This window comes from Collinsella sp. TM04-29 (genome assembly GCF_003466565.1).
Classification (GTDB): Bacteria; Actinomycetota; Coriobacteriia; order Coriobacteriales; family Coriobacteriaceae; genus Collinsella.
On the sequence record NZ_QSPW01000005.1, the window covers coordinates 1 to 115,343 of the forward strand.

Consider the following 115,343-nt stretch of genomic DNA (forward strand, 5'->3'; position numbering starts at 1 on the left):
TGCAGACCTTTCGTCATGGCCTCCTACCTTTCTTTCGGGCCTCTCGGCCGAATCTATCAGCGCCCTTCCGTAACGGGCGCTGCTTGCTGACAGCTCTAGTTATATCCAAATTCCACCCGCAATTCCACCTCACCCCCGAACGGTCAACAAAGTGCGATGAACGGTATATCGCATGTGATTCCCCCATGATGCACTTCGGCGCTCTAAAGTACCTTTTCAAAGGTAAACGCTCTTTTTCCTATAAATTATCCCCCATCGCATCTATAAATCCATGATTCAGAATTGCATAGGTAAAACGGTTTTATGTATATAAATGAAGCTAGCCCACGTTTTGGACCGAATTCAATGATATTCAGCTTGCCATCATTCTTATTCACGCATCCTTATCAGTTGAGTGAGAATATAGACCGTTTTTCACAACGCGAAGGGCGTCAGCTCTATGGCTTGTCAGCGTAAGAAGTAGGTAAAGATACCGTTCACGCGATACGTCCGTGCCATAGGTCGACTAAATTGAGACAATAGTGAATAGTGTTAGGCAACCGTCCCCCACGGGGACTGAACGGACAGATGCATATGCCGAGCAAAATCGAAAAAAAGCAAGCCGCTGCAAAGCTGCGTAAGCCGCCGCGCGACTTCTCGTACACGCAGAACCGAGAGCTCAGCTGGCTGCGCTTTGACAACCGTGTGCTTGACGAAGCCTTCGACGAGACCGTTCCGCTGTTCGAGCGGCTAAAGTTCGTGTCGATTTTCGAGTCTAACCTCGATGAGTTTCTCATGGTGCGCGTGGGCGGCCTGTCCGATCTGGCAGAGCTCAAAAAACAGCCTGTCGACAACAAGAGCAATATGACCGCCTCCGAACAGGTCGATGCTGTCATGGCCGAAATGCCCGGGCTCCTTACCCGATGGGAGTCCATCTTTAAGAGCATCGAGGGCAAGCTCGACACCCTGGGCGTTCACCGCGCCCGCATCGATTCGCTTACGCCCGAGGAGCGCACCTTTGTAACCCGTTACTTCCAGGCCTACGTGTCGCCGGTCATCTCACCGCTGGTGATTGACCCGCGCCACCCCTTCCCCAACCTGCGCAACGGCGCACTCTACCTGGCCTGCGGCCTGGACGGCGTCACCGACGAGGAGAGTCTGCTGGGCCTTATCGAGATTCCCACCTCGATGAACCGCGTGGTCGAGATCCCCTCGCCCACCGGCACCTACTCCTACATCTTGCTCGAGGACGTCATCCTCGCCTGCCTGGACAGCTGCTTTGGCTCCTATAAGCCGCTCGACCGCGCGCTCATCCGCGTCACCCGCAACGCCGACATCGACCCGGACGGCGAGGGCGTCGAGGAGGAAGAGGATTACCGTCAGCACATGAAGCGCATCCTCAAGAAACGCTTGCGCCTGCAGCCGGTGGTGCTCGCGGTCTCGGGGTCGCTCGAGAAGGCGACGCTCAAGACCATCCGCAAGGCGCTCGAGCTTTCTCGCCGCTCGGTCTTTACCTGCGATATCCCGCTCGACCTGGGCTACGTCTTCGGCATTGAGGGCAAGATTCCCGAGCATCTACGCAACGAGCTCCTCTTTACGCCGTTTAAGCCGCAGCCCAACCCCACCATCGACATGTCCCGTTCCATCCGCGAGCAGGTGCTGCAGCACGACAAGCTGCTCTTTTACCCTTACGAGGCCATGAATCCGTTCTTGGACCTGGTGCACGAAGCAGCCTACGACCCCGAGTGCATCTCGCTGCGCATCACGCTCTACCGCGTGGCCAAGCAGAGCCGCCTGTGCGAGTCGCTGATCGATGCCGCCGAGAACGGCAAAGAGGTCACGGTGCTCATGGAGCTCCGCGCGCGCTTTGACGAGCAGAACAACATCGAGTGGGCCGAGCGCCTGGAAGAGGCCGGCTGCACCGTCATCTACGGCTCCGAGGGCTTTAAGTGCCACTCCAAGATCTGCCAGCTCACCTATCGCGAGGGCATGGCGCTAACGCGCCTAACGCTGCTGGGCACCGGCAACTTTAACGAGAAGACGGCCAAACTCTACAGCGACTTTATGCTCATGACCGCCCACCCCGGTATCGGCGAGGACGCCAACCTGTTCTTCCGCAACCTGTCGCTGGGCAATCTGCGCGGCGATTACCGCTTCCTGGGCGTGGCGCCGGTCGGTCTCAAGCCGCTCATCATGCGCGGCCTGGACCGCGAGATCCAGCGCGCCCTCGCTGGCGAGCCCGCCCGCGTGTTCTTTAAGCTCAACTCGCTCACCGACCGCGAGGTCATCGACAAGATCGCCGAGGCATCGTGCGCAGGAGTCCGCGTGGACATGATCATCCGCGGCATCTCGTGCCTCAAGCCGGGAGTTCCTGGCAAGACCGAGAACGTGCATGTCCGTTCTATCGTCGGACGCTTTTTGGAGCATGCCCGTGTTTACGCTTTCGGCGTGGACTCGGACATGATTTACCTGAGCTCGGCCGACATGATGACGCGCAACACCGAGCACCGCGTGGAGATCGCCTTCCCCGTGCTCGACCCCACCTGCCGCGCCCTGGTGCACGAGTACATGGGTATGCAGCTGCGCGACAACGTGAAAGCCCGCAGCCTGACAAGTGACGGCACCTGGGTTCCCGTGGAGCGTACAGGGGGTGAGAAACCCTTCAACTCGCAGGAAGCCCTGCTGGAGCGTGCCTACCGCAACGCCGAGGCCGCGCCCGAGCCCGTCATTGAGGCAAAGCCCGCCCCTTCTCCTGAGCCGCAGCCGGCCACGCCCGAGGTTCAGAAGGTCCAGGCGACCGTCATTGAGCCCGAGCCCGCACCTGTACCTCAGCCCGAGCCGCAGGTCACCAAGCCCGCACCCGAGACGAGCGCCCGTCGCGATAAGCCCGCCGGCAAGACCAAGGCCATCGAGCGCCATCGCCCCGGTCGTGTGCGCATGGGCCTGGGCCTGATCGGCCTGGGTCTTAAGACGCTCATTACCGGCAAGACGAAATAGTCGTTTGTAGAAGCAGTTTGTAGAAGCGCCCCGCATTTGAGGAAAGCCTCGGATGCGGGGCGCTTTTCCCTGCTACCATGGTGCGAACAACAACACGAATGACAGGCAGGGATATGAAGCTCACTATAGAATCGATGACCTACGGCGCCGATGGGCTGGCGCACGCCGACAACGGCAAGGCCGTCTTTGTGCAGGGCGCCGTGGCAGGCGACACCGTCGAGGCCGAGGTCGTACAGGACGGCAAGTCGTTCATGCGCGCCCGCACGACCGAGATTCTGGAGCCGAGCCCCGATCGCATTCAGCCCCCCTGCCCCTTCGTTGGCATCTGCGGCGGTTGTTCGTGGGGCAATCTCTCACGCACGGCACAGCTTGCCGCCAAGGAGCAAAACCTGCGCTCCACGCTCGAGCGCATCGGCAAGTTCGCTCCTGAGCAGGTCGATAAGTTGGTACAGCCCATCTGCCACACCAAGGACGACTGGGGCTACCGCAATAAAATCGAGCTCGAACCGACCGTCGTCAACGGTCGCGTGCGCCTTGGCATGCACGGTGTCGACCCCAGCAAAATCGTGACCGTCGATGCGTGCCCGCTGTTCGATAAGCGCTTCCCGAAGGCGCTCAAATCGGTCGTCGGCGCACTCAACTATCTAAGCGGCAGCCATGACTTGGGGCTCGAACGCGTGGGCATTCGCGCATCGCGCCGCACCAAGGCGCTCGAGGTTGCACTCTGGACGCCCACAGGCTCTTTTCCGCGCTCGCAAGTCTCCCGCGTGCTGGCGGACGCCGCTCATCCCACGAGCATCGTGCGTGTGATGAGCAAGGGCGAAAAGAAGGCCCGTCGCGTCTCCAAGGTTGAGATGCTCGCCGGCGAGGGCTCCTGGACCGAGAACATCGCCGATGGCCAGATGCGCTTGTCTGCCCCGTCGTTTTTCCAGGTCAACACCAAGGGTGCCGAAATTTTGATTGAGCTCGTTATGGCGGCGCTCGACCCGCAAGAGCACGAGCTTGCCGTGGACCTGTACTGCGGCGCCGGAACCTTTACCCTGCCGCTCGCCCGCCGCTGCGACTTCGTCGCCGCCGTCGAGGCCTACGGCCCGGCCGTGCGCGACCTGCGCCGTAACCTGGAGATCAACAAGCTTGATAACGTCGACGTCATTGGCGGAGACGCGGTGCGCGAGTTCCCCGACCAGGATGCCGACGTCTTGGTGGTCGACCCGCCGCGCGCAGGCCTCGCCCCCGAGGCGATCGACCTTATCGCCAGCACGAGTGCTCGCGATGTCGCCTACGTGAGCTGCGACCCGGCCACCCTGGCGCGCGATCTCAAACGCTTTGTCGAAGAAGGCACCTTCTCCCCCGTCAAGATCACGCCAGTCGACCTGTTCCCGCAAACCTTCCACTGCGAGACCGTCGTCCACCTTAGGCGCAACTAGTCACTCAATCATTGCTCAGATAAATCATTGAGAAATCGAGCGTGGCAAGCGGAGGTCTTCGGGGTATAAGACGGCTAATTGTATGCCGCCTATGAAAGGAACCCTCATGCCCAGCGTTGCCGTTCTCGCCGCCGATGGCTTTGAAACTATTGAATGCTTGACCATGGTCGATGTCATGCGTCGCGGCGGTGTGCGTGCCACGCTCGTCTCGATTATGCCCACACGTGAGGTCGTAAGCTCGCTGCAGATCCCCGTGACCTGCGATGCGCTCTTTGATGAGATCAACTTTGACGAGTACGACTGCGTCGTGCTGCCCGGCGGCTTGCCCGGTGCCACCAACCTGCGTGCCGATCAGCGCGTCTGCGACGTGGTCTGCGAGTTCGCCGCGACCAAGCACGTTGCCGCCATCTGCGCCGCCCCGTTTATCCTGGGCGAGCTCGACCTACTCGAGGGGCGCCACGCCACGTGCTTCCCTGGCTTTGAGAAAAGCTTCCCCGAAGGCGCCTATACCGGCGAGAAGGTTACGCAAGACGGCAACATCATCACCGCCAGCGGCATGGCCCAGTCGCTCCCCTTTGCGCTTGAGCTGCTGCGCACGCTCGCCGGCGACAAGGCCGTCGAGAAGGTCGCCGAGGGCATTCAGCTATGATTTTGGCTTCGCAATCACCGCGCCGCATCGAGTTGATGCGCGAGGCGGGCTATGACATTCGCGTGATTCCCGCAGATATCGACGAAACGCCTTTTGATGGCGAAGCTCCGCTTACACTCGTCGAGCGCTTGGCGCGTGCCAAAGCCGCCGCCGTTGCCGCCGAGCATGCCGAGCCCAACGAACTGACCGTCGCGGCCGATACTATTGTCACCTTTGACGGCCAAATTTTGGGCAAGCCGGCAGACGGGGACGAGGCGCGCACCATGCTCCGCGAGCTTTCGGGCCGCACGCACCAGGTCGCAACCGGCGTCTGCATCGTTAAAGCCGGCGACGCTACAGCTCCGCATGCCGCCGAGAGCCTGTCGTTTGTCGATGTGACCGACGTGACGTTCTATGAGCTTACCGAAGAGCAGATCGAGCGCTATGTTGCCTCCGGCGAACCCATGGACAAGGCCGGGGCCTACGGCATCCAAGGCACAGGCGGCCGCATGCTTGTGCACGATATTTCGGGTGACTTCTACAACGTGGTGGGCTTGCCCATCGCTCGCGTCGCACGCGCGATTCAAAAACTCTCGTAATTGCATCTGGCGCTGGGTATCCCCCAGCGCCTACAATTTTGCCGTACCGTACGGATCCCGACCGGGCATAAGGCCCGGCGGAAAACCGATAGGAGAACACATGGACACACTGCTCGAAGCCATCGATGTTTGCAATGTCGATGGCTTTTGCTTTGGCAACTATACGGACGAGGAGGCTGGCACCGGCTGCACCGTAATCGTGGCGCCCGAGGGTGCCACCGGTGGCGTTGACGTACGTGGTGGCGCCCCCGCTTCGCGTGAGACCGACCTGCTGCGTCCCGAAAACACCGTCGATAAGGTCCACGCCGTCTGCCTTTCGGGCGGATCGGCCTTTGGCCTCGAGGCTGCAAGCGGCGTGGCCCGCGAACTCGAGAGCCGCGGCATTGGTCTGCCCGTCGGCCCCACGCAGGTGCCCATCGTGTGCTCCAGCTGTATCTTCGACCTTGCCTTTGGCGACCCCACCGTTCGCCCCGACATTGAGGCCGGCATCGCCGCCGTGCGCGAGGCGCTCGACCACACCCCCACCAAGCTCGAACAGGGCAACGTAGGCGCCGGCACGGGCGCTACCGTGGGTAAGCTCATGGGCCCCGCCACCTGCATGAAGGCCGGCCTTGGCGCTGCCGCCGTGGCGCTCGACCCCATCAAGGTGGGCGCCGTGGTCTCGGTCAACGCCTGCGGCAACGTTGTCGACCCCTTCACCGGCGAGTGGGTCGCCGGTATGCGTGCCGCAGCCGATAGCGACCAGATCGTCGACATGGAACTCGCAGCCTTTGCCGCCGCCGGATCCATGCAGATGCCGCTCGACCGCACCAACACCACCATCAGCTGCATCGTCACCAACGTGGAACTCACTAAGGCACAAGCCACCAAGGTCTCTCAGATGGCCGCAGACGCCTACGCACACGCCATCCGTCCCACGCACACCACCAACGATGGCGACACCATCTACACCCTCGCCAGCGGCAAACTGGGCGCCCAGGCAAGCGCCGCCGTTCCCCTAGACCTGCTGGGCATGCTCGCCGTAAGGGCTTTGCAAACCGCCATCGTAAACGGAGCCAAAACCGCCAAAACCTCCCACGGCATCCCCGGCGCCGCGAAGTAAACTAGCTCGTCCGGTTGCCCGGTGGGTCTTGGTTATATTTGCTGCTCTACAGTCCTGGCTCGCACGAAGAGCACATTAAATGCTCTTCGGCTCGTGCGGAACTCGCGACAAACATAACCAAGACCCACCGGGCAACCTACCAACCAAAATCTTTTCAGCTCAGACCCCTGTGTACCGCGCGTCTAAGATCTTCAAATTCAAATAACCTGACAATCGATTCTTATAGCAGAGGCCCCTTGGCCTTTAGTTTGCTACAAGTTCCGCACGAGCCGGAAAGCACTTAATGTGCTTTCCGTGCGAGCAGGACTGTTCGCAGTAGCAAACTAAAGGCCAAGGGGCCCAGTCAACCTATCAGCAGCGATTACTCAGCAGCTAGTTGAATTTGAAGATCTTTGAGGCAAGACGGTATAGGCCGAGTGTGGTTTTGTCTCCGGCGCGACCGCGGAGGTTGGTGAAGAAGCCGACCACGCCGTAGCGAGCACGACGATACATGCGCTCATCGTAGGCCTTCAGGTCCGCCCACAGCGTCTTCAGGCGCTCGTCGGCGCAATCCTCGTCGGAAAGCTTGGTGAGCACCGAGCAGATCGCCATCATCATAGTGAAATAACCCATCATGTACGAGCGCAGACGCGACGACTCAACATCGCTGTACAGGTGGAACGACTCCATCATGATGCGCGTCACACGGAACTGCTGGTCCAGGCGCTTGACCATCGTGGCCTCGTTGACGCTCTGGCCCTCGCGACCGATAAAGTAGCGATAGAGGTCGATGTCGGCGTAGTACATGGTCTTGCAACGCGGCAGCGGCACGTAGGCGTAGATGTTGTCCACATAGAACGTGTGCGGCGGCATGGGCAGGTTGGACTCGCGCAGCACATCCGTGCGATAGCACAGGCTGTGCATGAGCAGATTCTGGTCCAAACGGAAATGGCCGATCTGGTCCCAGGTAAAGATCTTTTTTCGAGGCAGGGCAAACTTGTAACCAATGGCCGTATGCGTACCCTCGTAAACCTTCTCGTACACGTAGTTCGAGATAAACAGGTCAACGCGCTGGTCGCGCTCTTCAAAGCCGCGCAGAATCGACAGCATGGTCGAAAGGGCAGCGCCGTCAAGCCAGTCGTCCGAGTCGACGACCTTGTAGTAGGTGCCCTGCGCCTCGCGCAGACCCGAAAGGACGGCAATACCGTGGCCGCCATTCTCCTGGTGCACCGCGCGGATGATTCCAGGATAACGGGCCTCCCACTCGTCGGCCTTGGCGGCCGTCTCGTCCTTGGAGCCGTCGTCCACCACGATAATCTCGATATCGGTGGCGTAATTGCTCCCCTCCAAGATGGAGGTGATGCAATGGTCCATGTCCTTGGCGGCGTTATACGAGGGAATACCGAATGTTATGACTTTATGCATGGCAGGCGATAATCTCATCCGAAAGATCGAGGGCGGAATTGGTCACGGCATCCATATCGTAGTAACGATACTCGGCCAGACGACCCACCGGGTGGAAGTTTGTCAGGTTCTGGACGCGCTCAAGATAGCGCTCATAGAGCTCACGGTTCTCGGGCTCAAGAATGGCGTAATACGGCGTCTCGCCCGAGCCGGGCGTATAGGCCTTGGAGTACTCCTTCATGATGGTGGTCTTGCCGGGCAGGACCTGACCAGTCATGTTCTTGAACTCGGTAATGCGGGTGTAGTCCTCGCTCGTGGTGTAGTTGACGGTGCCCACGGGCTGGAACTGATCCATATCGAGCGTCTCGAACTTCATGTCGAGCGTGCGGTACGGCAGCGCGCCCAGGTCGAGGTTGAACAGCTCATCGAGCGGACCGGTATAGACGATCTCGCCGCCGTAGACCTTGCCGTCGACCTTGACGGTGGTCTCGTCGATCTCGAAGAGATCGCGAGCATCCACGTCGCAGAACACATCAATCAGGTCGTGGTCGAGCATGTGCTCAAACAGCGCCGTGTAGCCATCCTGCGGCATACCCTGGAAGGGGGCCTGCGGGAAGTAGCGGTCATCGTCGCCCACAAAGACGGGAACGCGGCCGGTGATCGAGGGATCGATCTGGTCGGGCGTCTGGCCCCACTGCTTCATGGTGTAATGCAAAAAGACGTTCTCGTAGACGTAATCGGCGACCTCGGCCAAGTCGGGGTCGTTCTTCTTACGCAGCTCCATGATGGGCACTTTGACATCCTTGCCAAAGGTCTCCACGAGCTTCTGATACAGCTCCTCGCCGCGCTCATCACCAAAGGCGAGCTTGAGACTCGCATGGTTGAAGGGCACGGGCATAAGGGTACCGTTGATGTTGGCGAGCACCTTGTGCTGATAATCCGTCCACTTGGTAAAGCGCGACAGGAAATTATGCACGCGCTCGTTAAAGGTGTGATAGATATGCGGACCGTACTCGTGGATCAGGATTCCGGCCTCGTCAGTGCAGTCATAGGCATTGCCCGCAATGTGGCTACGGCGCTCCAAAACGGCAACACGATAGCCGATGGTCTCGGCAAGACGGCGGGCGCAAACGGCACCGGCATATCCAGCACCGACGACAATCATGTCGTACGCGCCGGCGTTAAAGCCTTCAGGCAGGCCTGAGGTAATCTGCATCGATACTCCTTGTCAAAAGCCACGGGCTCGTTAGCTGGGCTTTTCTCGAACATTCTTCGAGACATATTTATCAGATCGATTATAGCGCTAATGCGTCCTATAATGAGCTTGCCACACAAGGAAAGCTCAAGCACCGCGGCGTACAAATTTGAAAGGTAAACCCGCTAGCAGCGGGTTTATTCGTGAACAGCCGGGCGCCTGGAGCTTAGTGAAACGCTTGTAAGGAGTAACATGAGCGATTTCCTGAACCGTATGAAGTCTGCCGCCAAGGCCGACCTTAAGACGATCGTCCTGCCCGAGGGCGAGGATCCGCGCACCATCGTCGCGGCCACCAAGATCATCGAGGAGGGCCTGGCAAAACTCGTCATCCTGGGCAACCCCGATGAGATCAACGTTCCCGGCGCCACCGTCATCGATCCGCGCAATGCCGAGAAGCACGAGGAGTACGCGCAGAAGTTTGCCGAGCTCCGCGCCAAGAAGGGCGTCACCATCGAGCAGGCTCGCGCCCAGGTGATGGACGCCACCTACTTTGGCACCATGATGGTCAAGATGGGTGACGCCGACGGCCTGGTCTCCGGCGCCTGCCACTCCACCGCCGACACCCTGCGCCCCGCGCTGCAGATCCTTAAGACCGCCCCGGGTACCAAGCTGGTCTCGGCCTTCTTCGTGATGTGCACCGACACCCCGCAGTTCGGCACCGACGGTACGCTGATCTTCGCCGACTGCGGCCTCAACATCAACCCGTCCTCCGACGAGCTATCCGAGATCGCCATCGCCTCCGCTCACTCCTGGTCCACCTTTATGGGCAGCGTCGAGCCGCACGTGGCCATGCTCTCCTACTCCACCATGGGCTCCGCTGGCGGCGAGGTCGCCAAGAAGGTCCAAGAGGCCGTGAAGTTCTGCAAGGAGAAGGCACCCGAGCTCGCCATCGACGGCGACCTGCAGCTCGATGCCGCTATCGTCCCCACCGTCGCCCAGCTCAAGGCTCCCGGCTCCTCTGTCGCCGGCAAGGCCAACGTGCTCGTGTTCCCCGACCTCGAGGCCGGCAACATCGGCTACAAGCTGGTCCAGCGCTTCGCCGGCGCCGACGCCTACGGCCCCATCCTGCAGGGCATCGCCAAGCCGGTCAACGACCTGTCGCGCGGCTGCTCTGCCGACGACATCGTGGGTGTCGTGGCCATCACCGCCGTCCAGGCTCAGATGGCTGAGTAGCGGACGTATCCCCTCGGGACCCTACAGGGTAAAGCTCTGAAAACGTCCTCGGACATGTCGGAAGCCCCCGCTGTGCACTACGTGCGGCGGGGGCTTCCTCCGTCCTGCGGAATGTTTCAGAGCTTTACCCTGTAGGGTCCCTGCCGCTACGTGGCAGCTAAGGAATCTGGAGTGGACGGCGGCTTGGCTACGAGCTGGGGCTGAGGATCTGAATGAATGGGTCCCGTTGTTGAGAGCACATGCGTTTGGGATCGATCACTTTGGATCCGAAAGGCGGAGTGCGGCCGCCGTCCCCCTGACAACAAAAAGGCCTCCGAAGCCGTTTGCTCTGGAGGCCTTTCGTTTAATTGCAAATGAGCGCTAGTTGTTCTTGGTCAGACGCTCAACGTCGTGGGCGATCATGTATTCCTCGTCGGTGGGGATGACCATGACCGTGACGGCGGAACCGGCGGCGCTGATGACCTGCGGGCCGTTACCCACGGCCTCGCGGTTCTTGTTGTTGTCGATGCGCACGCCCAGCCACTCGAAGCAGTCGCAGAAAGCCTTGCGGATCGACCAGTCGTTCTCGCCAATGCCGGCGGTAAAGGTAATGGTGTCCACGCCCGCCATTGAAGCGATCATGGAGCCGGCCTGCTGCATGGCCTTGTAGGCGAACATATCGAAGGCAAGCAGGCAGCGCTCGTCGCCCTCGGAGGCGCGCGTACGGATGTCGCGGGCGTCGTTGGAGATGCCCGAAATGGCAAGCAGACCAGACTGCTTGTTCATCATGTCATCGACTTCCTGGTAGCTGTAGCCGCCCTCGCGCTGCAGGTAGCACACGGTAGCCGGGTCTATGGAACCACAACGGGTGCCCATCATCAGGCCGTCGAGCGGAGTTAAGCCCATCGTGGTGTCGCGGCAGACGCCGTCCTCAATGGCGGCGAGCGAAGCGCCGTTGCCCAGATGACACGAAAGCAGACGGTGGCAGCGCGAACCCAGGATCTCCTTGGCCATCATCCACTCATAGCGGTGGCTTGTGCCGTGGGCGCCGTACTTGCGCACGTGATACTTGTCACGCACGTCCTTGGGCAGGGCGTAGGTGTAGGCGACCTCGGGCATAGTCATGTGGAACGAGGTGTCGAAGACGGCCACGTTGGGCAGCTCCGGATACTTCTCGCGACAATACTCGATTGCCGCTGCCTCGCCGTAGTTGTGTAGCGGGGCAAGCGGTGCCACCTCGAGGATCTTAGCCATGACCTCATCGTCGACGACCGCGGAATCATCGAAGTACCAGCCACCCTGAACGATACGGTGGCCGATGCCATCGATCGTAAAGTCGGTCTTCTCGAGCTCTTCGAGCACGCGTGCGATAGCCGAACGGTGATCCGGGAAGGGGGCCTCCTCGGTTTGCTTGGCGCCACCGTTCTCGGAGTGGCCAAAGATGCCCACGTCCGAACCGATACGTTCGCAGTTGCCCTTGGCGAAAACCTCGCGGGTATCGGTATCCAAAAGCTGATATTTAAGGCTTGAGCTACCGGCGTTGACAACAAGTACGTTCATGAGACTCCTTTGCAGTGCGATACGGTCGGCGCAGACCCCTTAAGGCGGCCGCATGTTAATAAGAAGTTATCACAACTTAATAAATAACTATCAGGCATATCGCCCAACGAGCACAAAAGAGGGGCCGAACGGCGCTCGGTCGTCCAGCCCCTCCCCTTTTGCAATTACTTGCCGTTGACGATGCGCTCGACGTCGGAAGCGATCATGAACTCCTCGTCCGTGGGGATAACAAAAATCTTAACCTTGGAATCCTTGGCAGACAGGCACCATGCGCCGTCACCACGCAGGGCGTTGCGGGCATGATCCATCTTGACGCCCATAAAGGCCAGGCGGTCGGCCACGCCGGCGCGGACGGCAGGAGCGTGCTCACCGATGCCGGCAGTGAAGACCAGGGTGTCCATACCGCACATGGAGGTGGCCATCTCGGCAGCCTTGGCGGCAATCTTGTAGACGAACATATCGAAGGCAAGCTGGGCCTCGGGGTCACCGGCGGCGGCGAGCTCCTCGACGTTGCGGCAGTCGTTGGTCTTGCCGCCGGTCACAGCCAAAAGGCCGGACTTCTTGTTCATCATCTCGTCGACCTCGTCGAAGGTGTAGCCGCCCTCGCGCTGCAGGTAGCACACGGTAGCCGGGTCGATGGAGCCGCAGCGGGTGCCCATCATGACGCCGTCGAGCGGCGTCAAGCCCATGGTGGTGTCCATGCACTTGCCGTCCTCGATAGCACACAGGGAAGCGCCGGAGCCGATATGGCACACGACGACCTTGCGGGCCCCGCCGTTGGTCATCTCGGCGACCTTCTTGGAGATGTAGCGGTAGCTGGTGCCGTGGGCGCCGTACTTACGGATGTGCAGCTTGTCGCAAACATCCTTGGGCAGAGCGTAAGTCTTGGCAACCTCGGGCATGTTGAAGTGGAAAGCGGTGTCATAGACCGTGACGTTGGGCAGGTCGGGATACTGCTCGAGGCAGTACTCGATAACGTTGGCCTCGGGGTTATTGTGCAGCGGGGCGAGCGGAGCGACCTCGCGGATCTTGGCGAGGACGTCCTCGTCGACGAGGGAGGAATCACCGAAGTACCAACCGCCCTGAACGATACGGTGGCCGATACCCTCGATCTTGACGCCGTTGGCCTCGAGGTCCTTCAGGACGACCTCGATGGCGACCTTGTGGTCGGGGAACTCGATGTTCTCGGTCACCTTCTTGGAGCCGTTGGCAGCGTGGGTGAAGGTACCGCCGGTAAAGCAGACGCGCTCGCAGGAGCCCTTTGCGGACACCTTGTGGGACTTGGTATCGATGACCTGATACTTAAGGGTCGAAGATCCTGCGTTGACGACCAGAACGTTCATGTGTCTCCCTACTAACAGGCGGTGTGGCGCCGCCAGGTTACATACGCTTCAATAATAAACCCAAACGCCCTCGCGCTCGGGTTTATTGCGTTGATATATAAGTTATCGGTGCCCAAATACTCATGACCTTTGGCGTGTAAGACGAAATAGCGCGGGGATATACACAAGGGAAGAAATCCCGAGCGCGACAAGCAATACGACTCGAATGCCCGCAACGCTACTCAACACAGCGTTGAGCAGATAGAAAAGAACGGCACCCACCGCCACCATCTGGCTTTGAACCGAAATCAGTGAACAGCGCATCGAAGAATCGGCTGCCTTTTGAAAAATTGAGTATTTAATTGGAGCAAATAACGAGTACGCAACCGTCTGCAGCACATAGAACACGGGCAGCAAATTAGCCGGAGTAAGGGGAATCAAAAACAAAGCTGTCAGGAAAAGGCGCACGATGCCGCAAATACGCGCAAAGCGGCCCTTGTCGACATGAGCAATCGCACAGGGCACAATAAGTCCCATGGAGGCCGAGGCAAGGAGCTGGACCGCAATGGTCACACCCGAAGCGACGGCATTCATTCCGCGACCCGCAAGCAGCAGTGAGAAAAAGTCTTCCAGGGCGACAAAAGCAAATGCCTGAGAACAGTCCATGATGAACGCTGAACGAAGAATGCCATTACCCGCAATAGCGGTACCGATCATCTTCGGGCTCATTCCACGCTCAGGTGTCGCCGCAGTGCCCCCTCTTCGCATTTCAGGAATGCAGACAACGACAACCAACGTCAACACCATTGCGATGATATCTGCCGAAAGACCAATGAGATATGCACCGACGGACGAAATGAAACCGCCCACGCAAGCGGAGATGGCATAAGAGGCATAGAAAACAAATCGCTCAACGACATTAAGTCTTACGAGCTGGTCCTGAGAGACGCTGTCAATGTAAATCGCTTCGATGGATCCGCTCACACACGCAACGGCAAAACCCTTGAGAGCGAACGCACCGATTAAAAGCAGGGGAGAACGGACGAGAAGCAGGGCGGCGTAGTATCCAAGCATTCCCACGACGCCAACGAGACCGCTTGTCTTTCGTCCAAACCTATCAGCAATATAGCCAGTGGGAACTTCAAGGATGAACTTGCTCACTTGATATGCAATCATCATGCTAGAAATCGATACCATCGAAAGTCCGACGAACTCAAGGTAGACAGTTAGAAAATACAAGATGGTGCTGAAGTTCGACAGAAAAACGAACGTCATATAAAGCAAGACCGTACGGTTTTTCATGCTCCACCCTCCAAGAGTCAGCAATCTAAATCGGAATCTTGGAAAAGCATGAGGGCAAAGCTGTCAGCTATGTGTTACAAGGCGTCAATAATCACTTGATGCCTCGAAGCCAATTAATCTCACGAAGCAAGATGACGCAATAGGTGCAGAAAAACCGTCTGGTGTCGATCAGTCCAGGCATTTTGTCGATAGCAAAAGTAGATGGGCAAGGCTACGTCACGCGAACCTTCAATGGAGCACTCGCTCACTTCCAATACATCTGATGCGAGAGAAGAGCCAGAAAAACTCAATATCAATCCCCCGGCTTGAAGAAACTCAGTCTGCGCCCTGTTTCCGTATTCAACATCACGGAAGCGAAAATTGACGAGCTGGGCTTCGGGACATTGATTGATTGCATTGAGACAGGGTGACAAATTAATGGGAACAGCGAGCCTGCCGCCCAGTAACTCGCGAATGGTCATGGCTCCCACAGATTGATGACCCGCTGGGCATGAAAGAACCTTGAGCTCCTTTTCACCCAAATATTTTGAAGAAAGGACGCTGTCCCGTGGTTCCTCGAATGAGATAGCCGCATCCGAAATGCCAAGCACAAGTGATTCAAAGCATGTGGCCGTTGGCTGATGCCACACATCAAGGTGAATCTGAGGGTGCGAGCGTTCAAACGAGTCATACCAGCTTTCGGCAAAAAGGCGCCCCCGCCCATGAAGGCAGGGGGCGTAAAGACGAAAGTGGCCATCGGGCGAAACGCCGTCGCCCCTCGATTGAGCGTACTTTTTGAGATCGTCGACTTGCGCCAGGATCACGCGCGCACGACGCGCAAATTCTCTGCCCGCCGGAGACAAAACAGCCTCCCCCGCCGATCGGTCGAGCAAAACAATCTGATACTCAGATTCCAGCTTTTTGATTGCCGACGAAACGGCCTGCGGACTCACATGAACGGCGCGAGCTGCTTTGCGCACGCCGCCATAGTTCGCTACCGCTTGAAGGTATTCGAGTTGAGAAAGCTGCATAGATTACTCCAAAGGCAGCCAAGTCGACGGGCCAAGCGCCCTCAGATGAGGTTCTCGCCCAGGTTTTTGCCGCCGAGGACGTGCATGTGGAAGTGCATGACGGTCTGGCCGGCGTTGACGCCCTTGTTGGAGATGACGCGGAAACCGTCCTCCAGACCCTTGGCCTTGGCGACCTCCTGGATGGCGTGAGCTATGGCGCCCATGGTCTCGGCGGGTACGTTGTCGGCGATGTCGCTGTAGTGCTTCTTAGGGATCACGAGCGTGTGGACCGGCGCCTGCGGGTTGAGGTCGTCGAAGGCGATGACCTGGTCGTCCTCATAGACAACGGTCGAGGGGATCTCGTGGTTGGCAATTTTACAGAAGATGCAATCGCACATAGCTGGTTCCTTTCTTACAGACCAAGGTAATTATATTTGGTCAAGATGCTTAGAACGAAAGGTTATCATCGGTGTTGGCGGCCTCGCCGTCGGCGAGCACGTCGTTGCCGTCGACGTCCTTAAGGAGCACCGAGACCTTCTGCTCGGCATCGGACAGGCGGGTGCGCAGGCTTTTGAGGAGCTCGACGCCGCGGGTGTAGCTCTCGAGCGACTCCTCAAGCTCCATATCGCCCGACTCCAGGCTGCGGATGATGAGCTCCAGCTCCTGCGAGGCCTGCTTGTACGTAAGCTGCTCGACCGGGGTCTTCTCTGCCATATCTGTTTCCTTTCCTAAGGGTCTATCACTGCGAAACGCGGTCTACTCGACCGTATCGACCGTTGCTGCCACGTTGCCGTCTGCCATGCGCACGCGAATGGCGTCGCCAGGCTTAAAGGTCTTGGCACTCGTAGCCACACCATCATCGCTGTACGCGATGGAATAGCCGCGAGCAAGCACTTTGAGCGGCGACAGGGCATCGAGCGACGCTGCCGCACGGCTGAGGTCGGACGCTGGCTTGCTGAGCATCGTGCGCCCTTGATGCTCTAGGCGGGAACTCGCAAGCGTGAGCGCATGGCGCTTACCACCGAGCCCCGAGGTGCTTGTAATCAGACGCTCGGGCAAGCGCTCAAAGTTGGAGCGGAATGTCCCGACCGAGCGTACTATGGCGCCCGACAGGCGATCGGCAGTCAGCGCAAGCTCCGATTCGCGACGCTCGACCATAAATGTGGGGTCGTTGAGGCACGGGCGACACGCAGCGGCATCGAGCGCATCACCCAAGCGAGCCGTATAGGTGTCCCAGGCACGACGGCCGCGTTGGTCGAGCATTTCCAGATCGACCTGATCAGACCCGATCATCGAAGCCATCGCGGCGCCCAGACGCTGATGGCGCGTCTCGAGCACGTCGGCCAACTCCGTCATAGCCGGCGCCACCGATTCTGCCGCTGCCGTTGGCGTGGAGGCGCGACGGTCGCTCACCATGTCGCAGATCGAGGTATCGGGCTCATGCCCAATGCCCGTCACCACAGGCACGGGACAGGCTGCCACCGCACGGGCAAGCTCCTCGTCGTTAAAGGTCATGAGGTCCTCAAAGGAGCCGCCGCCGCGCACCAGCAAAATACAGTCGGGCGCCGGCGCAATGGAAGCGGCGCGGCGCAGGCCCTCAATGAGCTCGGCCGGCGCACCCTCGCCTTGAACCTTGGCGCCCACGCAGACGAGCTCGACGAGCGGGTTGCGACGACGCAATGTGCGCTTGACGTCGTCGATTACGGCACCCGAAAGCGAGGTGACAACCGCCACGCGGGAGCAGAACACCGGAATGCGGCGCTTGCGCGCTTCGTCCATCAGGCCCTCGCGGCGTAGCTTTTCGGCCAGTTGCGCCACTTGTTGACGCAGCAGACCCTCCCCCGCCAGCGAGAACGAGCGGGCAACGAAGCTCATGCGACCCGTAGGCTTGTAGAGATTGAAGCTGCCCTTAAAGCTCACCTGCATGCCGTCACGCAGATCGAAGGTACGCTTGAGATAGGCACCCTTCCAGATGATGCAGTCGACGGCGGCCGAGTCGTCTTTAATCTGGAAGTAGCAGTGGCCGCTTCGGGCATTGGGGCCACGGAAGCCCGTGACCTCGCCCAGAACGCTCAGCTGCGGAATGGCATCGAGCGCACCGGCGGCGATCTCTACCGCCTGGCTCACGCTGAGCTCCTTACGCTCTTGCTCGTCCGAACCGTCGAACTCGGCGGAAACGGCATTGCCGGTCAGATTCCAGCCTGCCACGCAGCCTCCTTTCGTTATCGTGCACAAGGGCTCCGGCCCTGCGCAAATTCAAGTCCAACACATAGTACAGCGCCGCGGGGACACAAATCTCCGCGGCGCCTGTCAAGCCAATTTGTTATCGGTTGGAGTTTCTGTTGTAGCGAGCCATAAGATAGAGCAGCTGAATGATCGAAGTGAGCGCTGCAGCCACATAGGTAAGCGCGGCTGCCGTCAGGACCTTCTTGGCACCGTTGACCTGCTTGGAACTCATACCCGACTGCTCGATGTACGCCACGGCGCGGCGGCTGGCATCGATCTCGACCGGCAGTGTAACCAACTGGAACAACACACTAAACGAGAAGAAGACCAACGCGAGGGTTGTGAGCCCGGCAATGTTCATAAACAGGCCCAAGAGCAACACGATCGTCCAGGTGTTCTGGGTAAAGTTGACGACCGGGACCAGAGCAGCGCGTACCTTCATCATGGCATAACCACTTTGACGCTGGGCGGCATGGCCCGCCTCGTGGCAGGCCACGGCAACGCTTGCGACCGATCCGCCCGAGCGGTTGGCTTCCGAGAGATACAGGTTGTTATCCTGCGGGTTGTAATGGTCGGTGAGCTCACCGGCGACACCCTTGATACCCACGGCGCTACAACCGTTGGCATCGAGCATGCGGCGAGCGACCGTGGCACCCGTATCGCCGTCCGAGTGAACCTTGGACCAGGTTTTGTACGTCGAGTTGATATAGCTCTGCGCGGCAAGACCGAGCACTGTACAAACAAGGACAACCAGCAGGTACAGCGGGTCGATGCCAAAGCCGTATCCATAGTAATAGGGCATGCAAATTCCTCCGAATCGAGTTACACATTGGAGGCATTCTACCCACTCGCCCAGACAATGAGACACCATCGATGTTTTGTCGCTACCGGTTTGTATCGTTTGGCAAAACCGCGTAATTACAAAAGCTCGATTTTACCGTCCTTCACGGTGAGTCCCATATTGCCGGAAAGCAAATCGTCCAAGCGCGAGCCCACAAGCTCAAAGCGCCAACCTTCGCGCAGGCGGCTCTGCTCGGGATGCTCAATGTAGTCGGCCAGGTCATCGCGCGAGGCAATGACTGAGGTCGCCACACCCGAGCGCTCGGCAACCAGGCGAATAAGCGCATACATAAGGTCGGTCACGCTCTCCAGCTCCGGCGAAATCTGGCGATGTCCGCGCACCATAAGCGGCAGGCGATCGTGCGGACAGCTCGCACCGCGTTTGATGGCCATGAGTGCGCCGTCCACGTCGCGCTCCCCCAGCTGATCGGTACCGCGAATGCTGCGGAACTCCTCAACACGCGCGGGGTTGCGCTTAACCAGGGCCAGCAGCGTATCGTCGGACATGACCCACTTGCGCGGGATGTTGCGCCGCTCGGCGCGGTCCTCACGCCAGGCGGCAAGCTCGCGCGCAATGCCCAGCTGATGGCGGCTGCACGAGTTGATGCGCTTGACCTTGCGGAATGCCTCATGGCGGTCGGCGCGGTAGTGCGACTCGTCGGCTAGCGGGCGCAACTCGTCGAGTACCCAGTCCACACGGCCCAACTCGCGCAGGCGGCTCATCATCTCGGTATAGGCAACAATCAGGTACTTGACGTCATCGATCGCGTACTCAATCTGCTTATCGGTCAGCGGGCGGCGCGACCAGTCGGTCAGCGACTCGGTCTTAGGCAATGAGACACCGCAGAACGTCTGCACGAGCGCACCGTAGGAAATCTGCTGGCGCTCGCCCAAAAAGGCGGCGGCGACCTGCGTATCAAAAATCGGACGCGGCAGCGCGCCCACGGTGTGGAGCATGACCTCCATATCCTGCGAGCAGGCGTGGAAGACCTTGGTCACGCTCTCGTCGGCCATAAGCTCGGCCAGCGGCGATAGGTCGTCGATCACTAGAGGATCGACCGCGACGCTCTCGGCAGGAGTGGCAATCTGAACCAGGCACAGGCGCGGATGGAATGTGCGCTCGCGCAAAAACTCGGTATCGACGGCAATCGCGTCAAACTCACGGGCGCGCTGGCAAAAGTCGAGTAGAGCCTGATGTGTGGAAATGTACATATCAACCCATCGAATAAGGTTAGGCCCGAAAAACACGGGTAGGATATCGGCATTGCCTTACAACTATACTCGGTTAGTCACAGAACGGGAACGTAAGTATGCGCTGCCTTATCATCCACAACCCGGCATCGGGCCCCAGCTCAGATGAAATCTTCGCATTCACGCACGCCCTTGCACAGGGCGGCGACGAGGTCGTGATGCGCTTTATCGGCGATGGCATGGAGCCCGAGGACGCCGTGGCGGATGTGCGCGAGTTCGATCGCGTGGTAATTTCGGGCGGCGACGGCACCGTCTCCAACGTGCTCGACCAGATGCGCGGATGCGGCGTCCCCACGCTCGTCTTCCCCTCCGGCACGGCCTGCCTGTTCTTCAACAACATCGGCAATGCCCCCGAGGCCGCGGCGCTCGCCAAGGCCTGCCGCGTCGGCCGCACCGTCAAGGCGGATATGGGTGAGCTCTTTTGGCTCGACGAGAACGGCAACGAAAAGCGCCACGGCTTCATCATCATCGCCGGCTCGGGCTACGATGCCGAGATCATGATGAAGGCAGCCCCCACCAAAAACGATATCGGCGAGATCGCCTACTTCCTATCCGCGCTCGCCACGCCCAACCCCACGGTGGCGCACTTTACGATTGAGCATGACGGCATTGTCGAGGAACTCGATGGCATCTGCTGTATGGCCGGCAACACCTCGGTCATCCAAAACGACATCAACCTGTTCCCCGACTGTCGCATGAACGACGGCATGGTCGACATCGCGGTCATCGAGCCCGTCAAAACCGTACAGCTCCTCCCGACCGTGATCACCGCCGCACTCGACCCCGCCGGCAAGGTGCTCGGCCGTCCGCAGTTCAAGATCATCCAGACCAAAGAAGCCAAGATCACCTGCACCCCGTCGCTGGGCATGCAGTTCGATGGCGAGATCATCTCCAGCAACTCGGGCGTCTTTGGAGCCCGCGCACTTCCGAAATGCCTCGACCTCATCGTCGACGAATTCTCACCACTTGGTAAATAGGAGGACCCCGTGAACGACAATCCCCTGATCGGCTTTATTGTCATCGTCTTGGCCATGCTCGTCGGTTACGCCATCAACGTGATTCACCGCCGAAAGAAGTAAATCCACATTGGTATGATATTCATCCAGTTATCGACTCTCCCGCTGTTTATGCAAATCCTAAACAGCGGGAGAGTTTTCTTTTTGACCGCCGTCTAATGCTTTATTCAGCTACAGTAAATGCAGGGTGCCTTTATTTAACTAAAGCCATAAAATGAGTATTATTATCCGTTCATCGTATATTTCTTCACGCTCATCGAGCAAAGGCTGTTGTCGAGTGAATACTCTTTACACTTCCTTTAGGCTAGTAGATGTATTTATTAGCTGAAACTCCGTACGGTTTCGCGGGGTTTCAACAGTTGGGAGGGATTATGAGGTTTACTCATCCTGTCAACACGCTCAAGAAGCTCGGCTGCGGCCTTGCGTTTGGAGCAGCGGCTATCATGGCCATGCCGACTTCGGCACTCGCCTGCACCCAGATCTACATGGGCAGCAAGCTCACGGCAGACGGCAACACGTACTACGGCCGTTCCGAGGACTTCGGTCCGCGCTACATCAAGCACTTTGGCATTGAGCCCGCACACAAGGACGGCAACGAGTACACCTCGGTCGAGTCCGGTTTTGAGTACAAGTCCAAGGGCGCAACCTACCGCTACACCTTCGTTCGCGACAACCCCTCGCAGTGGGAAGATCGCTACGACGCATATTCCGAGGCAGGCATCAACGAGAAGGGCGTCTCCTGCTCTGCCACGTTGAGCACCTCCTATAACGAGAAGGCCGAAGAGGCCGACCCCATCACCGAGGAGACTGGCATTGGCGAATACAACTACGCCAGCGTCATTCTGGGCGAGAGTGCCACGGCCCGCGAGGGTGTCGAGCTCCTCGGCAGCCTGATTGACGAGCAGGGCGTCTGCTCCAACGACCAGATCATCATTGCCGACAACAACGAGACCTGGTTGTTTGCAGCGCTTTCCGGCCATCAGTGGATCGCCATGAGGCTCACTGACGATATCGCCTCGCTCAACCCCAACATCGGCAACCTCACCTATGACGTCGACCTCGACGACACCGAGAACTGCCTCCACTCCGAGGGCATCGAGTCTATGCCTAAGGAGAAGGGCTTTGCCGAGTACACCGACGGCAAGTTCGACGTCGCCAAGACCTACGGCGAGGAGATTGGCGAGGCCGGCATGCACCAGTGGTCGCGCTATATCCAGGGCCGCGATTACTTCATGGCTCCGCTTGCCGAGGGCACCGACTACGAGATCGTCAAGGACGAGCGCGAAGACGCTCGCGCGACGACCGGCGCCCTGGTCCACGAAATGCAGCCGCTGTTCTTTACGCCCGGCAAGTCCGACTGGAACACCTTTGAGATGATTCGTTCCTTCGCCGCTCGCGGCGAGAATGTCGCCGGCCTCAACGCCAACACCGACGGCGCCTATGCCATCGGCTCCAACCGCAACACCGAAATCCACACCTTCCAGATCCGTCACGGCATGGACCCCGAGATCGCGACCATCCAGTGGGAGATGCTATCCAACGCCGAGTTCTCCGTCGCCATCCCCCTCTATTCCGCACTGCTCACCGAGGTCAGCCCCTACTTCAGCGATCAGGATGTCTCCTTCGATCACTGCGAAGAGGAAGACGTCGTGAACAACGAGGAGCCCAAGAACTCCATCAACTACGTCCTCATGGACATCAACACGCTCGCCTATGAGAACCGCGACCACTGCGCCGCCGGCGTCCGCGCCTATCTCGACGCCCTGCAGAAGGAACTCATCGAGCAGAACCTGACCGTCGACGAGGCCATGCAGGCCGAAGAAGGCACCGAAGCCCGCACCGCCCTGGCCAACAAGGCCGGCAAGGCTGCAACCAAGAACACCTATGTTAAGTGCAAGGCCATGCTCGAGGAGATGCGCGACTACCTCCAGGAGGGCGATTTCTCCGAGGAGTTCGTCCCGAGTGACTACGATGCTGACAACGACTGCCTGGTCGAGTCCATCACCTACGCCGACGAGGCCCTTTCCGATGAGGACGTGGCCGAGCCCGAGGCCGAAAAGAAAGAGGTCACCGAGGAGAAGTCCGAGGGCAACAACATGGCCGCCATGGCCGTTGGCGCCGTCGTCATCATCGGTGTCTGCGTCTACGTGATCTATCGTCGCAAGAAGGCCTAAGGCCCTCATGTCTTAGCTGAGCGGACAAGGCAGCCATGGCAGCCTCGCCCGCTTAGCCCGCTCTTTTGACCGACGGGAAACCCGGGAAACCCGCTTGAAATCTTTTTAAAAAAGATTTCCCCGCACACACTTCGCTGTGCTATAGTGCAGCGCAACAGCAACTAGGTGCGACCGCGCCACGGCATCACGAAAGGAGCCACCAACATGAAGAACACGATGAAATCTCTCAACAACTGGTGGTGGCGTGATGCGAATACGATCGGTCGACAGTGAGTCCCTCACGCCTGTTTTTGCGCTCTAGGTGATTGGAAGGCCTCCGGTTTCGACCGGGGGCCTTTTTCTATCTCGAGCCCAATCGCATTCGCATCACGCGCCTCCGCTTTTCTCTTGCAATCCCCTTCCGAAAGGATTTTCACCATGTCTCAGAACACCACCGCCACCCAGCCCCGCACCGTCCAGACCGCCGACCGCGGCAAACTCGATGTCCGCGCCCTCGTCCTGCTCGCCATCCTGCTCGCCGCCGGCTTCATCCTCAACTTCACCGTCGGCAAGGCAATCTCGGGCATCTCGGGCGGCATGATCAGCCCCGAGTTCATCATCTCGGCCTTCTGCCTCACCATCCTGGTCGTTCGCCCCAACATCGGCCAGGCGCTCGTCATTGGCCTCATCTCGGCTGCCGTAATCCAGATCACCACCACTTCGCCGTTCATCGATTTTGCCGCCGAGGGCATCGCCGCCATGCTCATGGCCGGCATCGTCAACGGCGCCGGCAAGAACGGTCAGGTCAAGCCCGCCATCGCCATTGTCGCAACCTTCCTGACCACCTTTGTCTCCGGCGTTATCTTCATGGTCATCAAGATGGCCATGCTCGGCGTGGTTGGCGAGCTCGCCGCCGCCATGCTGCCCGTCGTCGCCATGACCGCCGTCTTTAACGCCATTCTGGTCGGTGCCCTCTACTTGCCCATCCAGAAGGCCCTTAGGCTCAATTAACCCGCTCGGCTTTACGAGCCACCCCATCTTGGCGTTCATTCGTCGCTCGCGTACCCAAGTACGCTTCGCTCCTCTTTCGCGCCAACCTGGGGCCCCTCGTAAAGCCGTCTCCGCACTCCACCAACAAAGACTGTCCCAAACAACTAGCTCTTGGGGACGTTCTTAAACGACTAGTCATGTAAGAACGTCCCCAATGACTATGAAAGGTATCCATGGAAACGATCATCAACGTCGACGATGTCTCGTTCTCCTATGGCACGCAGACCGAGCAGGCGCTCAGCCACATCTCACTCGGCGTGAACAAGGGAGATTTCATCGGCATCATCGGGTCCTCGGGCGCCGGCAAGTCCACGCTTGCCGCCTGCCTGTCGGGCGCCGTGCCCCACCACTACACCGGCACGTTCTTTGGGTCCGTCATGGTTGACGGCCACGACACCTGCGAAGCCTCGCTCACCGACGTATCGCAAATCGTCGGCAGTGTGCTGCAGGATATCGACACGCAGATGGTCGCTTCGGTCGTCGAGGACGAGATGCTCTTTGGCCTCGAGAACTTTGGCGTCCCCCATGACCAGATCGAGCAGCGCGTGAGCGAAACGCTCGAGACCGTCGGCATCAGCGACCTGCGCGACCGCGAGATCGCCACCCTCTCGGGCGGACAGAAGCAAAAGGTAGCCATCGCCGCCATCCTCGCCATGCGTCCGCGCGTCTTGGTTCTCGACGAGCCCACCGCGGCACTCGACCCTGCCAGCTCCACGCTGGTCTTCGAGACGCTGCGTGAGGCAAACCGCGCACTTGGAATCACCATCGTCGTCGTTGAGCAAAAGGTCGCCCTGCTCTCGGAGTACTGCAACCGCGTGCTCGTGCTCAACCATGGCGAAATCGCGCTGCAGGGCGAACCACACGAGGTCTTCGCGCATACCGACGAGCTCCGTGCCATCGGCGTCGACTGCCCTCGCGTCACGCGTATCTTCAATAGCCTCGAGGCCGATGGCCTGGTAAGCGGTACCCCTTGCTTGGATGTCGATGAGGCCGAGCGCCTGATTTCGGGCATCGTCGACCCCGCACGCGCGGCCAGCGAAGCCCAGGCGCCCGCCGGCTCCCCGCATGCACCGTCGTTGCGCCCTCATGCCAAGGACGCCGAACCCGTACTCACCTTCGACCATGTTGAGTTTGCCTATCCCAATGGCGGCGCCGCCGTACACGACCTCAACCTGACGCTCTATCCCGGCGAGCTCGTGGGCATCGTCGGCCAAAACGGTGCCGGCAAGACCACGCTCACCAAGCTGCTCACAGGCCTGCTTAAGCCCGCCTCGGGCAGCGTGCGCGTCACGGGACTGGATACCGCAGCCGTTCCCACGAGCCGCATCGCCCGCGAAGTCGCAACCCTCTTCCAAAACCCCGACCGCCAGATCTGCAAGGATACCGTACTCGACGAGGTCGCTTTTGGCCTGGAGCTTGCCGGCATCGACCGTGCCGAGGCCCTGCGTCGCGCTCGACTCGTTATCGACCGCTTTGGCCTGCCTGCCGATGAGGCACCTTTCTCGCTTTCGCGCGGCCAGCGACAAATGGTGGCGCTTGCCTCCGTCGTAGTTGTTGAGCCCAAGATCGTCGTGCTCGACGAGCCCACGAGCGGCCTTGATTACCGCGAGTGCATGACCGTCATGGAAACGGTGCGCACCATGGCCGAGCGCGGCTGCGCCGTTATCATGGTCTGCCACGATATGGAAGTTGTTTCCGACTTTGCCGAGCGTATCGTAGTAATGGCCGACGGTCGCATCCTCGACCGCGGCCGCACGCACGAGCTATTCTCGAACATCGATCTCATGCGGCGTGCCTACGTGGAGCCTCCCCAGGTTATTGAACTCTCGCGCCGTCTGGCATCTTCCGTCTCGCCCGCTTTTGCGCAGGTGAGCGAGGTCACCGATGTCGTTCGCATTACCAAGGAGATGGTCCGCCGTGGTTAACGTCATCGACTACATGCCGGGCGATACGCTGCTGCATCGCCTGAACCCCGTCGTCAAACTGGGCCTCGCCGCCGCCATCATCGTCGGCATCTTCTTGTCCGACACCTACGTGGCGCTGCTGGGCTTTTTGGCACTCACCCTTGCGCTGGGCGCCTATGCCGGTGTCGTCGACCGTCTGTTCTCGCTGCTCAAGTTGCTGATTCCGCTCGCGCTTATCATGCTGGTGCTCCAGCTGGCCTTTATGCGCGATGGCAACGTTGTGTGGGGCTTTATCACCGACACGGGCCTCATCACAGGATCGAAGGCCTGTCTGCGCCTGCTGGGTGTGGCGTTACCGCTCATCCTCATGCTCATGGTGACCAAGCTCAACGACCTTGCCAACGCCTGCGTCGAGGTGCTGCACGTACCGTATCGCTATGCCTTCACCTTTACCACGGCGCTGCGCTTTGTGCCGGTGTTTGGTCAGGAGATGAACGCCATCATGGAAGCGCAGACCACGCGCGGCGTCGAGTACGACACCAAGAACCCTATCAAGAAGCTTAAGCTCATGTTGCCACTGTGTGTGCCGCTGCTCATCTCGAGCGTGGGCAAGACCGATGCCACGGCCTTGGCGGCAGAACAGCGCGGCTTCTATCTGCGCACGCGTGCGAGTTCGTATAAGCGCTACCCCATCAAAAGCCTGGATATCGCCGTACTCATCATCAGCATCGCCCTTATCTCCATCGGCTTCCTGTTCTAGCAATCGCTGGCAGCAACCGGCAAATGCAAAAGGCCTCGGCTCGCACCAAACGAGCCGAGGCCTTTACTGTTTTCCCAGATAAAACCTGCCAAAATAAACCTGTCCCTTTTTGGCAGGTCGAGGGTTATAGGCGGTAGAGGGCGCCGCTGCGGATGATGGACTCGCGTACCAGGACATCCATCGCATCAAGGGTGATCTCGGGCATCTCACGATACTTCTGCAGCACCGAAAGCTCCGTGCAGGCCAGGATGACGCGGTCGCAGCCGCTACGGGCGAACTCCCACATCACGCGGTCGAACTTATCCATATCGGGCTCGCGCCCGGCCTTCACATCATCGTAGATGAGCGACATCACGTCGGCCTGACGCTTCTCACTGGGATAGACGACCTCAACGCCCGCTGCCTCGCACTCGCGCCCATAGACGCCGGCGCCCACGGTACCGTCGGTGCCCATGATGCCAATCTTGTGCACCGGCTCGGTCGGCATACTCAGGTTGGGGTCGAACTCGCACTCCCCCATCACCGCACCCGCCAGGGCATAGCGAACCGACTCGCGCGGCATATGGATAATCGGCACCTTGGTAAACGACTGAATCTGATCGTAGAAGTAGTGCGATGTGTTACAGGGAATCGCTATGTGCGCGCAGCCCAGCGACTCGAGTGCTTGGGCACACTCCTTCATGGTCGCCAGCAGCTCGGTATGCTCACCGGTCTTGATGGCCAGCGTGCGGTCGGGCATGGTCGACTTGGAAAGCACCACCATGTCGATATGCTCCTGGTCGCACGTAGCCGCCGTATGGCGTACTACCTGGTCGTAGTAATACGACGTGGCCTCGGCGCCCATGCCGCCGATAACTCCCAGCTTTTCCATCGCCGCCTCCTTGGTGACGCCCACGCAATTGCGCGTATCATACCCGCGCCCGCCCGATACATACCGGACGGGCGCCACGCTCGTCTACTTGTAATACGTCTTGAACAGCTTATAGTGACGCAGTTTGGTGTGCCACATGCGCAACCAGCGGTTAAAGACAAAGTCTCCCTTCATAAACGAGGGATCGGCGCCCTTGCCCTCCTTGGCAAGACGATGCACCTTCGCGCGCAGCTCGGGAGCCTTGACGTACTTGTCGACGACGCCCATGGGAACGACCATCCACAGCGCCTCGTCCTTCGCCGTCACAAACTCCGGCTCAAACGGGCGGTTATAGACGTACTCATCCACCACGTACTTGGCAACGTTAAAGCCGCTGTTGGTTACGTAGTAGTTGCTGCGGCCCTGACGGGTGTTAAAGTCAAAGAACTTAAACGAGCCATCGCGCTCGTCATACTTGACGTCAAAGTTGGAATAGCCCACAAAGTGAAGGTCCTCGAGCAGCTTGCGCACGCCACTCATAAGCTCATCATTGGGCTCGGTGATGATGCAGGCGTGATTACCGACGCCATGGGGCTGATGCTCCTCGAGCAGCACGTGACCAAGGCACATCATGCGAACCTTGCCGTTGCGGTCAGAATAGCTGGTGAGCACGCGCATGTACTCGTCGTTGCCGGGCACGCGATCCTGCAAAATCAGGTCATCGGTGTAGCCACTGGCATAGGAATCGCGGATAACCTGCTCCAGCTCGGCGCGGTCGGCAATCTCATAAGCCTTCTTCTGACCCTCGAACTCATGCTGCCACCACATGATGCCGTCGGAAGGCTTCAGGATCATCGGGTAGGGAAAGTCGATCTGGTCGAGCACCTCGGCGGGAGCCTCACCCTGAGCGTTGAGCATCGCCATGGTAAAGGTAAACGTATGCGGATAGGGCACACCGTGCTTCTCGCACAGCTCGTAGAAGATCTCCTTCTTCTGGCACTGCTCAAGCATGCTATAGGGCGCGTAAGGCGCAACGATGTTATCCGCCAGCTCGTTGGCATCCTTGGCCTGGGCCACCAGGGCAACATAGTTATCGCCGCAGCCCATCAGGACAATCGTCTTTTCGGCATGTGCCCGAGCGATACCGTTGACGGTCTTAAGCATCACGGGCATGGTGTCGATATCCACGTTAGGCGTGTAGTCGATAATCTGGCTGCGATACGCAGGGCCCGTCTGATACTTGCCAAAGACCAGGCTCTTGACCTGATACTCCTCGTAGAAGGCGCGCGCCACCGAATACGCGTTGATGTCGCCGCCGAGCAGCACGGGAATAAACTCGCGCTCTGTAAACTGCAATGCCATGGAAACTTCCTATCATGAACTGCCCACACGACGGGCGGTCTTTGTGCAACTGATTTATTCTAGCGTGCCGAGCCGCCGGCACCCAAAGCTCCACCGTATCTATGGCAATCGGCGTAATTATCCAGCATGAAGGCCAAGCTCACCGCGATGGGACCTTGTAGTTGCAAAACCCCACGTGAGGGCAACTTTTACAGCCAAAACCCTCACAAACAGGGTGCCGTAACGTTAAAGTTGAACTCTATGGTTTCTCAACAATTCACCATTCCCGCAGGTCAAGGCCAAAGCCTCAAGTTCAACTTGACCCTTTAGAACCTTTAAGGTTCAAGTTGAGGTCGAAAGCAGTAGTAGAATACACCTCGACCAATAACCTACGATTGATTGCAGAGGGACTGGATGCAGCATTCGAACCATCGCACCGCAGCGCTCATCGCGTCGAAGCCGGCTCGTATCATCACGAGCGCCGCGCTCGCCGTCGCGCTGACGGCCACGCCGATGCTCTCCCCCGTCGCGGCCTATGCCGCCTCGCAGGCAACGCAGGATCAGCTTTCCGCCGCCCAGAAAAAAATCGAGGACGCTACGAGCGCCTACAACGACGCCCGTACCAAGCTCGAGGATCTGCAAAAGCAGATCGACTCCAATGAGGCGAACATCGATAAGATTGAGGCCGAGCTACCCGAGCAGCAGGCCAAGGCAAGCTCCGCCATGCGCGATCTGTATAAGTACCAGAAGGGCACCAGCCCCATCGTGAGCTTCCTGGTGAACACGCAGAGCTTGGGTGACTTTATCACCACCTGCAAATACACCAACCAGATTACGAGCTCGAGCGTCGACGAGATCGAAGAGCTTAACAAGATGCAGACCGAGCTCGAGCAGAACAAAACCGAGCTCGATCAGGCCAAGTCTCAGCTCGAGGGCGAGCAAAAGAATGCCGAGGACGCACTGGCCCAGGCACAGCAGCTTCGCAACGAGGCGCAGGCAAAGGCCGAGCAGGAAAATGCCGCCGAACTGGCTAAGCTCGAGGCCGACAAAGCCGCTGCCGCCGAGAAGCTCGCGGGCACCGGCGTGAGTGGCAATAACTCCAACAGTCAGGCCACCAACTCCAACACCACCATCGACACCACGGTGAACAACTCCAACAGTGGCAATTCCGATTACGACTCGTTCATTAACGAGTGGACGAGCCGCATCGACAACTACCTCGCCGGCTCCCCCATGGCAGGCCAGGGCTATAACTTTGCCGTCGCCGCCTGGAATACCGGCGTCGATCCCCGTTGGTCCCCCGCCATCGCCTGCATCGAGAGCAGCAAAGGCCTCTATTGCGCCGGCTCCTATAACGCCTGGGGCTGGAGTGCCCGCGGCGGTGGTTGGCGTAGCTTTGGCAGCTGGAGCGAGGGTGTCTCCGCCCACGTTGCCTACCTGGGCGCCAACTATGGCTCCACGCTTACCCCGGCAGCCGCCAAGAAGTACTGCCCGCCCACGTGGCAGGACTGGTACAACAAGGTCGCCGGCCAGATGAACCGTATTTAAGTGCAACTGCAAGGGGCCCCAAACGGGACCCCTTTTCTTTGGCCTTGCTAGACCAGAATTGGCATGCAGGCATAAGTGAGTGTTGGAAAAGTCGCTTGAGACTGAAACCCCTTCCGAAGGCAAGGTGATCCCACCACAACGTTATGGCGCGAGTGTGTCAACGGGAGCAACGATGATGCCATCGGGCGTTGTATGAACCGGCATGCCGAACCCAATGATGATGAGTTTTGCCACAGGCGGCTTCTCGCCACGCTCGACCAGCTTTCGCTCCAGCCGAAGCAGATTTGCAGATGCCTCGGGGATTTGAGGGCTTCCAAGCTTCACCTCCACGGCAATCCAAGTTCCATCGCGCCTGTGGATAACTGCGTCAACCTCGAGATCGTCGGCATCGTGGTAATGGGACACCAACGAGTCATTTGCGGCGGCGTAAACCTTGAGGTCATGCAGGACGAGGGATTCGAAAAGCAACCCCAGTGTCTTCGGGTCAGATGCCAACGACTCCGGATTTGCTCCGAGCAGCGCAACGGCAAGCGAAGGATCGGCGAGATGCCTCTTCGCCCCCTGCCGCAGCTTCACCGGAGACCTGAGCGCTGGATGCCAAGCGGGGATATCGTCGACGATATTGATTCGTCTCAGGGCGTCCATGTATCTGGAGACCGAGTTCTTCGAAACGCCGGTACCGATATCTTTGTCAATAGACTTTGAGCCAGCAAGCGTCGACTCATTCCGCGCTAGCGATGCCAAAAGAGACCTGACCTTGACCGGATCGCGCTTAACGCCATCAGTTCTAGAAACATCCGATTCGCATACGCCATCAACATAGGCAGCGGCTATCTGCATGGCATCGTCAGTCGTTTTCCCCATCGCCTGAGGCCAACCGCCACGACACAGCAAATCGGCGATTCCGGCGATGCCGGAGATTGACCCGACAGCCTGCTTGGCAGGGTAACCGGAAAGAAGCGTTCCAATCGAAACCGCGCCAGAAGAAACGCCAAGCTCGAACATCGTCATGGTGTCCATTCGCAACCTAGCTATTCGTCCAACGCCGCTATGCATCGGCTGCATCGAATCCCGAGGCGTTGCTGAACCCGTAAGAATAAACTGACCGGATTCTCCCCTCCTTGCATCGCACTCGAAACGCACGGCATCCCACAGCTTCGGCTCTTCCTGCCATTCATCGATGAGCCTGGGAGATAGCCCTGCTAATGCTTGTGCCGGATCGATCCGTGCCAGCTGGAGAGCGGAAAAATTTCCAGCCGGATCGGAAAGAGACAAGGATGAATTAGCAAAACGACTAGCCGAAGTAGTCTTTCCGCACCACTTTGGACCCTGAATGAGGACCGCACCGAAGATATTGAGATTACGGCTGATTGCCTTATCGATGCATCTATCTACATACCTATCCACACGGCCTCCTTCTTGACTTACCCATATTAGGTATTTTACCAGCTGTGTGGTGACGATTGACGGTAATTTGTGGTGAGGATTGATGGCGAATTATGGTGACAATTGACGGAATTCTGTGGTGACAATTGACGGCGCTTCGAAGCACGGAGCAATTTAACCGTCACAACACCTATGGCGATGGGCACTCGCCCCGCCCACGAGGCAGGACTGGTACAACAAGGTTGCAACCAGATGAACCGCATTTAAGCGCTACTGCAAAGGGCCCCAATCGGGGCCCTTTGCAGTAGCGGTACATTGCATTAAGCGACTATGCCGGTTGCGTTGCCGACGGCAATAATCACGATCATGATGACGCACATAATTCCCAGCGCCTTAAGCCACAGCGTGACAAACTCACGGCCCCGATAACGATCAAGCACGGGAAAGCGGCGCCGAAGCCTGCGGCGGTCGAGCATGCCAAACGAGATGAGCACCACCATGCCATCGACCATAAGAAAATACTCAAGGGCCAAAAACCACGTTGGATAGCTGCGGTTGGCTCCCGTGGGCTGGAATACGGCAAAATGGCTTCCGACCAGTAGCAGCAAGGTTGCCGCATAGATCATGCCGTTCCATATACGCCCAATGGGTTCCGGGATCCGTGAAAGCAGGCTCTTGCGGCGAGGAGTCACCGAAGAGACCTCCTTGGGCCGCCGCCCGGAAGACGGCGCCATTTGCGGAGCAGCCTGCGCCATTGAAGGCGCCGTCGTGCTATTCGAGCCAGGCTCAGGCAGACACAGCCCGTATGCCGCGCGCGCAGCGTGTCCGAGCGCCTCGGCACTTTCAAAGCGCTTGGCCGGATCGAGCGCCATGGCCATGCAAATGACATCAGCCAGCGCCGCGGGGACGTCGCACGCCTCGCATTGCTCGCGCATATTCTGACCCGGCTTAGGGTCAGCCCCCGTCAGACAAAAGAACAGAAGCGCGCCGAGTGCGTAGACGTCGCTGCGCACACTCGTCTGCCCAAACCCATACTGCTCGGGCGGCGCATAGGGTCGCGTGCCAAACTTGACGGTGTCGGCATCGGCACCATCGCGCCATACGCGCGCGATCCCCAAGTCGATAATCACCAGCGACGAAAACGTCAGGCCCTCATCGAGCGTACAGTTCGCACCCGTCACGATGATATTCGACGGTTTGAGGTCGCGATGGATCACCGGCGCCGACGTCTCCCCCGCCATTGCAAAACCGGCGTGGAGCTCGCCCACGGCATCGCATAGGGCAGGATACAATTCACGCGCATAATCGGGGGTGGCTCCCAGACGGTCCACCAGCACCCCGAGCGTCTCCCCTTCGATGTATTCCATAACCACGTTGAGCTCGTCGCCCACACGACGACAATCGACGATTCTGGGCAGGTGCTCAAAACGCCCGCCTGCCCGCTGAGCGGCAAACAGACGCTCGTATGCCCCGCCGATTTGAGCCGAGGCATCGATGCGTTTACGGACAAAGGGGCCGAGCGAACCACCACCGGTTCCTTCAAAGTACACGAGCTCGGTTGTTTCAACGGACGAGCGCTTAAGTACACGCTCCACGCGATAGCTGTCGTCGCGATCGAGCGACGCCAGGTGCTCGGCAAGCGCCGCGGTCAGCTCGTCATCGAAATATGTTGGGGTCTGAGTATCCATAGCCTCCATCATAGCGCAGGGCGCAGACACCCCATGGCATCCGCGCCCCGTTCGTTTGCATCCTTGTTCGGCAGCTCCGCCGGCTCAGATATCAGCCGCTAACTCACCGTCTCCTCGCCAAAGCGATACAGCTCCTCGTTGACCTTTTGGAGGCTGCACCCGCGATCGATGCAAAAGATGATAATCGCATCACGGCGATCCTTGCAGTTAAGGACGCTCACCCCGGCAGCCGTCAGTGCACGGTTGGCCTCTTTGAGCGTCAGCGCCATCGCAAAGGCAATCTGCAGCACCTTATTGCGACTCGGATTGCGCGAACCAGTAAAGATCTGATAGCCAAAGGTCTCGTTGAGGTCGGCCATACGCACCACGCGCGATCGCTCCAAGCCCTTTTCCTGCAGCAGCTGCTTCAGGTAGTCCGAAAGCGACGGGGCGGCAAAGTCGTGCTCCCTGATATAGCCATCGATGTTCGGCGCATCAAGAAGCTCGTTGAGCAACTCGTCCGTCAGCTTTTTATCGGGCACACGGCCTCACCTCCAAACGACCCAACGGCATCAACACGCTAAGCAAGCACCCAGCTAGCAGTCGCGGTCTTTTCGAGCATGTTGGCAAAATACAGGGCCTTCTTGATGTCACCATCAAAGTAGATATTGCCCGCCACGGAGCCACCGGCGGCAAGGGTACCAGACTGCAGCTCATCGGAACCCTCGCTGTAATAACCCTGGTTCTGCTGCGCACCGTTGGCGTCCTCGCCCTTCCAGTCGTAGATATTGTAGTCCGCGCCCTCATCGCCATTGTTGACGTACGTGACGTGAATGCCCGTCATGGTCGAACCGTCAAAATTGGTAAGCCCGGTCTGCACGGAATCGACAGTAACGGAAAGACCGGCAGCCGTGGTCACGGTCGTGCCGACGGCCAGGTCGGTCGTTGGCTGTTCCTCCTTTTTCGACTCCTCCTTCTTATCTGCGTCGCCGGCGTCCTCGGTAACGGTCGCCTTATCGCTGCCACAGCCCGCAAGCAGGCCGGCAGTCCCCAAGGCAACGGTGGCGAACGCGCCAAGCGCAGCGCGACGGCTCAGCAGCACTTCGTTTTCGAGCTTTTTCATCATGCATCCTTCCTACGATCCGGCTACCGCGCCGGCACACAGCACATCGTAGGAAGGATTGAACTTGAATTCATTAGCTGAGAGCTAAAGATACGATAAACGGCCAATGCAGTTATCAAAACGCCGAGCAAACGCACTTTGCACGACCGTCTGCTGGCAGCACATCAACCCACCGTGACGGATTCCCCGGTAAAGGCACTGATCATCAACAGGGCAAAGAACACCAGGTAGCTGACACTCAGCGGGTACGCAATGATCAAGAAGGCGACCCATCCAACATTGGTCTTACCATCGGCACGACGTTGCTCGCGAGAACGGCACAGCCAGACCGTCACGCCAATGGCCACAATCAGCAACACGAGTGCCGCTGCTGCCACCCCGGCAAGCGCAAACATCACGCCAATGCTCACAGCAATAAACGGAAGCAGTAGCAAGCCACACCCGCATCCACCCGGACTATAAACGGCAGTCTGTCGGCGCTTCATCGTCACTCCAACCTCAACATCTTTGAACACTACAATGCAATAGCCCGCTGGACAGGAACAATCTTATCCAGTTCCGGCTCGATGCGTCTCTTCTCCGCCTCAAGGTCAAACGCCACCTGAGCGCGCAGCCAATAACCATCCGTCAGGCCAAAATAACGGCAAAGACGAAGGTCGGTGTCGGCCGTCACACGACGCCTTCCCAAGATAATCTGTCCAATGCGTTGAGCCGGAATCCCGGTCTCCTTAGCAAGGCGATATTGAGAAATGCCCATGGGGACAAGAAATTCCTCTTTGAGAAGCTCGCCAGGAGTCACCGGCGGCAGCAAATCAGACGCAGTCTCATCACTTGTGATAATCGGCGATTTCGACATTCCAAGCCATCCCCTGTCTCCACTCAAAACAGACCCGATAGCGCTCATTGACACGGATGCTATATTGACCGGCGCGATCGCCCTTCAACGCTTCAAGACGATTGCCTGGCGGAACGCGAAGATCATCAAGCGAAGCGCAGATCTGCAGCTGGCGAATCTTCCTCAAGGCGACCCGCTCAAAAGGAATGAACTTCCTAATCCGCGCACCCATTGCAAAGCGTTCAGTGTCTTCATCTTTATATGATGCAATCATAGTATCGCCTTACGTTAATAACGTCAAACGTTTCTATAGACTTACATCTCTATTATACCGTACATCTGTTCGTGTTTTCTAGAACAGGTATTCTTCGACACTTAAGCAAGCAAAAGCAATCGTTTGTAGACATCGAGACCTTTGAGCAGGATTTCCTCGTCAAAGAGCATGGTATCGGTATGCAGGGCGCTCGTGGCATAGGCGGGGCAGCCATCCGAATCGATCGGGTTTTCTTGTCCCTCCGGCATGCCCGTACCCAGCAGGAAGAACACACCCGGCAGATGGCGCTGATAGAAGGCGAAGTCCTCGGCGATTAGCAGTGGCTCGTCCACAAGTTGCAGCTCGGACAAGGCAGGCGCAATGTGGGCGAACAGCTCGGGGTCGTTATCGACCGGCGGATAGCCCTCGGCAAAGTCGAGGTCGTACGTACAGCCTGTTGCGGCGCAGACCTCGTCCAACACGCGGCGCACGCCCTCGCGCGCACGGTCGAACATACCGTCCGTAAATACGCGGAGGCTGCCAGCCACATGGGCCTCCCCCGCCACCGCATTGCAGACGGTGCCAGCCTGCAGCAGGCCGAACTTACCAATGCAGGGCTCGTCGGCACCTAACTCGTCCATGAGCTTGCGCTCGGAAACCAAGAACTTGGCCGCTGCCAGCGCGGCATCATGCGATTCCTCGACTGGAACGCCGTAGGTCTTGGCGATATGGATGCTCGCGCCATGGATATGAATGTGCGTCTCGCTTGAGCGCGCCAGCAGCGGACCGGAACAGCTCGCCAACGTGCCGGCGGGTAAATCGGGCCATACGTGGAAGCCAAAGATGCGATCCGCCCCGTAGCGCTCGAATACGCCGCTCTCGCACACCGTCTTGGCGCCACCAGTCGTCTCCTCGGCCGGCTGAAACACAAAGAGCACATTGCGCTTAATGGCGCCCGGCTGCTCACGGATCGTACGGTCGACGAAGGTTGCCGCCGCAAGCGCCATGGCCATGTGTCCATCGTGTCCGCAAGCGTGCATCTTTCCGGGATGCGTCGAGGCAAAGGCCGCGCCCGTCGCCTCCGCAATGGGCAGGGCGTCCATATCGGCGCGAATCGCCGTGGCATGCGCGGCGCCCGTGCCGGCATCGAAGAAAGCGCAGACGCAGCTGGGACACGGATGGGTCACCTCGCAGGCGAGCGGCGCCAACACGCCCTCAATATAGGCGATAGTCTGCGGAAGATCGAAGTCGAGCTCCGGAATGCGGTGCAGGTCGCGACGATAACGACGGAGTTCTTGGAGCTCGGTCATAGAGGTTCCTTTCATGGGTGCGCGTCGGTTGCCATCTATTGTGCCGCAAGATTGCTACACCCTTATTTCCAGCATATCCTTGCATTTTTTAAACGTTATATACGAATACTCTTGTTTGGTAAAGTGCAACGTGGTAGGGTCTTTACCACTTGATAGAGGCGCGGGCACGAAGAACCGCGGGCGAGCCGGCAGGCTTTGACCCCGTGGGGAGGCGAAACCCGCCGAACTGGGTTTTTCGGGCACGAACAACCTGGTGGGCCTGCGGGAAACACCCGCAGGACTGTCTGCAGCAATGCGGGAGCGCTATCCGGACATTGGGTCCACGCTATGCGGATTCGATGCGCAGGTAGCGCCGTCTGGATAGCGAGGTTTACGGGACATGTCACTGACTCCCAACGAGGCATATGCGGCAAAGCAGCCGTTTGTGGACAAGGAGACGCTCGAGCATATCGTCGAGCAATTCTCCACGCCGTTTCATCTATACGACGAGGCGGGCATCCGCCGCAACATGCAAGAAGTGCGCGACGCCTTTGCATGGAACCCGGGCTTTAAGGAATACTTTGCCGTCAAGGCCAACCCCAACCCGGCGCTCATCTCCATTCTCAACGAATACGGCTGCGGCTGCGATTGCTCGAGCTATACCGAGCTCATGATTGCCCGCTCGCTGGGCATCACGGGACACGACATCATGTTCTCGTCTAACGACACGCCAGCTGCCGACTTTGAGCTCGCCGACAAGCTGGGCGCCATCGTCAACTTTGACGACATCAGCCACATCGAGTTCTTTGAGCGCGTCGCAGGGCCCATTCCCAAGACGGTCAGCTGCCGCTTTAATCCGGGCGGCCTGTTCCAGCTCTCCAACGGCATCATGGACAACCCGGGCGACTCCAAATATGGCATGACCACCGAGCAGCTCTTCGAGGCCTTCCGCATGCTCAAGGCCAAGGGCGCTGAGGACTTTGGCATCCACGCATTCCTTGCCAGCAACACCGTCACCAACGACTACTACCCCAAGCTTGCGCGCATCCTCTTTGAGCTTGCAGTGCGCCTGGAGCGCGAGACCGGCGCACACGTCGCCTTCATCAATCTATCCGGCGGCGTCGGCATCCCCTACCTGCCCGAGCAGCAGGCCAACGACATTCACGCCATCGGCGAGGGAGTGCACGCGGCATACGACAAGATCCTGGTTCCCGCCGGCATGGGCGATGTGGCCATCCGCACCGAGATGGGCCGCTTTATGATGGGCCCCTACGGCTGCCTGGTCACCAAGGCCATCCACGAGAAGCAAATCTACAAGGACTATATCGGTGTCGACGCAAGCGCCGTCGATCTGATCCGCCCTGCCATGTATGGCGCCTACCACCACATTACGGTGATGGGTCAGCCGGGTGGCGCCGACAAGACTGCGGCACCCGTCACGGACACGTACGACATCACGGGCAACCTATGCGAGAACAACGATAAGTTCGCCATCGATCGCGAGCTGCCGCATATCGACATGGGCGACCTGCTCGTGATTCACGATACGGGTGCGCACGGCTACTCCATGGGCTACAACTACAACGGACGCCTACGCTCCGCCGAGGTCCTGCTGCGCCCCGACGGCTCGGCCGACCTCATCCGCCGCGCCGAGCGCCCGGGCGATTATTTTGCCACACTCGATGTGCTGCCGTGCGGCCGAGAGCTGCTGGCCAAGTCGCGCGCCGAAAGTGCTCGCCGTCGCGCTCAGGACGAGCGCTTGGCCGTCGCCGCCCAATGGAATAAGCGCATCCAGATCGCGGAAGCGAAGGTGAAGAACATGGATATCCGCAACCTCGAGGGCTCAATCGTCGCCCTTGTTACGCCGTTTAAAAAGGACGGCAGCGTCGACTTTGAAGCACTCGAGCGCCTTATCGATTTCCACCTGCAAAATGGCACTGACGCCATCCTCACCCTGGGCACCACCGGAGAGAGTGCCACGATGACCGACGACGAGGACAACTCCGTTGTCGCCGCAGTTGTCAAGCAGGTTGCGGGCCGCGTCCCCGTCATCGCCGGCTCGGGCTCCAACTCCACGCAGACCATGCTCACCAAGTCGCTCACCTACCAGGGCCTGGGTGCCGATGGTCTGCTGCTCATTACCCCCTACTACAACAAGTCTAACGAAGAGGGCATCTACCAGCACTTTAAGACCGTGGCCGACGCCGTGGACATCCCCTGCATTCTGTACAACATCCCCGGCCGCTGTGGCTGCGGTATCAGCGAGCACAACGTAGAGCGCTTGGCCGCACACCCCAACATCATGGGCATCAAGGAGGCCTCGGGCAACGTCGCCTACGCGGCCAAGATCGCCCACCTGCTGTCCGATGACTTCCGCATGTACTCGGGCGAGGACGCCCTCACCGTGCCGCTCATGAGCCTGGGTGCCTCGGGCACCATCAGCGTGTGGGCCGATGTTCAGCCGCGGCTCGTGCACGACATGTGCCGCGCCTATCTGGACGGTGACGTGGAGCGCGCCCGCGATATCCAGATTGCCGGTCAGCCGCTCATCAACGCCCTCTTTAGCGAGGTCAACCCCATCCCCGTCAAGGAAGCGCTCGCACAGATGGGTATGATCGAGGCAAACTACCGCATGCCGCTGTGCCCCATGGCAGACGACACACGCGCTGAACTTACCGATGCTCTGAAGGGAGCTGGTCTGCTTGATTAAGACCGTCATTATGGGAACGGGCCGCATGGGCTCGCTCATCCGCACCACTGCCGAGGGTATTGTCGATACCGCCGGACAGCCCGTTTTCGACATTGTGGCCCAGATCGGTTTTGACCTGTCTGAGCTCGAAAGCGCCCCGGCAGCCGACGTCATCATCGACTTCTCGAATGTCGTGACCTTCGATGCCGTCGTTGCCTATGTCGAGCGTACAGGCGCGGCACTCGTTTCCGGCACCACGGGTTATTCGCCTGAGCAGATGGACCGCCTGCGCGAGCTGGGTCAGAGCGCCCGCGTCATGCACTCCGGCAATTACTCCATCGGCATCGCTGCCCTGCGTCATCTGGTGGCACAGGCCACGCGTGAGCTGCCCGGCTTTGACTGCGAAATTGTCGAGACGCACCACAACCAAAAGGTCGATGCCCCCAGCGGCACCGCCAAGCTGCTGCTCGACGCCGTGGTCGAGGCCGAGCCTGAGGCTGGCTATCATCCTGTCTACGGTCGCGAGGGCATGTGCGGCGCTCGCAATCCCAAGGAAATCGGCATGCACTCGCTGCGCGGCGGCACCGTCGCCGGCGTGCACGAGGTGAGCTTTTTCGGCCAGGACGAGGAAATCACGCTTAGCCATCGCGCCACGAGCCGCCAGATTTTTGTCAACGGCGCTCTGGCCGCCGCTCAAAAGCTCGTCGTCCGCGACCCTGGCTTCTACACCTTCGACCAGGTCATGTTTGCCTAACCAGGTATCAACCAAATCCACCCAAAGGAGAAACAGCATATGAGCAACGCAGCTGAGATGGATGCACAGGAGATTATCAACTACATCGCCACCGCGCCCAAGAAGACGCCCGTCAAACTGTACGTACGCGAGAAGCCGGGCATGAAGGTCCAGTGGGGCAATGCGCACGTCTACGGCGGTCGTCGTGGCAAGACCGTCTTTGGTGACTGGGATGAGCTTAAGACCATCCTGGTCGCCAATGCCGATTCCATCGACTACTACGACGTAGAGAACGACTGCCGCAACTCCGCCGTGCCCATGCTCGACCTCAAGGGCATCAACGCCCGCATCGAGCCGGGCGCAATCATCCGCGACCGCGTCGAGATCGGCGATCGCGCCGTCATCATGATGGGTGCCATCATCAACATCGGCTCCGTCATCGGCGAAGGCTCCATGATCGATATGGGCGCCGTGCTGGGCGGCCGCGCCACCGTGGGTAAGAACTGCCACATCGGTGCCGGCACCGTGTTGGCAGGCGTCGTAGAGCCCGCCAGCGCCACGCCCGTCATCATCGAGGACGATGTCATGATCGGCGCCAGCGCCGTGGTCCTGGAGGGCGTGCACGTAGGCAAGGGCGCCGTCGTTGCCGCCGGCGCCGTGTGCGTCGAGGACGTCCCCGCCGGCGCCGTCGTGGCCGGTGTCCCCGCCCGCGTCATCAAGATGCGCGACGAGAAGACCGACAGCAAGACCGGCCTGGAAGAGGACCTGCGCCAACTGTAATAGTTACGGCGTTTTACCAAACGCCGTAACGACTCGACGCTACAAACGCCCCAGAGCGGCAATCTGACGTTCAATCGTCGGGCATGACCAAAAGGTCAATGCCCTCCTCTTTCACGTCACCTTGCTCGCTCTGGGGCGTTTTCGCTGATTTATGCTCAACCAGTAGCGTAATTAAGCCCCGAGTAAAAAGGGCCGAAGCCCTCATCCGAGGCTTCGGCCTTTGTTTTTTGCAGCGTCCAGGCGCAGTTTATCGATTCTCGATGCTGCCGATGTTTTTGAGCTCGATGGAGATGAGGCCGTTGGGCTCGTTGACGAACTCGATGTACTCGGAGTTCGAGCCCATCTCGGCCGGGAAGCTAATCTCGATGCCCGTATCGGTACGAATCTTATGATTGCGCACCGCCGCGCGCTCGACCTGCTTGCGCTCCACGGGAACGCGCTCAGGAACCTTCTCCTCGGTCAGCGCCGCGCGCACGCTTTCCTTGATGACCGGCTCGTCTTCAAAGACCTCGTCAACGATATCCCAAGGCGGCAGCTCCTCGTCGTCTTCGACCTTTTCGGCGACAGCTGCCTTAACCTTGGCGAGCGCCACGGCCGTGTTAGCACCGTGCTCCTCGGCAACTTCCTCGACTACACGCGTCACGGTATCGATGACCTCCTTGCCCGATACGCCCGTGTCGCACTGCAGCAGGCCATCGGGGATAAGCATACGGTCCTCGCCGGCAATCTTGCGCTTCTTGTCCACATAGCCGATCTCCATGGTGCTCGCGCGCACGATGGCATAGCTCGGCACCTTTTGCGAGGGGTTCGGCAGAATGGCGTAGTGGCGCGCGATGTCGTTGCGCACCTCCCCCTCCTCGCGGCCCACCTCGTGCATAAAAGCCTGCTTGGAGCCCAGCAGCATCACGGCAAACCAGCGGGCATCCTCATCGTCGTCAAAATCGGCCACGAGCACGTCAGTCGACTCGGCTTTCTCGGCCTTGGTGAGTTCGGAAGAGATGAACTCCGCAATCTGCTGCGACAGGTCCACGAACTCGCGCTCGCCAAAGAAATAGCCCTTGAGCTCGCCGCCAAACGCAGAGTTCTCGGCAAACGTGGCGCGTTTATTGTCGGCCGAGGTACGTGCGCGGCGCAGATGCGTGGTCACGAAGTTGCGCACGGTACGGCTCTCGATATCGAGCTCGCGCTGGCTCATGACGTTGACGGCAGAGTCAAAGTCCAGGATATGCAGAATCGCGTGATTGATTTTCATATACGGCATTCCGTTCTAGATCGATTTCGGCACGAACCAGTATAGCGGTCGATCCCGCCCCAGACGCATCGAAGATTGGTGCATCGGGGTCAGGTTGCTTTGCACCAATGGCTAGCGCAGGAGCTCGGACTGCCATGCCTCGAGCTGCTCGGCAAAGCTCTTGCCGCTCGTGGGTACGCTGGGCTCGGGGCGCTTGGGCAACAGCGCGCATTTAAGGATTGCCACGATGGTCTGCGAGACAAAGCGTCGCGTATCCTTGTCAAAGCCTTGCGCAGCCTGGAGCATCACGGGCAGGCTCTCGCGCAGATTCCCAGCGATATCCGCAAACCGCTCAGCACCCGTAGCCTCAAACACGGAGAACAACGCATCTACAAAACGCTCGCGCTCGCTAGGCGACACTGCAAGCAGCATCTCGCGAATAGAGCCATCAACGTATCGAGCACCGGCGGACAGGCGCTCACAGTACACGAAGTCGCGACCATCAACCACCCAGCTAAAGGGATTGTGTTGCAGCAGGCTGAACTCGGTGCTCTCAACGATGGCATAGTCCTCCTGTGTCTCGAACATCATGCCAAAGATCGACGACCGAGGTAGCGTCTTGTCGATTCGACCGGAAAGATCGGCAAAAGCCTTGCCGTTCAGAAACTCCTCGACGAAGCCCGGACCATCATGGGAATACGCCCGCTCGATTCGCCCACGGGCGGCATCGGAGCACATCGCCGCACCGTACACCGCAAGGTTTCCACCCTTGGAATGACCTCCGCACAAAAGCGGCCCACCAATCGCATCCGCCGCCTCGTCCACATAACGCGCCGCGGATTCCTGGGCCGGCACAGGACACCGGAACGCCATGTTAAAGTCCTCTTTCCAGCCCACAATCGTGCTGTCGGTCCCCCGGAAGGAAAGATAACTAAACCCCGCCGGAAATCGGAACGTCATAGCCGCAAATTGTTCCGTCGTCTCGGCATCACTCACGGTACGATAGCCGCAAACACGAACGCCACGGTAGCGAGGGCTTGCTGCCACGGCCTCCAACAAGGCCCTGCTCCCCTCCGGATCCCACAGGTCGCCAATCATGTCCCGGTAGCACTCGGCACGCAGCAGCTCGCGTACGTCTAGGCCCTGCCAGTTCGTCAGCTCCGCCATATCACCCGGCAAACGCAAATAGGACAACCACGCAAAGACCAGGCTATCCACCGCGCAGAACGGCCGTTCCTCAAACGGATCAAACGCCGTCTGGGCATAGGTCAAAAAATTAGGCGAATCCGACATGGCTCTCCCATCAACAATGGCGCATTGGGATGGTGCGTTGGGGTCAGGTTGCTTTGCACCAAAAAGGCGCCCGGGCCGTGTGGACCCGGACGCCTTCATTGTAGCTTTTCGCTCTGGCGAGCTCGATTTAGCAGGAGAAGTCGACGCTGTCGATGATGTCCTTGAGGGCCTTGGCGGAGGCGGTAAGCTCATGCTGCTCGTCATCGTTCAGCGGCACGGGAACGCGGCAGACAACGCCGTCACGGCCAACGACGGTCGGCATGGAGATGGCAAGGTCGGACAGGCCATACTCGCCCACCATGAGCGAGGAGACGGGCAGAACGGTCTGCTCATCGCGCATGACAGCGGTGCAGATGCGCTTGACGGCCATGGCGACACCGTAGTAGGTGGCGTGCTTCTTCTCAATGATGGTGTAAGCGGAGTTCTTGACGTCCTCGGCGATGCGCTTCTCGGCAGCCTCATGCTCCAGATGGCCGTGAAGCTCGCAGAAGGTGTTCAGCGGCACGCCGGCAACCTGAGCGCTGGACCAAGCGACAAACTCGGAGTCGCCGTGCTCACCCATGACATAGGCCTGGACATCGCGCGGGTCGACCTCGACATGGGCACCAAGCATCTGCTGCAGACGGCCGGTGTCGAGCACGGTACCGGAACCGATGACGTGACCCTCGGGCAGGCCGGACATCTTGATGGCGGCGTAGGTCAGAACGTCGACCGGGTTGGAGACGATGAGTAGAATGCCGTCGAAGCCAGACTTCTTAATCTCGGGAATAATGGACTTAAAGATGCTGACGTTCTTGTTGACCAGGTCCAGGCGGGTCTCACCGGGCTTCTGGGCAGCGCCAGCGGTGACGACGATCATGGCAGCGTCGGCGACATCGGAATAATCGCCGGCGTAGATCTTCATCGGCTCGGCAAACGTCATACCGTGCGCGATATCCAGGGCCTCACCCTCGGCGCGGTTCTTGTCCACGTCGATGAGGACCATCTCGGAGAACAGACCACTCTGCATCAACGCAAACGCCGAAGACGAGCCGACGAAACCGCAGCCGACAATAGCGACCTTCTTCTCATTAACCATTAGAAACTCCCATCTCGCTCCACAAACAAACCGCCCGGGAACGACCCCGAGCGGCTTGTCGTAATCCCAATATATCCAATCGGGACTTTGATTATGCTCCTATTCGCAGCCAAAAATCGACCGTTTACCGAAATTATTTGCAGGATTCGTAAAATAACTGCACGAAATCGGTTTCGAGCTATTGACGCACCGAAATAGGTTTCTAATACAGGCCCGCCTCGCGAATGGCCTCGACAGCCAAAGCGATCTGATCGGGCGGCAGCACCAGCGCCATGCGCACGTGCCCCTCACCCGAAGGGCCAAAGCTCGCGCCCGGCGTCACCACAACGCCGGCCTTCTCCATGAGCTCCTCGCAAAACGCCATGGAATCGGTGCGACCACCGGGAAGCTTGGCCCACACAAACATGGAGCCATGCGCGTTGGGACGCTCCCAGCCCAAGCCCTCAAGACCGTCGCACAGGGCATCGCGGCGCACCTGGTACTTCAGACGCTGCGCCTCGACCTCATCGCGCGGACCGTTGAGGCACGCGATGGCAGCCTTCTGGATCGGGAAGAACATACCGAAGTCGATCTGGCCGCGCAGCTTGGCAAAAGCCGAGACCACATCCTCGCGACCGACCAAAAAGCCGATGCGCGCGCCGGTGACGTTAAACGACTTAGAGAGCGAAAAGAACTCAACGCCCACCTCGAGCGCGCCGGGATACTGCAAAAAGCTTCCGCCCGGCTCGCCGTCGAACACGATGTCGGAGTACGCGTTGTCATGGACGATGAGCAGGTCGTGCTCGCGAGCAAAGGCGATAATCTCCTCGTAGACCTCGGGCGTGCCCACCGAGCCGACCGGGTTCGCGGGCAGCGACACGATCATATACTTGGCACGATCGGCAACCTCAGGATCGATACCCGCCACATAGGGCAGGTAATTATGCTCGGCGACCAACGGATAGTACTCGAGCTTGGCATCGGCGATCTTGGCACCCGCCTCAAAGACCGGATAGCACGGATCGGGAACCAGAATGGTGTCACCCGGATCGAGCAGGGCCAGGCCCAAATGGCCCACGCCCTCCTGCGTGCCGTTGCACGACTGCACCATGGACGGCGTAATGCCCGAAACGCCAAAGCGACGCTCATAGTAATCGCACACGGCTTGCTTAAGCTCGGGCAGGTCGCGCAGGGCATACTTCCACATCTCGGGATCTTGGGCTGCCTGCGCGAGCGCCTCGACCACGTGGTCGTACGGCTTAAAGTCGGGCGTGCCCACGCTCATGTTGTAAATGGTCTTACCCTGAGCCTTCAGCGCGAGAAGTTTATTGTTGAGCGAGGCGAAGACCTCTGCGCCAAAGCGGTCGAGACGCTGCGATGCCTGCATGGTGCCACCTTTCGATATAAAAAACGCGGCGCTCCGACAAGAGCGCCGCGCGATACGGGCCATCAGATTGCAAAAGTGTAACGCTTGCGAACCCCGTATTGGTTCAATTTAGCCAACCTTAGTCAATTGGATTGAGCGCGTCGATCTGCGCAAGCCACAGATGCGAGCTGGCGTCACTCGGCATACGCCAATCGCCGCGCGGGCTGAGCGTCACCGAGCCCACCTTGGGACCATCGGGCAGGCAGCTGCGCTTAAACTGCTGGGCAAAGAAGCGACGGTAGAACGTACGCAGCCACGTGTGGACGGTCTTGGCGTCGTAGACGTCCTCGAAGCTCTTGAGCGCCATGCGGTAGATCTTGCCCGGCTCAAAGCCAAAACGCAGCAGGTTGTAGAGGAAGTAGTCGTGCAACTCGTACGGGCCCACCAAATCCTCGGTCTTCTGCGCAATCTCGCCGTCGCCCGTGGGCGGCAGAAGCTCGGGGGACACCGGCGTATCGAGGATATCGAGCAGCACCTCGGCAATACGCCCGCCAAAGACATCAGCCGCATAGCGCACCAGATGACGCACAAGCGTCTTGGGCACGCTCGCGTTGACGGCGTACATGCTCATGTGGTCGCCGTTGTACGTGGCCCAGCCGAGCGCCAGCTCCGACAGATCGCCCGTGCCGATGACAAAACCGCCAGCCTGGTTGGCCAGATCCATCAGAATCTGCGTACGCTCGCGGGCCTGGCTGTTCTCGTAGGTCACGTCCTGCACGGTCGGATCGTGCTCAATGTCCTTGAAGTGCTGCTCCACGGCCGCGTGGATCGAAACCTCGCGGAAGCTCACACCTAGGTCGCGAGCGAGCGACTCGGCATTCGACTTAGTGCGATGCGTCGTGCCAAAGCCGGGCATGGAAACCGCCGTGATACCCGTGCGTGGCAGCCCCAGTGCATCGAAGGCACGCACGGTCACAAGCAGTGCCAGCGTGGAGTCCAGGCCGCCTGAAAGACCGATGGCAGCTGCCTTAGTACCCGTATGGGCAAGGCGGGTCTTGAGGCCGGCAGTCTGCAGGTCGAGAATCGTCTCGCAGCGCTCGGCTAGGTCGCCATGGTCGGCCGGTACAAAGGGCGCGCGCGGGAAAACGCGGTCGATATCGCAGGCATCGCGCAGGACAGGTTCGTCTGTCAGCACGCCCTCAAAAGAGAACTCAACGGTCGTGGCCTCCGGCGCATCGTCCGCGCGCGTCCACGTCGTCGAGCGACGGCGCTCGGCAACCAGGCGGTCAAGGTCAACATCGGCGACGGCCATATCGCAGGTAAGCAGTTTAGTCGCGGCGAGCTTGGAGCCGTTTTCGTAGACGAGGTTCTCGCCCGCAAAGACCATGTCGGTCGTGGACTCGCCCTCGCTCGCATCTGCATAGGCATAGGCGCAGTACAGGCGCGCGCTTTGATTAGAGATAAGGCTGCGGCGGTAATCTGCCTTACCGATAATCTCGTCCGAGGCCGACGGGTTGAGAATCACCGTCGCACCGGCAAGCGCCATCTCGGTCGAAGGGGGCGCCGGCACCCACAGGTCCTCACAGACCTCAACGCCCAGCACCAGGTCCTCGGCGCCCTCATCACAGCAACGGTAGACAAGCCCCGAACCCAGCGGGACCGGACCCTGACCGGCAAATTCAACCCACACGGAATCCGCAGGCGCCGGAGCAAACCAACGACGCTCATAGAACTCGCCATAGTTGGGCAGATACTTCTTGGCCGTGAGGCCCAAAAGCTCGCCCGCGCAGCACACGGCGGCACAGTTGTAGATATTCTCGGCAACTGCAACGGGAAGGCCGATGGTAAAGACAATCGGCAGCTCGCGAGTTTCATCGAGAATATGTGCCAGTGCGGTCTCGCAGGCATGCAGTAATGTGCGGTTATGGAACAGATCGGCTGCGGTATAGCCAGTCAGATTAAGCTCGGGCAACACCAACGCACGAACGCCACACTCGGCAGCATCGCGAACAGCCGCCAGCACAACCTCGGCATTGCCCTCGACATCGGCAACGCGAATCTGCGGCGACGCCGCCGCCACACGCAAAAAGCCGTCAGACTGAGAAAGGTGAAGATCCATAAGAATGCTCCCGTGCGTAGACGCCATTCATAACAATTAGCAAGCTCTATTGTAGTTCAACCGCCGGGCGCAACCGCATCCCACCAACTTGGTGAGCTATTGATAAGTTGATGGTATCTGTTAAATGTCACGTACGATTCACATCTGGTGGGTACCCTGATGGCTACACGAAACGAAGCAGATTTACACCGGGAGGACCCCGTATGACAACCAAGTACACTGACGCGCCGCGCACGCGCGTCATGACACCGGCATCGCTCAACAACGGCGTGCACGAGAACCATTCCATCGGACAGACCATGGCCATTGCGCCCAAAAAGGGCCTTTTCGACGACATTTCCATTCCCCAGATCATCGCCGGCGCCGCAGCTGCCGCCACGAGCGTCGCGCTTGCTTCCAAGATCGGCATTGCCGGCTCGGTGATTGGTGCCGCTGTGAGCTCAGTCATCACTGTTGTGTCCTCGCAGGTCTATCGCCACTTTATCTCCGCCAGCGCCGAAGCAATCAAGAGCACGCACGCCGCTGTCGACTACCCTGCCGGCGCCTACGAGCCCGTTGAGCCCAATGTCGAGGAGCACCTGGGCGGCGCCGCGACTACGCAGGAGATGCGCCAGATTGCGGGGCGCGCGACCACGGCGCGCGTCGCCCCCAACAGCCTGCGCGCCAAGGCCGCTGCAGAGCGCAGCCAGACGCAAAAGAAGGTCATCGTCTTCTCGATCGCTATCGCCATCGTCGCGGTCATCGCCTGCGCCGGCGCCATCCTTATCACCACTGCCGGTGAGGGTCTGGGCGAGCGTCCCGAGCCAATCCTGTCGTCGCGCACGACCGAGAGCGATGCAAATGGCAACACCCAGTCGCAAGATCAGCAGGCACAGACGGACGATACGCAAGACAGTTCTACCTCTGCCAATTCGTCCTCGAACACCCAAAACCAATCGCAGGGCGTCGATTCCTCTGCGAACAACAGCGGCACGCAATCCGGCACGACTGACTCAAGCCAAACGACTGACGGCTCTCAACCGAGCACGGGCGACCAGGCGAATGGCAATACACCGAGTACGGGATCTACCGACAACAGCAACACCAACAGCTCGAGCGGAACCGCGTCCGGCACGGCATCTGACAGTTCAAGCCAAGGCACGACATCGGGCAACTAGGCACTGCATCCCCAGATAGGCAACCTGTACAACGGGCGCGAATCGACAGCGGTTCGCGCCCGTTTGCCTTGGGCGCCGTCATGGCGAGCGCCATGCGATGGTAAGATGCTTTACATGTGTAAAGAGGAGATTTGCCATGAGCAAGACAATAGTTAGGCCCATGCTTTCGCTGGGCAACCACATCTATCTGTATCGCCTGCTGCGCGATGCGATTGGGTGTGGCAAGCAAACGTTTATGACGCAGGTCGAAGAGGCTCTCGCCGTTGGCGACATGACTGCTTATGACCTGGGCTTCGAGTCCACGCGCGAGTTGCTCGAGGAACTCGACGACTGCATTAAGCTGACTGTCTTTAAGGGCGGTCGCCTGTATGCCACGGTCATCGCCAACGAGGCATGGGATGCCGCACTTGCCAAGGGCGAGGACAAGCCCAAGGCTGCCAAGGGAGCCAAGCAGTCCTATAAAAAGAAAAAGCGCGGCGAGAAGGACCTCAAGGCTGTACGCCCCAAGCACGTTAAGCGTCCCGAACCAGAAGCCGCGGTTGAAGCTGTGCCGGAGCCCGAGCCCGAGACAGAGATCGAAGTCGCTATTGAGGTGGCAGCAGAAGCCGAAACCGAAATCGCCGCCATGACCGATCCCGAAGTCATGTCAGAACAGGAAGCCGCTGCGGAGCTCAACGAGGCTCCCAAGTCGACAACCGAAGAAGCCGCTGACCAATCCGAGACGCCTGCGTTCCAAAACAGCGATGTCTTTGGCGACGAGGCCGAGGACAATCAACCCGACGAGTCCGCCGATCAAGACGCTACCGAGTCGACGCCGGAACCCGAGACGCCGCAGCCTGCCATCTCGCTTACGGTCGTCTATGACCCCGAGAACGCCAACGCTGGCATCACCACCATGGCATCCACGCCCATCGAGGCAAAGTCGAGCGTCGAGAATGAGAACGCGACGCAGGTTGAGGTTGAAACCGCAGTTGCAGACGCACCCGTCACCGTGAAGCCCGCAGATTCCGAGATCAAGCCGAAAGTAACGCCGGAGCCCGCACCCGTCATCGAATCCATGCCCGCCGCCGCTTGCGACCAAATACCCGCATCCGCACCGGCTTCGCTACCCGCAGCGGCCCCAGCCCCCGCACCTGCAGCGCCCGCCATCCCCAAGGACTTCCCCGTCGATTTCGCAACCGAGGTCTTCTGCCCCGGCCCGCTTCTGCACCAGTTGTCGACCTATCTCCCCTACGGCGCCGACACGCTCGGCATCGTCGGCGAGTACTACTGGATCGCCCGCGAGCGCGGTACCATCGAGGCCGCGCGAAACCGCGCAAGCTTCCCCCTGCGCTACACGCAGGCCGGCGAGCGCCACGAAGTCACCGTGCGCATCCGCCGCAACACCACCGGCGGTCTCGGAGCCACCTGGGCCATCGATAAAGTCGAACCTTCTACCAGGTAACAAAAAGGGACGATAACCCTCAAGGTTATCGTCCCTTTCTCATTAGGTCACCTGAGCTCGACTAATCGCGCGTCAGCTTGCGGTGAATACGATGCGGCTGGGCTGCGTCCTCGCCCAGGCGCTCGATGCGGTTGGCCTGATAGGCCTCGAAGTTACCCTCAAACCAATACCAGTTGCCCGGGTTCTCATCGGTGCCCTCCCACGCCAGGATGTGCGTGGCGACGCGGTCCAGGAACATACGATCGTGGCTAATGACCACCGAGCAGCCCGGGAACTCGAGCAGCGCCGCCTCGAGCGAGGACAGCGTCTCGACGTCGAGGTCGTTCGTGGGCTCGTCGAGGAGCAGCAGGTTGCCGCCCTGCTTGAGCGTAAGCGCCAAGTTCAGACGGTTGCGCTCGCCACCGGAGAGTACGCCAGCGCGCTTCTGCTGGTCCTGGCCCTTAAAGCCAAAGCTCGCCACATAAGCGCGGCTCGGAACCTCGGTCTCGCCGACCATCATGTGGTCCAGGCCGTCCGAGACGACCTCCCACAAGTTCTTATCGGGGTCGATGCCGGAACGGTTCTGGTCGACATAGGAGATCTTGACGGTCTCACCCACCTCAAGCTCGCCCGAAGTCAGCGGCTCCAGACCCACAATCGTCTTGAACAGCGTGGTCTTACCGACACCGTTGGGGCCGATGACGCCCACGATGCCGTTGCGCGGCAGGGTAAACGAAAGGTCGTCGATGAGTACACGGCCATCGAACTCCTTGTGCAGATGATGGGCCTCGAGCACCTTGTTGCCCAGACGCGGGCCCACAGGGATGCGGATGTCGGTCCAGTCGAGCTTCTGGCTTGCGCGGGCCTCGGCCTCCATCTCCTCGTAGCGAGCCAGGCGGGCCTTGTTCTTGGCTTGGCGAGCCTTGGGCGAGCTGCGCACCCACTCGAGCTCGGCCTCCATGCGCTTGGCGAGCTTGGCATCGCGGTTACCCTGAGCCTCGATACGGGCGGCCTTGGTCTCCAGATACGTGGAGTAGTTGCCCTTGTAGGGATAAAGGTGACCGCGGTCGACCTCGCAGATCCACTCGGCAACGTTATCCAGGAAGTAGCGATCGTGCGTGACGGCAAGCACCGCGCCCTGGTAGTTGTGCAGGAAGTGCTCGAGCCACAGGATCGACTCGGCGTCCAGGTGGTTCGTGGGCTCGTCGAGCAGCAGCAGGTCGGGAGCCTCGAGCAGCAGCTTGCACAGGGCCACGCGACGGCGCTCGCCGCCGGAAAGCACGTTGACCGGCATGTCGGAATCGGGCAGCTGCAGGGCGTCCATGGCCTGGCCGAGCTTGGAATCGATATCCCAGCCATCGGCGGCATCGATCTCGTCCTGGAGCTTGCCCATCTCGGCCATGAGGGCATCCATGTCGCAATCCGGGTCGCACATCTCCTCGCCGATCTTGTTGAAGCGATCGACCTTGGCGATCATATCGCCAAACGCCATGCGCACGTTCTCGATGACGGTCTTGTCATCGTCGAGCGGCGGCTCCTGCTGCAGGATGCCCACGGTGTAGCCGGGGGTGAGCCTGGCATCGCCGTTGGAGACCTCCTCGATGCCGGCCATGATCTTGAGCAGGGTCGACTTGCCCATGCCGTTGGGACCCACGACGCCGATCTTGGCACCGGGGTAGAAGCTCAGGGTCACGTCGTCAAGGATCACCTTGTCGCCATGGGCCTTGCGAGCCTGATACATCTGGTAGATAAACTCCGCCATATGTCTGTTCTATCCTTTCTACCTGCTGTTTCCCTATTCTTGATTCGCTTTAGTGGAAACGAAATGAGGGAACCAGCTCTGAAACGTAACGAAAAAGGGGCATGGTTGCCCACACCCCCTAATACTACCTGGGAAAAGTCCCCCGGAACATACTATGAACTGCGTACGCTAGTTTTCCGCAACCTTAACGAGCGGCTCGCTGCGATTTGCGCCACAACAGATACGAGTAGACGTAGACGGCTCCAACCGAACCAAACGCCAGAACCGCAATCACCGCGGCGACGACTTCACTCGAAAGCACGCTGCCTGCCACGCCCATCACAATCAGGCCAATACCCAGCACCATAAAGCAGGCGCCGCCAAAACGCTGCGTACGGCGCCAGTTCTCGGGATCGGCAAGCGCCCAAGGTGTCTTGATACCGAGCGTATAGTTCTGCTTCACACGCGGCAAGTAGTTGCCTACGCCGATGAACAGCAAACCGACAACACCGGAAATCAGCACGTTAACCGAACCGACCGCCGGCACCACGCCCCAGACCGTAAGCTCTCCCAGCCAGCTTATGGCGCACATGAACAAGGTGAAGGCGATTACGAAGCCCTGATAGAACTTGCCCGAGGTTCGATATGCCTCACCTTTGGGGTCGATGCGCGGCACCACGCAGAACATTGCGAGAAGCGCCAGAGGCAGCACGCCGAGCGCGGAGGCCATCCAGCTAGGACCCCAACCGTCGACGGCGCCGTTCGCGCCCCAGTGCGTGGGAATCTGCGCAGGCAAGCTCGGCATCACCATGAGGTGCGCTACGACATTAGCGACGCACAGAGCGACCAGCACAATCCACACGCGCGACGATACCCCCGTGGGGTGAATGCCCTTGTTTTCGTTATTCATCCTTATCACCTTCCGTGTTTGTAAAGCCCATAAACCAGCCAATTAAATCCTGCATGACGGTGGTGTTTAAGCTGTATACGATGTTTTGGCCATGGCGCTCGTCGGTCACCAACCCGGCGTTTTTGAGCGTCGCCAAGTGATGGCTTAGCGACGGCTTACTGATATCGAAATGCTCGGCAAGCTCCCCCGCCGTGCAATTGCCCTCGCGCAGCAACTCCAAAATGCGCCGTCGCGTTGGATCGGCAAGCGCCTTAAAACCCTCTCCCGGCATAAGACCTCCTCTCATCATCTCTCATGACGCGCACACTATACTCGATAGTTAGATGTTTGTCTAACTATCTAATCTTGTACTCAAAAAAATAGCCGCCTCCGCGTAATGCGAAGACGGCCACTTCTCACGCTACAAACGTGTTTGGGAGTTGGCCAACCCGCTGCAACGGGTGCCATCTGCTTCATCTTATGCGAACCCCGATCCCATTTCAACAAGCCCAAGGGCTCAAATGGAATCGCGATAACACCTATAATGGCAATAGCTAAAACACGATTCGCTTCCCCATCGGAGGATGTCTATGACCGAAACCGCTGCCGCCCTCGTCGAGACACGCGACACCAAGCTCGAGATCATCATGGGCCGCGAGACACTCGATAAGCTCGCCGATGCTACGGTGCTGGTGCTCGGCTGCGGAGGTGTGGGGTCCAATTGCTGCGAGGCGCTCGCCCGCGGCGGCATTGGTCATTTCGTCATTCTGGACAAGGACATCGTCGCGCCCAGCAATATCAATCGCCAGGCTATCGCCTTTCACAGCACCATCGGCAAGCGCAAGGTCGATGTTATGGAAGCCATGATCCACGACATCAATCCCGCCGCCACCGTTATCAAACGCACCGAATACTTGCTGAGCGACAACATCGATGATTTCTTCGCGGGCGTTTTGGAGCAGACGGATGGCAAGCTCGACTACGTCGTCGACGCCATCGACACCATCTCGGCCAAGCTCACCATTGCCAAATATGCTCAGGACCATGGCGTTCGTTTGGTTAGCTCCATGGGCGGGGCCAACAAACTTCATCCCGAATGCCTGCGTTTTGCCGACATCTTTGACACCGTGCGCGACCCTATGAGCCGCATCATGCGTAAAGAGTGCAAAAAGCGTGGCATCAAGAGCCTTCACGTGCTGTTTAGCTGCGAGGAATCGGTTAAGACACAGCCTCGCGACCCTTCCAACATCCACGAGCGTACCGAGCTGGGAACCGCGAGCTTTATGCCGCCCATCATGGGCCAGATGATTGCCGGCGAGGTTATCCGACAGATCAGCGGACGCGGCACCGAGCGCGTGCGCGCCGATGGCCAGCGCCTAGACTAGCGGAGCGCGCCGAGATGGAGCCCCGGTTATTTGATGCACACTGCCATCTTGATTTAATGGCTCACCCGGACGCCGTTGCCGATGAGGCAACTGCGCTGGGCTTGGGTCTATTTGATTGCGGCGTCGATCCACACGACTTCGCTAGCGCACATGGGCGAGCCCATCGCCCTCCTACCGTCATCAAGGGCATCGGCCTCCATCCCTGGTGGCTCGCCGACGGCCGCTGCGGTCCTGCCGAAGTCAATCTGCTTTGCGAAGTTGCTGCCCAAGAGCGCTATATCGGCGAAGTCGGACTCGACTTTTCCGCACGCTTTGCTGGAAGTGAGCTGCTACAAATACAGGCACTTAACCGGCTCTGCGATACACTCGTGCAGCACCCTCTCGCCGGGCGCGTGATATCAATTCACGCCGTTCGTTCGGCAGGAACCGTGTTAGACATCCTCGAGTCACATGGATTACTCACCCCAAGGCCCGACTCCCCCGCCATCATTTTCCACTGGTTTAGTGGCACTTCGAACGAGTTCGTCCGCGCACGAAGCGCAGGCTGCTATTTTTCCGTGAACGAGCGGATGCTCGCCACCAAGCGCGGTCGCGAATACGCCCGACAGATCCCACTCGACCGCCTGCTACTCGAAACCGACGCTCCAGCCAAACCGCAAGCAGATGTAAGCGCACAGCAGCTCATCGCATCGCTAAATAGCGTCTCCCGGCGCATCGCCGAACTTAAAAACTGCGCCGAGGAGAGCGCCGAATCAACCGTTTTAGGAAATTCGCACTCCATACTTGGCTTCAACTGACCCCGGTGGGCAAAAAACGCCAAATATGAGTACTGCTGCAAAGCTAGTAGCATTATATTGTGACAAAAGAACGCCTTGATAATGTACAGCTGTTCATTATCAAGGCGTTTTAGCATGGTTAAAGCCATATTTAACAGGTTATAATCGCCCCCAAGCGCTCAACCAGGGCCTTAAAAGCATAATTTCCCTGTTACTAAATTAGTGACAGTACTCATATTTGGCATTTTTTGTCCACGAACCCCTAAAGAGCCTCCAACAGACCCCCTAAGAAAGCTCAAGCAGCTCGGGCAGCTGGTCGATAATCTTGTCCGCGGCATCCTGGCTAAAGCCAAAGCGCTCCTCGCGCTTGGCAATGACCGTCAGGCCGGCTCGCTTACCCGCGGTAATGCCCGGAACGGAATCCTCAACGCAGCAGCAGCGATTCGCGGGCAGCCCCAGCAGGTCCAGCGCATGCAGGTAGATATCGGGCTCGGGCTTGCTCTCCTTAAACTGTTCGCCGCTCACCACGTACTCAAAGGCATCCGACAGACCACATGCATCGAGTACTTCCTCGATGCTAACCATGGGAGACGAGCTCGCCAGCGCCACGCGAACGCCGCGGCGCGGCAACTCTCGAATCGTATCCACAGCGCCCGGGTTAATCAAAGCCTGGTAGTCACGCGGACGCTTATGCGCCCACTCGTCCCAACGGGCCAACGCTTCCTCGCCAGTGAAGTGCCCTTTACCGGCGCGCTCAAACCAATCGACCAACATATGCAGGAAGAACTGATGTGAGGTACCAACCTGCCCGTTCAACTCCTCTTGGGTCAGATTCAACCCAAGCTCCTTGGCAAACGCGGCAGTCTCCCCCAGGTAGTAATACTCGGTATCGACGATGACGCCATCCATGTCAAAGATAACGGCGTCGAACGGAAATGCGGACACGGCACCCTCCCTAACAAAAGGGCGCCCGCAAGCGGACGCCCGAACCATGCACTATCGGCGATTCTAACCCAGCAGCTTATCCAGCGCCACCGCAATACCGTCTTCGTTGTTATTGGCGGTCACCATCTGGGCCACAGCCTTAACCTCATCGACGGCGTTGCCCATGGCAACACCGGTGCCGGCCCACTCAATCATGGACTTGTCGTTCTGGCCGTCGCCAAACGAGACGACCTCGCTGGCATCGATACCGAGCTTGGGCAGGGCACCCTCGAGCGCACGGGCTTTGTCGATACCGGGCGCCGTGTACTCAAAGTACCAGTCGGCCGTAAACATGCCCGAAAGCGTCTGGGTAAAGGGCGCATACATCTCCTCGTAATGCGCCTGCAGGTAGGTCGGATCACCCGCCGTCAGCAGCTTGTCCACGGGATAAGTGTCCACGACCTCATGCAAGCTCTCGACCTCGCGAATCTTAAGATCGCACGCATCGCGCTCATACTTGACGATATTCTTCTGCAAGCCGTCAGGCAGCGTGATCATACAATGGTACGAGTCCTCGACGTGCAAATCGCGACCGAGCGAAATCATAGGGATCACGTCGAAATTGCGCAGGTGATCAATCAGACGGTGCAGCTCGTCAGCCGGCATGGCCTGGTCAAAAAGGACCTCATCGGTCTGAGCGTCGACCACATGCGCGCCATTAAAGGCAACTAGCAGACCGTCATGGTTTTGAAGGTCGAGCTCCTGCGCCAAGGCGTGCAACCCCCATGCGGGACGGCCCGAAGCCAAGATGAGCTTAATGCCCGACTCCTGCGTCGCGAGCAGCTTCTCGCGCGTACGCGGGCTGATGACCTTTTGGTCGTTGGTGAGCGTACCGTCGATATCCATTGCGATGGCTTTGATTGCCATATATGCCTCCCTGTCATTGAACAACCTTGTCTGAGCCATCATACAGAACACCCACGGCGGCGCTGTTTGCAACGGGAAAAATGTCATATTGTCCCAAACATGAACGGCGCGCCTTCGACGATTGCGATGCCCGTCGAGGCGCCTCCCGATACATTCCATCCTATCCAAATAGCAAGGGGCCCGTATCCCAACGGATACGGGCCCCTTTCAGCCATAAGCCAACTCAGCCGTAAAGACTACTTGCGATGAGCGCGATAGAACTCGATGAGCGCCTGGGTCGAAGCGTCCTGCTCGGCCTTGGCGGCATCGTCGTGGAAGGCCGGGGTGATCTGCTTGGCAAGCTGCTTGCCCAGCTCGACGCCCCACTGGTCGTAGGAGTCGATGCCCCAGACCGTGCCCTCGACAAACGTAATGTGCTCGTACAGGGCGATGAGCTCGCCGAGCGCGAACGGGGTCAACGTGTCGCCGAAGATCGAGGTCGTCGGACGGTTGCCCTCAAAGCAGCGAGCCGGGACGATCTGCTCGGGCGTGCCCTCGGCGCGCACCTCATCGGCCGTCTTACCAAAGGCGAGTGCCTTGGTCTGGGCCAGGAAGTTGCCCAGGAACAGCTCGTGGACATCCTGGCCGCTGTCGGTTGCGGGGTTAGCAGTGTTGGCGAAAGCGATAAAGTCGGCCGGGACCACCACGGTGCCCTGGTGCAGCAGCTGGTAGAAGGCGTGCTGGCCGTTGGTGCCGGGCTCGCCCCAGAAGATCTCACCGGTATCGGAGGTCACAGCGCTGCCGTCCCAGCGGACATGCTTGCCGTTGGACTCCATGGTGAGCTGCTGCAGGTAGGCCGGGAAACGGTGCAGATACTGGCAGTACGGAAGCACGGCGTGGCTCTTGGAGCCGAAGAAGTTGACGTACCAGACGTTGAGCAGGCCCATCAGCGCGACGGCGTTGTTCTCGAGCGGGGTGTTGCAGAAGTACTCGTCGATGGCGTGGAAGCCCTCGAGGAACTGCTGGAAGCGCTCGGGGCCGAGCACGACGATCAGCGACAGGCCCACGGCGGAGTCGACGGAGTAGCGGCCGCCGACCCAGTTCCAGAAACCAAAGGCGTTAGCGGGGTCGATGCCGAAGGCCTCGACCTTCTCGAGTGCGGTGGAAACGGCGACGAAGTGCTTTGCCACGGCCTCGGCGTTCTGCTCATCGGAGCCGTCGATGGCGCCCTGAGCCTTGAGCTGCTCGAGCATCCAGGTCTTGACCTCACGGGCGTTGGTGAGGGTCTCGAGCGTGGTGAAGGTCTTGGAGACGATGATCACGAGCGTGGTCTCGGGATCCAAACCCTTGAGCTTCTCGGCCTGGTCGTTGGGGTCGATGTTGGAGATATAGCGGCAGTCGATACCGGCGTCGGCATAGGGACGCAGGGCCTCGTAAGCCATGACCGGGCCCAAATCGGAGCCGCCGATGCCGATGGACACCAGGTGCTCGATCTTCTTGCCGGTAACGCCCTTCCACTCACCGGAGCGCACGCGCTCGGCGAAGGCATACATGCGGTCGAGGACCTCGTGCACGTCGGCGACGACATCCTGGCCGTCGACGATAAGCTGGCCTTTCTCGCTTGCCGGACGGCGCAGCGCGGTGTGCAGGACGGCGCGGTCCTCGGTGGTGTTGATGTGCTCGCCGGAGAACATGGCGTCGCGGCGCTCCTCGAGCTTCACCTCGCGGGCAAGATCGCACAGCAGCTTGACGGTCTCATCGGTCACCAAGTTCTTCGACAAATCGAAGTGAAGGTCGCCGGCGTCAAAGCTCAACTTATTCACGCGGTCGGCGTCAGCGGCGAACCAGGCCTTGAGGTCGATGCCCTCGGCCTCGAGCTTCTCCTGATGAGCCTCGAGCGCCTTCCAAGCGGCAGTCGACGTAGCGTCGATGGGTGCGGCAACAGTTGCCATAAAGTCCTCCTCAGCATACGGGCGCACGCCTCCATGCGCCCGGACATTCAGATGCCACTATTCTAGCGCAGGTCAAGACCATAATCAGCGAGCGTTGCCAATCGGCCCCCAAACGGCGACCGGCCAAAAAGGGACAGGTTTGTTTTGGCAGGTCAAACGCTTTACCAATCAAATAGAACCTATCCCTTTATGGTAAATATTAGGCCGCGGCGCACACGCTGCCGAGCAACTCACGCAGAGGAGACCCAATGCCCTCCAGCAGTTCGGGCGCGATAATGGCGAAAACGGGAACCTCGCCGGCACCCACAACGGCGGGCACTTTTCCCTCGGAGACGATGCATCCATAAGGCACAAAGCCGTCCTCACCGGCATCGAACGCCGCCATACGACGGGCGAGCTCGCGCGCAAAGCCGGCCGTATCGGCATCGCCGATCGCCAGGACAAAGTCCACGCCTTCGTCGGTCGCCAGGGCCACGGCTTCGTCGATCAGCTCGTCTCCCCCGTCGCCCCCGACCAAACCGCAGCGGAAAAGCACGCGCTCGAGCAGGGCGCGATCGAGCGAGCCCAGCGCCGCCGAAACGAGCTCATCACGCGTGTGCTTGTCGCCTCCCAGCACGACCAGTGCCTTGGTGCCGCCATAGTGGGCAACCAATCGCCCGCACCAGCGAGCCACATCCCCATCCGCAACCAAGCGCGTCGGCATACCAAACCCATAGTTGACCATTATCCCCACAACCCTTCCGTGCGTATAGGCGGTATCAATCGTTAGACTCATGCTACGAAGCGAGGTTTTCCGAGCTGTTTCGCGCTCTTTAGAGCTGCGTTAAAAAACCCGATGCAACCGCACGACCATACCCGCCAAAGAGGGACAGGTTTTGACGATGTCCGTGCAAGCAGGTATTATCGAACATGTATTCGATAAGAACATGTGTTTGATGGAAGGACACGGATGGCGCACGAGCAGCACACCTATATCTGCATCGACCTCAAGACGTTTTATGCCAGCGTCGAGTGCGTCGACCGTGGGCTCGATCCGCTCACTACCAACCTGGTCGTTGCCGACGAATCGCGCGGGCGCACGACCATCTGCCTCGCCATCACACAGGCCATGAAGGACCTCGGGATACGCAATCGCTGCCGTCTGTTCGAAATTCCCGATGGCATCGACTACATCACGGCCGTACCGCGCATGCAGCATTACATGGAGGTGTCGGCGAAAATCTACGGTATCTATCTGGAATACGTCAGCCCCCAGGACGTGCACGTCTACTCCATCGATGAGTGCTTTATCGACGTGACGCCCTATCTGGACCTCTATCACACAGATGCGGAAGGGTTCGCCTGCACGCTGCGCGACGAGGTCCTCGCGCGCACCGGCATCACGGCGACGGTCGGCATCGGCCCCAACCTATTTCAGGCCAAGGTGGCGCTCGACATTACCGCCAAGCACGTACCCAGCCGCATCGGCATACTCGACGACGAGACCTTTCGCAAGGAGATCTGGCCTCATCGTCCCATTACCGATATCTGGGGCATCGGCCCCGGCGTGGCAGCCCGCCTCGAAAAGTGCGGCGTCTACGATCTGATGGGCGTCGCCGCGCTCGACGAAAACCTGCTTTACGATGAGCTCGGCGTCAATGCCGAATACCTTATCGATCACGCCTTTGGTCGCGAGCCGACAACCATCGCCGATATCCAAGCCTATCGCCCGCAGGTGACCTCGACCACCACGGGACAGGTGCTCTCGAAGGGCTATGCCTACGAGCAGGCCTACACCGTCTTGCGCGAGATGGTCGATGCGGCCGTACTGGACTTGATCGACAAACACGTGGTGTGCGACAGCATCTCGCTCTTTGTGGGCTACGCGAACGAGCGGGCCGACATCCGCCGACTCGACGCTAGCGGAACGGCACAGTATATAGACGGCTGCGGACACCTGCGCTCGAGCACCTCGGGCATCGAACCCACCGCGACCGCCGGCCCTGAGCTCGCACCCCGTGCGCCCAAGCCCGTCCAGCGCAATGACGAACGGCGCCGACTGGTACGTGAGGCGCAGGCAATCGATGGCATCTTTGTGGGAGAGCATGGCGGCAAACCGCGCGGTGGCTATGCCGCGCTCTTCGCGCACTCAAACGCTTCGCGAAAGCTGCCCGAGCGCACCAATTCGTTTAAGAAGATCATGGGGCATTTCGATGACCTTTGGGCACAAACGGTCGACCCCAAGCGACCGGTCAAGCGTATCAATCTGGGCTTTGGCAATCTGGTGCCCGAGGAATTTGCCACCGTCGATCTGTTTAGCGACGTCGAGGCCGATGAGCGCGAGCGCGACCTGGCGCGCGCCGTCCTAGCCGTGAAAGACAAGTACGGCAAGAACGCGCTCGTCAAGGGATTAAGCTTTACCGCCGGCGCCACCGCGCGCGAACGCAACGATCAGGTAGGAGGACATCGTGCCTAAGTCCCAACAACAGCCGATGCGGCCACCGACGCCTTTTGAACGTCTAGCGGACCCCGAGGGAAGACGTCGATCCGCCGACCCCAAGCTCACCGCCAACGGCGCCGTCCGTGCCGGCCGTGCCGCGCAGTTTATGCCCTTTGCCGCCCTCACGGGATACTACGAACTCGTGCGCAAGCAGGAAATCACCGTCGAGCCAAAACGTGAGCTCACGGAAGAAAAAGCCCTCGTGCTCTCTAAAAAACTCGAGGGTCTCAGACGTGGCGACTTGGTTCATGTCACCTATTACGATACATACGGCTATCGCAGCCGCACCGGCATCCTCGACGAGGCGCTCCCCGCCTTCAAGCTCCTCAAGCTCCGAGACATCGCCATCGACTTCGACGACATCCAAGACATCGAGCTGCGCGGACGAGCCTAGCCAAGGAAGCGCACCCAGAGCGACGCTTACAGCGTCATGACGTAGTAACCCGCATCTCTCACGGCAGTCTCAAGGACACCGCGATTGATCGGCCGCTTGGAGCGCACACGCGCTGTGTGGTCCGCGTACGTTACCGTAGCCCACACACCATCCAGCGCATTGAGGGCATTGGCTACGTTCTGAGCGCAGCCGTCACAGCTCATGCCGCCGATGAGCAGCTCATCGCTATAGGGATAGTGCGACGCATCGGTATCCACCACAACAACCTTTTTGGCCTTCTTGCCGCTCGCACCATCGCTGCAACAACTCTTCCCGTGTGTCGAAGCGGCAATGCGACGCAGTCCAAAAAACATGCCGACGGCAATGACGGCCAGCACGATGAGATTCGCAGGGTTGAGCAAGTCACTCATGCGCTCCCCTTTCAAGTAGCACTATCTAGATACCCCCATGGGGTGTCTCCATCTTAACCCAAAATCATGTCTGTTCGGTCAATTAGTTTCCCTCTTCAAACTTTTTTGTTGACCATGGCTTACTTTCGTGTATAAGTTTTCCTAGGCTAACAGTTTAGATCCGTAAGGAGCGCCGTGACTCGAACCATAGACATCCCAACGTTTCAGGCAGCAGTCGTGCGCAACTGCTCTCCCACGCTCGCGGGCATCAAGCCGGCATCGCTCTTTACCTATCCAGGCACCTACGCCCACGGGGACGGCTCGACCACAACCGAAACCATCGCAGAACGCCGAGCACGCCTGCTCAACGTTATCGCCCAGTGCAATCGCGAGCTTGACCCGCTCGGCATCCACCTGAGTGTTTTGGTCTGGCGGCCCTGCGGAGCGCTCGTGTACGCGTACCGAGCCAAAAGCCTCACCACCTATTTCGCAGACCCTCGCGCCCAAACGGCGCTCACCTCGGAAGGCTACGACACGAGAGACCTTTCGACATGCCTTGTGCATTTGGCATCACGCATCACGCTCGCGAGCAATAACGTCGCGGAATGCGCTTGTAGCCAGACTCGATGCGCACTACCCCAGCAAGCTAGCTGCAGCAACGACTGCACCTGCGAGTTTCCGCACGAAATAGGCTACTTCCTTGGATATCCCTACGACGACGTGCACGAGTTTATCGTCCAGCGCGGCGAGAACTACAAGGTCTTTGGGGCCTGGAAGGTCTACACGAATGTCGAGCAAGCGCTTGCGATGTTTGACGCCTACCGCGCTTGCACTCAATACCTCACCTTTGTCTATCAGCAGGGCTGCAGCTTGGCGCAACTTGCCCAGGCAACCCGATAGAACATAGAAGCCGCGGCAACCTGCCGCACAACTGAAAGGACTCAACATGAGCAAGATCGCCGTCGTCTACTGGAGCGGCACGGGCAACACCGAGGCAATGGCAAACCTCGTCTCCGAAGGCGCCACGTCCGCGGGTGCCGAGGCTGAGGTCATCTCCTGCGCCGACTTCTCTGCCGACAAGGTCACCAACTATGACGCCTTCGCCTTCGGCTGCCCCGCCATGGGGTCCGAGGAGCTCGAGTACGACGAGTTCCAGCCGATGTGGGATGAGGTCAAGGAAGTCCTCGGCGACAAGAAGGTCGTCCTCTTTGGCTCCTATTCGTGGGCCGAGGGCGAGTGGATGGACAACTGGAAGGCCGACGCCGACGAGGCAGGTGTCAACGTCGTCGATTCCGTCATTTGCTACGACGCCCCCGACGATGAGGGCGAAGCGGCCTGCAAGGCCCTGGGAGCGGAGCTGGCCTAACGAAGCCGCCAGAAAGTCGCAAGGCAACTAACAGCCGAGCACCGCACAACAACAGTCGCTCATGCCCAAACAAAAACGGGGGCCGGATACTATCCGATCCCCGTTTGTTATATCGACAATTTCGACGCGCCGCTACGAGATATTGCCCAAGAACGCCTTGGTGCGCTCGCTCTTGGGGTGGTCGAAGACCTCGCTCGGCGTACCCTCTTCCACAATGACGCCGCCATCCATAAAGACGACGCGGTCGGCGACATCGCGGGCAAAGCCCATCTCGTGCGTCACGACGATCATGGTCATGCCGTCGCGTGCCAGGTCGCGCATGACACCCAGGACGTCGCGCACGAGCTCGGGGTCGAGCGCCGAGGTGGCCTCGTCAAAGAGCATGACGTGCGGGTTCATCGACAGGGCGCGGGCGATGGCAACGCGCTGCTGCTGACCGCCCGAGAGCTGGCTCGGCATAAAGTCGATACGCTCGGCAAGACCGACCTTGGTCAGCTCCTCGACGGCAATTTTCTCGGCCTCTTCCTTGCTGCGCTTGAGCACCTTCTGCTGCGCGAGCATGACGTTCTTTTTGACTGAGAGGTGCGGGAACAAATTGAACTGCTGGAACACCATACCCAGATGCGTGCGCACCTTGTTAAGATCGACGCCCTTGGCGCACACGCCCACACCCTCAACGACAATCGAGCCACTCGTGGGATGCTCAAGACGGTTGATGCAGCGAAGCATCGTCGACTTACCCGAGCCCGAGGGACCCAGAACTACGACAACCTCGCCCTTGTGCACATCCAGATCGATATCGCGCAGGACCACGTTATCGCCAAAGGCCTTCTGGAGGTTCTTGATGCTGACGACGACCTCGTTCGAGTTATTGGTTTCGCTCATGATAGGACCTCCTTACAGACCGGCGATGTGATCGGCGGGCGTCGCGACGACCTGTCCGGCGCTCTTGGCGGGACGCTTCTTCTTAGTTTCGGCCGTGCCCAAAAGCCTCGCCTCAAGGCCGCTCACCAAGCGAGCGAGCGGCAGGGTGATGACCAGATAGAACAGGGCGGCAACCACGTACGGTGTAATAGAGCCCGTCGTGGCCACGATGGTGCGGGCGTTCATGACGATCTCGACCACGCCCACGGCCGCGAGCAGCGACGTATCCTTGTAAAGCAGGATGAACTCACTGGTCAACGTTGGCAGGACATTGCGGAACGTCTGCGGAATCATAACGTAGAGCAGTGTCTGGAAGGCGTTCATGCCCAGCGAGCGCGCAGCCTCGTTCTGGCCCTTGGGGATCGACTGAATACCGGCACGGAAGATCTCGCACAGGTAGGCGGACGAGTTCATGGCCATGACGATGACGCCCAGCACATAGTCGTCAACCTTGACGCCGGCCAGCGGCAGGCCAAAGAACGCGATGTAGATCTGCAGGAACGCCGGCGTACCGCGAATGATATTCACATAGATACCGGCAAGGCAACGCAGGATGCGCGACTTGGAGATGCGCATGAGCGACAGGGCGAAACCAAAGGGAATTGCCAGCGGAAACGCCACGAGCACGATCGAGAGCGACATGAGGAAGCCTTTGAAGACGATCGGCAGGCTCTGGACCAAAATGACCGGGTTCAGGAACAGGCGAAGGAACATGTTGGAATTCCATGCCTCGACCCACGGCTGCTCCTTAAGGTCGGCCAGGAAGTTATCGAATGCCGTCACGCCCTTGATCTCCACCGACGGAATCTTGGAGATCTTCTTGGTCGAACCATCGGCCAAAGTGTAGGTGCCGCTAAAGGCCTCGTCGCCGCCCTCGACGGGGAAGGTCACGCCGTAGACCTCGACACGGAAATAACCGCCGGCGGGCGCCGTCTCACCAAAATCGATCTTGAGCGTCTGGCCGTCGACCTTGCACGTAGGCTTCATGGGCGTACGGTCCATAAGGTCATCGCCCGAGAGCATCGTCAGACGCGTGTCGTCCGCACCAAAGGTCGTGCCATCGACAAACGTCAGCGAAAGACCACTCAGTTCCTCATCGGCATCGGCCTGGACCTCCCAAGTGATACGAGTCTCGGTGCCACCGACCACGTCGCTACCCGAACCGGTATTGGGTCGGGCGGTAATCTTTGCGGTCTCAAGTGCCTGAGCAGTCGAGGGCACGCAGGCCCCCGCGCATACCAGGGCGAGCGCCACAGCCAGGGCACAGGCCAGCTTTTGGAGCATCGAGGGCAGTGGATGGCTCTTGCCCATGGCTCCTTGGTTCAATCGAGACAAGGTGGCTCCTAACGTTTAAGTTGCCGACATAACGGGGCGGGATGACGCCCATTCAAGAAACGCAAAGGCCCTCTCCGCCAAAACGGAAAGGGCCCGCGTGCAATCAAGTAGCTATTTTACTTGATGTTGTACTTAGCCATAAGGGCGTCAACGGTACCGTCATCGGTCAGGTCCTTGATGGCCTGGTTGACGTCGTCCTTGAGCTTAGTGTTGCCCTGGTTGATGGCGATGGCGTACTCCTCGCCGGTGCTGATCTGCTTGATGGTCTGGCAGGTGTTGAACTGCTCGGCGGTCAGCTGGCTGGCGACGGAGCGGTTGGTCACCACGGCGTCACCCTTATCGGACTGTAGGGCGCTGAAGCACTCGGTAGCGTCCTTATAGGGAACGATCTTGGCCTTGGGGAAGTTCTCCTGAGCAAAGGCCTCGGCGGTCGAACCGGACTGAACGATGATCGTGGCGTCGGCATTGTTGAGCTTCTCGCTGTAGTTATCGGCCGTAATGTCGGTGTTATCGACCTTGGTCACGACAGCCTGATCGTCCATGTAGTAAGAGTCGGAGAAAGTGACTTCCTTCTCACGCTCGGGTGTGTCAGTGATAGCCGCAATGGCGACGTCGTACTTGGCGCCCGAAGCAACGCCGGGGACGAGCGTGTCGAAGTCGTTGTTGACGTACTCGACATCCAGACCCAGCTTGTCACCGATAGCCTTGATGAGCTCAAGGTCAAAGCCCTGGTAGTCGCCGTTGTCATCCTTGTACTCAAACGGCGCGTACTCGGCAGAGGTGCCGACGGTGAGCGTACCGTCCTTGACGAGTACATACTCCTTGGAGCCGTCGACCTTCTCGACCTTCGCGTTGTCAGAGCTGCTGGAACCGGCATCGGAACCAGAGGTGGCGTTGGACGAACCACAGCCCGTCAGTGCAAGAGCGAGCGCCATGGCGCCCGTGGCTGCAAACGCGCCAAGCTTCTTGAGCTTCATAATCAGTCTCCTTCCAGTGACCCCGTTTGATTCAGAGGTCTGCAAAAACTGTTGGCTATTATGCACCCGGAATTACAATTCTGCAATGAGAAAACTGATTGAAACAAACCCATAACGTGAATGGAATACTCCACTTAGCAACAGTCATTACTGCTGCAATGACCTTAACATTTTGATTTCAGCTGCATAACCTGCAAGTTCGTTCGGCGTCTCCAAAATAAATGGAAGTGCACGCAAGCGGCTATTCGATACAATATTCTGCATAACCTGCATACCGCCGCCAAACTCTTCACTACCCAGGTAGCCCTTGCCGATGCACTCGTGGCGATCCTTATGGGCGCCGCAGGGGTTCTTGGAGTCATTGATATGCACGGCGCGCAAGCGCTCGATACCCACCACGCGGTCGAACTCGTCGAGTACGCCGTCAAGATCATGGATGATGTCGTAGCCGGCATCGCTCACATGGCAGGTGTCCAAACAAACGCCCAGCTTATCGGACAGCTCTGGGCACTTGGCGGCAACGCCCTCGATAATGCGCGCCAGTTCTTCAAAGCTACGGCCCACCTCGGTGCCCTTGCCCGCCATGGTCTCAAGCAATACCGTCGTCTGCTGTCCCTCAAACATCACCTGGCACAGCGTGTCGACAATCATCTGAATGCCGGCGTCTGCCCCCTGTCCCACATGCGCACCGGGATGGAAGTTGTAGTAGTTGCCGGGCAGTGCTTCCAGACGCTGCAAATCTTCCGCCATAGCCTCCAAGGCAAACTCCCGCGCCCGCTCCTTAGCGGAGCAGGGGTTATAGGTATACGGGGCATGCGCCACCAGCGGTCCAAAGTCGTTTTGCGCCATAAGCTCGCGCAGAGCCGCCACGTCATCCATGTCAAGGTCTTTTGCCTTGCCACCGCGCGGGTTGCGCGTAAAGAACGCAAAGGTATTGGCACCAATGGACAACGCCGTCTCCCCCATTGCCCGATAGCCCTTCGTCGTCGAAAGATGACACCCGATCGTCAGCATCTCCAACTCCCCCTCATCAGTTGCGGTGAAATACGGTCTATTGGTGCCTTATTTTGGCGCAAACAGACCGTATTCCACCGCAAGATATAAAAGGGGCATCAGGGGCAAGGTCCGCCGAGCCCCCTTGAGCACCAGCACCGCAGCCTAGAGCGTCAAGCGAATCGCATCGATAATCTGCGCACAGCGCTGCGTGGCGGCAAGAGGCATAACGGGGCTTTCAAGCTCTCCCGTCTGGACGAGCTGCGTCGCATGCTGAATTTCGCCGTAGAAATCATCGACCTCAAACGGGGCATTAATTTCGAGCATTCGTCCGTCGGAGTACTTCACATGGGCGAGCTCGGGGCGATGGAGGCGCTCGATTTCCACCGAACCCCGTTCGCAGGCAATCATTAAGCGGCTTTCATATGCTGCTTTGCCGTCGCACACCATATGAATGGGTATACCGCCGACACTCATATGGATCTCATCGGCCCAATCCACGCGGCCACCCGATACGTCACGCCAGCGAACTTCACGAGACGAAACATCGCACGCACCCGCAAGAAGATCCTCAAACCACCCGACCGCGTAGCAGCCCATGTCATATAGACAGCCACCCTGCAACGGATCGAGCAGATAACTCGAAGGCGGCTGACCATAATCGAGTTTTTGCACGCTTTCGATCGAGACGATACGGCCAAGCTCGCCCGACGTAAGCAAACCCTTCACGCGAGTATGCATCGGACAAAACCGATTCTTCATCGCCTCCATAAACAGTACGCCGCGCTCGCGAGAGGTGGAGGCAATCGATAGAGCCTCTTCCTCACTCAAAACGGCCGGTTTTTCGCACAGCACGGCCTTTCCCGCGCGCAGTGCCCGACAGACCCAATGCGCATGCATGCCATGTGGAAGAGCCAAGTAGATTGCGTCGACATCGGGGTCGGCAATCAGCGCATCATAAGCCGCATCGCCGCTATCGTCAGTCGTGGCATAGCTGTGCGCGGCATCAATCGAAAACGCCCTGCAAAACTCCTCAACATGCGAAGGGGCGCGACCGGCGGCAGCCACAAGCCGCGCCCCGTCCACCTCCTTGAGCGACGATGCAAATCGATGCGAAATGTGCCCAGCGCCCAAAACGCCCCAACGAACCTCGCGCAAATCATCACATGAATCCCGATGGCCCACGACAGCCCCCTTCAGTTGCGGTGGAATAGTTCCTGTTTAAGCCCCATTCTGCCGCAAACAGGAACTATTCCACCGCAAGTTATAAAAGGGTCATGAGGAGCGCGTTTTGCAAAAGGCTTTAAGCGCAGCCGTTACGGGGCCAGGCTGGAAACGTCGGCGCACATCGTCGAGACGCTCGGGAATATCGATGTGCTGCGGGCAGTGACGTGCGCATTTGCCGCACTTGACGCAATTGCTCACCAGCTTGGGCTCGTTCGTCCGCACCGCGCTCGCCGTAAAGTATTGAGACAGGCCCGTAAACCAGCTGTGCGCATAGCTCGCGTTGTAGGCGCCAAAGCAGCCGGGAATATTGATGCCCTTGGGGCATGGCATGCAGTAGCCGCACCCCGTACAGGGCACGCGATTCGATTTCTCAAACTCTCCCAGCACACGTGCGATGGTATCGAGCTGCTCTCTCGTCATCGAATTCGGCAGTGCGCGATCCGCCAATGCCACGTTCTCGTCCACCTGCGCGGTATCGGTCATGCCCGAAAGCAGCATCGTGACTTGAGGATGGTTCCACACCCACGAAAGGCCCCAAGCAGCCGGCGACTTCAGGTACGGATCGCGTACGTCATCGAGCACAGCCCGGACCCGCGGCGACAGCTTGCCCGCTAAACGCCCGCCCAGCAGCGGCTCCATCACAAACACCGCGAGCCCGCGCTCCGCAGCCGCCATGAGTCCCGCCGTTCCCGCTTGGTAGCGCTCTCCAGCGTAGTTGTACTGGATCTGGCAAAAATCCCAGTCATACGCGTCAAGCATCGTGAGGAAGTCCGCCGCACTGCCGTGGTACGAAAAACCTATCTGGCGAATACGCCCCGCAGCCTTTTGGTGCGCAATCCAGTCCTCGATGCCCAACGCCACCACGCGCTCCCACTGGGCGGGCGAGGTAATGTTGTGCATAAGGTAGTAGTCGATATGGTCGGTCCGCAAACGGTGCAGTTGCTCGTCAAAAAAGCGGTCGAAATCCTCCGCACATTTGCACGAAGCGTGCGGCAACTTAGTCGCCAGCAACACCCGGTCACGCAGCCCCAAGCGCTCAAGTGAGGCGCCCACGCACACCTCGTTACCGGGATAAAGATACGCAGTATCCAGATAATTAATCCCCTGTTCCACCGCACGGGAAATGATGGCATCGGCCGTCTTCGCATCGGGGTGTCCCGGCGCACCGGGAAATCTCATGCAGCCCAGACCCAGAGCAGATATTCGGTTACCACTTTTGGGGTCAACGCGGTATTGCACGGCCCCTCCTTTCGCCATCAGCGCCCCGGCAAGACGAAACACAATGGTCACGCGACCGAAACATCGTGGAATCGCAATCGAGAACGTATCGTAACGCAGCAGAAATCGAGCCGTCACGACACCGCTTTAACATCAGCAAAAAGCCCGATGAAAGGAGCCACCCATGCCCACGCTCGACCTTTGGAATCTCGCATCCCAGCTCAAAAGCACCGATTATCGCTGGGTAGACCTCACCCACACGCTCTCGTGCGACACTCCGCACTGGTTCGGCTTTAAGCCCTTTGAGTCCACCAAACTCTTCGACTACCTGCCCGACACGCCCGAAGACATGCTCGCGCCCATGCGCTGCTTCCAGTATTCGGTTGCTTCGCAGTACGGCACGCATGTCGACGCACCGCGCCACTTCCATGTTGACGGCCGTTCCCTTGGAGAGATTGAACCCATCGAGTTTATGCATCCGCTCTGTGTGATCGACAAACACGAGGAGTGCGCCACAAATCCCGACTACGTCCTGACCGTCGAGGACCTCAAAGCATGGGAGGATGAGCACGGTCGCATTCCCAAAGACGCTTTCGTCGCCTTCCGCTCCGACTGGTCCAAGCTCACCGACCTCGAAAACAAGGACGAGGACGGCCAGCCCCACTACCCCGGCTGGGACCTCGACGCCATCAAATGGCTTGTAGAAGAGCGCAACATCGGCGCCATCGGCCACGAGCCGGCTGGCACCGACCCGGCGAGCGTGACCACGCGTGAGGACGCCTACCCCTACCCCGGCGAGCAGTACATCCTCTCGGTCGACCGCTATCAGATCGAGGTCATGGACCATCTAGACGAGCTTCCCGCCACGGGCGCCGTCATCTTCTGCACCTTCCCCAAGGTGCGTGATGGCGTCGGATATCCCGCACGTGTCTTTGCGGTCTGCCCCGCGTCATAAGTTCCCATGCGTTTGTTCTTCTAAATACGGCCATCCGGTGCACGCGACATGGCCCGGCGGCATACAATCCATCAGGCGCCCCATACGCGGGCGCCTTTTTATGGGGAGATGATTCACATGCAGATCAACAAGGTCGCCTTCATCGGCAAGGGCGGCGTGGGCCTGCTCTACGGCAGCATGATCGCCCAAGCGCTCGGCAACGACGCCGTCGAATACGTTATGGACGACGCGCGCTTTGAGCGCCACGCGGGTGATGCGCTCACCGTCAACGGCAAGCCCTGCGCGCTCAAGTCCGTCCGCGCGAGCGAGGCGACACCCGCCGATCTGGTCATCCTCACGGTCAAGACAACCGGACTCGACCAGGCGCTCAAGACTATGGAACACATCGTGGGCCCCAAAACGCTCATCGCCTCGCTGTGCAACGGCATCACCAGCGAGCAGAAGATTGCCGAGCGCTTTGGCTGGGAGCACACCGTCCTCGGAATCTGCCAAGGCATGGACGCTGTGTTTCTCAACGGCGCGCTCACCTTTACCAATGCGGGCGAGATCCGCTTTGGTGCGGCCGCCGGCACCGACCCCGCGACCGTCACCGCTATCGACGGGCTCTACACGCGCTGCGGCATCGCCCACACCGTCGAGGACGACATCGCCCACCGCATGTGGGCAAAACTCATGCTCAACGACGGCATCAACCAGACCTGCATGGCCTACGGAGGCACGTACGGAAGCGCCACGGAACAGGGCTCCGAGCAGCGTCGTTGCTTTGTCTCCGCCATGCGCGAGACGCTTGCGGTCGCCAACGCCGAGGGTATCGAGCTCACCGAGGCAGACCTAACGCAGATGGTGCATCTCATCGAGGGGCTCGACCCCGCCGGCATGCCCTCGATGGCGCAGGACCGCGTCGCGCAGCGCAAAACAGAGGTCGAGGAGTTCGCGGGCACCGTCCGCCGCCTCGCGGCCAAGCACGATATCCAGGCGCCGCAGAACGAATGGCTCTATCGGCGCATCCGTGATATCGAGGCAAGCTGGTAACGCCGCCGCACCGCATCCAACAGTCTCAATATCAAAAACCGCCGCAAAGGGCACTCCCCTTGCGGCGGCTTCCTTCTTCATCTATGGGCAAAACCAGCTTCACAACGGCTAGCGCCGCACCTGCGGCGTCTCGTCCTCGTCATCGCGGCAAAGGGTCACGCCCGCACTTCCCAGCAGCGCTGATGCGATGAGCGCGCCGACCACAATAGGAGCAGCCCCGCACGAGCCCTGCATGCCTGCGACAAACGCAGCTGTAGGGCCAAGACAGCCAAGTACCAATGCGACGGCGGCAATGGCAATATCTCGAGCATTCACAAGATCACTTCCTCCAAGAGAAAGACCCTATTTCTCATGAACTAGTGTGCCCCGCATCCATACGCCCAGCGTACCGCCACGGTAAGGGCTCTGTTAACTCAAGCGCACATAAAGAAAGGGCGGCTTTACGTTGCCTAAAAGCTCAGTAAAGACGCCCGCCCATCATGTGCGTATTTTGCTTATGGCAGATTACCAACCGGTGTAGTAGTCGGTGGTTCCGGCAGCGCAGCCGGAGTCATAGACCTTGCAATCACCCTTGGAGCCCGTAAAGGTCGAGCCCTGGGCCATATCGCCCGCGGCAACAACGTAATAGCCGTCGGAATCGCGCCAGAAGCCCTCAGAATCCTGCGTCCATTCGCCCGTGCGGTGGTGATACAACACGTTGCTGCTGTAATAAGTCTCGCGGCGGCCGTTATAGTTATTGACGCCGCTCGAGCGCGTCAGACCCGAGCCGTTCGCGTAATACGCAGCAGACGTGTAAGACGAGCCGGAGCCGGCGTTGTAATACGAAGCCTGGGCGGCCTCGGCAGCCTCCGCCTCGGCGGCAGCGGCCTCGAGCGCTTCGCGCTTGGCATTCTCAAGCACAGTGCGCAGCTCATCGAGCTCGGTCGACTTCGCGTCGACCTCCCCCATCGTCAAAAGGCTGCCCGCACCATCGATACAACCCTGCAGCACAGCGCGCTCGTCATCGGTGGCATAGTCACCATACATGTTTAGGATAATCTGAGCGCGTATCTCAAGGGAATCGCGCTTGGCCTCCATCGAGGCGTTCCACTCCTGCATGGAACCATAACCATCGCCGCGATAATCAACGGGCTGTACCAGCGTCGTCTCGGACGGCGTAGATCCAACCGTATCGGACAGTGTTGCGGCGTGGGCATCAGTTGCACCGGCGCCCGCCAAAAGTGCCACGGTCAGAGCGGCGGAAAGGGCAGCGGCTTTCGGTTTTCGTGAATCGATCCTCATGTAGCTGGAAACCTCCGTAGTGCGTTTTTGCTGCGTTTGAGCTGCGTGTGATTCGATCGCGCTGCATAGTACCTCGAGCAAATCGCGACCTGCGGTTTTACTCAAAAGGCGCACGTCAATTGCGTAAAACTCACATCCTCTCAACAGGAGTTTTCCACAACTCGAATGCATAAAGCATGCCAAAAACCCTGTAATAGCGCCCTTCCTATGCAAAAAAGGCGCCTGCGCAACCATTGCTTGCGCAGGCGCCTTGAGCAGGCATTTTATGCAGTTATACCTATCGAGTCGCAAGGGGTCCTTGCACAAGTCGCCTTACTCGTCCAGCGCGGCGAAGGCCTGCTTCAGATCCCAAATGATGTCCTCGGCGTTCTCGGTACCGATGGAAAGACGGATCGTGGAGGGCGTGATGTTCTGCTCGGCGAGCTCCTCGGCAGAGAGCTGGGAGTGCGTGGTGGTAGCCGGGTGCACGACGAGCGACTTGACGTCGGCCACGTTGGCGAGCAGCGAGAACACCTGCAAATGATCGATGAACTTCCAAGCTGCCTCCTGGCCACCCTTAATCTCAAAGGTGAAGATCGAAGCGCCACCGTTGGGGAAGTACTTCTGATAGAGCTCGTGATCGGGGTGCTCAGACAGGCTCGGGTGGTTCACCTTGGCGACGTGGCTGTCACCAGCCAGGAACTCAACGACCTTCTTGGTGTTCTCGACATGGCGGTCGACGCGCAGCGACAGAGTCTCGGTGCCCTGGAGCAGGACCCAGGCGTTGAACGGGCTGATGCAGGCACCCTCGTCACGCAGCAAGATGGCGCGGACATAGGTCGCGAAGGCGGCGGGACCGGCAGCCTCGGCAAACGAAACACCGTGGTAGGAGGGGTTGGGCTCAGCGATCTGGGCGTACTTGCCGCTCGCCTTCCAATCGAAGTTACCACCATCGACGATCACGCCGCCCAGCGAGGTGCCGTGGCCGCCGATGAACTTGGTTGCGGAGTGGACAACGATGTTGGCGCCATGCTCCAGCGGACGGAACAGATACGGGGTGCCGAAAGTGTTGTCGACGACAACCGGCAAACCATGCTTCTTGGCAACCTCGGAGATAGCGTCGATGTTGGGAATGTCGGAATTGGGGTTGCCGAGCGTCTCGAGGTAGATGACCGTAGTGTTGTCCTTGATGGCGCCCTCGACCTCGTCCAGGTTATGGGCATCGACAAACGTGGTCTCGACGCCAAACTGGGAGAGCGTATGCTCCAGCAGGTTGTAGGAGCCACCGTAGATGGTCTTCTGGGCAACCACATGGTCACCGGCCTGGGCAAGTGCCTCCAGGGCATAGGTGATGGCGGCGGCGCCAGAGGCGACGGCGAGGCCAGCAACGCCACCCTCGAGCGCGGCGATACGGTCCTCAAAGACGCCCTGGGTGGAGTTGGTCAGACGACCGTAGATGTTACCGGCGTCGGCAAGACCAAAGCGGTCGGCGGCGTGCTGGGAGTTGCGGAACACATAGCTCGTGGTCTGGTAGATAGGCACGGCGCGGGAGTCGGATGCGGGGTCGGCGCTCTCCTGGCCAACATGAAGCTGCAGGGTATCGAAACCAAAGGTGTGCTCGGGGTTGTTGATGAACTGGCTCATGATGATCTCCTTGATCGAACGAAAGTAAATAAAAAGAGAGAAGTAAGTCGCTGTCTCCTGATCACGCCGACGGGCGCAAACAGGAGCCCGGCATTCGTCTTGGTAAGCAATTCATATGCGGGCCTCCTTTCGCATCCCGGTTCTGTGGTCGGCTTAATTACCTACCGCCTTTGTGTGTTTTGAATAGTACGAGCATCGTCTCCCTCGGTCAATCACTTAAAAGCGCTAACCTGTTATCGGTTTTTTAGATAGCTATCGAAAGGACGGGCGCCGATGACCCTCCAGCAGCTTCGCTTTCTTATCGCCGTGGCAGAATCCGGCTCAATTAACGCCGCAGCGCAGCGCCTCTATACCGCACAGTCCAATATCTCCAACGCCGTCAAAAGCCTCGAGCAGGAGCTCCATCTGGAGATCTTTACGCGCTCCAGCCGCGGCGTCACGCTCACCAACGACGGTACCGAGCTTTTAGGCTATGCGCGCCAGGTCGTGGAGCAGGCAGATATGCTCGAGGCGCGCTACGAGGACGGCGGCACCCCGCAAGCCCGCCTCGCCATTTCCGCCCAGCACTACGCCTTTTCGGTCGAGGCCTTTGTCAACGTAGTCGAGCGCTGCCGCGACAGCAAGTTCGAGTTCATCATGCGCGAGACCACCACATCGCAGATCATCGACGACGTGCGCGCGTTTCGCAGCGACATCGGCATCCTCTATCTGGACGACTTTAATACCCGTGTCTTGCAGAAGGCCTTCGCCGATGCCCGCGCAAGCTTCCATCCCCTCTTCGACGCGACGGTCCACGTCTTCGTCAGCGAACGCCATCCGCTCGCACGCCGCCCTCAACTGTCCCTTGCCGACCTCACGCCCTATACGCGCTACAGCTTTGAGCAGGGAACCTCAAACTCCTTCTATTACGCCGAGGAACCCTTTAGCTATATCCCTTGCGACCGCAACATACGAATCTCGGACCGCGGAACACTTACTAACTTACTTATCACGTCGAACGGTTACACCCTGTCGACCGGTGTCCTCTCCAATGAAATGCAATGGGGTATGGCATCGATCCCGTTAGCAGACGCCCCAACGATGCACGTAGGCTATATCATGCACGACGAGCGCAAGCCCTCTCCCCTCTTGCAGCAATACCTCGACGAGCTCAACCGCATCATCCGTGCCAACTAACTGTCGGAAGACGGGGTAGAAATCGTAGATTGCTAGCCCCCGGCGGGCATGGCGCTACAATGGTCACTCACACGAAACGTACCCAACGAAAGGAAGCCCGTGAAGGTCATCATCTATACCGACGGCTCGGCCCGATCAAATCCGGGACGCGGCGGCTACGGCGCCGTGCTCAAATACACCAACCCCGCCGGCAAGACCTTCACCTCCGAGCTTTCGCGCGGCTACGCCAAGACCACCAACAACCGCATGGAACTCATGGCGGTCATCGTGGCGCTCGAGGCGCTCAACCGCCCTTGCGAGGTCGAAGTCCATTCCGATTCGCAGTATGTCGTCAACGCCTTTAACAAGCACTGGATCGACGGCTGGAAAAAGCGCGGATGGAAAACCGCCAACAAGCAACCCGTCAAGAACCGCGACCTGTGGGAGCGCCTACTCACCGCCAAAAGCAAGCACAAGGTTGAGTTCATCTGGGTTAAGGGTCACGCTGGTCACGAGCTCAACGAGCGCTGTGATGAGCTCGCCACCACGGCGGCCGACGGCAGCAACCTCGATATCGACACCGGCTTTAACGAGAGCGACCTGTAATAGCGTTTTCGCGCAGCTTTATATCCCCACGCGCTACACTCATCCTGTAGACCAAACAACGCAAGGGAGACGTATGCTGCGCATCGCGACCATCGGTACATCCATGATCACCGACGACTTTATCCAAGTCGTCAACGCCAACGACCAAGCCGCGTTTGTGGGCACGCTTTCACGCGACGCCAATCGCGGTACTGCCTTTACCGCCGAGCGCGGTGGCGAGCGAAACTTTACGTCGCTCGATGAGCTTGCGGCAGCCGCCGACGTCGACGCCGTCTACATCGGCAGCCCCAATGCGCTTCACTACGAGCAGGCCCTTGCCTGCATCGCCGGTGGCAAGCACGTCATCGTCGAGAAACCCTTCTGCGCCACCGAAGCGCAGGCGCTGGAAGTCTTCCGCGCTGCCGAGACAGCAGGTGTCGTGGCCCTCGAGGCCATGCGTCCCCTCCACGATCCCGCCTTCCACGCCATCGAGGACGCCCTGGGCGAGATCGCCCCCATCCGCCGCGCCTCATTGCGCTTTGGCAAGTATTCCTCGCGCTACAACGAGATTCTCGCGGGACGCGCCACCAATATCTTCGACTGCAATATGGCATCGGGTTCCCTCATGGACATTGGCGTCTACGCCGTCGAGCCCATGGTCGAGATTTTCGGCATGCCCTCCGGCCTTACGAGCATGACTACTCTACTCGACCCCACCACGCGACAGCTCACGCACGGCCCCATCGACGGCTGCGGTTCCATCCTCGCCAGCTATGGCGGAGGCAGCATCTCCGTCGAGCTCGCGCACTCCAAAATTACGAATGACCTGCTGCCCTCGCAGATCGAAGGCGAGCGTGGCACTATCCAGATCGACCATCTGTCCACGCCCCGCAACGTCCGCATCGACTATCGCGGCGATGTCGTACGCGGCTCGGCGACCGAGGCACCGCGCGAACAGGGCGACAACGGCCGCGTGCTCGACCTGCCCAAATCGAGCAACACTATGGAATACGAACTCACAGACTTTATCACCGCCATCGGCGGCATCGATAACGTTAAGGAAGAGATTTGGGAGACCCCGGCGGGACGTCACGAACTTGGTCACTACCGCGATGTCACGCTCGTCTCGCTGCGCATCATGGATGCCGTGCGCCAGCAGGCCGGCATAACCTTCCCGGCCGACGCAGGCAAGCAGGCATAGCGATGGGCCTCTTCGATACGTTCTTCTCCAGCGTCACCGGCGGCAGTCGAGAACCTCAAAAACCATCAAACGTCGAGCTCGAGCTGCGCCGCAGGCTTACTGTGCTCGCAAGCGACGAGGCCACTCAAGACACTCCCCTGCGCTATTTCCTGCGCTGGGCGGGGCAAGTCCAGGGCGTTGGCTTTCGCTTTACCAACACCAACCTCGCGCAGGCACGCGCGCTCACCGGCTGGGTGCGTAACATGGAAGACGGCTCAGTCGAGATGGAGATACAGGGAGCTCCGGCAAATATCCTATCTCATCTCGAAGCGCTTCATGCCTCCTACGAGCGCATGGGAACGCGTTTTCGCCTCGCAGACGCCCAGGCTCGAGCCCCACTTGCCAATGAAGACGGTTTCACGCCTCGTTATTAGTATTGTGTGCTAAATACGGTATCATTTACCTACGACCGTTAATAGAAAAGAGGCGAGGCGCATGGCGGTGCAAAGAAGGAATACCAGGCAGCGAAAGCTGGTTCTTGACGCCGTGCGCCAAAGCTATAACCATCCCACCGCCGACGAAATCTACAACGTCGTGCGCGCGCAGGATGACAAAATCAGCCGCGGTACAGTCTACCGCAATCTCAATCTCTTGGCCGACGCCGGCGAAATCCTCTCCATCAAGACGCCGGGCGGCAGCCGCTTCGATCGCACCATCGAGCCGCATGCGCATATCATCTGCACCTCGTGCAGCCGCGTCATCGACGTACCGCTCCCCTTCGATGCCCAGCTCGACGCCAAGGCGTCCGAGCAAATCGGCTGGCACGTCACGTCGCACTACACCATCTTCGAGGGTCTCTGCCCCGACTGCCGGTAGATGTTTGGGACATGCCTACTCAGCAAGTAGACGACGCAGCTCCTCTTCGACCGTGCGCACGTAGCGGACACGGTCATTGACACCGCCCATGCTGGGATTGCAGCTCTCCATCAGATAGGGATGGCCCACCACGTTGAGCATGTCGCGATCGTTTTCGTTATCGCCAAACGCCATCATTTCGTTAGGTGAGATCCCCAGCGCACAACCATAATCGGCAAGCGCGGACCCCTTGCCCGAATCAAAGCCGATAAAGTCGGTCCATTCGGTTCCCGACGTCATCACATCGACCCGGTCGCTAAAGCGACGCACAAAATACTCCAGCGCCGCCGGCTGCTCCGCCTCGGACGTCTGGAAGGCAATCTTAATGACATCCTCGTCAATGTCCTCTGGACGGTCGACCACCGCCACATCGCAGTGGACCTCATAACGCAGGTGGTCAACAAACGCGTCGTTGCCGCTCATGGTGTAGAGGTGCCCCTCACACGAAAGGGTCACGTCGGCATGTGGGTACGCAACCACGGCATTCGCGATATCCATGGCCAGGCCACGCTCCATAGAACGCTTGACCACGGCACGCCCCTCGCTCATGACCAGGGCTCCGTTTTCGCATACATAGGCGAGTTCATCGGCCACCGGGGCAAACAGGTAGCGCAGGCTCGCATATTGACGGCCACTCGCCGGCATAAACACGATACCGCGACGATGCAGCTCATCGATAAGCTCAAAGGCCTCGGAACGCGGCTCGCGCTCCCCCGGGTGCAGCAGCGTGCCGTCCAAATCGCATGCAATCAGCTTGATTCCCTCAAGACCCATATGCTTCCCCCAAAGCCTCCTATCAACAGCAAGACGGACCTTGATCGGTCACCCCTCAAAGCCCGTCTTGCGCATACGCGCGCTTAGTCGCGCGTCTTTTTAACGATGGTAAAGTCCGGAGCCATGCTCACGACGACCTCCGCCGCACTCGATGCAAAGCGCCGGTCCACATCGAGTTCACGGGTAACCACCGAGAGCTGAACACCCTCGACACCCCGAAGCATGCGGCCCAAAACAGGCTGCACCGGCGTATACATGCGCACGGTATGCTCGTCCGAGTCGCCCCGGAAGAGCGGCGCATGCATGTTGCCGATCTCCCAGCACGCATGCGCGAGTGCAATCGGATCCATGCGGTCGACTTCGACCAAATAGACCTCGGCGCTGCGCAGGCGCACGACAACCGCCACGGGCACCATGCCCGAACGGTCAATGGCGAGCACGTCGCCATCGGCAAGACGACCGCCGTCGGCAGTATCCAGCCGAACATCGATCGTGCGTCCCAGCTCCGTCACGCCCACAAACGTGCGCGCATCAGCCTGGTCCCAATCGAGCAGGAGCTCGTCAACTTCAAAGACACCGCCCAGCTCCCGGCGAAGTAGGAGTTCATAGGACGGATCGTTGAGATTTCCCAAGCATGTCGTCGAAACCAAGCGTTCAGGCATACTCTAGCCCTCGACCTCAACGAGCTCGATATCAAAGTTGAGGTCCTTGCCGGCCAGCTCGTGGTTGGCGTCGAGCGTCACGGCCTCGGGCGTTACGTCGATGACCACGGCGGGGACGGGCATACCGCTCGGCGTGGACAGGAAGAGCTTCATGCCCTTCTCGATCTGCTCGATATTGGGAACCTGTTCGGTCGGGAAGGTCAGGACCATCTCGGGGTTGTGCTCGCCGTAGGCATCGGCAGCAGGAATGTGCACGGTCTTCTTCTCGCCCACCTGCATGTCGACAACAGCGGCATCGAAGCCCTTGATCATCTGACCGGCGCCGCAGGTGAACTCCAGCGGCTCGCCGCGATCGTAGGAGCTATCGAACTGCGTGCCGTCGTCGAGCGTGCCGCGATAATGAGTCTTGACCTTCTTGCCCTGGTTGGACATGGAAACCTCCGTGATAAGGGCGGCGCACAACGCGGGCCGCCATGAACATATGGCGCTAACTATACCCTAGTCATACAATTCAAAGACAGTTTGCAAAGAAACGCTGCAACCGGAGGAACCATGGCATATCCCGTATTTGACCTACACTGCGACACCGCCGACCGCATCGGCTGGGCCACGCTCGATCTCGACCTGCGCTTTACCGTCGGCACCGACGGTTATTTCCCCGGCGACGAAACGCATCCGCAAGATTTCGACCTCATCGAGGGTAATGCCTGCGCCATCTCGCTCGCAAAGATCGGCAATACGCCGTGGGCACAGTGCTTCGCCACGTTTGTCCCCGACGAGATTCCCACCGCCCACGCCGCGCGCTTCCAGGCGCAGATCATGGCGCACATGAGCGGCCAGGCAATGCTCAACCACGACCGCATGGTCAACGTACGCAGCGCCGCCGACATTCGCCCTGCGCTCAAGGGCGGCAAGGTCGCCTGCATCCACACCATCGAAAACGCCACGTTCTTTGCCGAGGACCCCGCGCTGATCGAGGTGCTCAAGAGCTTGGGCGTGCTCATGTCATCACTCAGCTGGAATGCGCAGGGACCGCTCGCGAGCGGACACGATACCCACGCCGGCCTCACCGCCGCCGGCATCGAGGCGCTTACGCAGATGGAGCACGCCGGCATGGTGCTTGACGTCTCCCATCTTAACGACGAGTGCTTTGACGAGGTTGTCGCCCGCGCCACGCGCCCCTTCGTCGCCAGCCACTCCAACTCCCGTGCGGTTTGCGGCGTCAAGCGCAACCTTACCGACGACCAGTTCCGCACCATTCGCGACATGGGCGGCATCGTCGGCCTCAACTACTGCAGCGAGTTCCTTTCCAACGACGCAACCGACAAGACCGCCGCAGACGTCACCTTCGACCAGCTGGCGGCGCATATCGAGCACTGGCTCGACCTGGGCGGCGAAGATGTCATCGCGCTCGGCGGCGACTGGGACGGCGCCACGGTGCCCGCTTTCCTCTCCGATGCCAGCATGATGCCCGAGTTCCAGAACATGCTCTCCAAGCACTTTGGCAAGACCGTGATGCAAAAGCTCTGCAGCGACAACGCGCTTGCCTTCTTCGAGCGTTATTAGTTTCACATCCCTTGAGCGGGCCGGCATGCCGAACGGTCGACATGCCGGCCCGTCCCCAACCCAAAGGACCGCTTTTGACGCAGCAATTTACGATTTCCGTATCTCGACCGGATGGGACGGCCTTGCCCGTCATCGTTACCAAAAAACGCGTCAAGAACTTCAACCTACGCGTCACATCGAGCGGTGAGGTCCACGCCAGCGCACCGCTCGGCGCCGGTCGCGAGCGCATCGAAGCGTTTGTGAAGCGCAACAGCGCCTGGATTATCGGCCGACTTGCCCAGCGCGAGCAACGTCAGGCAACGGCGCGAGAGCCGCTCAGCCCATCGTCCATCATTGCACTTTGGGGCAAGCCCATCACGGTACAGGACGCACTCGATCACAACTTTGCATCGCCCGCACCGCGACCCAAGCAGGCCACCTTCGCAAGTTTTATGGGTACCGACGAATCGGACGAAAGCCCACAGGCCAAGCGGCGCGCAATCCTCGACGGCCTAACGTCCGACGAGCTCCAAGCCCACATCGACCAGCTCTACGCGTCCGAGGTCACCGCAGCGCTACGCGACATCGTGCACGCGTACGAAATCGCAATGGGCGTCACCGTGGCCCGCGTCTCCGTGCGCAGCATGAAAACGCGTTGGGGCTCCTGCACACCCAAAACCGGCGCCATTCGTATCGCGCGCGAGCTCGCCGCCTACCCTGTCGAATGCCTCGACATGGTTGTCGCCCACGAGCTCGTCCACTTGCTCGAGCCAAGCCACAATCAGCGGTTTCACGCCCTGCTCGACACGTACTGCCCCAACAATAGGGCTCTGTCGCAGCGGCTCAAAAAACCGCCTGCCAACGAGCTGTAGGGCCGGTTAGCGCACGCGCTCGATCTCGACACCGCAGCTTGCCAGGGGAAGTCCGACGGGCGCCCAAGGCTTATCGAACTTAACACGCACGCCAAGCAGCAAGGGGTAACGACGTAGCAGCATCTGGGCCACACCCTCGGCTGCAGCCTCGATGAGCTTAAACGTATGCTCGCGCAGATAGCCATCGACATCGTGGCACACCGAGCCGTAGTCAATCGAGGCGTCCAGGTTATCGTGCTCCCCCGCTGCACGCAGGTCGGCATAGAGCACCAGGGACACGATGAACTTCTGGCCCAGCGCGTTCTCCTCGGGATACACGCCATGGTTGGCAAAAACCTCAAGGCCGTCAATGACAATACGATCGGCATGGCGCAAATCGTCATAGCTCACGTGAGGCACCGCCGTTGCGGTGGATATTTCACCCCTTCCACGGCGGGCGAGCTCGGCGCCTTCGGTCTTGGTTGCATTCTCGGGCAGTTTCTTGTTACTCAACGCGATCGTCTCCTTCGTTTAGAACCCCGACCGCGCAAACTAACTACACGCGAATCGACAGGTTCTTTTTATCATCGCTCCAGTTGCAAGCGTTGCGCGCGGGGCATGCAAAGCAGGCACGCGACGCTTTGTCGGCTGCATAGAGCAGACGCTCAGGCGGTTGGCTGTTCACGCGCAGCTTTCGATGGCCCAGAATGGCCGTCTTAATGGCTGCGGCATCGGCCGGCTCAAACGCCACGTCATCGGGCATGCCGCCGAGAATCGCATCAGCGACGCGTTCGCTTGCAACATCATGGGATATACCCGATTCATACTGTTCATCTTTGCCGATATCGTGAAGAAGTGCCGTGGCGTAGATGACCTCGCGGTCAAATTCGAGCTGTTCCTCGAGATTCTTGATCCACATAATGCGAGCGACATCGAGCAGATGGTCAATACCGTGGCGGCAGAAGATGCGCCCCGATTCCAACTGTACGATGTTGCCCAGGTGCCGCCGGAACAGCCCGTTGGCACAAATGTAATCAATGCGGGGCATGGCACCAAAGGGGGCCAGGCCCGAAGCCATAAAGCCGCGACGCGACGTCCCCTCATCGGTCTTCGATGTAAAGTCGTTGACGACTCTCATGGTTAGCGGCCCAGCATCCTAAAGAAACGCTCCTCGAGCGCGGGATCGGTCTCAAAGACGCCGCGGCGAGCAAGCGTCACGGTCTTGGTGCCGGGCTTTTGCACGCCACGCATCGTCATGCACATATGCTCGGCCTCCATCAACACAATCGCTCCCTGGGGAGCGAGATAATCCATGAGGGCATCGGCAACCTGTGCGCACAGTTGCTCCTGCAGCTGAAGACGGCGGGCATAAACCTCAACCGTGCGGGCGAGCTTGGAAAGCCCAGCCACCCGACCGTTAGGGATATAACCAATGGCGGCCTTGCCATAAAACGGCAGCAGATGATGTTCGCACAGCGAGTAGAACGTGATGTCGCGCTCGATAACCAAATCGTTCGAAGCGACGGCAAAGGTTTTGGACAGGTGCTCCTCGGCACTCTGGTCCATACCGCCGGCAATCTCGCCATACATACGGGCAACGCGCGCCGGGGTCTCCAGCAGGCCCTCACGAGCTGGATCCTCGCCTATGCCCTCAAGCAACAGCTCAATGGCGGCCTCGACTTTTTCCTGATCGACCATCTGGGCCTCACTTTTCCGATTTCACGTTCGCGCTATGGTACCACGCCCTTCGGCATCGACCACAAGCTACATAGTATGGGTCGAATAGACCGGATCATCACGCCAAAGTTCAACCGCATCACAAAGCGCAACGCCCTCACGCTCAGCACGGGCGCGCGTAGCGTTCATATCGATCACGCGCTGGTTACTCGAGCCCCTAAAACGCAATGAGATATCATACAGATCCTGAACAAACGGGCCATCCACCAACATGTCGAGACAGGCAAGGATACGGTCCGTGACCTCGGTATGGTGGCGGCCTCCCGGCATAAGCTCCTCGAGCACATCGCCGGTGAAGCACCAAATAGTCTTCCCCGACCCCGCTGGATAGGCCGCGCGAACACGCTCGACAAAATCAACGAGTCCCGCTTGATTCTCGGGCTCCATAGGCTCGCCGCCCAGAATCGTCAGGCCGTCAATAAAGGGATGATCGAGGCTCTCGATAATCTTGTCCTCGACGGCACGATCAAACGGCTCGCCCGCGGCAAAGTCCCACGCGACGGAGTTAAAGCAATTCTTGCAGCCACGACGGCACCCGCTCACAAACAGAGAAGTGCGGACGCCTTCTCCATCAGCAATGTCGAAATACTTAATGTTCGCGTAGTTCATAGGTAACTCTCCCGGGAGGCCGGGGCATATCATCCCGTCCTCAAACATTCTCGGCCTGCGGCCTGCGAAACTGCGGGCGGGACGATATGTCCCGGCCTCATGCAAAGGGTAACTCAATGAACGAAGCGAACATCGAGTATAGGGTTCGAGGTCCAATAAAAACTGGGTTGCGGCTCAACCGCCATCGCAAGTAAATCGCAGCTGCAGCTCGAATTATTTCCGCTAAGAACTTCGAGTAGTGAGCAGACCGCATGCTGCATCTCAGCTACATCAACTTGGCCGCCCCGTAGCGAGGCCCCGGACCTTTGCTCGATATGAGTTCCGCACGAACAGGAGGCGCCAGTGGCGCCTCCGTCGTGAGCCAGGACTGTCCGAAATAGCGAGTAAAGGTCCGGGGCCTCGCTACGGGGCGGCCTGGGATGACTATTAGAGATGCAGCACGCGGTCGCGGATCTCCTCGGTTCGACCCTGGTTCCAGAACTGGGTACCGATGTAGCCGCACGTACGACGAGCGACGTTCATCTTCTCCTGGTCGCGGTTGCCGCAGTTGGGGCACTCCCACACCAGCTTGCCATCGTCCTCGACAATGCGGATCTCGCCATCGTAGCCGCACACCTGGCAGTAGTCGCTCTTGGTGTTGAGCTCGGCGTACATGATGTTGTCGTAGATGTACTGCATCACGCGGATGACAGCCTTGAGGTTGTCCTGCATGTTGGGAACCTCGACGTAGGAGATGGCACCGCCCGGCGAAAGCTGCTGGAACATGCCCTCGAACTTGAGCTTGTCGAATGCGTCGATCTCCTCGGACACGTGGACGTGGTAGCTGTTGGTGATGTAGCCCTTGTCCGTCACGCCCGGGATGATGCCAAAACGACGCTGCAGGCACTTGGCGAACTTGTAGGTCGTCGACTCCAACGGCGTACCGTACAGCGAGAAATCGATATCACTTTCGGCCTTCCACTCCGCGCACCTGTCGTTCATGCGCTGCATGACGGCCATGGCGAACGGCGTGCCCTCCTTCTCGGTGTGGCTGTGACCCGTCATGTACTTGACGCACTCATACAGGCCGGCATAGCCCAGGCTGATGGTGGAATAGCCGCCCACGAGCAGCTTGTCGATCGTCTCGCCCTTCTTCAGACGCGCCAGGGCGCCGTACTGCCAAAGAATCGGCGCGGCATCCGAAAGCGTGCCCATCAGGCGCTCATGACGGCACAGCAGGGCACGATGGCACAGCTCAAGGCGCTCGTCGAAGATCTTCCAGAACTTATCCATGTCCTGATGCGAGCTCAGCGCGACATCGGGCAGGTTGATGGTCACAACACCCTGGTTAAAGCGACCGTAGTACTTAGGCTTGGTCGGGTCATAGTTCAGCGCGTTGGCGACATTGTTAAAGCCGTTGCCCGAACGGTCGGGCGTCAGGAAACTGCGGCAACCCATGCAGGTGTAGCAATCGCCGTTGCCGGCAGTCTCGCCCTTAGACAGCTTAAGCTCGCGCATCTTCTTCTCGGAGATGTAGTCGGGCACCATGCGCTTGGCGGTGCACTTGGCGGCGAGCTTGGTCAGATAGAAGTACGGCGAATCCTCGCGAATGTTATCGTCCTCGAGCACGTAGATGAGCTTGGGGAATGCCGGGGTGATCCACACGCCGGCTTCGTTCTTAACGCCCTCATAGCGCTGACGAAGCGTCTCCTCCACAATCATGGCAAGGTCGTGCTTCTCCTGGGGCGTACGGGCCTCATTGAGATACATAAAGACCGTCACGAACGGCGCCTGGCCATTCGTGGTCATAAGGGTCACGACCTGATACTGAATCGTCTGGACGCCGCGACGGATCTCGTCACGCAGGCGGTCCTCAACAACCTCGCGGACCTTTTCGGGAGATGCGGAAACGCCGAGCTCCTCGAGCTCGCGGGCGACCTCGCCGCGAATCTTCTGACGGCTCACCTCGACGAACGGGGCAAGATGGGTCAGCGAAATCGACTGGCCACCGTACTGGGAGGAAGCAACCTGGGCGATGATCTGCGTCGCGATGTTGCAAGCCGTCGAGAAGCTGTGCGGCTTCTCAATCAGCGTACCCGAGATAACAGTACCGTTCTGGAGCATATCCTCCAGGTTCACCAGGTCGCAGTTATGCATGTGCTGGGCAAAGTAGTCCGAATCATGGAAGTGGATCAGGCCCTCATTGTGAGCATCCACGATCTCCTGGGGCAGCAGCACACGCTGAGTCAGGTCCTTGGAAATCTCGCCGGCCATGTAGTCACGCTGAACGGAATTGACGGTCGGGTTCTTGTTGGAGTTCTCCTGCTTGACCTCTTCGTTGTTGCACTCGATGAGCGACAGAATCTTGTCGTCGGTCGTGTTCTTCTGGCGCTTCAGGCTCTGAACATAGCGATAGATGATGTAATGGCGAGCGACCTCGTAGCAGTCGAGACGCATGATCTCGTCCTCGACTAGATCCTGAATCTCCTCGACCGACACGGTGTGGCCCGCGTTCTCGCATGCCTCGGCGACGTTTTGTGCCGCGTAAACCACCTGGCGGTCGGTAAGACGAGAGCTCTCCTCGACCTCCAAGTTTGCGGCGCGGATGGCATTGACGATCTTATCGATGTCAAAGACAACCTCGGTGCCGCTGCGCTTGATGATCTTCATCCTCTTGCCTCTTTCGCGTCGTAGTCTCATTGCGCTTCAGAGCCAAACGATGCCCGGCAGGGCTTGCCCCGTCTTGCGGCGCCGTCGCGCAATCTGTGTTCTCGATAAACCATAAGCCTCAATGCGGACACTCCCAGGAGCCGATCAAGCGGCTCAAGGACACGTTCAAAAGAGGCAGTTAAGGTCTTCGTTCTCTGTCCGCCATCTATCATACGACAAAGAGGCATCTATATCCTGTATTCTTTTTTTAGGTTAAACACAACATATAGTGTTTCAGCAGGTCAAAGCAATTGGTCATTTTGCAGACGCATTAAAAATGAGGGGTTCTTGGCAAGTCGGTAAAACGTTACCAGCACGGCTACCTGCATGGCAGTTATAAAACCCCCTTAGTCAAGCCGCTGACAAATCCTACCAAAACCAAGCCGCTCGCGCCAAAAGAATCCAAAAGATTATGCTTGACCAACATGTTGCGGTCGTGCCTTGCCGAGCCTCATGCAACCGCGGCACGAATCCTTGAAAGATATGTGTATGCAAACGGAGAAGATGAGAGTTTCCTCGGATGACTGCTGAGAAGCATCCCGGAAGATCAAAAACTCGAAATTTGGTGACGTATTTGGCGACCAAAACAAAACAGCTCAGGGGCTAAGCCTCTGAGCTGCGAACATTTGGTGGGCGTTAGAAGATTTGAACTTCTGACCTCTTCCGTGTCAGGGAAGCGCTCTCCCCCTGAGCTAAACGCCCAAATGGAGCGGACAACGGGGCTCGAACCCGCGACCCCAACCTTGGCAAGGTTGTGCTCTACCAACTGAGCCATGTCCGCTTACGAGGATTAATCTTACGTGATGCCCGCATCCTATGCAAGAACTTTTTTTGAAAAGTTTCGCGACGCCCTCGCGAGCCTCATGAAGGCATCAGACACCACGGAAGGCGCAGACAAACGCAAACTCGCCGCAAGAGGCCCCTACAACTCAGCGAGCATGATCCAGGCAGAGCTGTCCTGCACGAGCCTGCCGTCTGCGAGCGGTGATGAGGTGAGCAGGACCCTGCCCGCCGGCAGCTCCACGGGCGCTGCACCGAAGTTCGTCACACACGCCCAGCCGTTGTCGCGGCGATAGGCGATGACGCCGCCCTCAGCGCCCTCGGCACCATCCGCAAGGCCGGTGCGCCCGTCAAGATCGAGCCACGCGAGATCGTTGGCGCACCCGCGCAGCTTGCGCCGCAGCCAGAGGGCGTCACGATAGAGCGCAAGCATCGATGTCGGGTCCGCTTCTTCCCTATCGGCAGCGTAATCGGAAAACCATGCAGGCTGCGGCAGATGGGGCGCCGCATCGGCGTCCGCCGGTGAAAACCCAAACGATCCGCCCTGCGCGGGATCGTCCGCCGCCACCCACGGCAGGGGCACACGGCAGCCGTCGCGCCCCTTCTCGCGCTTCGGTCCGTGCGTATTGGTCGCAGTAGGATCTTCGAGTACAGCCCACGGAATGTCAGCCACCTCAAAAAGGCCGAGCTCCTCACCCTGATACACGTATGCCGAGCCCGGAAGCGCCAGCTCGAGCAAAAGGGCCGCCCGCGCGCGGCGCTCGCCGAGTTCACGTTCCTCGTCATAAGACGACCCGTCGCGTAAGAGCCAGTCGAGCGCAATCTGGTGGTAGCGCGTCGCCTTGATCTGCGGCAGGGCATAGCGCGTCGCCACGCGCGGCACGTCGTGGTTGGAGAGCACCCAGGTCGAGGCGGAATCGGATTCTATAGCTGCCTTCAAGCCCTCCTCGATTGCAGCGTGCATGTCATCATAGGTCCAAGTGGCCTTGGCAAACTCAAAGTTGAATGTCTGGCCAAGCTCGCTGGGACGCGCGTAGAGATACTGGCGATCGGGCAGCACCCACGCCTCGGCAACGGCGCTGCGTGGCGGATCATAGCGGTCGAACACGCGGCGCCACTCGCGATAGATCTCGTGGACCTCGTTGCGGTCCCACAGCGGATGGGTGCCGTCCTCAACCATGTCATCGCCCTCGGCGAGATGCCACCGGTCGAGATCATCGCGGTCGAGATCCTTGGCGAGACCGTGCGCCACATCAATGCGAAAGCCATCGACGCCTCGATCGCTCCAAAACGCCAGGACGTCGCAAAAGAACGCATGAACCTCGGGGCACGACCAGTCAAAGTCCGGCTGCTCAGGCGTAAACATGTGCAGATACCACTGACCGTCCGCGACACGCGTCCAGGCGGGGCCGCCAAAGTTGGCATTCCAATTGGTGGGAGGCAGCTCGCCATGCTCGCCGCGACCATCGCGGAAGATATAACGGGTGCGCTCGGGCGATCCGGGGCCGGCGGCAAGAGCGGCTTTGAACCAAGGATGCTGGTTAGATGAATGGTTGGGCACGATGTCGACGATGACCTTGATGTCGCGCGCATGAGCCGCAGCGATCATGTCATCGAAGTCATCAAGCGAGCCGAGACGTGGGTCGACATCGCAGTAGTCCGCCACATCATAGCCGCCATCGACAAGAGGCGATGGGTAAAACGGGCTCAGCCAGATAGCCTCGATGCCCAGCTGCTCAAGATAGTCCATCTGCTGGGTAATGCCCGCGATATCGCCCAGACCCGAACCAGTCGAATCCTTAAACGAGCGCGGGTAGATCTGATAGATCGCGGCGTCGGACATCCATGAGCGCGAAGAAGACTTTTCTGTAGCCATGGGGCGTATCTCCCTTGCAACGAGGTTATGCGAGATGCCCACGATGATACGCCCAAAGCGGACATTCGCGGCAAACAACGCCACAGCCACGCCCCAAACGCTCGCTCCCTCTCGGGTTCGAGTCTCCTGGGACGAATCGATCGATCAGTGAAAAGAACGGAAGGCCCACTCCTCCGGCCACGACAGCGAGCGGGCTCCGGGTGCCCCAAGTTGCCGCGAAAGAGGAGGGAAGCGTACTTTATGTACGCGACCGACGATTGAGGGGCAAGATGGGGTGCCCGGGGCTCGCGCAGCGTCAACAAAAAACGCGGTTCGTTAGAACCGCGTAAGATAGTTGGAGCGGACAACGGGGCGTCTGCGTATCCGCTTCGCGGATCCGCACCGGCTTCGGTCGCCTGTCGGCGTCCTCGCCAGCTCGCTACAAACGCTCCGCGTTTGCTTAACGCTCGCTCCCTCTCGGGTTCGAGCCCATACGATGGGTACGAAAAAGCCCGGCTACCGTAGTAGTCGGGCTGTTGCGTTTGGAGCGGACAACGGGGCTCGAACCCGCGACCCCAACCTTGGCAAGGTTGTGCTCTACCAACTGAGCCATGTCCGCATATGTAAAACAAAACGGGCGCCGGAGCGCCCGGATGTTGCTTGGAGGCGAAGCCCGGATTCGAACCGGGGGTAAAGGCTTTGCAGGCCTCTGCCTTACCACTTGGCCACTTCGCCGAAAAAGGACCGCCTAAACGGTCCGGAAATGCAATGGAGCGGACAACGGGGCTCGAACCCGCGACCCCAACCTTGGCAAGGTTGTGCTCTACCAACTGAGCCATGTCCGCTTGCGGGTTATTAATTTACGCGAGTTGTCCAAAAGACGCAAGTACTTTTTTCAAAAAACTTGTCTGCCGCATGTTCTTAGTAGCTAAACGCGCTAAAGCGATTGGCTAGGCACACGATTCCAGTGCTCCGCTAAACAGCTTCACCATCTGCACGCGCGTGCCAGCGCCGTCCGTACGACGAGCAACCTCCACGTTATCGACGAGCATACGCATAAGCTTGATACCGCGGCCGCGTTCCTCGGATGCGACCGGCTCGCTCGTTTCATCGATAGAATAGCCAGCACCTCGATCAAGCACCTCAACCACAACGCGATCGCCATAGGCCTGAACCGTCAGGACGCACCCGATACCGCCCGCATGGTCATAGGCATTACCCAGTGCCTCCCCCGACGCCAATGCGACATCGTAGCGCTCGTCACGGCGCAACGGAAGCGATTCAAGGAGTTCGGCGATGCGATGTCGGTAGTATGGAAGATTCTCGATACCCTGACGGACCTCGACGCTCTTACTCCAGCGAGGCAGCTCCCCCACCGGAATGGCGGGAATAGGCTCCCGTGCCGGCCCCGCGACATGAAGGATATCGACAAGACGAGCAATCTCCAAAAAGCGAACAACTTCACCTGATGCATTGACGAGCGAAAGCAGGCCTTCTCGCCTCATGAGCTCACGAGCGCGCGTAAGCAGGAATGCCAAGCCCGTCGAATCGATAAAGCTAACAGCCTGACAGTTGATGACGACACGACGCACGCCGCGGCCAATCAAAGCATCCAACCGCCGACGCAGCGCAGGCACCGTGGCGATGTCGATATCGCCTGGTGGCGTCAAAACCGCTATGTCATTCCACTCATTCATACGACCATGGTTCCCCAAAAGAGCTTGTTCGATGCATGCCTTTCCGCAACCGTGCGGATTCGGCGCGCCCAGCGTCGCTGTTTAGGACCGGCCCCGCAAAAACTCAAGAGACACTAATGCGATGTCATCGTCCAGCGCCGATTCGGTAAATCGGTCGAGCTCGCCCAAGACCTTGCCGCAGATTCCCGATACGCCCTCACCCGAGACAGAGAGCAGAAGATCACGAAGGCGCTGCTCGCCAAAGAACGCTCCGGTGCGGTCGCGGGCCTCAATCGTTCCATCCGTATACATGAAGAGCATGTCGCCAGGAGCGAACGTAAACACGCCCGTCTCGTAAACCATGCTCTCAAATGCACCGATTACGCCCGATTGGCATCCAAGCAGCTCGACCTCTCCCCCACGGGCCTCGCCGCCACCCAGCGGCATCGACTCTGGCCTGATGACCATGGTCGGAGGATGGCCCGCCGAACAATACGTTGCGCGTCCGGTTTTAAGGTCAATCTTGGCGATAAAGGCCGTCACGAACGTCTCGACCCTCGAGAAGCCCATGAGCATGCTGTTAAGGGAGCGTGCCATGCGGGCCGGTCCAGCGCCCTCCCAGGCATATGCCGTCAGGGCCGTCTTGACGAGCGCGGACATCGATGCAGCCTCAATGCCTTTGCCAGACACATCGCCCAAAATCATGACGGCGCAGTCGTCGGGAAGACGGATGAGCGTATAGAAATCGCCGCCGACCAACGCTGAGTTCGTGGCCGACAGGTACACCGAATCGGCGGCGATTCCCGGAACATCCCCCAGGGAATTTCTCATGCCAATCTGGAGGGTCTGAGCGATATGGCGCTCCTCGCGCTTTTGAGATTCGCCTTCGTAGATCAGTTCAAAGTCATGCGCCAAGTGCACCAAGTAGTCATATTCAAGATCATCAATCGGCTCTTGGCTACCATCACGAAGCAGCAGCGCACGCGTCGTCGGCCCCTTCGCAACAGAAGCAGGAACGATTGCGTCGTTACTGTGCTTGCCATCGCCCTCAGGGCGTGGGCGCCCCGCCTCGATGCCGGCGTCGACGTAGAGACCCTGGCAAGGCAGGCCATGCGCTCTAAGCCAGCCTCCCATAGGCATCGATTCGTCAACGCGAGTTATACGGACGTGTTTAAGGTCCTCGGCACTCGTGCCGCCCAAAACAGATGCCTCAAAGCCATCAGGGGCAGCCCCCAAACGTGCCGCTGGCGCCGTCGTGGAAAAGAAAAGCTTCTCGGGATCGTCCGGCAAAGCAACGCGACTGCCGCCTTCAAAATCTATGACGTAGGAATCCAGACTGGCGTCATACTCAATAGGGCAAAAATGGCAGTTGAGCATATTGCAGATCTCGGACGATACCGCCTGGGTAGCCGCGGCGGAATCGTCTAGAAAGGTAAACAACTCATCCCGCAAGACATTGAGCGAGCGGCCAAGCTCGGCCGTGCGACGGGAGCGAAGGCTCGATGCCATGCCGACCAGCTGGATAGACAGGTAATCGCAAATGACCTCAAGTACATTAACATCATAAGCGAGCGGTGCCCGGGGGCGTTTCCAACCAACTTCCAGCACGCCGAGGATCTGCGTACCGTAAAAAACGGGAAGACAGATTTCACTGCGGTACGGAGGCATATCCTGCATGCGCAACAGGTGCTTAGAACGATTATCCAGGTCCATGAACATACCGGAGGCGGCCTTATCGCCCTCAAGGTCCTGTTGAATCGACAAGCGACAGGCACGCGACTCGCGAAGAACATACGTCGGAATGCCAGCGCCATACGGCAAAAACTCGGGCAGGTAGCTGTCGAGCAGCTCCTTGGAAACACCGCGGAGCTTAAAGCCGCCGCTCTCAGAAAAATAGATAGCAGCACCCGAAGCATCGAGCGTTCCTACAAGCTGGTTCAAAACGGTATCAAGCAGGCTGGGTAACTCATCGGAGCCCACAGTGCTCATAATGACCGAGAGCGTGCCAGAGAGACGCTTGTTCGCCACTCTAAGCTCCGATAACGCACGCTTGAGTTGCCGGTCGTGAGAATACTGTTCCTCAATACTGTGAAGCGCCACCAGGACACGTGGCGCGCGGCGCCCAAAGATACGTGGAGGCGTTACGGAGCCTGCGCGAACCAATACGGGAATAAAGGAGCCATCGCTCAGCTTGAGCATCAGTTCGCTCTCGGAGCCATCAGTTTCAAATGGCAAACGATGTTCCGTCGCACGTTCAAAAGCGGACGAGTACAGGACGTCTTTAACATCTCCACCGATGACGTCGGCGCGTTCCTCGCACATCAAACCAAGTAAGCGATTATTCACATGCAGAATGGTTCCGTCGAGCTCGCAGATGATGACAGCATCGCTCGTGATCTCGACTAGTTGGGCAACGTCTGCCCACTCGTTGCGTTCAAGCGTTTCCATCGTGGACCCCACCGTCTATCGGTAACAAAAAAGCCTCCGAAGAGGCTTCTCAAATGCGATGGTGTCGGAGGCGGGACTTGAACCCGCATGACCAAAAAGCGGTCACTAGCACCTCAAGCTAGCGCGTCTGCCAATTCCGCCACTCCGACATGCTATGTTGTTGATTCGCAGTTCGTTTTGTTGGACCCGCGTGTTCAACGAGGAAGATAATAACCTATGATTCGAGAACTGTGCAAGCACTTTTTTCAAAAAAGTTTACGAATTTGTAAATGCGCAGGTAGATCCGTATGTCCGGCCCCGAATCGGTGTTGCCTTCCGGCGCGTCCTCGGGCATGGGCGATATTTTGCTACGCACTTCGTGCTGCAAAATATCGCTCCCCCTGCGGAATGCGCCGGGAGGCAACACCGATACGGGGCCTACCAACACATACTCCAGGCACAGTTCTCAAACATGTTCTGGGGGCTGATGCAAATTTGGTGGCTCGGCTTTGCCGAGCCCTTATATGGTGAGGCCGGAGCCAAAGCTCCGGCCTCACCAACTTTCCTATTAGATTAAGTGAGCGATCAAGGAATCTCACTCCCCTCTGCCGCGTTAACGCAGGGCCCGCCCTGGTGTTGCTTTTCAGAACATTCCGCAGGACGGAGGAAGCCCCACAGCGCGTAGCGCGCAGCGGGGCTTCCGACATGTCCGAGGACGTTCTGAAAAGCAACACCAGGGCGGGCCCGGACGAGAACAGCCGACTACAGGTCGATGTGAGACTCCTTGATCGGGAAGGGCTCCGCGAAGTGGCAGGCGCAGCAGTGGCCCGGGGCAACTTCCTTAAACTCAGGAAGCTTCTCGGAGCAGATGCCCTGCGCGATCGGGCAGCGCGTGTGGAAACGGCAGCCGGTCGGCGGATCCAGCGGCGACGGCGGATCGCCGGCGAGGATGATGCGCTTGCGGGTCTTCTGAATATCCGGATCGGGAACCGGCACGGCAGATAGCAGCGACTGCGTGTACGGATGGTGAGGCTCGCTATAGAGCGTCTTCCAGTCCGAAACCTCGACCATCTTACCCAGATACATAACGGCAACGCGATCGGAGATGTGCTGCACGACGGACAGGTCGTGGGCAATGAAGAGATAGGCCGTACCGAACTTGTCCTGAAGTTCCTTGAGCAGGTTCAGAACCTGGGCCTGAATGGAAACATCCAGAGCGGAAACGGGCTCGTCGCAGATGATCAGCTTGGGCTTCAGAGCGAACGCGCGGGCGATGCCGACGCGCTGACGCTGACCGCCCGAGAACTCGTGCGGATAGCGGTTGATGTGCTCGGGGTTCAGGCCGACGACGTCCAGCAGCTCGCGGACGCGCTCAATGCGCTCCTCCTTGGTACCCACGCCATGAATGGTCATGGGCTCGGAGACGATCTCGCCAATGGTCATACGAGGGTTCAGCGATGCATAAGGATCCTGGAAGATAAACTGCATCTCACGACGCATGTCCTTGATCTCATGCTTGCTCATCTCGGCAACATCTTTGTCCTGGAAGAACACTTTGCCTGCCGTCGGCTTGGTCAGACGCATGATGGTGCGGCCCGTGGTGGACTTACCGCAACCAGACTCGCCGACCAGGCCAAAGGTCTCGCCCGGATAAATCTCGAACGAAATGTCATTCACAGCAGAGACGACACGCTTGGAAAAACGCTTGGCGAACATGCCGGACTCTGCAGGGAACTCCTTAGAGAGGTGCTCAACCTTCAGCAGCGGAGTACGCTCATTATTGTCTGCCATTTACGCCTCGCCTCCCTTCTTGGAATCCTTGCGCGTACGGGACGTCTCAGGAGCGTTCTTGAGGAACTCGGGGTCACCGGAGTAGTGGCACGCAGAGTAATGGCCAGACTCGGTAACAACGCGCTCGGGGCGCTGCTTGCGGCACTTGTCCGTCGCATAGGGGCAACGAGGAGAGAAGACGCAGCCCTCAGGCAAGTTCATGAGCGAAGGCGGGTTGCCGTGAATCGGCGTAAGAGGCTTCTTCTCTTCGATGGCCTGCTCCGGGATGGAGCGGATAAGGCCCCAGGTGTAGGGGTGGCGGCTCTCGTAGAAGATTTCCTCAGCAGTACCGAACTCGACAGGACGGCCGGCGTACATAACCATGATTTTGTCGGCCATATCGGCGACAACGCCAAGGTCGTGGGTGATCATGATGATGGCGTTGCCGTTCTTCTCCTGCATTTCCTGCATAAGCTCGATAATCTGAGCCTGAATGGTAACGTCCAGGGCGGTCGTGGGCTCGTCGGCAATCAGAATATCGGGATCGCAGGCAAGGGCCATAGCAATCATGACGCGCTGACGCATGCCACCAGAGAACTGGTGCGGATACTCATTGACGCGCTTCTCGGGCTCGGGAATGCCAACGAGGTCCAAAAGCTCGGTGGCGCGCTTGAGCGCCTCCTGCTTGGAGTAGCCACGATGCAGACGAAGGCCCTCGCCCACCTGCTTGCCGATCTTATAGACCGGGTTCAAGGAGGTCATCGGATCCTGGAAGATCATCGCGATATCGTTACCGCGAATGTGCTGCATCTCTTCCTCGGTCATCTCGAGGATAGAACGACCGCGATAGCGAACGTCGCCGCCCTCAATCTTTCCCGGAGGCATCGAGATGAGGCCCATGATGGTCATGGCGGTCACGGACTTACCGGAGCCGGACTCACCGACGACACCCAGGGTCTCGCCGCGATCGAGCGTGTAGGACACACCGTCGACAGCGCGAACGACACCATCCTCGGTGTGGAAATACATCTTAAGGTCATCGACCTCGAGCAGATGCTGGCCCTCGGGAACCGGCTGGTCCTTCAGGTCCACATAGTTCTTGTTCTTCTTCATCCTTATGCGTCCTTCATCTTGACGTCGAGGGCGTCGCGCAGACCGTCACCCAGCAGGGTGAAGGCGAGCACCGTCGAGAGAATTGCCAGACCGGGCATGATCATCATCCAGGGAGCAGTCAGAAGATACTGCTGACCGTCCTGAATCATGGAGCCCCACGAAGGCGTAGGCGGAATAACGCCCATGCCGAGGAAGGACAGAGCGGACTCGGTCAGAATAGCGCCACCAATGTTCATGGTCGCATAGACCACGATGGAAGCAACGGAGTTCGGGAAGATATGGCGCATAACGATACGCGCATCGGATGCACCCATAGCGCGAGCGGCGTCAACATAGTCGTTCTCTTTGACCGTGAGGATCGCGGATCTAAAGACGCGCGCAATCGAAGGCCAGCCGAGAATACCGATGGCGATAAAGACGTTCTGAAGACCACGACCGATAACGGCGATCATGGCGACGACGAACAGCACGTACGGGAACGCCAGGAAGATGTCCGCACAGCGCATGATGATCGTATCCCAGATGCCGCCATAGAAACCGGCCAGGGCGCCCATGACCAGACCGATCACCGTGGAGATGGCGGTGGCCATAATACCGACGGAAAGCGAAACGCGTGCACCGTAGATAACACGGACGAGAATGTCACGACCAAGAGAGTCGGTGCCAAACGGGTGCTCGGCACACGGAGCCAGCAGCGACGTCTCGGCCATGGTGGTCGAGTCAGAAGCCGTAGGAGAGCCGAGCCAGGGCTTAGCCCACAGATCGGCGGTCAGGGCGACCACAACAACGATGATAATCCAGCAGACACCGATAACGGCGAGCTTGTTCTTACGAAGACGCTTAAAAGCGTCGCCCCACAGCGTGCGGGACTTGGCGGGAGCAGATGCGGCCTTGGTGGCGGTAGCCTGCCCCTGAGACTGAGAATCAGTTTCCTGCATGAGACGTACCTCCCTTAGGCCTTATCCGACGGACCGCCAAGGCGGATGCGCGGGTCGAGGAATGCATAGCTAATGTCGACGAGCAGGTTGATCACCATAACGACGACAACAATGAGCGTAACGCCGCCCATAACGATGGGCCAGTCGCGCATGCTAATGGCGCGGTAGACCTCGAAGCCGATGCCGGGCCAGTTAAAGACGGTCTCGGTCAGGATGGCGCCCGAAAGCATGCCGCCGAAGTCGACACCAATATAGGTAACGACGGGGATGAGTGCATTCTTAAGCGCATGCTTGATAATGATCGCGCGATTGGAGAGACCCTTGGCCTTTGCCGTACGGATGTAATCCTGGTTCATGACGTCAAGCAGCTGCGAGCGCATAATGCGGGCGGCATAAGCGGTCGAAACCGAAGCCAGCGTAATGGTCGGAAGCACATAGTGCATCCAATCCTGATACTGAGAGCTGGAACCGCCGGCACCCGAGATCGGCATGGAGAATGCACCGCCCGTGGCGTCCTTGAGAATGACGCCAAAGAACAGCTGCAGCAACATGCCGAGCCAGAAGGCCGGGACGGCAACGAGAATCGACGTGGTGAGCGTTACCAAAATATCCCAGAAGGAATAACGCTTAACCGCCGAAATGATACCCGCACCGATACCCATGATTGCCTCGAGCACGATGGCGCACGCGGCAAGTTTGACCGTATACGGATACTTCTGGGCAAAGATTTCCGTAACCGGCAGCTTGCGCTGGTACGAATTGCCCAGATCGCCATGAAGCAGGCCGTTCATGTAATACAAGTAACGGTCCACGAGCGACGTTTGAACGGGGTCGCCGTTCTCGTCAAGGATCGCGTTGCCGTCCTCGTCCGTCTGGACCAGGTGATAGCGAACGCGAAGCTGAAGCTCCACCTCGGGGGACAGAGCCTTGTCTCCACCGATCAGCTTGATCGGATCTCCCGGCACGATATTCTGGAGGGCGAACAGAATCAGCGTAACGCCCAAAAACACCGGGATGAACTGAAGCACACGTTTAACGATGTACTTACCCATACCACTCCCCTATCTAGGGATTAACCTAAATGGGATGCCGATCGCCAGACCGGCATCCCAAAATTACCATCAGCCAGTTTACCCCAGGTTAGGGAGAACTGTATGTTTCCCATGAGGTCTACGTAAATACTTGACCCTCACGGAAGCTGCAAAACCCTTAGGCGAGCTCGGCGGTACCCAGATCGGCGTGCTTCTGCGGATCAACATAGAGATGCTTGACGCGGTCAGAGCCAGCGATGGTGTGCGTGTAGAACATCACCGGGATAACCGGGCAGTCAGCAGCGACCATGGCGTCGGCCTCCCGCATCTTGGCGATGCGCTCCTCGTCATCAACCGTGGTGCGGGCCTCGTCGACCTTGGCATCGAACTCGGGGTTGCTGTAACCGGAGCGGTTGTCGCCACCGAGGGAGTCGGAGTGGAACAGCGGGTACAGGAAGTTGTCCATGATCGGGTAATCGGCGATCCAGCCCAGACGGCCGAACTGATAGTTGAAGTTCTGATACTGCTCGAGCAGGGCAGACCACTCAGGGGTATCGGAGACAGCGGTAACGCCAACCTTGGCGAGGTCGCCGATGATGGACTCCATGATCTCCTTGTGACCACCGTCCTGGTTGTAGGAAAGGGTCACGCTAATGCCACGATCGCCGTTAGCGCCAGCGGGAGCGACCTTGTCGAGGTACTCGTTAGCCTTGTCGACGTCATAGGCGCAGAACTCCCATGCGCCCTCCTTGTAGCCGGCGATTCCCGGAGGAACAATACCGTCGGCGGGGGTACGGGTACCCTTGAAGATGGTCTTGCAGATGGCCTCACGGTTGATGGCCAGGGAGATGCCCTTGCGCAGGTCGGCGTTATTGAACGGCTCGGCCGTGGTGTTGCAGGTCAGATAGTACGTGGAAGGCTCGGCACCGAGCAGCATATGCTCGCCGTCACCCATGGTGTAACCGTCCTTGGACTCGCCACGGTCCTTCTTGGCGGCATCGATCTGAGCAACGGGAACGTCGCAGACATCGAGGTTACCGGCCTGGAACTCCTTGTAAGCGGTCTCCATGTCCTTGATGACCTGGAAGTGGATGCCATCGATCTTGGCCTTGTCGCCATAGTAATCGTCAAACTTCTTGAGGTTGATCTCCTGGCCATCCTCCCACTTACCGTCCATCATGAACGGGCCGTTGCCGACCGGGGCAAGGTAGAAGCTCTTGACATCGGACTCGGCGCACTCGGGAACCGGGGACAGAGCCGGGTGAGAGGCGACGAAGGGGAAGTCGGCGTAAGCGGAAGACAGCTTGACAACGAGGGTCTCATCGTCGGGGCAAGTAACACCGCTGAGCTCGGTAGCGTTGCCGGCAAGCAGATCGTCATAGCCCTCAACCATGGAAAGGTGATAGGAGACCTCGGAAGGACCATACTCGGTGGCGATGGCCGACTTGGTGTTGACTAGACGCTCCCAACCGAGCTTGAAGGACTTGGAGGTAACGTCGTCACCGTTGTGGAACTTAGCCTTCTTGATCTTGAAGGTGAACTCGGTGGCGTCGTCGTTAGCCTCAAAGGACTCGCAAGCCAGCGGAACGATCTCGCCCTTCTCGGGGTCGTACTCCGTCAGAGCGTCGAAGAGCTGGTACTCGACCTGAGTGCCCTGATCCTCCTGGACGTTGTAGGGGTCGATGCAGACCGGGTTGTTGATGTAGAAGTTCAGCGTCGAACCGGAGTCAGATCCGGAAGCGTCGCCGCCCTTCTTGCCGCATGCGGCAAGAAAAGCCATGGAGCTCGCAGCGAGGGTGCCGCCAACAAAGGCGCGACGACCCATAACGGGCTGGTGGAACATAGAATCAGCCATGCCATCCTCCTTATGAGATAGGACAAAGTGAATTCGGCCGGGCAACGTCGAGACAGCCCAATCGAACCATTCAAACGCGGTCCGCCGTTATGGCTGGTTATGCAGTGCGGGCCAACGTTTTGCAATACAGTAGCGCATTTTATGCACAATTTGGCGCTGATTCCGGTTAACGGTCGAGAATTTCTTTAGTTAGGCGAAGTATGTGGGGATATTTTGACTCTGTTACAAGTCTGTAAACAAAAAGGGCCCCACACATGCGGGACCCTTTGCAAACGTATATACGCCGTTGCTTAGTAGCCGACGATGCCCTGCGGGAAGAAGAACATGCACAGCACAACGCACACGGCAAACACGACAGCCATGATAACGGTCAGGCGGTCAAGGTTCTGCTCCATAACGCCCGTGGCGGAGGTGGAGTTATACAGAGAACTGGCGATCATATCCGAAACGCCGGTACCCTTACCGGAGTGCATCAGGACGAGAATCGTCAGCGCCACGGCAGAGACAGCCCAAACAACAAACAGAAGAATCTGGAACGGACCCATAGATAAGCTCCTTAATAGAACAATTCAAACTCCAGTACTGTACCACAACCCCCAGTACTCCCCCGCCTGCCATTTGAGGACGGGCAGAAATAGCGCAAAAGGGGGTTGTCCGAATGTGGACAACCCCCCTTGCTAGAAAACGTTTGTTGTTTTCTATTAGGCCTCGGTGGCGAGTACGCGACCCGTCATCTCGGCGGAAGGCTCAATGCCAGCCATGGTGAGCATGGTCGGAGCGATATCGGAAAGACGGCCGTCCTCAATACCGGTGAGCTGCGCCTTCTCATCAACGATGATGAACGGCACACGGTTGGTGGTGTGAGCCGTAAACGGATGCTTGGAACCGTCGGAAGCAACGTCAAACATGTGATCGGCGTTGCCGTGATCGGCGGTAATCAGCGCAAAGCCGCCCTTAGCGAGAATCGCCGGGACAACCTTGGACAGGGCATCGTCAACAGCCTCGACGGCCTTAACGGCAGCGTCGAAGACACCGGTGTGACCAACCATGTCGCAATTTGCGAAGTTCACGATGTAGAAATCAGCGCGATCCTCGTTGATAGCGGCGACAAGCTTCTCGGTAACCTCGGGAGCGCTCATCTCGGGCTGCAGATCGTAGGTAGCAACCTTGGGGGAAGCGACGAGCACGCGCTCCTCGCCCTCCTTGGGCTCCTCGATGCCGCCATTGAGGAAGAACGTCACATGGGCGTACTTCTCGGTCTCGGCGGTGTGCAGCTGCTTCAGGCCATTGGCGGCGATAACGTCGGCCAGAACGTTCTCGGGGAACGTCTTGGGGAAGGCGACCTCGACGTCAAACGTCGGATCGTACTCGGTCATCGTCACAAAGTGCGAAAGCTTAATCTGCTCGCGCTCAAAGCCGTCGAACTCCTTGTCCGTGAACACGCGAGTCATCTGACGAGCGCGGTCGGGACGGAAGTTGAAGAAGATGGCCGCGTCGCCCTCGTGAATGCCCTCGTTGTGGGCAGCGAAGGGCTCGACGAACTCATCGCCGCGCGGATCCTTCTCGTAGTAGGCCTTGATACCGGCAACGGGGTCGGTATCGGCATCGGACGCGTTGACCATGACGTCGTAGGCGCGCTGGATGCGCTCCCAACGATTATCGCGGTCCATGGCCCAATAACGGCCCGAGACGGTGGCAACGCGAGCGTCGCAACCGGTCTCCTCGGAGATCTTAGCCAGGAAGGCGCAGAACTCGCTCATATAGCCGGCACCGGACTGCGGGTCAACGTCGCGGCCATCCATGAAGGCGTGGACGCGAACGGTCTTGACACCGTGCTCGGCAGCCATCTTGACCAGAGCCTCGACGTGGTTCATGTGAGAATGAACACCGCCAGGGCTCATAAGGCCCATGAGGTGGAGGGTCTTGCCGTCAGCCTTGACGTCGTCCATAGCCTTGACGAAAACCTCGTTCTTGGCGATGGAGCCGTCCTTGATGGCATTGTTGATGCGCGAAAGCTCCTGGAACACGATGCGGCCGGCACCGATGTTGAGGTGGCCTACCTCGGAGTTGCCCATCTGACCGTCGGGAAGGCCCACGTCCTCGCCCGAAGCACCGAGCGTGGTGTGGGGATACTGAGCGTACAGGCTGTCAAGGAAGGGCGTCTTGGCAGCGGCGACGGCGTTCTCGCCATCGGCCGGAGCCAGGCCGCAGCCGTCCATGATGATCAGGAGTGCAGGAAGATGACGCTGTGCCATATGTCCTACTCGCCTGCCTTGACGACCATAGAGGCAAAGTCGGCAGCCTTGAGCGAAGCGCCGCCCACGAGGGCGCCGTCAACATCGGGCTTGGCGACAAGCTCGGCGATGTTGCCGGGCTTAGCGGAGCCACCATAGAGAACGCGGATGCCGTTAGCGAGCTCCTCGCCGAACATCTCCTTGAGGGTCTCACGGATAGCGCCGCAGACCTCCTGAGCGTCCTCGGCGGTAGCGGTCTTGCCGGTGCCGATGGCCCAGATGGGCTCATAGGCGACGACGACCTGCTTGGAGCAGGTGATCTCAAGACCAGCAAGGCCAGCCTTGACCTGGTTCACGACGTGCTCGACATAGGTACCAGCCTCGCGGACCTCGAGGGACTCGCCGCAGCAGAAGACGGGAACAAGACCGGCGGCAACGAGGGCCTTGGCCTTCTTGTTCTGGTCCTCGTCGGTCTCGTGGAAGTAGTCGCGACGCTCGGAGTGGCCGATGATGCAGTAGGTGCAGCCAGCGGACTTGAGCATGTCGCAAGAGGACTCACCGGTGAAGGCACCCTTGGCCTCCCAGTACACGTTCTGTGCACCGAGGGCGATGGGGGCAGCCTGAATGCGGTCATGAACCGTGGTGATGTCGATGGTCGGAGGGCACACGAGCACCTCGACGCCAGCCGGAACCTCGGGCAGAGCCTGAGCCAGCTCGTCGGCGAGCTTGGCAGCCTCGGCGACGTCGTTGTTCATCTTCCAATTACCAGCGATAAGAAGGGTGCGATTAGGCATCGAGAAGCGCCTCCACTCCGGGCAGGGCCTTACCCTCGACGAGCTCCATGGAAGCGCCACCACCGGTGGAGATCCAGCTCATCTTGTCGGCCAGGTTGAACTTGTTGACAGCTGCGACAGAGTCGCCACCGCCGATGATCGAGGTGCAGTCGGCCTCGGCAACAGCCTCGGCGATAGCCTGGGTGCCGTGAGCGAAGTTGTCAAACTCGAAGACGCCCATGGGGCCGTTCCAGAACACGGTCTTGGCGCCCTTGACGGCCTCGGCGTAGAGCTCCTCGGTCTTGGGGCCGATGTCCATACCCTCACGATCGTCGGGGATAGCGTCGGAAGCGACAACCTCGGGGACAGCGTCCTCGCCAAAGTGATCGGCAACGCGGTTATCGATGGGGAGCAGGATCTTGACGCCCTTCTCCTCGGCCTTCTTGAGCATCTCGCCGGCGCGCTCGACCCAGTCCTCTTCCTTGAGAGACTGACCGACGGTCAGGCCCTGAGCCAGGAAGAAGGTGTAGGCCATGCCGCCACCGATGATCAGGGTGTCAGCGGAGTCGATGAGGTGATCGAGAACGCCGATCTTGGAGGAAACCTTGGAACCGCCGACGATAGCGACGAAGGGGCGCTCGGGCTCGGCGAAGATGCCGGTCAGCGTGTCGACCTCCTTCTCGAGCAGGAAGCCAGCGACTGCGGGCAGGTAAGCGGCGGGGCCCACAACGGAACCCTGGGCGCGGTGAGCGGTGCCAAAGGCATCGAGGACGAAGACGTCACCATAGGAAGCGAGGATCTTGGCGATCTCGGGATCGTTCTTCTTCTCACGCTTGTCAAAACGGACGTTCTCGAGAACGAGGACCTTGCCCGGCTCGACGGCGGCAACAGCCTCAGCAGCCTTCTCGCCGTAGGTGTCGGCGACAAAGGCAACATCGAGACCAGAGAGCTCAGCGAGCTTCTTGGCGACGGGCTCGAGGGACAGCTCGGGCTGGAAGCCGGTGCCATCGGGACGGCCGAGGTGGCTCATGAGGATGACGCGAGCGTTGTGCTCAACGAGGTAGTTGATGGTGGGCAGGGCAGCCTTGATGCGGGTGGTGTCGCCAACGACGCCATCCTTGATAGGCACGTTGAAGTCAACGCGGACGAGAACGCGCTTGCCGTCGACATCGATGTCGCGGACGGTCTTCTTGGTAAAGGCCATGTTTGCTTCTACCTTTCGTACGTGTCTGCCTCCCATTACGGCAGACGATTTCCTATAAAAAGGGCGCGACCCTAGGGTGTAAGCCCTATGAGGCCGCGCCCTTCTTTAGACGCTCAACGAGCTATTCGCTAAAAGCTAAATTAAGCAACGAACTTCTCGAAGTACTTGATGGTGCGGACCATCTGAGAGGTGTAGGAGTTCTCGTTGTCGTACCAAGAGGTGACCTGAACGAGGGTCTGGCCGTTGCCGAGGTCAGAGCACATGGTCTGAGTGGCGTCGAAGATGGAGCCGTGGGTCTCGCCGATGATGTCGGTGGAGACGATGTCGTCCTCGTTGTAACCGAAGGTCTCGGAGATGGTGGAAGCGTAGGCCTTCATAGCGGCGTTGACCTCGTCGACGGTGACCTTCTTGTCAACGACAGCGTAGAGGTTGGTGATGGAGCCGGTCGGCGTCGGGACGCGCTGGGCGGCACCGATGAGCTTACCGTTGAGCTCGGGGAGAACCAGGCCGATAGCCTTGGCAGCACCGGTGGTGTTGGGGACGATGTTGACGGCGCAGGCGCGGCTACGACGCTTGTTGCCCTTGCGCTGCGGGCCGTCGAGCGGCATCTGGTCGCCGGTCCAGGCGTGAATGGTGGTCATGATGCCGGACACGATGGGAGCGAAGTCGTTCAGACCCTTGGCCATCGGGGCGAGGCAGTTGGTGGTGCAGGAAGCGGCGGAGATGATGTTGTCCTCAGCGGTCAGCGTCTCGTGGTTGACGTTGTACACGATGGTGGGCAGATCGCTGCCGGCCGGAGCGGAGATGACGACCTTCTTGGCGCCAGCGTTGATGTGGGCCTGAGCCTTAGCCTTGCTGGTGTAGAAGCCGGTGCACTCGAGAACGACGTCGACGTCGAGGTCGCCCCAAGGCAGGTTGTTGGCGTCGGCCTCCTTGTAGATCTTGATCTCCTTGCCGTCAACGGTGATGGAATCCTCGCCAGCAACGACCTCGTGATCGCGAGCGTAGTTGCCCTGCGTGGAGTCGTACTTCAGCAGGTAAGCGAGCATATCGGGAGAGGTGAGGTCGTTGATAGCGACAATCTCGGAGCCCTCATGACCGAACATCTGACGGAAAGCCAGACGACCGATGCGACCGAAGCCGTTAATAGCAACCTTTACTGCCATTGTGTCTCCTTTCGTAAGGCCCCCGCAAGCTACAGCGCCCGCCGTTGAGGCCCACAAACTAACCACTCGCCTAATATACCTTTTTTTTGACTTGAATTTCACGAGAATGCTCGAAATTGAAAATCAAATTTACGTTAAAACGTTTTAAAGAATAAAATAGCAGCTAAATCCGTATATACGTCAATACTTTAAACTACTTGTTTGCTTCAATGAGCTTTTCAAGACGTAAAACACGATGGTAGAGGGCCGACTTCGACAAGGGAGGGTCAGCCATCTCCCCTAAATCACGCAGCGACAGATCGGGATAGCGCTCGCGCAGGTCGCAAAAGACCGCCAAGGCATCCGGAAGCGCATCCCGAAGGCCGCGCTGCTCGAGCTCATCGATAAGCGCAAGCTGATGTTGGGCAGCACCGGCGCTTCTGGTCTGGTTGGCGAGCTCGGCGTTCACGCGACGGTTCACATCGTTCTTAACCAACTTGACCGCGCGCGCCTCCTCAATCTCGGCAACGCTGCGCTTGGCACCAATCAGCTTTAATAGATGCTCGATTTCCTCGGCGCTCTTAATGTACACGGCATATGACCCCCGCCGTGCATTAACACGAGCATGGACCCCAATCTGCCCCAACAGGTCGCAAAGCCCCTTAGCATATTGCTCGCCCTGCACCGCGATCTCCAAATGAAAATCGCCGCGCGGATCGGCCACGAAGCCACCCGCGATGAGCGCGCCGCGGATGTAGGCAAGCCTGCAGCAGGGACGGGCAACGATGTGTCGGGGAACACCAGCGACGAGCCCTCCCCTGCGGTCTAGAATGCCCAGCAGCACCAGAGCCTTGTCCAGGTCGGGTTGATCGGGCAGGGTAATGAGATAATTACGGACCTTATGCAAGACCGATTTACGAACGGTGAATTCCGTTTTGAGCTTAAGGATGCGATGTGTCAGCGTGATCATCGTGCGTGCGACGGCTCCCGTCTCAGTCGCAACCGTCAAACGATACCGCCCAGAGCCGGTAAGCGAGAGCGTACCACTCACGCGCGTGAGGGCGGCAAGTGTCGACAAGTCGCAGTATTCACATTCGGGTTCGCAGCGCGCAAGCTCGTCGCGCACCTCAGCGGTAAACGACATGCAGGCCTATGCCTTCGTGTTGGCGCGCGACAGATCGCGGTGGGAGATGCTCACGTGATACTGGGCGCCTTCCAGGTAACGGGCCGTGGCCTCGGCAATGGCGACGCTACGGTGCTGTCCGCCCGTGCAGCCGATGGCGATAGAAAGCTGCGGTTTACCCTCCGCGATATAGCCCGGCATCACCGTATCGAGTAGCCGTGTCCAAGCCTTCCAAAACTCCTGCGTCTTGGGATGGTCCAGAACAAAATCCGAGACCTTTTTATCGAGACCGGTCATCGTGCGCATCTCGGGATCGTAGAACGGATTGGGCAGGAAGCGGACGTCGATCATAATGTCCGCCTCGACGGGCATGCCGTGCTTAAAGCCAAACGAGAACACATGGACGTCCATGAGCTGTTGGTCGGACAGTTCGGAAAATGCCATACGTAGCTTGTTGCGCAGCGCAGAGGTGCGCAGACGGCTCGTGTCGATAATCATATCGGCTCGATCGCGCACGCCCTGCAGCTGAAGGCGCTCGCGCTGAATGGCATCGGCCGTAGTCTCCCCCGGTTTGGCAATGGGATGACGGCGGCGGTTTTCGCTATAACGACGGATCAGCACCTCGTCAGAAGCCTCTAGGAACACGATGTCGCAGCTCATCTCGCGTTCTTCGAGCGCGGCGACCGCATCGAGCAACTCGTCAAACAGTCCCTGGCTACGCAAATCGCAGGTGACGGCGAGATGCCTGCCCACGCCCGTATTGATGCCGACGAGCTCGGCAAGCTGGGCGATCAGACGCGGAGGCAGGTTATCGATGCAAAAATAGCCCATGTCCTCGAACACGTGCATGGCCTGCGTGCGGCCCGATCCGGACATTCCGGTGATGATGACGATATCGGGGATGCGCTCCGAGCGCTCCGCCGCATCCATGGCATCTCCCTTTTGCATGTGTTGCCTCCCGAAAACAAGCGCGGGACCCAGCAACCCGGATCCCGCGCGGTCAATTGCCTATATTGAGTATACCGCCCCGAGCGGATACGAGGCCTGTCTTACGCCTCAAGCGCAGCCTTGAACCAACTCGTAATACTCGTGGGATGCGTGATGGCAGTGCCGACGACAACGGCCCAAGCGCCAGCATCGATCGCGGCGCGAGCCTCCTCGGGCGTGTGCACACGGCCCTCGCAGATGATGGGAAGACCGGGGAATTCCTCGGTCGCCTGACGCAGAAGCGGAAGATCGGGGCCATCGGCCATGGTGCAGTCGATGGCGGCGACACCATGAGAAAGCGTGGTGGATACAAGGTCGAAGCCCATATCAACCGCACGGCGAATGTCCTCGATGGTGGCACAATCCGCCATCAGGAGCACACCCTCCTCGTGCAGCGGACGGAAGGTGTCCTCGACGGTCTTGCCATCGGGACGCGGACGATCGGTGGCATCGATCGCCACGATATCGGCACCCGCGGCAACGCAGGCGCGAGCGTGACGCAGCGTCGGCGTGATGTAAACGCCCTCGTGCCCATCCTTCCACAGGCCGATAACAGGAACCTCACAGCGACCCTTAATGGCGGCAATGTCGGCAAGGCCCTGACAGCGAATGGCGGCGGCGCCGCCAAGCTCGCAAGCGCGAGACATTTGAGCCATGGTCTCGGGCGTACGAAGCGGCTCGCCCATATACGCCTGAACGCTCACGACGAGCTTGCCCTTCAGGGATTGAATCAAAGGATCGACGGTCATAAGGCTGCAACCTTTCTCAGAACAGCCTCCCGAGGCGTGTTGTCTCGGGAGGCTCCTACAGCAGATACGTTTACTTCAACGAGGCAAGAAGATGCTCAGCGGCACCGATGAGCGGAGCATCGCCCTCCAGAGAACCGATGAGGATCGGCGTGTCCTGAAGCGGATCGAGCGCCTGGCTGGCATAGCCCTCGTGCACCGAATCCTTCCACGTCTGCGAACGCCAATCGGGACCTTGGTGAATCACGCCGCCCGAAAGCACGATGACCTCAGGGTCCAGGATGTTAGCGAGCGAGCCCAAGCTGGCACCCAACGCAAAGCCGGCATCATGGATGACCTCGGTCGCCTTTGCGTCGCCTGCACGGCACAGGTCGTTCACATCGCGACCGACCGAAGGACGGCTGGGGTCGACACGGCCAAAGCGCTCATCGTACATACGACCAATGGAAGTGCCCGAAGCAACCGACTCCAGATGGCCGGAACGCCCGCAGGCGCAGGGAATGCCGGCGGCAGCCGAGCACTCGATGTGGCCCATATGGCCAGCAGCACCATGGAAGCCCTGCATCACGCGGCCGTTCTCGACATATGCGCCGCCGATGCCCGTACCGATGCCAAGACACAAGACGGAGAACTTGCCCTTGCCGACGCCCCAGTGGGCCTCGCCCAGAGCATGAGCTTGCACGTCGCCTACAACGGCAACGGGAAGACCGAGATCCTCGCGCAGACGCGGCCCCAACTGAACGCCGGACCAGCCGGGCATGATCTCATTGGCATACGCGATGGCGCCCGTCTTGGGATCGACGACGCCGGCGGCACCGATACCGACGCCAAGGACCTCGACATCGGGATTCGCCTCGAGAGCAGCCTTGATGGACGCCTCGATACGCTGGAAGACGGCCTCGCCGCCCTCTTGGGCCTCGGTGGGAACCTCGGCCTCAAAAACGGGATGGGGCACACTACCGTCAGCCGGGTACTCCATGATGGCAGTCGCGATCTTAGTTCCGCCGATATCGACAGAACAGACGTACTTGTTCTCCATGTCGCTCTCCTTCGGAGATAAAAAACAACTATAGGAAATGCGCCGTCAGGCTAGCCGTCACAGCGCAGTAAAGGTTTTCCTGGTGCCCAAGATCGCCGAGAAACCGTGTGGCCATTGACCTAATAGTCATGGCCACACGGTTGAACGGCGAGGTCGGGTGCCTGGGAAAGCTTTACAGGAGGCCGTTGTCCTGGAGGACCTTCCTAATAGCCTCGACGTTCTCGCCGGTCATGGCCTTCACCGGGCGCGGCATGGTCGGGCTGTCGAAGATACCCATGAGGTTCATAGCGGTCTTGAAGGCGCCGACGCCACCGGCATAGCCCTGGACGCCCGAGGTGACATCCCAGATGTGCGAAATCTCATTGAGGCGATCCTGCTCGGCCTTGACGGTAGCCCAGTCACCAGCCTGAGCGGCCTTCCACTGACGAACGTAGCCCTCGGGCTCAACGTTGGCGAGACCCGGGACAGAGCCGTCGGCGCCACCGAGGTAAGCGCCGTCGACAACAACCTCGTGGCCGGTGAGGATGCTCATCGGATGGCCGTTCTTCTCGTTCTCCTGAACGAGGTAGCGGAACGAGATGTCATCACCCGAGGAATCCTTGACGCCAGCAAGGACGCCCTCGGCGCCGAGCTTGGCAAGGAGCTTCCAGGGGAGCTTGGTGTGAACGCAGACGGGGATATCATAGGCAAAGATGGGCAGGTCGAGCTCCTCGTGCAGGATGCGGAAGTGCTCCTCGACCTCGGTCATGCCCTGCAGGGCATAGAACGGGCAGGTGGCGACGAGGGCATCGGCGCCCAGCTCCTGAGCGACCTTGCCGTGCTCAATCATGCGCTCGGTCTCGGTATCGATGATGCCGACCAGAACAGGCACGCGGTGGTCGACGATGCGGACGGCCTCGGCGATGATCTGGCGACGACGCTCGTCGGTGGAGAAAACGACCTCACCCGAAGAGCCCAAGAAGAACAGGCCATCGACGCCGGCATCGATCATGCGGTTGATGCTGCGCTCAAAGGAGGCAACATCGAGCTGGTGATCTTCGGTATCGGGAACAACAACGGGAGGGATAACGCCGGTGAATTTCTGAGTTGCCACAAGAATCTCCTTAGTTGTCTGGCGGGCGGCCCTATGCCACCCACTCTTGTTGGCAGTGTCCAGGCCGTCTAGGCCAAAGAACACGAGTGGAACGTTTGGTTAAAAAAGTCTACGACTTCGTTTTCGAACGCATTGATGCGCTCGTGAGCGTATTTTGCATAGATGATATGCCTCCGGTCACACTCAAGACCGTTGAATACGGCAAACTGATCCTTGGAATCGCTCACGGTATCCATAAGCGATGTGCCCATGAGCACCGATCCGCGCACCCGAGACGACAGCACCTCGAGGCCGCCAGGAAGCGGATTGGCAACCGCCGTGCGGGCGAGGCCCCGCTCGTCCAGAGCAGAAACCGCCAGCGCGACTCCGCCGCCAAGACCCTCGCCCCATGCAAAGATGCGGTCGGGGTCCATGCCATCAAGATTGCGCGCGACCTCCGCCAACGCGCAGCCCCAACGGACGCGCCTGACAAAAGCAGGCGAGGTAATCCCCTGCCGCAGATCGCTGGGTCCAATCGCCTCATCGTCCAGCGCAAGCACGGCATATCCCATGGCCGCAAACCTCGTCATGTGATGCCATCCCCGCACGGGTCGGTCGATGTCGTGAAACATCAGACATAGCGGCACAAGCTCGGATGCTCGGGCGCGACCGGCAGGCTCGATCAAACGTGCGTGGACCACATCGCCACCAAGCTCAAAGGAAACCTCGGAGTAGCGGGCATACGGATTGGCGAAATCGATCGCCGTAATGGCCAGGCCTTGAATCTCAAGATTCATAGCACATGTCTCCAAATCAGAAACATCTGCCTGAACATCACCGTGCCAGTCCCGATATTCAGAGAGCCTTGACGAAACCGTCCCGGGAATCCCCACAAGGTCGGGGACAATCAGCTCGCCGACATTGCTCTCGCACTTAGACATGAGCCTCCCCTCCCTTGCAGAAAAACGGAATGATCAGATCGTCAAAATCCTGAATCTCCTCGTGGCCAAAGCCTTCAAAGAACTCATGACGCTTTTCACAGGTCAGGTTGTTATAGACCGCAAACTGCGTCGCTGGCGGACAGACGGTATCGGCTGTGCCGGTGCCAAACAGCACGGGGCATTTGACCATAGGGGCAAAGTTCTTGGAATCGAAGTACGCCAGCTTGGCATAGGCTTCGTCGATACGAGTCGAGTCCTCGTCAAACCAGCGAGACCAATAGCGCAGGCCCTCGTAGGCAATGTCGTCGGCATCCAAGTCCCAGACCAGGCGGAAATCCGACAGGAAGGGATAGAGGATGGCGGCGCGATTGATAAGCTCGCTGTTAAGTGCACAGGTCGCAATGCCCAAACCGCCGCCCTGCGACGCGCCGTTCACAAACACACGGGCAAGATTGATGCCCTCGAGCTCGCGAACGATGCGACACAGGATGCGAATATCTTGGTGCAAGCGGACATAGTAGAGGTTGGCCGGGTCGCCGTCGATACCGGCGACGATATGGCCCGCGACCGTTGTGCCCTCAAATCCACCAATGTCCTCGGAGGGACCTCCTTGACCGGGGCAGTCGAGGGCGATGAGTGCCATGCCCATGCCCGCAAACGACGCCTGCTCAAACCAGCTGCGGCTTGCACCCGGATATCCATGGAACTGAAGTACCAATGGCACGGGCTCGTCCGAGACGGGTTTAAGGTACTTGGCATGCAGGCGAGCGCCACACATGCCGGTATACCAGAGGTCGAAAAGCTGGCAGGTCACGGCATCTGTGACCGATGCCGTCTCGATCGCATAGTCAAGCCCGACCGCGTCGGCCTCGGCCATGCGATCCTTCCAAAAGAGATCGAAATCTGATGGACGGGGCATGGCGCCTCGATACCCACCAAATTGATGTTGTAGCTCCTGAGCACTTGGCATGGCTCGTGAACCCAACCTTTCGAAATCGCAACGGAGGTGCGCCCGGCAAGGGAACCGGGCGCACGGGAGGGAAAGCGAGGCTACTCGCCGAGCTTGGGATGCAGCAGCGACGGCGCAGCGCCGAGCAGCATCTTGGTGTAGGGGTCCTGGGGGTGCTGGAAGACCTGCTTGGCCTCGCCCTGCTCGACGATCTTGCCGCCATTCATAACGATGATGTCGTCAGAGATATAGCGGACCGTCTGGATGTCATGGCTGATGAACACCATGGCCAGGCCGAGCTCCTTCTTAAGGTCGGTCAGCAGGTTCAGAATCTGCGCGCGGACCGAAACGTCCAGAGCCGAGGTTGGCTCGTCGGCGATGATGGCATCGGGGTTCAGCGACAGGGCACGGGCAATTGCGACGCGCTGGCGCTGGCCGCCCGAAAGCTGGCCGGGAAGAACCTCGGCGGCGGAGCTGGGCAGACCGGTGAGCTCCAAGAGCTCCTTGACGCGCTTCTCCTGCTCGGCCTCGGTACCCAGGTTGTGGACGCGCATGGGGTCGAGCAGTTGCTCGCGAACGACCATGCGGGGGTTGAGTGCCGTGGCCGGGTTCTGGAACACGACCGAGATGACGCGACCCATGTGGCGACGGTCCTCGGCGGTACGTTTGGTAACGTCCTTGCCCTTAAAGTAGACCTTGCCGCTCGTGGGGGCCTGCAGGCCGCACATGACGTTGGCGGTGGTGGACTTACCGCAACCGGACTCGCCGACGATGCCGATCGTCTGACCGGGCATGAGCCTAATCGTTACACCCTGGACGGCGTGAACCAGGTTAGGGTGCAGAATCGAGCCGGTACGGGTCCTAAAGGTGACGTGGACGTCATCAAGGAAGATGATCGGCTCGACGCCGTTGACTGCGGTCTCGCTCATCTACATCACCTCCGCGTGAGGGGTCAAACCATTTGCCTTGAGCACCTCGTCGGGGAGCTCGGAATAGAAATGCTCGGTGCCGGGCACGCGCTTGAAGACCGGACGGGTGTCCAGGCCAATACGCGGATGGCTCGAGCGGGGCGCGAAGCGATCGCCCTTGGGGAAATCGCGCGGGCTCGGAACGGCGCCGGGCACCTGGTGCAGGCGGCCCGAACCGCTCTCGATGGACAGGACGGAACCCAGAAGACCGCGGG

General features: G+C 59.2%; 105 protein-coding genes, 6 tRNA genes and 1 riboswitch (1 of these 112 running past the window's edge). Of the genes, 32 read left to right on the forward strand and 79 right to left on the reverse strand.

Annotated elements, in window-relative coordinates; all coding sequences use genetic code 11:
• Window positions 1–573: 573 nt before the first annotated feature.
• The 5 genes from ppk1 to DXD39_RS08590 all read left to right on the forward strand — a co-directional run bounded on the left by ppk1 (window position 574) and on the right by DXD39_RS08590 (window position 6,732).
• On the forward strand, window positions 574–2,976 hold the full coding sequence (gene ppk1, locus DXD39_RS08570) for a polyphosphate kinase 1 (RefSeq protein ID WP_233541155.1): 2,403 nt from the start codon (window positions 574–576) through the stop codon (window positions 2,974–2,976).
• A 98-nt stretch (window positions 2,977–3,074) separates the two neighbouring features.
• Window positions 3,075–4,403 (forward strand): 23S rRNA (uracil(1939)-C(5))-methyltransferase RlmD, encoded by a 1,329-nt coding sequence (gene rlmD, locus DXD39_RS08575; protein ID WP_117803819.1) that lies wholly within the window; start codon window positions 3,075–3,077, stop codon window positions 4,401–4,403.
• 106 nt (window positions 4,404–4,509) lie between these two features.
• Window positions 4,510–5,052, forward strand: coding sequence for a DJ-1 family glyoxalase III (locus DXD39_RS08580; RefSeq protein ID WP_055287259.1), 543 nt, complete (start codon window positions 4,510–4,512; stop codon window positions 5,050–5,052).
• Entirely contained in the window at window positions 5,049–5,630 is a 582-nt protein-coding gene (locus DXD39_RS08585) for a nucleoside triphosphate pyrophosphatase (protein WP_117564381.1), read from the forward strand. The genes DXD39_RS08580 and DXD39_RS08585 overlap by 4 nt, the downstream gene beginning before the upstream one ends.
• A 100-nt stretch (window positions 5,631–5,730) precedes the next feature.
• On the forward strand, window positions 5,731–6,732 hold the full coding sequence (locus DXD39_RS08590; RefSeq protein ID WP_117803820.1) for a P1 family peptidase: 1,002 nt from the start codon (window positions 5,731–5,733) through the stop codon (window positions 6,730–6,732).
• Between the two features lie 372 nt (window positions 6,733–7,104).
• Here the strand turns inward: DXD39_RS08590 and DXD39_RS08595 are convergent, their stop codons facing one another.
• Complete coding sequence (locus tag DXD39_RS08595; protein WP_117803821.1) at window positions 7,105–8,136, reverse strand: glycosyltransferase family 2 protein; 1,032 nt, start codon at window positions 8,134–8,136, stop codon at window positions 7,105–7,107.
• On the reverse strand, window positions 8,129–9,331 hold the full coding sequence (gene glf, locus DXD39_RS08600) for a UDP-galactopyranose mutase (protein WP_117583930.1): 1,203 nt from the start codon (window positions 9,329–9,331) through the stop codon (window positions 8,129–8,131). Before glf ends, DXD39_RS08595 begins: the two co-directional genes overlap by 8 nt.
• Before the next feature lie 231 nt (window positions 9,332–9,562).
• Between glf and pta the strand changes: the two genes are divergently transcribed.
• Window positions 9,563–10,543: a phosphate acetyltransferase gene (gene pta / locus DXD39_RS08605; protein ID WP_117564385.1), complete on the forward strand. Its 981-nt coding sequence runs from the start codon at window positions 9,563–9,565 to the stop codon at window positions 10,541–10,543.
• Between the two features lie 360 nt (window positions 10,544–10,903).
• Here pta and DXD39_RS08610 read toward each other — a convergent pair whose 3' ends face one another.
• The 9 genes from DXD39_RS08610 to rnd all read right to left on the reverse strand — a co-directional run bounded on the left by DXD39_RS08610 (window position 10,904) and on the right by rnd (window position 19,973).
• Window positions 10,904–12,082: an acetate/propionate family kinase gene (locus DXD39_RS08610; RefSeq protein ID WP_117803822.1), complete on the reverse strand. Its 1,179-nt coding sequence runs from the start codon at window positions 12,080–12,082 to the stop codon at window positions 10,904–10,906.
• 164 nt (window positions 12,083–12,246) lie between these two features.
• Window positions 12,247–13,425, reverse strand: a complete 1,179-nt coding sequence (locus tag DXD39_RS08615; RefSeq protein ID WP_117583927.1) for an acetate/propionate family kinase — start codon at window positions 13,423–13,425, stop codon at window positions 12,247–12,249.
• A gap of 120 nt (window positions 13,426–13,545) precedes the next feature.
• On the reverse strand, window positions 13,546–14,706 hold the full coding sequence (locus DXD39_RS08620) for an MFS transporter (RefSeq protein ID WP_117735756.1): 1,161 nt from the start codon (window positions 14,704–14,706) through the stop codon (window positions 13,546–13,548).
• Window positions 14,707–14,825: 119 nt separating this feature from the next.
• The gene (locus DXD39_RS08625; protein ID WP_117735757.1) at window positions 14,826–15,716 is read right to left on the reverse strand and encodes a LysR family transcriptional regulator; all 891 of its coding nucleotides are present in this window, start codon (window positions 15,714–15,716) and stop codon (window positions 14,826–14,828) included.
• Between the two features lie 41 nt (window positions 15,717–15,757).
• Window positions 15,758–16,093 (reverse strand): histidine triad nucleotide-binding protein, encoded by a 336-nt coding sequence (locus DXD39_RS08630; protein ID WP_117564389.1) that lies wholly within the window; start codon window positions 16,091–16,093, stop codon window positions 15,758–15,760.
• Window positions 16,094–16,142: 49 nt separating this feature from the next.
• Window positions 16,143–16,409: an exodeoxyribonuclease VII small subunit gene (xseB, locus tag DXD39_RS08635; protein ID WP_006234311.1), complete on the reverse strand. Its 267-nt coding sequence runs from the start codon at window positions 16,407–16,409 to the stop codon at window positions 16,143–16,145.
• A 42-nt stretch (window positions 16,410–16,451) separates the two neighbouring features.
• A complete protein-coding gene (gene xseA / locus DXD39_RS08640; RefSeq protein ID WP_369832150.1) occupies window positions 16,452–17,903 on the reverse strand; it encodes an exodeoxyribonuclease VII large subunit in 1,452 nt (483 codons plus the stop codon).
• 115 nt (window positions 17,904–18,018) lie between these two features.
• Window positions 18,019–18,723: a zinc metallopeptidase gene (locus DXD39_RS08645; protein WP_117803823.1), complete on the reverse strand. Its 705-nt coding sequence runs from the start codon at window positions 18,721–18,723 to the stop codon at window positions 18,019–18,021.
• Between the two features lie 116 nt (window positions 18,724–18,839).
• Complete coding sequence (gene rnd, locus DXD39_RS08650; protein WP_117803824.1) at window positions 18,840–19,973, reverse strand: ribonuclease D; 1,134 nt, start codon at window positions 19,971–19,973, stop codon at window positions 18,840–18,842.
• Window positions 19,974–20,071: 98 nt separating this feature from the next.
• On the opposite strand from rnd, the gene DXD39_RS08655 reads away from it, so the two are divergent.
• From DXD39_RS08655 to DXD39_RS08675, 5 genes are all read left to right on the forward strand, one after another.
• Complete coding sequence (locus DXD39_RS08655; RefSeq protein ID WP_117803825.1) at window positions 20,072–20,989, forward strand: diacylglycerol kinase family protein; 918 nt, start codon at window positions 20,072–20,074, stop codon at window positions 20,987–20,989.
• Window positions 20,990–21,399: 410 nt separating this feature from the next.
• Window positions 21,400–23,202 carry a C69 family dipeptidase gene (locus DXD39_RS08660; RefSeq protein ID WP_158565508.1) on the forward strand — a complete coding sequence of 601 codons (1,803 nt, stop codon included), beginning with the start codon at window positions 21,400–21,402 and terminating at the stop codon, window positions 23,200–23,202.
• 417 nt (window positions 23,203–23,619) lie between these two features.
• A complete protein-coding gene (locus DXD39_RS08665; RefSeq protein WP_117803827.1) occupies window positions 23,620–24,192 on the forward strand; it encodes a hypothetical protein in 573 nt (190 codons plus the stop codon).
• 212 nt (window positions 24,193–24,404) lie between these two features.
• The gene (locus tag DXD39_RS08670; RefSeq protein WP_117803828.1) at window positions 24,405–26,156 is read left to right on the forward strand and encodes an ABC transporter ATP-binding protein; all 1,752 of its coding nucleotides are present in this window, start codon (window positions 24,405–24,407) and stop codon (window positions 26,154–26,156) included.
• On the forward strand, window positions 26,149–26,895 hold the full coding sequence (locus tag DXD39_RS08675; RefSeq protein WP_117803829.1) for an energy-coupling factor transporter transmembrane protein EcfT: 747 nt from the start codon (window positions 26,149–26,151) through the stop codon (window positions 26,893–26,895). Before DXD39_RS08670 ends, DXD39_RS08675 begins: the two co-directional genes overlap by 8 nt.
• A gap of 124 nt (window positions 26,896–27,019) precedes the next feature.
• Here DXD39_RS08675 and DXD39_RS08680 read toward each other — a convergent pair whose 3' ends face one another.
• Both DXD39_RS08680 and DXD39_RS08685 read right to left on the reverse strand, forming a co-directional pair.
• Complete coding sequence (locus tag DXD39_RS08680; protein ID WP_233541157.1) at window positions 27,020–27,766, reverse strand: aspartate/glutamate racemase family protein; 747 nt, start codon at window positions 27,764–27,766, stop codon at window positions 27,020–27,022.
• A gap of 84 nt (window positions 27,767–27,850) precedes the next feature.
• A complete protein-coding gene (locus DXD39_RS08685; protein WP_117564397.1) occupies window positions 27,851–29,107 on the reverse strand; it encodes an ATP-grasp domain-containing protein in 1,257 nt (418 codons plus the stop codon).
• Window positions 29,108–29,500: 393 nt separating this feature from the next.
• Between DXD39_RS08685 and DXD39_RS08690 the strand changes: the two genes are divergently transcribed.
• Complete coding sequence (locus DXD39_RS08690; RefSeq protein WP_117803831.1) at window positions 29,501–30,634, forward strand: glucosaminidase domain-containing protein; 1,134 nt, start codon at window positions 29,501–29,503, stop codon at window positions 30,632–30,634.
• A 141-nt stretch (window positions 30,635–30,775) separates the two neighbouring features.
• On the opposite strand, the gene DXD39_RS08695 is transcribed toward DXD39_RS08690, so the two are convergent.
• The 8 genes from DXD39_RS08695 to DXD39_RS08730 all read right to left on the reverse strand — a co-directional run bounded on the left by DXD39_RS08695 (window position 30,776) and on the right by DXD39_RS08730 (window position 37,208).
• Window positions 30,776–32,041 carry an ATP-binding protein gene (locus DXD39_RS08695; protein ID WP_117803832.1) on the reverse strand — a complete coding sequence of 422 codons (1,266 nt, stop codon included), beginning with the start codon at window positions 32,039–32,041 and terminating at the stop codon, window positions 30,776–30,778.
• Between the two features lie 299 nt (window positions 32,042–32,340).
• Window positions 32,341–33,708, reverse strand: coding sequence for a protein kinase (locus tag DXD39_RS08700; RefSeq protein ID WP_158565510.1), 1,368 nt, complete (start codon window positions 33,706–33,708; stop codon window positions 32,341–32,343).
• A 98-nt stretch (window positions 33,709–33,806) separates the two neighbouring features.
• On the reverse strand, window positions 33,807–34,229 hold the full coding sequence (locus DXD39_RS08705; RefSeq protein ID WP_117803834.1) for an XRE family transcriptional regulator: 423 nt from the start codon (window positions 34,227–34,229) through the stop codon (window positions 33,807–33,809).
• A gap of 38 nt (window positions 34,230–34,267) precedes the next feature.
• Window positions 34,268–34,810, reverse strand: a complete 543-nt coding sequence (locus DXD39_RS08710; RefSeq protein WP_233541158.1) for a DUF4352 domain-containing protein — start codon at window positions 34,808–34,810, stop codon at window positions 34,268–34,270.
• Between the two features lie 164 nt (window positions 34,811–34,974).
• Window positions 34,975–35,244, reverse strand: a complete 270-nt coding sequence (locus DXD39_RS08715; RefSeq protein ID WP_117842879.1) for a hypothetical protein — start codon at window positions 35,242–35,244, stop codon at window positions 34,975–34,977.
• Between the two features lie 80 nt (window positions 35,245–35,324).
• Window positions 35,325–35,666: a HigA family addiction module antitoxin gene (locus tag DXD39_RS08720; RefSeq protein ID WP_117803837.1), complete on the reverse strand. Its 342-nt coding sequence runs from the start codon at window positions 35,664–35,666 to the stop codon at window positions 35,325–35,327.
• Window positions 35,638–35,919 (reverse strand): type II toxin-antitoxin system RelE/ParE family toxin, encoded by a 282-nt coding sequence (locus DXD39_RS08725; protein WP_117803838.1) that lies wholly within the window; start codon window positions 35,917–35,919, stop codon window positions 35,638–35,640. The genes DXD39_RS08720 and DXD39_RS08725 overlap by 29 nt, the downstream gene beginning before the upstream one ends.
• A gap of 101 nt (window positions 35,920–36,020) precedes the next feature.
• Entirely contained in the window at window positions 36,021–37,208 is a 1,188-nt protein-coding gene (locus DXD39_RS08730) for an amidohydrolase (RefSeq protein WP_117803839.1), read from the reverse strand.
• 145 nt (window positions 37,209–37,353) lie between these two features.
• Window positions 37,354–37,522, forward strand: a riboswitch (Lysine riboswitch).
• A 65-nt stretch (window positions 37,523–37,587) separates the two neighbouring features.
• Between DXD39_RS08730 and dapA the strand changes: the two genes are divergently transcribed.
• From dapA to dapD, 3 genes are read left to right on the forward strand one after another with little or no spacing between them, the layout of a single operon-like run.
• Window positions 37,588–39,897 (forward strand): 4-hydroxy-tetrahydrodipicolinate synthase, encoded by a 2,310-nt coding sequence (gene dapA, locus DXD39_RS10345; protein WP_117803840.1) that lies wholly within the window; start codon window positions 37,588–37,590, stop codon window positions 39,895–39,897.
• Window positions 39,890–40,630: a 4-hydroxy-tetrahydrodipicolinate reductase gene (gene dapB, locus DXD39_RS08740; RefSeq protein ID WP_233541159.1), complete on the forward strand. Its 741-nt coding sequence runs from the start codon at window positions 39,890–39,892 to the stop codon at window positions 40,628–40,630. Before dapA ends, dapB begins: the two co-directional genes overlap by 8 nt.
• 39 nt (window positions 40,631–40,669) lie before the next feature.
• The gene (gene dapD, locus DXD39_RS08745; protein ID WP_117803841.1) at window positions 40,670–41,389 is read left to right on the forward strand and encodes a 2,3,4,5-tetrahydropyridine-2,6-dicarboxylate N-acetyltransferase; all 720 of its coding nucleotides are present in this window, start codon (window positions 40,670–40,672) and stop codon (window positions 41,387–41,389) included.
• Window positions 41,390–41,636: 247 nt separating this feature from the next.
• Here the strand turns inward: dapD and DXD39_RS08750 are convergent, their stop codons facing one another.
• The 5 genes from DXD39_RS08750 to DXD39_RS08770 form a co-directional block, all read right to left on the reverse strand.
• Complete coding sequence (locus DXD39_RS08750; RefSeq protein WP_022094136.1) at window positions 41,637–42,641, reverse strand: nucleoid-associated protein; 1,005 nt, start codon at window positions 42,639–42,641, stop codon at window positions 41,637–41,639.
• A gap of 111 nt (window positions 42,642–42,752) precedes the next feature.
• Entirely contained in the window at window positions 42,753–43,913 is a 1,161-nt protein-coding gene (locus tag DXD39_RS08755) for a DUF2974 domain-containing protein (RefSeq protein ID WP_117803842.1), read from the reverse strand.
• Between the two features lie 127 nt (window positions 43,914–44,040).
• Complete coding sequence (locus DXD39_RS08760) at window positions 44,041–44,991, reverse strand: L-lactate dehydrogenase (protein WP_089573042.1); 951 nt, start codon at window positions 44,989–44,991, stop codon at window positions 44,041–44,043.
• A gap of 202 nt (window positions 44,992–45,193) precedes the next feature.
• Window positions 45,194–46,357, reverse strand: coding sequence for a pyridoxal phosphate-dependent aminotransferase (locus DXD39_RS08765; protein WP_117803843.1), 1,164 nt, complete (start codon window positions 46,355–46,357; stop codon window positions 45,194–45,196).
• 118 nt (window positions 46,358–46,475) lie between these two features.
• Entirely contained in the window at window positions 46,476–48,455 is a 1,980-nt protein-coding gene (locus DXD39_RS08770) for an NAD(+) synthase (protein ID WP_233541160.1), read from the reverse strand.
• A gap of 203 nt (window positions 48,456–48,658) precedes the next feature.
• Here DXD39_RS08770 and DXD39_RS08775 point away from each other — a divergent pair, with 203 nt between their 5' ends.
• Together DXD39_RS08775 and DXD39_RS08780 are read left to right on the forward strand one after the other, a co-directional pair.
• Window positions 48,659–49,612: a hypothetical protein gene (locus DXD39_RS08775; protein ID WP_117803845.1), complete on the forward strand. Its 954-nt coding sequence runs from the start codon at window positions 48,659–48,661 to the stop codon at window positions 49,610–49,612.
• A gap of 136 nt (window positions 49,613–49,748) precedes the next feature.
• Window positions 49,749–51,056, forward strand: a complete 1,308-nt coding sequence (locus DXD39_RS08780) for a hypothetical protein (RefSeq protein WP_147347920.1) — start codon at window positions 49,749–49,751, stop codon at window positions 51,054–51,056.
• Between the two features lie 61 nt (window positions 51,057–51,117).
• On the opposite strand, the gene ettA is transcribed toward DXD39_RS08780, so the two are convergent.
• The 3 genes from ettA to DXD39_RS08795 all read right to left on the reverse strand — a co-directional run bounded on the left by ettA (window position 51,118) and on the right by DXD39_RS08795 (window position 53,957).
• Window positions 51,118–52,797 (reverse strand): energy-dependent translational throttle protein EttA, encoded by a 1,680-nt coding sequence (gene ettA, locus DXD39_RS08785; RefSeq protein WP_055251458.1) that lies wholly within the window; start codon window positions 52,795–52,797, stop codon window positions 51,118–51,120.
• Window positions 52,798–52,981: 184 nt separating this feature from the next.
• Window positions 52,982–53,686, reverse strand: a complete 705-nt coding sequence (locus tag DXD39_RS08790) for an SdpI family protein (protein WP_117803847.1) — start codon at window positions 53,684–53,686, stop codon at window positions 52,982–52,984.
• Window positions 53,679–53,957, reverse strand: a complete 279-nt coding sequence (locus DXD39_RS08795) for an autorepressor SdpR family transcription factor (protein WP_022094448.1) — start codon at window positions 53,955–53,957, stop codon at window positions 53,679–53,681. The genes DXD39_RS08790 and DXD39_RS08795 overlap by 8 nt, the downstream gene beginning before the upstream one ends.
• A 292-nt stretch (window positions 53,958–54,249) precedes the next feature.
• On the opposite strand from DXD39_RS08795, the gene DXD39_RS08800 reads away from it, so the two are divergent.
• Entirely contained in the window at window positions 54,250–55,050 is an 801-nt protein-coding gene (locus tag DXD39_RS08800) for a ThiF family adenylyltransferase (RefSeq protein WP_369832336.1), read from the forward strand.
• 14 nt (window positions 55,051–55,064) lie between these two features.
• A complete protein-coding gene (locus DXD39_RS08805; RefSeq protein ID WP_117803849.1) occupies window positions 55,065–55,847 on the forward strand; it encodes a TatD family hydrolase in 783 nt (260 codons plus the stop codon).
• A 264-nt stretch (window positions 55,848–56,111) separates the two neighbouring features.
• Here the strand turns inward: DXD39_RS08805 and DXD39_RS08810 are convergent, their stop codons facing one another.
• The 4 genes from DXD39_RS08810 to DXD39_RS08825 form a co-directional block, all read right to left on the reverse strand.
• On the reverse strand, window positions 56,112–56,771 hold the full coding sequence (locus DXD39_RS08810; RefSeq protein ID WP_369832149.1) for an HAD family hydrolase: 660 nt from the start codon (window positions 56,769–56,771) through the stop codon (window positions 56,112–56,114).
• 63 nt (window positions 56,772–56,834) lie between these two features.
• Window positions 56,835–57,677 carry a Cof-type HAD-IIB family hydrolase gene (locus tag DXD39_RS08815; RefSeq protein WP_117803851.1) on the reverse strand — a complete coding sequence of 281 codons (843 nt, stop codon included), beginning with the start codon at window positions 57,675–57,677 and terminating at the stop codon, window positions 56,835–56,837.
• A 236-nt stretch (window positions 57,678–57,913) separates the two neighbouring features.
• Entirely contained in the window at window positions 57,914–59,608 is a 1,695-nt protein-coding gene (gene pgi / locus DXD39_RS08820) for a glucose-6-phosphate isomerase (protein ID WP_006234371.1), read from the reverse strand.
• A 199-nt stretch (window positions 59,609–59,807) separates the two neighbouring features.
• Window positions 59,808–60,332: an iron-containing alcohol dehydrogenase gene (locus DXD39_RS08825; RefSeq protein ID WP_158565512.1), complete on the reverse strand. Its 525-nt coding sequence runs from the start codon at window positions 60,330–60,332 to the stop codon at window positions 59,808–59,810.
• A gap of 225 nt (window positions 60,333–60,557) precedes the next feature.
• Between DXD39_RS08825 and DXD39_RS08830 the strand changes: the two genes are divergently transcribed.
• Entirely contained in the window at window positions 60,558–62,063 is a 1,506-nt protein-coding gene (locus DXD39_RS08830) for a DNA repair protein (protein WP_117803853.1), read from the forward strand.
• Entirely contained in the window at window positions 62,056–62,481 is a 426-nt protein-coding gene (locus tag DXD39_RS08835) for a hypothetical protein (protein WP_233541161.1), read from the forward strand. The genes DXD39_RS08830 and DXD39_RS08835 overlap by 8 nt, the downstream gene beginning before the upstream one ends.
• Window positions 62,482–62,507: 26 nt before the next feature.
• Here DXD39_RS08835 and DXD39_RS08840 read toward each other — a convergent pair whose 3' ends face one another.
• Window positions 62,508–62,891: a heavy-metal-associated domain-containing protein gene (locus DXD39_RS08840; protein WP_117758553.1), complete on the reverse strand. Its 384-nt coding sequence runs from the start codon at window positions 62,889–62,891 to the stop codon at window positions 62,508–62,510.
• A gap of 174 nt (window positions 62,892–63,065) precedes the next feature.
• On the opposite strand from DXD39_RS08840, the gene DXD39_RS08845 reads away from it, so the two are divergent.
• Window positions 63,066–63,770: a DUF3793 family protein gene (locus DXD39_RS08845; RefSeq protein ID WP_117803855.1), complete on the forward strand. Its 705-nt coding sequence runs from the start codon at window positions 63,066–63,068 to the stop codon at window positions 63,768–63,770.
• 46 nt (window positions 63,771–63,816) lie between these two features.
• Entirely contained in the window at window positions 63,817–64,236 is a 420-nt protein-coding gene (locus tag DXD39_RS08850) for a flavodoxin (protein WP_117803856.1), read from the forward strand.
• Window positions 64,237–64,368: 132 nt separating this feature from the next.
• Here DXD39_RS08850 and DXD39_RS08855 read toward each other — a convergent pair whose 3' ends face one another.
• The 6 genes from DXD39_RS08855 to DXD39_RS08880 all read right to left on the reverse strand — a co-directional run bounded on the left by DXD39_RS08855 (window position 64,369) and on the right by DXD39_RS08880 (window position 70,931).
• Window positions 64,369–65,121, reverse strand: a complete 753-nt coding sequence (locus DXD39_RS08855; RefSeq protein ID WP_117803857.1) for an amino acid ABC transporter ATP-binding protein — start codon at window positions 65,119–65,121, stop codon at window positions 64,369–64,371.
• A 12-nt stretch (window positions 65,122–65,133) separates the two neighbouring features.
• Window positions 65,134–66,471: an ABC transporter permease subunit gene (locus DXD39_RS08860; protein WP_233541162.1), complete on the reverse strand. Its 1,338-nt coding sequence runs from the start codon at window positions 66,469–66,471 to the stop codon at window positions 65,134–65,136.
• A 140-nt stretch (window positions 66,472–66,611) separates the two neighbouring features.
• Window positions 66,612–67,472 carry an ABC transporter substrate-binding protein gene (locus tag DXD39_RS08865; RefSeq protein ID WP_117803858.1) on the reverse strand — a complete coding sequence of 287 codons (861 nt, stop codon included), beginning with the start codon at window positions 67,470–67,472 and terminating at the stop codon, window positions 66,612–66,614.
• A 147-nt stretch (window positions 67,473–67,619) separates the two neighbouring features.
• Complete coding sequence (locus tag DXD39_RS08870) at window positions 67,620–68,486, reverse strand: deoxyribonuclease IV (protein WP_117803859.1); 867 nt, start codon at window positions 68,484–68,486, stop codon at window positions 67,620–67,622.
• A 144-nt stretch (window positions 68,487–68,630) separates the two neighbouring features.
• A complete protein-coding gene (locus tag DXD39_RS08875; RefSeq protein WP_233502618.1) occupies window positions 68,631–69,650 on the reverse strand; it encodes a Gfo/Idh/MocA family protein in 1,020 nt (339 codons plus the stop codon).
• Between the two features lie 90 nt (window positions 69,651–69,740).
• Complete coding sequence (locus tag DXD39_RS08880) at window positions 69,741–70,931, reverse strand: aldo/keto reductase (RefSeq protein WP_117803860.1); 1,191 nt, start codon at window positions 70,929–70,931, stop codon at window positions 69,741–69,743.
• A 163-nt stretch (window positions 70,932–71,094) separates the two neighbouring features.
• On the opposite strand from DXD39_RS08880, the gene DXD39_RS08885 reads away from it, so the two are divergent.
• On the forward strand, window positions 71,095–71,865 hold the full coding sequence (locus DXD39_RS08885) for a cyclase family protein (RefSeq protein WP_117803861.1): 771 nt from the start codon (window positions 71,095–71,097) through the stop codon (window positions 71,863–71,865).
• 117 nt (window positions 71,866–71,982) lie between these two features.
• Window positions 71,983–72,897: a ketopantoate reductase family protein gene (locus DXD39_RS08890; RefSeq protein ID WP_233503015.1), complete on the forward strand. Its 915-nt coding sequence runs from the start codon at window positions 71,983–71,985 to the stop codon at window positions 72,895–72,897.
• 108 nt (window positions 72,898–73,005) lie between these two features.
• Here the strand turns inward: DXD39_RS08890 and DXD39_RS08895 are convergent, their stop codons facing one another.
• From DXD39_RS08895 to DXD39_RS08905, 3 genes are all read right to left on the reverse strand, one after another.
• Entirely contained in the window at window positions 73,006–73,212 is a 207-nt protein-coding gene (locus DXD39_RS08895; protein ID WP_089572989.1) for a hypothetical protein, read from the reverse strand.
• 189 nt (window positions 73,213–73,401) lie between these two features.
• Entirely contained in the window at window positions 73,402–74,178 is a 777-nt protein-coding gene (locus tag DXD39_RS08900) for a hypothetical protein (protein ID WP_117655280.1), read from the reverse strand.
• A 312-nt stretch (window positions 74,179–74,490) separates the two neighbouring features.
• The gene (locus tag DXD39_RS08905) at window positions 74,491–75,801 is read right to left on the reverse strand and encodes an O-acetylhomoserine aminocarboxypropyltransferase/cysteine synthase family protein (RefSeq protein WP_117803862.1); all 1,311 of its coding nucleotides are present in this window, start codon (window positions 75,799–75,801) and stop codon (window positions 74,491–74,493) included.
• A 273-nt stretch (window positions 75,802–76,074) separates the two neighbouring features.
• Between DXD39_RS08905 and DXD39_RS08910 the strand changes: the two genes are divergently transcribed.
• From DXD39_RS08910 to DXD39_RS08930, 5 genes are all read left to right on the forward strand, one after another.
• Entirely contained in the window at window positions 76,075–76,977 is a 903-nt protein-coding gene (locus DXD39_RS08910) for a LysR family transcriptional regulator (RefSeq protein WP_117803863.1), read from the forward strand.
• A 48-nt stretch (window positions 76,978–77,025) separates the two neighbouring features.
• A complete protein-coding gene (gene rnhA, locus DXD39_RS08915; protein ID WP_117637459.1) occupies window positions 77,026–77,562 on the forward strand; it encodes a ribonuclease HI in 537 nt (178 codons plus the stop codon).
• A 73-nt stretch (window positions 77,563–77,635) separates the two neighbouring features.
• Window positions 77,636–78,742 (forward strand): Gfo/Idh/MocA family protein, encoded by a 1,107-nt coding sequence (locus DXD39_RS08920; RefSeq protein WP_117803864.1) that lies wholly within the window; start codon window positions 77,636–77,638, stop codon window positions 78,740–78,742.
• A 2-nt stretch (window positions 78,743–78,744) separates the two neighbouring features.
• The gene (locus DXD39_RS08925) at window positions 78,745–79,155 is read left to right on the forward strand and encodes an acylphosphatase (RefSeq protein ID WP_117786322.1); all 411 of its coding nucleotides are present in this window, start codon (window positions 78,745–78,747) and stop codon (window positions 79,153–79,155) included.
• Between the two features lie 61 nt (window positions 79,156–79,216).
• Window positions 79,217–79,597 (forward strand): Fur family transcriptional regulator, encoded by a 381-nt coding sequence (locus DXD39_RS08930; protein WP_172677978.1) that lies wholly within the window; start codon window positions 79,217–79,219, stop codon window positions 79,595–79,597.
• A 15-nt stretch (window positions 79,598–79,612) separates the two neighbouring features.
• Here DXD39_RS08930 and DXD39_RS08935 read toward each other — a convergent pair whose 3' ends face one another.
• The 3 genes from DXD39_RS08935 to DXD39_RS08945 all read right to left on the reverse strand — a co-directional run bounded on the left by DXD39_RS08935 (window position 79,613) and on the right by DXD39_RS08945 (window position 81,504).
• Window positions 79,613–80,410 (reverse strand): HAD-IIB family hydrolase, encoded by a 798-nt coding sequence (locus tag DXD39_RS08935; RefSeq protein WP_117803865.1) that lies wholly within the window; start codon window positions 80,408–80,410, stop codon window positions 79,613–79,615.
• An 83-nt stretch (window positions 80,411–80,493) separates the two neighbouring features.
• Window positions 80,494–81,072, reverse strand: a complete 579-nt coding sequence (locus tag DXD39_RS08940) for an urease accessory protein UreE (RefSeq protein ID WP_117803866.1) — start codon at window positions 81,070–81,072, stop codon at window positions 80,494–80,496.
• Window positions 81,073–81,075: 3 nt separating this feature from the next.
• Window positions 81,076–81,504 (reverse strand): peptidylprolyl isomerase, encoded by a 429-nt coding sequence (locus DXD39_RS08945; RefSeq protein ID WP_117803867.1) that lies wholly within the window; start codon window positions 81,502–81,504, stop codon window positions 81,076–81,078.
• Between the two features lie 120 nt (window positions 81,505–81,624).
• Here DXD39_RS08945 and DXD39_RS08950 point away from each other — a divergent pair, with 120 nt between their 5' ends.
• Both DXD39_RS08950 and DXD39_RS08955 read left to right on the forward strand, forming a co-directional pair.
• Window positions 81,625–82,638: a dipeptidase gene (locus tag DXD39_RS08950; RefSeq protein WP_117803868.1), complete on the forward strand. Its 1,014-nt coding sequence runs from the start codon at window positions 81,625–81,627 to the stop codon at window positions 82,636–82,638.
• A 74-nt stretch (window positions 82,639–82,712) separates the two neighbouring features.
• Entirely contained in the window at window positions 82,713–83,489 is a 777-nt protein-coding gene (locus DXD39_RS08955) for a M48 family metallopeptidase (RefSeq protein ID WP_158565514.1), read from the forward strand.
• Between the two features lie 6 nt (window positions 83,490–83,495).
• On the opposite strand, the gene folB is transcribed toward DXD39_RS08955, so the two are convergent.
• The 33 genes from folB to DXD39_RS09120 all read right to left on the reverse strand — a co-directional run.
• Window positions 83,496–83,981, reverse strand: coding sequence for a dihydroneopterin aldolase (gene folB / locus DXD39_RS08960; protein WP_199572173.1), 486 nt, complete (start codon window positions 83,979–83,981; stop codon window positions 83,496–83,498).
• 43 nt (window positions 83,982–84,024) lie between these two features.
• Window positions 84,025–84,606, reverse strand: a complete 582-nt coding sequence (locus DXD39_RS08965; RefSeq protein ID WP_199572171.1) for an HD domain-containing protein — start codon at window positions 84,604–84,606, stop codon at window positions 84,025–84,027.
• Window positions 84,607–84,608: 2 nt separating this feature from the next.
• Complete coding sequence (gene folE / locus DXD39_RS08970; protein ID WP_117800884.1) at window positions 84,609–85,166, reverse strand: GTP cyclohydrolase I FolE; 558 nt, start codon at window positions 85,164–85,166, stop codon at window positions 84,609–84,611.
• Window positions 85,167–85,232: 66 nt separating this feature from the next.
• Window positions 85,233–85,814: an anaerobic ribonucleoside-triphosphate reductase activating protein gene (gene nrdG / locus DXD39_RS08975; RefSeq protein WP_117735798.1), complete on the reverse strand. Its 582-nt coding sequence runs from the start codon at window positions 85,812–85,814 to the stop codon at window positions 85,233–85,235.
• A gap of 426 nt (window positions 85,815–86,240) precedes the next feature.
• Window positions 86,241–88,463: an anaerobic ribonucleoside-triphosphate reductase gene (nrdD, locus tag DXD39_RS08980; RefSeq protein ID WP_117803870.1), complete on the reverse strand. Its 2,223-nt coding sequence runs from the start codon at window positions 88,461–88,463 to the stop codon at window positions 86,241–86,243.
• A gap of 666 nt (window positions 88,464–89,129) precedes the next feature.
• A tRNA-Val gene (locus tag DXD39_RS08985) sits at window positions 89,130–89,204 on the reverse strand.
• Between the two features lie 3 nt (window positions 89,205–89,207).
• Window positions 89,208–89,283 (reverse strand) — tRNA-Gly (locus tag DXD39_RS08990).
• A gap of 141 nt (window positions 89,284–89,424) precedes the next feature.
• Window positions 89,425–91,158 carry a glycoside hydrolase family 13 protein gene (locus DXD39_RS08995; protein ID WP_233504098.1) on the reverse strand — a complete coding sequence of 578 codons (1,734 nt, stop codon included), beginning with the start codon at window positions 91,156–91,158 and terminating at the stop codon, window positions 89,425–89,427.
• Between the two features lie 522 nt (window positions 91,159–91,680).
• Window positions 91,681–91,756 (reverse strand) — tRNA-Gly (locus DXD39_RS09000).
• A 42-nt stretch (window positions 91,757–91,798) separates the two neighbouring features.
• Window positions 91,799–91,872, reverse strand: a tRNA-Cys gene (locus DXD39_RS09005).
• A gap of 34 nt (window positions 91,873–91,906) precedes the next feature.
• A tRNA-Gly gene (locus DXD39_RS09010) sits at window positions 91,907–91,982 on the reverse strand.
• Between the two features lie 105 nt (window positions 91,983–92,087).
• The gene (locus tag DXD39_RS09015; RefSeq protein WP_117735800.1) at window positions 92,088–92,834 is read right to left on the reverse strand and encodes an anti-sigma factor antagonist; all 747 of its coding nucleotides are present in this window, start codon (window positions 92,832–92,834) and stop codon (window positions 92,088–92,090) included.
• An 81-nt stretch (window positions 92,835–92,915) separates the two neighbouring features.
• Window positions 92,916–95,261 (reverse strand): GAF domain-containing SpoIIE family protein phosphatase, encoded by a 2,346-nt coding sequence (locus tag DXD39_RS09020; RefSeq protein WP_117803871.1) that lies wholly within the window; start codon window positions 95,259–95,261, stop codon window positions 92,916–92,918.
• Between the two features lie 59 nt (window positions 95,262–95,320).
• Window positions 95,321–95,410, reverse strand: a tRNA-Leu gene (locus DXD39_RS09025).
• A gap of 592 nt (window positions 95,411–96,002) precedes the next feature.
• Window positions 96,003–97,031 carry an ABC transporter ATP-binding protein gene (locus tag DXD39_RS09030; RefSeq protein WP_117803872.1) on the reverse strand — a complete coding sequence of 343 codons (1,029 nt, stop codon included), beginning with the start codon at window positions 97,029–97,031 and terminating at the stop codon, window positions 96,003–96,005.
• Window positions 97,032–98,123: an ABC transporter ATP-binding protein gene (locus DXD39_RS09035; RefSeq protein ID WP_022094887.1), complete on the reverse strand. Its 1,092-nt coding sequence runs from the start codon at window positions 98,121–98,123 to the stop codon at window positions 97,032–97,034.
• A 2-nt stretch (window positions 98,124–98,125) separates the two neighbouring features.
• Window positions 98,126–99,061: an ABC transporter permease gene (locus DXD39_RS09040; protein WP_117735337.1), complete on the reverse strand. Its 936-nt coding sequence runs from the start codon at window positions 99,059–99,061 to the stop codon at window positions 98,126–98,128.
• Window positions 99,062–99,075: 14 nt separating this feature from the next.
• Window positions 99,076–100,113 (reverse strand): ABC transporter permease, encoded by a 1,038-nt coding sequence (locus tag DXD39_RS09045; protein WP_117758574.1) that lies wholly within the window; start codon window positions 100,111–100,113, stop codon window positions 99,076–99,078.
• Window positions 100,114–100,270: 157 nt separating this feature from the next.
• Window positions 100,271–101,947: an ABC transporter substrate-binding protein gene (locus DXD39_RS09050; protein WP_117758575.1), complete on the reverse strand. Its 1,677-nt coding sequence runs from the start codon at window positions 101,945–101,947 to the stop codon at window positions 100,271–100,273.
• A gap of 290 nt (window positions 101,948–102,237) precedes the next feature.
• Entirely contained in the window at window positions 102,238–102,492 is a 255-nt protein-coding gene (secG, locus tag DXD39_RS09055) for a preprotein translocase subunit SecG (RefSeq protein ID WP_117735340.1), read from the reverse strand.
• A 156-nt stretch (window positions 102,493–102,648) separates the two neighbouring features.
• Window positions 102,649–104,202 carry a 2,3-bisphosphoglycerate-independent phosphoglycerate mutase gene (gene gpmI, locus DXD39_RS09060; RefSeq protein ID WP_117803873.1) on the reverse strand — a complete coding sequence of 518 codons (1,554 nt, stop codon included), beginning with the start codon at window positions 104,200–104,202 and terminating at the stop codon, window positions 102,649–102,651.
• Window positions 104,203–104,207: 5 nt separating this feature from the next.
• A complete protein-coding gene (gene tpiA, locus DXD39_RS09065; protein ID WP_117803874.1) occupies window positions 104,208–104,975 on the reverse strand; it encodes a triose-phosphate isomerase in 768 nt (255 codons plus the stop codon).
• Window positions 104,968–106,158, reverse strand: coding sequence for a phosphoglycerate kinase (gene pgk / locus DXD39_RS09070; protein ID WP_117803875.1), 1,191 nt, complete (start codon window positions 106,156–106,158; stop codon window positions 104,968–104,970). The genes tpiA and pgk overlap by 8 nt, the downstream gene beginning before the upstream one ends.
• A 140-nt stretch (window positions 106,159–106,298) precedes the next feature.
• Window positions 106,299–107,324 carry a type I glyceraldehyde-3-phosphate dehydrogenase gene (gene gap, locus DXD39_RS09075; RefSeq protein ID WP_099431436.1) on the reverse strand — a complete coding sequence of 342 codons (1,026 nt, stop codon included), beginning with the start codon at window positions 107,322–107,324 and terminating at the stop codon, window positions 106,299–106,301.
• A gap of 193 nt (window positions 107,325–107,517) precedes the next feature.
• Entirely contained in the window at window positions 107,518–108,447 is a 930-nt protein-coding gene (gene whiA, locus DXD39_RS09080) for a DNA-binding protein WhiA (RefSeq protein WP_117770486.1), read from the reverse strand.
• 6 nt (window positions 108,448–108,453) lie between these two features.
• Window positions 108,454–109,374: an RNase adapter RapZ gene (gene rapZ, locus DXD39_RS09085; RefSeq protein WP_117770487.1), complete on the reverse strand. Its 921-nt coding sequence runs from the start codon at window positions 109,372–109,374 to the stop codon at window positions 108,454–108,456.
• 101 nt (window positions 109,375–109,475) lie between these two features.
• On the reverse strand, window positions 109,476–110,162 hold the full coding sequence (locus DXD39_RS09090) for an N-acetylmannosamine-6-phosphate 2-epimerase (RefSeq protein ID WP_022094877.1): 687 nt from the start codon (window positions 110,160–110,162) through the stop codon (window positions 109,476–109,478).
• 70 nt (window positions 110,163–110,232) lie between these two features.
• Complete coding sequence (locus DXD39_RS09095; protein WP_022094876.1) at window positions 110,233–111,198, reverse strand: ROK family protein; 966 nt, start codon at window positions 111,196–111,198, stop codon at window positions 110,233–110,235.
• Window positions 111,199–111,370: 172 nt separating this feature from the next.
• The gene (locus DXD39_RS09100; RefSeq protein ID WP_089573615.1) at window positions 111,371–112,291 is read right to left on the reverse strand and encodes a dihydrodipicolinate synthase family protein; all 921 of its coding nucleotides are present in this window, start codon (window positions 112,289–112,291) and stop codon (window positions 111,371–111,373) included.
• Window positions 112,292–112,359: 68 nt separating this feature from the next.
• Window positions 112,360–113,211 carry an acetylxylan esterase gene (locus DXD39_RS09105; protein WP_117803876.1) on the reverse strand — a complete coding sequence of 284 codons (852 nt, stop codon included), beginning with the start codon at window positions 113,209–113,211 and terminating at the stop codon, window positions 112,360–112,362.
• Entirely contained in the window at window positions 113,204–114,181 is a 978-nt protein-coding gene (locus DXD39_RS09110; RefSeq protein WP_117803877.1) for an acetylxylan esterase, read from the reverse strand. The genes DXD39_RS09105 and DXD39_RS09110 overlap by 8 nt, the downstream gene beginning before the upstream one ends.
• Before the next feature lie 80 nt (window positions 114,182–114,261).
• Complete coding sequence (locus tag DXD39_RS09115; RefSeq protein WP_089573612.1) at window positions 114,262–115,089, reverse strand: ABC transporter ATP-binding protein; 828 nt, start codon at window positions 115,087–115,089, stop codon at window positions 114,262–114,264.
• Window positions 115,090–115,343, reverse strand: the end of a protein-coding gene (locus tag DXD39_RS09120) for a dipeptide/oligopeptide/nickel ABC transporter permease/ATP-binding protein (RefSeq protein ID WP_117803878.1). Its footprint extends 1,762 nt past the window's final position; 254 of the gene's 2,016 nt are visible here — the last part of the coding sequence; the start codon falls outside the window, past its right edge; its stop codon occupies window positions 115,090–115,092.

Coding starts and splice junctions, on each gene's coding strand:
- pgk (WP_117803875.1), bottom strand. CDS start 106,158: ATGGCCTTTACCAAGAAGACCGTCCGCGACATCGATGTCGACGGCAAG.
- DXD39_RS08625 (WP_117735757.1), bottom strand. CDS start 15,716: ATGCAGCTTTCTCAACTCGAATACCTTCAAGCGGTAGCGAACTATGGC.
- DXD39_RS09045 (WP_117758574.1), bottom strand. CDS start 100,113: ATGGGTAAGTACATCGTTAAACGTGTGCTTCAGTTCATCCCGGTGTTT.
- DXD39_RS08670 (WP_117803828.1), top strand. CDS start 24,405: ATGGAAACGATCATCAACGTCGACGATGTCTCGTTCTCCTATGGCACG.
- gpmI (WP_117803873.1), bottom strand. CDS start 104,202: ATGGCACAGCGTCATCTTCCTGCACTCCTGATCATCATGGACGGCTGC.
- DXD39_RS08965 (WP_199572171.1), bottom strand. CDS start 84,606: ATGAGAGTCGTCAACGACTTTACATCGAAGACCGATGAGGGGACGTCG.
- DXD39_RS08935 (WP_117803865.1), bottom strand. CDS start 80,410: ATGGGTCTTGAGGGAATCAAGCTGATTGCATGCGATTTGGACGGCACG.
- DXD39_RS08725 (WP_117803838.1), bottom strand. CDS start 35,919: ATGATTGCATCATATAAAGATGAAGACACTGAACGCTTTGCAATGGGT.
- rnhA (WP_117637459.1), top strand. CDS start 77,026: ATGGCGCTACAATGGTCACTCACACGAAACGTACCCAACGAAAGGAAG.
- DXD39_RS08755 (WP_117803842.1), bottom strand. CDS start 43,913: ATGTCGGATTCGCCTAATTTTTTGACCTATGCCCAGACGGCGTTTGAT.
- dapD (WP_117803841.1), top strand. CDS start 40,670: ATGAGCAACGCAGCTGAGATGGATGCACAGGAGATTATCAACTACATC.
- xseB (WP_006234311.1), bottom strand. CDS start 16,409: ATGGCAGAGAAGACCCCGGTCGAGCAGCTTACGTACAAGCAGGCCTCG.
- DXD39_RS08655 (WP_117803825.1), top strand. CDS start 20,072: ATGCGCTGCCTTATCATCCACAACCCGGCATCGGGCCCCAGCTCAGAT.
- DXD39_RS09015 (WP_117735800.1), bottom strand. CDS start 92,834: ATGAATGAGTGGAATGACATAGCGGTTTTGACGCCACCAGGCGATATC.
- DXD39_RS08940 (WP_117803866.1), bottom strand. CDS start 81,072: ATGCCTGAACGCTTGGTTTCGACGACATGCTTGGGAAATCTCAACGAT.
- whiA (WP_117770486.1), bottom strand. CDS start 108,447: ATGTCGTTTACCGCTGAGGTGCGCGACGAGCTTGCGCGCTGCGAACCC.
- DXD39_RS08685 (WP_117564397.1), bottom strand. CDS start 29,107: ATGGCATTGCAGTTTACAGAGCGCGAGTTTATTCCCGTGCTGCTCGGC.
- tpiA (WP_117803874.1), bottom strand. CDS start 104,975: ATGCCTAATCGCACCCTTCTTATCGCTGGTAATTGGAAGATGAACAAC.
- glf (WP_117583930.1), bottom strand. CDS start 9,331: ATGCAGATTACCTCAGGCCTGCCTGAAGGCTTTAACGCCGGCGCGTAC.
- DXD39_RS08800 (WP_369832336.1), top strand. CDS start 54,250: ATGTCTATGACCGAAACCGCTGCCGCCCTCGTCGAGACACGCGACACC.
- DXD39_RS08660 (WP_158565508.1), top strand. CDS start 21,400: ATGAGGTTTACTCATCCTGTCAACACGCTCAAGAAGCTCGGCTGCGGC.
- DXD39_RS08730 (WP_117803839.1), bottom strand. CDS start 37,208: ATGACCGAGCTCCAAGAACTCCGTCGTTATCGTCGCGACCTGCACCGC.
- DXD39_RS08995 (WP_233504098.1), bottom strand. CDS start 91,158: ATGGCTACAGAAAAGTCTTCTTCGCGCTCATGGATGTCCGACGCCGCG.
- DXD39_RS08910 (WP_117803863.1), top strand. CDS start 76,075: ATGACCCTCCAGCAGCTTCGCTTTCTTATCGCCGTGGCAGAATCCGGC.
- ettA (WP_055251458.1), bottom strand. CDS start 52,797: ATGGCGGAGTTTATCTACCAGATGTATCAGGCTCGCAAGGCCCATGGC.
- nrdG (WP_117735798.1), bottom strand. CDS start 85,814: ATGAACTACGCGAACATTAAGTATTTCGACATTGCTGATGGAGAAGGC.
- DXD39_RS08925 (WP_117786322.1), top strand. CDS start 78,745: ATGGGCCTCTTCGATACGTTCTTCTCCAGCGTCACCGGCGGCAGTCGA.
- DXD39_RS09105 (WP_117803876.1), bottom strand. CDS start 113,211: ATGTCTAAGTGCGAGAGCAATGTCGGCGAGCTGATTGTCCCCGACCTT.
- DXD39_RS08815 (WP_117803851.1), bottom strand. CDS start 57,677: ATGGCAATCAAAGCCATCGCAATGGATATCGACGGTACGCTCACCAAC.
- DXD39_RS09020 (WP_117803871.1), bottom strand. CDS start 95,261: ATGGAAACGCTTGAACGCAACGAGTGGGCAGACGTTGCCCAACTAGTC.
- DXD39_RS09040 (WP_117735337.1), bottom strand. CDS start 99,061: ATGCAGGAAACTGATTCTCAGTCTCAGGGGCAGGCTACCGCCACCAAG.
- DXD39_RS08900 (WP_117655280.1), bottom strand. CDS start 74,178: ATGAGGATCGATTCACGAAAACCGAAAGCCGCTGCCCTTTCCGCCGCT.
- gap (WP_099431436.1), bottom strand. CDS start 107,324: ATGGCAGTAAAGGTTGCTATTAACGGCTTCGGTCGCATCGGTCGTCTG.
- DXD39_RS09095 (WP_022094876.1), bottom strand. CDS start 111,198: ATGGAGAACAAGTACGTCTGTTCTGTCGATATCGGCGGAACTAAGATC.
- DXD39_RS08720 (WP_117803837.1), bottom strand. CDS start 35,666: ATGTCGAAATCGCCGATTATCACAAGTGATGAGACTGCGTCTGATTTG.
- ppk1 (WP_233541155.1), top strand. CDS start 574: ATGCCGAGCAAAATCGAAAAAAAGCAAGCCGCTGCAAAGCTGCGTAAG.
- DXD39_RS08710 (WP_233541158.1), bottom strand. CDS start 34,810: ATGAAAAAGCTCGAAAACGAAGTGCTGCTGAGCCGTCGCGCTGCGCTT.
- DXD39_RS08700 (WP_158565510.1), bottom strand. CDS start 33,708: ATGGATACTCAGACCCCAACATATTTCGATGACGAGCTGACCGCGGCG.
- DXD39_RS08615 (WP_117583927.1), bottom strand. CDS start 13,425: ATGAACGTTCTGGTCGTCAACGCAGGATCTTCGACCCTTAAGTATCAG.
- DXD39_RS08610 (WP_117803822.1), bottom strand. CDS start 12,082: ATGAACGTACTTGTTGTCAACGCCGGTAGCTCAAGCCTTAAATATCAG.
- pgi (WP_006234371.1), bottom strand. CDS start 59,608: ATGGCAACTGTTGCCGCACCCATCGACGCTACGTCGACTGCCGCTTGG.
- DXD39_RS08665 (WP_117803827.1), top strand. CDS start 23,620: ATGTCTCAGAACACCACCGCCACCCAGCCCCGCACCGTCCAGACCGCC.
- folE (WP_117800884.1), bottom strand. CDS start 85,166: ATGGTCGATCAGGAAAAAGTCGAGGCCGCCATTGAGCTGTTGCTTGAG.
- DXD39_RS09090 (WP_022094877.1), bottom strand. CDS start 110,162: ATGACCGTCGATCCTTTGATTCAATCCCTGAAGGGCAAGCTCGTCGTG.
- DXD39_RS08865 (WP_117803858.1), bottom strand. CDS start 67,472: ATGAAGCTCAAGAAGCTTGGCGCGTTTGCAGCCACGGGCGCCATGGCG.
- DXD39_RS08805 (WP_117803849.1), top strand. CDS start 55,065: ATGGAGCCCCGGTTATTTGATGCACACTGCCATCTTGATTTAATGGCT.
- DXD39_RS08620 (WP_117735756.1), bottom strand. CDS start 14,706: ATGAAAAACCGTACGGTCTTGCTTTATATGACGTTCGTTTTTCTGTCG.
- DXD39_RS08830 (WP_117803853.1), top strand. CDS start 60,558: ATGGCGCACGAGCAGCACACCTATATCTGCATCGACCTCAAGACGTTT.
- DXD39_RS08790 (WP_117803847.1), bottom strand. CDS start 53,686: ATGAATAACGAAAACAAGGGCATTCACCCCACGGGGGTATCGTCGCGC.
- DXD39_RS08840 (WP_117758553.1), bottom strand. CDS start 62,891: ATGAGTGACTTGCTCAACCCTGCGAATCTCATCGTGCTGGCCGTCATT.
- nrdD (WP_117803870.1), bottom strand. CDS start 88,463: ATGAAGATCATCAAGCGCAGCGGCACCGAGGTTGTCTTTGACATCGAT.
- dapA (WP_117803840.1), top strand. CDS start 37,588: ATGTCACTGACTCCCAACGAGGCATATGCGGCAAAGCAGCCGTTTGTG.
- DXD39_RS08770 (WP_233541160.1), bottom strand. CDS start 48,455: ATGGATCTTCACCTTTCTCAGTCTGACGGCTTTTTGCGTGTGGCGGCG.
- DXD39_RS08780 (WP_147347920.1), top strand. CDS start 49,749: ATGAGCAAGACAATAGTTAGGCCCATGCTTTCGCTGGGCAACCACATC.
- DXD39_RS08585 (WP_117564381.1), top strand. CDS start 5,049: ATGATTTTGGCTTCGCAATCACCGCGCCGCATCGAGTTGATGCGCGAG.
- secG (WP_117735340.1), bottom strand. CDS start 102,492: ATGGGTCCGTTCCAGATTCTTCTGTTTGTTGTTTGGGCTGTCTCTGCC.
- DXD39_RS08765 (WP_117803843.1), bottom strand. CDS start 46,357: ATGCAGGCATCGCAGCGTCTCGACCGCTTTGGCGCAGAGGTCTTCGCC.
- DXD39_RS08855 (WP_117803857.1), bottom strand. CDS start 65,121: ATGAGCGAAACCAATAACTCGAACGAGGTCGTCGTCAGCATCAAGAAC.
- DXD39_RS08905 (WP_117803862.1), bottom strand. CDS start 75,801: ATGAGCCAGTTCATCAACAACCCCGAGCACACCTTTGGTTTCGATACC.
- DXD39_RS08760 (WP_089573042.1), bottom strand. CDS start 44,991: ATGGTTAATGAGAAGAAGGTCGCTATTGTCGGCTGCGGTTTCGTCGGC.
- rnd (WP_117803824.1), bottom strand. CDS start 19,973: ATGTACATTTCCACACATCAGGCTCTACTCGACTTTTGCCAGCGCGCC.
- DXD39_RS08750 (WP_022094136.1), bottom strand. CDS start 42,641: ATGAAAATCAATCACGCGATTCTGCATATCCTGGACTTTGACTCTGCC.
- DXD39_RS08860 (WP_233541162.1), bottom strand. CDS start 66,471: ATGGGCAAGAGCCATCCACTGCCCTCGATGCTCCAAAAGCTGGCCTGT.
- DXD39_RS09035 (WP_022094887.1), bottom strand. CDS start 98,123: ATGAAGAAGAACAAGAACTATGTGGACCTGAAGGACCAGCCGGTTCCC.
- rlmD (WP_117803819.1), top strand. CDS start 3,075: ATGACAGGCAGGGATATGAAGCTCACTATAGAATCGATGACCTACGGC.
- DXD39_RS08630 (WP_117564389.1), bottom strand. CDS start 16,093: ATGTGCGATTGCATCTTCTGTAAAATTGCCAACCACGAGATCCCCTCG.
- DXD39_RS09115 (WP_089573612.1), bottom strand. CDS start 115,089: ATGAGCGAGACCGCAGTCAACGGCGTCGAGCCGATCATCTTCCTTGAT.
- DXD39_RS08945 (WP_117803867.1), bottom strand. CDS start 81,504: ATGTCCAACCAGGGCAAGAAGGTCAAGACTCATTATCGCGGCACGCTC.
- DXD39_RS08580 (WP_055287259.1), top strand. CDS start 4,510: ATGCCCAGCGTTGCCGTTCTCGCCGCCGATGGCTTTGAAACTATTGAA.
- DXD39_RS08870 (WP_117803859.1), bottom strand. CDS start 68,486: ATGCTGACGATCGGGTGTCATCTTTCGACGACGAAGGGCTATCGGGCA.
- DXD39_RS08590 (WP_117803820.1), top strand. CDS start 5,731: ATGGACACACTGCTCGAAGCCATCGATGTTTGCAATGTCGATGGCTTT.
- DXD39_RS09030 (WP_117803872.1), bottom strand. CDS start 97,031: ATGGCAGACAATAATGAGCGTACTCCGCTGCTGAAGGTTGAGCACCTC.
- rapZ (WP_117770487.1), bottom strand. CDS start 109,374: ATGCAAAAGGGAGATGCCATGGATGCGGCGGAGCGCTCGGAGCGCATC.
- DXD39_RS08825 (WP_158565512.1), bottom strand. CDS start 60,332: ATGGTCAACTATGGGTTTGGTATGCCGACGCGCTTGGTTGCGGATGGG.
- DXD39_RS09110 (WP_117803877.1), bottom strand. CDS start 114,181: ATGCCAAGTGCTCAGGAGCTACAACATCAATTTGGTGGGTATCGAGGC.
- DXD39_RS08795 (WP_022094448.1), bottom strand. CDS start 53,957: ATGCCGGGAGAGGGTTTTAAGGCGCTTGCCGATCCAACGCGACGGCGC.
- DXD39_RS08885 (WP_117803861.1), top strand. CDS start 71,095: ATGCCCACGCTCGACCTTTGGAATCTCGCATCCCAGCTCAAAAGCACC.
- DXD39_RS08690 (WP_117803831.1), top strand. CDS start 29,501: ATGCAGCATTCGAACCATCGCACCGCAGCGCTCATCGCGTCGAAGCCG.
- pta (WP_117564385.1), top strand. CDS start 9,563: ATGAGCGATTTCCTGAACCGTATGAAGTCTGCCGCCAAGGCCGACCTT.
- DXD39_RS08850 (WP_117803856.1), top strand. CDS start 63,817: ATGAGCAAGATCGCCGTCGTCTACTGGAGCGGCACGGGCAACACCGAG.
- DXD39_RS08920 (WP_117803864.1), top strand. CDS start 77,636: ATGCTGCGCATCGCGACCATCGGTACATCCATGATCACCGACGACTTT.
- DXD39_RS08930 (WP_172677978.1), top strand. CDS start 79,217: ATGGCGGTGCAAAGAAGGAATACCAGGCAGCGAAAGCTGGTTCTTGAC.
- DXD39_RS08950 (WP_117803868.1), top strand. CDS start 81,625: ATGGCATATCCCGTATTTGACCTACACTGCGACACCGCCGACCGCATC.
- DXD39_RS08775 (WP_117803845.1), top strand. CDS start 48,659: ATGACAACCAAGTACACTGACGCGCCGCGCACGCGCGTCATGACACCG.
- DXD39_RS08595 (WP_117803821.1), bottom strand. CDS start 8,136: ATGCATAAAGTCATAACATTCGGTATTCCCTCGTATAACGCCGCCAAG.
- DXD39_RS09050 (WP_117758575.1), bottom strand. CDS start 101,947: ATGGCTGATTCTATGTTCCACCAGCCCGTTATGGGTCGTCGCGCCTTT.
- DXD39_RS08645 (WP_117803823.1), bottom strand. CDS start 18,723: ATGCCCTATTACTATGGATACGGCTTTGGCATCGACCCGCTGTACCTG.
- DXD39_RS08890 (WP_233503015.1), top strand. CDS start 71,983: ATGCAGATCAACAAGGTCGCCTTCATCGGCAAGGGCGGCGTGGGCCTG.
- DXD39_RS08680 (WP_233541157.1), bottom strand. CDS start 27,766: ATGGAAAAGCTGGGAGTTATCGGCGGCATGGGCGCCGAGGCCACGTCG.